General features: G+C 38.4%; 114 protein-coding genes, 1 other RNA gene and 1 riboswitch (1 of these 116 only partly in view). Of the genes, 54 read left to right on the forward strand and 61 right to left on the reverse strand.

Annotated elements, in window-relative coordinates; translation table 11 throughout:
• Positions 1–80 precede the first annotated feature (80 nt).
• The 4 genes from BIZ36_RS09040 to BIZ36_RS09055 all read right to left on the reverse strand — a co-directional run bounded on the left by BIZ36_RS09040 (position 81) and on the right by BIZ36_RS09055 (position 4,473).
• Positions 81–1,448: a DNA recombination protein RmuC gene (locus BIZ36_RS09040; RefSeq protein WP_187457573.1), complete on the reverse strand. Its 1,368-nt coding sequence runs from the start codon at positions 1,446–1,448 to the stop codon at positions 81–83.
• Positions 1,449–1,513: 65 nt separating this feature from the next.
• Positions 1,514–2,299 carry an ABC transporter ATP-binding protein gene (locus tag BIZ36_RS09045; RefSeq protein WP_187457574.1) on the reverse strand — a complete coding sequence of 262 codons (786 nt, stop codon included), beginning with the start codon at positions 2,297–2,299 and terminating at the stop codon, positions 1,514–1,516.
• The gene (locus tag BIZ36_RS09050) at positions 2,299–3,330 is read right to left on the reverse strand and encodes a FecCD family ABC transporter permease (RefSeq protein WP_187457575.1); all 1,032 of its coding nucleotides are present in this window, start codon (positions 3,328–3,330) and stop codon (positions 2,299–2,301) included. Before BIZ36_RS09050 ends, BIZ36_RS09045 begins: the two co-directional genes overlap by 1 nt.
• Positions 3,331–4,473 carry an ABC transporter substrate-binding protein gene (locus tag BIZ36_RS09055; protein WP_187457576.1) on the reverse strand — a complete coding sequence of 381 codons (1,143 nt, stop codon included), beginning with the start codon at positions 4,471–4,473 and terminating at the stop codon, positions 3,331–3,333.
• Positions 4,474–4,541: 68 nt separating this feature from the next.
• Positions 4,542–4,764, forward strand: a riboswitch (cobalamin riboswitch).
• A gap of 35 nt (positions 4,765–4,799) precedes the next feature.
• Between BIZ36_RS09055 and BIZ36_RS09060 the strand changes: the two genes are divergently transcribed.
• Genes BIZ36_RS09060 through BIZ36_RS09070 form a run of 3 tightly spaced genes read left to right on the forward strand, consistent with a single transcriptional unit; the run spans position 4,800 to position 8,664 of the window.
• Entirely contained in the window at positions 4,800–6,641 is a 1,842-nt protein-coding gene (locus BIZ36_RS09060) for a TonB-dependent receptor plug domain-containing protein (protein WP_187457577.1), read from the forward strand.
• Between the two features lie 11 nt (positions 6,642–6,652).
• Positions 6,653–7,732 (forward strand): YncE family protein, encoded by a 1,080-nt coding sequence (locus tag BIZ36_RS09065; RefSeq protein ID WP_187457578.1) that lies wholly within the window; start codon positions 6,653–6,655, stop codon positions 7,730–7,732.
• Positions 7,732–8,664, forward strand: coding sequence for an ABC transporter substrate-binding protein (locus tag BIZ36_RS09070; RefSeq protein WP_187457579.1), 933 nt, complete (start codon positions 7,732–7,734; stop codon positions 8,662–8,664). Before BIZ36_RS09065 ends, BIZ36_RS09070 begins: the two co-directional genes overlap by 1 nt.
• 32 nt (positions 8,665–8,696) lie before the next feature.
• On the opposite strand, the gene BIZ36_RS09075 is transcribed toward BIZ36_RS09070, so the two are convergent.
• Entirely contained in the window at positions 8,697–10,178 is a 1,482-nt protein-coding gene (locus BIZ36_RS09075; RefSeq protein ID WP_187457580.1) for a GFO_1087 family putative carboxy terminal peptidase, read from the reverse strand.
• 91 nt (positions 10,179–10,269) lie between these two features.
• Complete coding sequence (locus BIZ36_RS09080; RefSeq protein WP_187457581.1) at positions 10,270–11,787, reverse strand: GFO_1087 family putative carboxy terminal peptidase; 1,518 nt, start codon at positions 11,785–11,787, stop codon at positions 10,270–10,272.
• 241 nt (positions 11,788–12,028) lie between these two features.
• Here BIZ36_RS09080 and BIZ36_RS09085 point away from each other — a divergent pair, with 241 nt between their 5' ends.
• From BIZ36_RS09085 to BIZ36_RS09110, 6 genes are all read left to right on the forward strand, one after another.
• On the forward strand, positions 12,029–12,538 hold the full coding sequence (locus BIZ36_RS09085) for a GFO_1088 family ECF-type sigma factor (RefSeq protein ID WP_187457582.1): 510 nt from the start codon (positions 12,029–12,031) through the stop codon (positions 12,536–12,538).
• Positions 12,525–12,974 carry a PG0215 family putative anti-sigma factor gene (locus tag BIZ36_RS09090; RefSeq protein WP_187457583.1) on the forward strand — a complete coding sequence of 150 codons (450 nt, stop codon included), beginning with the start codon at positions 12,525–12,527 and terminating at the stop codon, positions 12,972–12,974. The genes BIZ36_RS09085 and BIZ36_RS09090 overlap by 14 nt, the downstream gene beginning before the upstream one ends.
• 14 nt (positions 12,975–12,988) lie before the next feature.
• A complete protein-coding gene (locus tag BIZ36_RS09095; protein ID WP_187457584.1) occupies positions 12,989–13,531 on the forward strand; it encodes a GFO_1090 family protein in 543 nt (180 codons plus the stop codon).
• Positions 13,532–13,594: 63 nt separating this feature from the next.
• On the forward strand, positions 13,595–14,137 hold the full coding sequence (locus BIZ36_RS09100; RefSeq protein WP_187457585.1) for a GFO_1090 family protein: 543 nt from the start codon (positions 13,595–13,597) through the stop codon (positions 14,135–14,137).
• 37 nt (positions 14,138–14,174) lie between these two features.
• A complete protein-coding gene (locus BIZ36_RS09105) occupies positions 14,175–14,714 on the forward strand; it encodes a GFO_1091 family lipoprotein (RefSeq protein ID WP_187457586.1) in 540 nt (179 codons plus the stop codon).
• Positions 14,715–14,877: 163 nt separating this feature from the next.
• A complete protein-coding gene (locus tag BIZ36_RS09110; protein WP_187457587.1) occupies positions 14,878–15,693 on the forward strand; it encodes a mechanosensitive ion channel family protein in 816 nt (271 codons plus the stop codon).
• Between the two features lie 84 nt (positions 15,694–15,777).
• On the opposite strand, the gene BIZ36_RS09115 is transcribed toward BIZ36_RS09110, so the two are convergent.
• From BIZ36_RS09115 to BIZ36_RS09130, 4 genes are all read right to left on the reverse strand, one after another.
• Positions 15,778–16,686: a mechanosensitive ion channel family protein gene (locus tag BIZ36_RS09115; RefSeq protein WP_187457588.1), complete on the reverse strand. Its 909-nt coding sequence runs from the start codon at positions 16,684–16,686 to the stop codon at positions 15,778–15,780.
• 118 nt (positions 16,687–16,804) lie between these two features.
• Entirely contained in the window at positions 16,805–18,148 is a 1,344-nt protein-coding gene (purB, locus tag BIZ36_RS09120; RefSeq protein WP_187457589.1) for an adenylosuccinate lyase, read from the reverse strand.
• A gap of 104 nt (positions 18,149–18,252) precedes the next feature.
• A complete protein-coding gene (locus BIZ36_RS09125; RefSeq protein WP_187457590.1) occupies positions 18,253–18,813 on the reverse strand; it encodes a HEAT-like fold family protein in 561 nt (186 codons plus the stop codon).
• Positions 18,814–18,825: 12 nt separating this feature from the next.
• Positions 18,826–19,518, reverse strand: a complete 693-nt coding sequence (locus BIZ36_RS09130) for an SIR2 family NAD-dependent protein deacylase (protein ID WP_187457591.1) — start codon at positions 19,516–19,518, stop codon at positions 18,826–18,828.
• 35 nt (positions 19,519–19,553) lie between these two features.
• Between BIZ36_RS09130 and BIZ36_RS09135 the strand changes: the two genes are divergently transcribed.
• Both BIZ36_RS09135 and BIZ36_RS09140 read left to right on the forward strand, forming a co-directional pair.
• The gene (locus tag BIZ36_RS09135) at positions 19,554–20,222 is read left to right on the forward strand and encodes a TrmH family RNA methyltransferase (RefSeq protein ID WP_187457592.1); all 669 of its coding nucleotides are present in this window, start codon (positions 19,554–19,556) and stop codon (positions 20,220–20,222) included.
• A gap of 61 nt (positions 20,223–20,283) precedes the next feature.
• Positions 20,284–20,808 carry an SRPBCC family protein gene (locus tag BIZ36_RS09140; protein ID WP_187457593.1) on the forward strand — a complete coding sequence of 175 codons (525 nt, stop codon included), beginning with the start codon at positions 20,284–20,286 and terminating at the stop codon, positions 20,806–20,808.
• Between the two features lie 5 nt (positions 20,809–20,813).
• Here BIZ36_RS09140 and BIZ36_RS09145 read toward each other — a convergent pair whose 3' ends face one another.
• The 5 genes from BIZ36_RS09145 to BIZ36_RS09165 all read right to left on the reverse strand — a co-directional run bounded on the left by BIZ36_RS09145 (position 20,814) and on the right by BIZ36_RS09165 (position 26,528).
• A complete protein-coding gene (locus tag BIZ36_RS09145) occupies positions 20,814–22,520 on the reverse strand; it encodes an alpha-amylase family glycosyl hydrolase (protein ID WP_187457594.1) in 1,707 nt (568 codons plus the stop codon).
• A gap of 50 nt (positions 22,521–22,570) precedes the next feature.
• Positions 22,571–23,344: a carboxypeptidase-like regulatory domain-containing protein gene (locus BIZ36_RS09150; RefSeq protein ID WP_187457595.1), complete on the reverse strand. Its 774-nt coding sequence runs from the start codon at positions 23,342–23,344 to the stop codon at positions 22,571–22,573.
• A gap of 78 nt (positions 23,345–23,422) precedes the next feature.
• A complete protein-coding gene (locus tag BIZ36_RS09155) occupies positions 23,423–25,186 on the reverse strand; it encodes a DEAD/DEAH box helicase (protein WP_187457596.1) in 1,764 nt (587 codons plus the stop codon).
• A 159-nt stretch (positions 25,187–25,345) separates the two neighbouring features.
• Positions 25,346–25,954 (reverse strand): DUF4337 family protein, encoded by a 609-nt coding sequence (locus BIZ36_RS09160; protein WP_187457597.1) that lies wholly within the window; start codon positions 25,952–25,954, stop codon positions 25,346–25,348.
• A complete protein-coding gene (locus BIZ36_RS09165) occupies positions 25,938–26,528 on the reverse strand; it encodes a non-canonical purine NTP diphosphatase (protein ID WP_187457598.1) in 591 nt (196 codons plus the stop codon). Before BIZ36_RS09165 ends, BIZ36_RS09160 begins: the two co-directional genes overlap by 17 nt.
• A gap of 80 nt (positions 26,529–26,608) precedes the next feature.
• On the opposite strand from BIZ36_RS09165, the gene BIZ36_RS09170 reads away from it, so the two are divergent.
• The 4 genes from BIZ36_RS09170 (at position 26,609) to serA (ending at position 30,522) form a co-directional block, all read left to right on the forward strand.
• Positions 26,609–27,061: a methyltransferase family protein gene (locus BIZ36_RS09170; RefSeq protein ID WP_187457599.1), complete on the forward strand. Its 453-nt coding sequence runs from the start codon at positions 26,609–26,611 to the stop codon at positions 27,059–27,061.
• A 109-nt stretch (positions 27,062–27,170) separates the two neighbouring features.
• Positions 27,171–27,779 (forward strand): SatD family protein, encoded by a 609-nt coding sequence (locus BIZ36_RS09175; protein ID WP_187457600.1) that lies wholly within the window; start codon positions 27,171–27,173, stop codon positions 27,777–27,779.
• Between the two features lies 1 nt (position 27,780).
• Complete coding sequence (locus BIZ36_RS09180; RefSeq protein ID WP_187457601.1) at positions 27,781–28,479, forward strand: DUF3307 domain-containing protein; 699 nt, start codon at positions 27,781–27,783, stop codon at positions 28,477–28,479.
• Between the two features lie 150 nt (positions 28,480–28,629).
• Entirely contained in the window at positions 28,630–30,522 is a 1,893-nt protein-coding gene (gene serA / locus BIZ36_RS09185; RefSeq protein ID WP_187457602.1) for a phosphoglycerate dehydrogenase, read from the forward strand.
• A 71-nt stretch (positions 30,523–30,593) separates the two neighbouring features.
• On the opposite strand, the gene BIZ36_RS09190 is transcribed toward serA, so the two are convergent.
• Positions 30,594–31,628: a bestrophin family protein gene (locus tag BIZ36_RS09190; RefSeq protein WP_187457603.1), complete on the reverse strand. Its 1,035-nt coding sequence runs from the start codon at positions 31,626–31,628 to the stop codon at positions 30,594–30,596.
• A 76-nt stretch (positions 31,629–31,704) separates the two neighbouring features.
• Positions 31,705–32,178, reverse strand: a complete 474-nt coding sequence (rlmH, locus tag BIZ36_RS09195; RefSeq protein ID WP_187457734.1) for a 23S rRNA (pseudouridine(1915)-N(3))-methyltransferase RlmH — start codon at positions 32,176–32,178, stop codon at positions 31,705–31,707.
• 109 nt (positions 32,179–32,287) lie between these two features.
• Between rlmH and nadC the strand changes: the two genes are divergently transcribed.
• From nadC to priA, 4 genes are read left to right on the forward strand one after another with little or no spacing between them, the layout of a single operon-like run.
• Complete coding sequence (gene nadC, locus BIZ36_RS09200) at positions 32,288–33,145, forward strand: carboxylating nicotinate-nucleotide diphosphorylase (RefSeq protein ID WP_187457604.1); 858 nt, start codon at positions 32,288–32,290, stop codon at positions 33,143–33,145.
• Positions 33,146–34,114 carry a YihY/virulence factor BrkB family protein gene (locus BIZ36_RS09205; RefSeq protein ID WP_187457605.1) on the forward strand — a complete coding sequence of 323 codons (969 nt, stop codon included), beginning with the start codon at positions 33,146–33,148 and terminating at the stop codon, positions 34,112–34,114. It abuts the gene before it with no gap.
• Complete coding sequence (locus BIZ36_RS09210) at positions 34,111–34,551, forward strand: DUF2147 domain-containing protein (RefSeq protein ID WP_187457606.1); 441 nt, start codon at positions 34,111–34,113, stop codon at positions 34,549–34,551. Before BIZ36_RS09205 ends, BIZ36_RS09210 begins: the two co-directional genes overlap by 4 nt.
• A gap of 14 nt (positions 34,552–34,565) precedes the next feature.
• Positions 34,566–37,022: a replication restart helicase PriA gene (gene priA, locus BIZ36_RS09215; RefSeq protein ID WP_187457607.1), complete on the forward strand. Its 2,457-nt coding sequence runs from the start codon at positions 34,566–34,568 to the stop codon at positions 37,020–37,022.
• Between the two features lie 52 nt (positions 37,023–37,074).
• Here priA and BIZ36_RS09220 read toward each other — a convergent pair whose 3' ends face one another.
• Positions 37,075–37,767, reverse strand: coding sequence for a LytR/AlgR family response regulator transcription factor (locus BIZ36_RS09220; protein WP_187457608.1), 693 nt, complete (start codon positions 37,765–37,767; stop codon positions 37,075–37,077).
• 233 nt (positions 37,768–38,000) lie between these two features.
• On the opposite strand from BIZ36_RS09220, the gene rpsF reads away from it, so the two are divergent.
• From rpsF to hisS, 6 genes are all read left to right on the forward strand, one after another.
• Positions 38,001–38,339: a 30S ribosomal protein S6 gene (gene rpsF, locus BIZ36_RS09225; protein WP_187457609.1), complete on the forward strand. Its 339-nt coding sequence runs from the start codon at positions 38,001–38,003 to the stop codon at positions 38,337–38,339.
• Between the two features lie 5 nt (positions 38,340–38,344).
• Positions 38,345–38,641 (forward strand): 30S ribosomal protein S18, encoded by a 297-nt coding sequence (rpsR, locus tag BIZ36_RS09230; protein ID WP_100868856.1) that lies wholly within the window; start codon positions 38,345–38,347, stop codon positions 38,639–38,641.
• Between the two features lie 12 nt (positions 38,642–38,653).
• Positions 38,654–39,106, forward strand: coding sequence for a 50S ribosomal protein L9 (gene rplI, locus BIZ36_RS09235; protein WP_187457610.1), 453 nt, complete (start codon positions 38,654–38,656; stop codon positions 39,104–39,106).
• A gap of 95 nt (positions 39,107–39,201) precedes the next feature.
• Positions 39,202–42,360, forward strand: a complete 3,159-nt coding sequence (locus tag BIZ36_RS09240; RefSeq protein WP_187457611.1) for a TonB-dependent receptor — start codon at positions 39,202–39,204, stop codon at positions 42,358–42,360.
• A gap of 100 nt (positions 42,361–42,460) precedes the next feature.
• Positions 42,461–42,931, forward strand: coding sequence for a DUF6495 family protein (locus BIZ36_RS09245; protein WP_187457612.1), 471 nt, complete (start codon positions 42,461–42,463; stop codon positions 42,929–42,931).
• A 72-nt stretch (positions 42,932–43,003) separates the two neighbouring features.
• The gene (gene hisS, locus BIZ36_RS09250) at positions 43,004–44,380 is read left to right on the forward strand and encodes a histidine--tRNA ligase (RefSeq protein ID WP_187457613.1); all 1,377 of its coding nucleotides are present in this window, start codon (positions 43,004–43,006) and stop codon (positions 44,378–44,380) included.
• On the opposite strand, the gene BIZ36_RS09255 is transcribed toward hisS, so the two are convergent.
• Together BIZ36_RS09255 and BIZ36_RS09260 are read right to left on the reverse strand one after the other, a co-directional pair.
• Positions 44,375–44,923: an NUDIX hydrolase gene (locus BIZ36_RS09255; RefSeq protein WP_187457614.1), complete on the reverse strand. Its 549-nt coding sequence runs from the start codon at positions 44,921–44,923 to the stop codon at positions 44,375–44,377. The genes hisS and BIZ36_RS09255 overlap by 6 nt on opposite strands.
• A 33-nt stretch (positions 44,924–44,956) precedes the next feature.
• Complete coding sequence (locus tag BIZ36_RS09260) at positions 44,957–46,045, reverse strand: M42 family metallopeptidase (protein WP_187457615.1); 1,089 nt, start codon at positions 46,043–46,045, stop codon at positions 44,957–44,959.
• Between the two features lie 104 nt (positions 46,046–46,149).
• Between BIZ36_RS09260 and BIZ36_RS09265 the strand changes: the two genes are divergently transcribed.
• Positions 46,150–46,836 (forward strand): DUF4294 domain-containing protein, encoded by a 687-nt coding sequence (locus BIZ36_RS09265; protein WP_187457616.1) that lies wholly within the window; start codon positions 46,150–46,152, stop codon positions 46,834–46,836.
• 1 nt (position 46,837) lies between these two features.
• Here BIZ36_RS09265 and BIZ36_RS09270 read toward each other — a convergent pair whose 3' ends face one another.
• From BIZ36_RS09270 to BIZ36_RS09310, 9 genes are all read right to left on the reverse strand, one after another.
• Positions 46,838–47,086, reverse strand: a complete 249-nt coding sequence (locus BIZ36_RS09270) for a DUF6095 family protein (RefSeq protein ID WP_353616834.1) — start codon at positions 47,084–47,086, stop codon at positions 46,838–46,840.
• A 1-nt stretch (position 47,087) separates the two neighbouring features.
• Positions 47,088–47,924: a DUF4249 domain-containing protein gene (locus BIZ36_RS09275; protein ID WP_187457617.1), complete on the reverse strand. Its 837-nt coding sequence runs from the start codon at positions 47,922–47,924 to the stop codon at positions 47,088–47,090.
• 3 nt (positions 47,925–47,927) lie between these two features.
• The gene (locus BIZ36_RS09280) at positions 47,928–50,327 is read right to left on the reverse strand and encodes a TonB-dependent receptor (RefSeq protein WP_187457618.1); all 2,400 of its coding nucleotides are present in this window, start codon (positions 50,325–50,327) and stop codon (positions 47,928–47,930) included.
• Between the two features lie 109 nt (positions 50,328–50,436).
• Positions 50,437–52,656: an NADP-dependent isocitrate dehydrogenase gene (locus BIZ36_RS09285; RefSeq protein WP_187457619.1), complete on the reverse strand. Its 2,220-nt coding sequence runs from the start codon at positions 52,654–52,656 to the stop codon at positions 50,437–50,439.
• A gap of 735 nt (positions 52,657–53,391) precedes the next feature.
• Positions 53,392–53,742 carry a 50S ribosomal protein L19 gene (gene rplS, locus BIZ36_RS09290; protein WP_187457620.1) on the reverse strand — a complete coding sequence of 117 codons (351 nt, stop codon included), beginning with the start codon at positions 53,740–53,742 and terminating at the stop codon, positions 53,392–53,394.
• Positions 53,743–53,863: 121 nt separating this feature from the next.
• On the reverse strand, positions 53,864–54,538 hold the full coding sequence (trmD, locus tag BIZ36_RS09295; RefSeq protein WP_187457621.1) for a tRNA (guanosine(37)-N1)-methyltransferase TrmD: 675 nt from the start codon (positions 54,536–54,538) through the stop codon (positions 53,864–53,866).
• A gap of 9 nt (positions 54,539–54,547) precedes the next feature.
• Entirely contained in the window at positions 54,548–55,003 is a 456-nt protein-coding gene (locus tag BIZ36_RS09300; protein WP_187457622.1) for a GNAT family N-acetyltransferase, read from the reverse strand.
• Positions 55,004–55,050: 47 nt separating this feature from the next.
• Complete coding sequence (locus tag BIZ36_RS09305; RefSeq protein ID WP_187457623.1) at positions 55,051–55,671, reverse strand: tRNA (guanine-N1)-methyltransferase; 621 nt, start codon at positions 55,669–55,671, stop codon at positions 55,051–55,053.
• A gap of 250 nt (positions 55,672–55,921) precedes the next feature.
• Positions 55,922–57,304, reverse strand: coding sequence for a S1C family serine protease (locus tag BIZ36_RS09310; protein WP_187457624.1), 1,383 nt, complete (start codon positions 57,302–57,304; stop codon positions 55,922–55,924).
• Between the two features lie 193 nt (positions 57,305–57,497).
• Between BIZ36_RS09310 and dapF the strand changes: the two genes are divergently transcribed.
• From dapF to BIZ36_RS09330, 4 genes are all read left to right on the forward strand, one after another.
• Entirely contained in the window at positions 57,498–58,274 is a 777-nt protein-coding gene (gene dapF, locus BIZ36_RS09315; protein ID WP_187457625.1) for a diaminopimelate epimerase, read from the forward strand.
• On the forward strand, positions 58,274–58,807 hold the full coding sequence (locus tag BIZ36_RS09320) for a GNAT family N-acetyltransferase (RefSeq protein WP_187457626.1): 534 nt from the start codon (positions 58,274–58,276) through the stop codon (positions 58,805–58,807). The genes dapF and BIZ36_RS09320 overlap by 1 nt, the downstream gene beginning before the upstream one ends.
• Positions 58,797–59,840: an endolytic transglycosylase MltG gene (gene mltG, locus BIZ36_RS09325; RefSeq protein ID WP_187457627.1), complete on the forward strand. Its 1,044-nt coding sequence runs from the start codon at positions 58,797–58,799 to the stop codon at positions 59,838–59,840. The genes BIZ36_RS09320 and mltG overlap by 11 nt, the downstream gene beginning before the upstream one ends.
• Before the next feature lie 146 nt (positions 59,841–59,986).
• A complete protein-coding gene (locus tag BIZ36_RS09330) occupies positions 59,987–60,616 on the forward strand; it encodes a hypothetical protein (protein WP_187457628.1) in 630 nt (209 codons plus the stop codon).
• Between the two features lie 64 nt (positions 60,617–60,680).
• On the opposite strand, the gene BIZ36_RS09335 is transcribed toward BIZ36_RS09330, so the two are convergent.
• From BIZ36_RS09335 to dnaA, 3 genes are read right to left on the reverse strand one after another with little or no spacing between them, the layout of a single operon-like run.
• Entirely contained in the window at positions 60,681–61,403 is a 723-nt protein-coding gene (locus tag BIZ36_RS09335) for an SAM-dependent methyltransferase (RefSeq protein WP_187457629.1), read from the reverse strand.
• 15 nt (positions 61,404–61,418) lie between these two features.
• Entirely contained in the window at positions 61,419–61,871 is a 453-nt protein-coding gene (locus BIZ36_RS09340; protein WP_222937330.1) for a low molecular weight protein-tyrosine-phosphatase, read from the reverse strand.
• A 2-nt stretch (positions 61,872–61,873) separates the two neighbouring features.
• Positions 61,874–63,298 (reverse strand): chromosomal replication initiator protein DnaA, encoded by a 1,425-nt coding sequence (gene dnaA, locus BIZ36_RS09345; protein WP_187457630.1) that lies wholly within the window; start codon positions 63,296–63,298, stop codon positions 61,874–61,876.
• A 205-nt stretch (positions 63,299–63,503) separates the two neighbouring features.
• Between dnaA and BIZ36_RS09350 the strand changes: the two genes are divergently transcribed.
• Positions 63,504–63,902 (forward strand): acyl-CoA thioesterase, encoded by a 399-nt coding sequence (locus BIZ36_RS09350; RefSeq protein ID WP_187457631.1) that lies wholly within the window; start codon positions 63,504–63,506, stop codon positions 63,900–63,902.
• Position 63,903: 1 nt separating this feature from the next.
• Here BIZ36_RS09350 and BIZ36_RS09355 read toward each other — a convergent pair whose 3' ends face one another.
• Genes BIZ36_RS09355 through ribD form a run of 4 tightly spaced genes read right to left on the reverse strand, consistent with a single transcriptional unit; the run spans position 63,904 to position 67,035 of the window.
• On the reverse strand, positions 63,904–64,515 hold the full coding sequence (locus BIZ36_RS09355; RefSeq protein WP_187457632.1) for an IMPACT family protein: 612 nt from the start codon (positions 64,513–64,515) through the stop codon (positions 63,904–63,906).
• Entirely contained in the window at positions 64,515–65,384 is an 870-nt protein-coding gene (locus BIZ36_RS09360) for an EamA family transporter (protein WP_187457633.1), read from the reverse strand. Before BIZ36_RS09360 ends, BIZ36_RS09355 begins: the two co-directional genes overlap by 1 nt.
• The gene (locus tag BIZ36_RS09365) at positions 65,385–65,990 is read right to left on the reverse strand and encodes an HAD family hydrolase (protein ID WP_187457634.1); all 606 of its coding nucleotides are present in this window, start codon (positions 65,988–65,990) and stop codon (positions 65,385–65,387) included. It abuts the gene before it with no gap.
• Positions 65,983–67,035 (reverse strand): bifunctional diaminohydroxyphosphoribosylaminopyrimidine deaminase/5-amino-6-(5-phosphoribosylamino)uracil reductase RibD, encoded by a 1,053-nt coding sequence (gene ribD, locus BIZ36_RS09370; protein WP_353616831.1) that lies wholly within the window; start codon positions 67,033–67,035, stop codon positions 65,983–65,985. The genes BIZ36_RS09365 and ribD overlap by 8 nt, the downstream gene beginning before the upstream one ends.
• A 102-nt stretch (positions 67,036–67,137) precedes the next feature.
• Between ribD and prmC the strand changes: the two genes are divergently transcribed.
• Together prmC and ligA are read left to right on the forward strand one after the other, a co-directional pair.
• A complete protein-coding gene (gene prmC, locus BIZ36_RS09375) occupies positions 67,138–67,986 on the forward strand; it encodes a peptide chain release factor N(5)-glutamine methyltransferase (RefSeq protein ID WP_187457636.1) in 849 nt (282 codons plus the stop codon).
• Positions 67,987–67,997: 11 nt separating this feature from the next.
• Complete coding sequence (ligA, locus tag BIZ36_RS09380; protein WP_187457637.1) at positions 67,998–69,995, forward strand: NAD-dependent DNA ligase LigA; 1,998 nt, start codon at positions 67,998–68,000, stop codon at positions 69,993–69,995.
• 43 nt (positions 69,996–70,038) lie between these two features.
• On the opposite strand, the gene BIZ36_RS09385 is transcribed toward ligA, so the two are convergent.
• Positions 70,039–70,206, reverse strand: a complete 168-nt coding sequence (locus tag BIZ36_RS09385; protein ID WP_187457638.1) for a lmo0937 family membrane protein — start codon at positions 70,204–70,206, stop codon at positions 70,039–70,041.
• 97 nt (positions 70,207–70,303) lie between these two features.
• Entirely contained in the window at positions 70,304–71,473 is a 1,170-nt protein-coding gene (locus tag BIZ36_RS09390) for a hypothetical protein (protein ID WP_187457639.1), read from the reverse strand.
• A 118-nt stretch (positions 71,474–71,591) separates the two neighbouring features.
• Between BIZ36_RS09390 and BIZ36_RS09395 the strand changes: the two genes are divergently transcribed.
• Positions 71,592–71,897 (forward strand): hypothetical protein, encoded by a 306-nt coding sequence (locus BIZ36_RS09395; protein WP_187457640.1) that lies wholly within the window; start codon positions 71,592–71,594, stop codon positions 71,895–71,897.
• Here the strand turns inward: BIZ36_RS09395 and BIZ36_RS09400 are convergent.
• Both BIZ36_RS09400 and BIZ36_RS09405 read right to left on the reverse strand, forming a co-directional pair.
• Positions 71,894–72,805 carry a bifunctional metallophosphatase/5'-nucleotidase gene (locus BIZ36_RS09400; protein WP_187457641.1) on the reverse strand — a complete coding sequence of 304 codons (912 nt, stop codon included), beginning with the start codon at positions 72,803–72,805 and terminating at the stop codon, positions 71,894–71,896. The two genes, BIZ36_RS09395 and BIZ36_RS09400, sit on opposite strands and share 4 nt — an antisense overlap.
• A gap of 4 nt (positions 72,806–72,809) precedes the next feature.
• Positions 72,810–73,577, reverse strand: a complete 768-nt coding sequence (locus BIZ36_RS09405; RefSeq protein WP_187457642.1) for a 5'-nucleotidase C-terminal domain-containing protein — start codon at positions 73,575–73,577, stop codon at positions 72,810–72,812.
• 102 nt (positions 73,578–73,679) lie between these two features.
• Between BIZ36_RS09405 and BIZ36_RS09410 the strand changes: the two genes are divergently transcribed.
• The 13 genes from BIZ36_RS09410 to BIZ36_RS09470 all read left to right on the forward strand — a co-directional run bounded on the left by BIZ36_RS09410 (position 73,680) and on the right by BIZ36_RS09470 (position 86,216).
• The gene (locus BIZ36_RS09410; RefSeq protein ID WP_187457643.1) at positions 73,680–74,213 is read left to right on the forward strand and encodes a DUF6913 domain-containing protein; all 534 of its coding nucleotides are present in this window, start codon (positions 73,680–73,682) and stop codon (positions 74,211–74,213) included.
• The gene (dapA, locus tag BIZ36_RS09415; RefSeq protein WP_222937331.1) at positions 74,210–75,106 is read left to right on the forward strand and encodes a 4-hydroxy-tetrahydrodipicolinate synthase; all 897 of its coding nucleotides are present in this window, start codon (positions 74,210–74,212) and stop codon (positions 75,104–75,106) included. Before BIZ36_RS09410 ends, dapA begins: the two co-directional genes overlap by 4 nt.
• Before the next feature lie 179 nt (positions 75,107–75,285).
• Positions 75,286–76,110, forward strand: a complete 825-nt coding sequence (locus BIZ36_RS09420; RefSeq protein ID WP_222937332.1) for an outer membrane protein assembly factor BamD — start codon at positions 75,286–75,288, stop codon at positions 76,108–76,110.
• Between the two features lie 12 nt (positions 76,111–76,122).
• The gene (locus BIZ36_RS09425) at positions 76,123–76,449 is read left to right on the forward strand and encodes a DNA-directed RNA polymerase subunit omega (RefSeq protein WP_225621160.1); all 327 of its coding nucleotides are present in this window, start codon (positions 76,123–76,125) and stop codon (positions 76,447–76,449) included.
• 9 nt (positions 76,450–76,458) lie between these two features.
• Complete coding sequence (gene coaBC, locus BIZ36_RS09430) at positions 76,459–77,664, forward strand: bifunctional phosphopantothenoylcysteine decarboxylase/phosphopantothenate--cysteine ligase CoaBC (protein ID WP_187457645.1); 1,206 nt, start codon at positions 76,459–76,461, stop codon at positions 77,662–77,664.
• Positions 77,657–78,544: a type IX secretion system protein PorD gene (gene porD / locus BIZ36_RS09435; protein WP_187457646.1), complete on the forward strand. Its 888-nt coding sequence runs from the start codon at positions 77,657–77,659 to the stop codon at positions 78,542–78,544. The genes coaBC and porD overlap by 8 nt, the downstream gene beginning before the upstream one ends.
• Positions 78,545–78,599: 55 nt before the next feature.
• Positions 78,600–80,252, forward strand: a complete 1,653-nt coding sequence (recN, locus tag BIZ36_RS09440; protein WP_187457647.1) for a DNA repair protein RecN — start codon at positions 78,600–78,602, stop codon at positions 80,250–80,252.
• A gap of 113 nt (positions 80,253–80,365) precedes the next feature.
• Positions 80,366–81,175, forward strand: coding sequence for an enoyl-ACP reductase FabI (locus BIZ36_RS09445; RefSeq protein ID WP_187457648.1), 810 nt, complete (start codon positions 80,366–80,368; stop codon positions 81,173–81,175).
• A gap of 82 nt (positions 81,176–81,257) precedes the next feature.
• Positions 81,258–82,280 (forward strand): glycosyltransferase family 2 protein, encoded by a 1,023-nt coding sequence (locus BIZ36_RS09450; RefSeq protein WP_187457649.1) that lies wholly within the window; start codon positions 81,258–81,260, stop codon positions 82,278–82,280.
• A 119-nt stretch (positions 82,281–82,399) separates the two neighbouring features.
• Entirely contained in the window at positions 82,400–83,245 is an 846-nt protein-coding gene (locus BIZ36_RS09455; RefSeq protein ID WP_187457650.1) for a CdaR family protein, read from the forward strand.
• Positions 83,242–83,844 (forward strand): dephospho-CoA kinase, encoded by a 603-nt coding sequence (gene coaE / locus BIZ36_RS09460; RefSeq protein ID WP_187457651.1) that lies wholly within the window; start codon positions 83,242–83,244, stop codon positions 83,842–83,844. The genes BIZ36_RS09455 and coaE overlap by 4 nt, the downstream gene beginning before the upstream one ends.
• A gap of 65 nt (positions 83,845–83,909) precedes the next feature.
• Complete coding sequence (locus tag BIZ36_RS09465; protein ID WP_187457652.1) at positions 83,910–85,493, forward strand: sensor histidine kinase; 1,584 nt, start codon at positions 83,910–83,912, stop codon at positions 85,491–85,493.
• Positions 85,494–85,502: 9 nt separating this feature from the next.
• A complete protein-coding gene (locus BIZ36_RS09470) occupies positions 85,503–86,216 on the forward strand; it encodes a response regulator transcription factor (RefSeq protein ID WP_187457653.1) in 714 nt (237 codons plus the stop codon).
• A 53-nt stretch (positions 86,217–86,269) separates the two neighbouring features.
• On the opposite strand, the gene BIZ36_RS09475 is transcribed toward BIZ36_RS09470, so the two are convergent.
• The 6 genes from BIZ36_RS09475 to BIZ36_RS09500 form a co-directional block, all read right to left on the reverse strand.
• On the reverse strand, positions 86,270–86,767 hold the full coding sequence (locus BIZ36_RS09475) for a gluconokinase (protein WP_187457654.1): 498 nt from the start codon (positions 86,765–86,767) through the stop codon (positions 86,270–86,272).
• Positions 86,764–87,666 carry a tRNA (adenosine(37)-N6)-dimethylallyltransferase MiaA gene (miaA, locus tag BIZ36_RS09480; protein WP_187457655.1) on the reverse strand — a complete coding sequence of 301 codons (903 nt, stop codon included), beginning with the start codon at positions 87,664–87,666 and terminating at the stop codon, positions 86,764–86,766. Before miaA ends, BIZ36_RS09475 begins: the two co-directional genes overlap by 4 nt.
• Complete coding sequence (locus tag BIZ36_RS09485) at positions 87,666–88,520, reverse strand: ion transporter (RefSeq protein WP_187457656.1); 855 nt, start codon at positions 88,518–88,520, stop codon at positions 87,666–87,668. The genes miaA and BIZ36_RS09485 overlap by 1 nt, the downstream gene beginning before the upstream one ends.
• Position 88,521: 1 nt before the next feature.
• Positions 88,522–89,889, reverse strand: a complete 1,368-nt coding sequence (locus tag BIZ36_RS09490; protein WP_187457657.1) for an exonuclease domain-containing protein — start codon at positions 89,887–89,889, stop codon at positions 88,522–88,524.
• A 63-nt stretch (positions 89,890–89,952) separates the two neighbouring features.
• On the reverse strand, positions 89,953–90,609 hold the full coding sequence (locus BIZ36_RS09495) for a YggS family pyridoxal phosphate-dependent enzyme (RefSeq protein WP_187457658.1): 657 nt from the start codon (positions 90,607–90,609) through the stop codon (positions 89,953–89,955).
• A 15-nt stretch (positions 90,610–90,624) separates the two neighbouring features.
• A complete protein-coding gene (locus tag BIZ36_RS09500) occupies positions 90,625–91,605 on the reverse strand; it encodes a Gfo/Idh/MocA family protein (RefSeq protein WP_187457659.1) in 981 nt (326 codons plus the stop codon).
• Positions 91,606–91,796: 191 nt separating this feature from the next.
• Here BIZ36_RS09500 and BIZ36_RS09505 point away from each other — a divergent pair, with 191 nt between their 5' ends.
• On the forward strand, positions 91,797–92,411 hold the full coding sequence (locus BIZ36_RS09505) for a protein-L-isoaspartate(D-aspartate) O-methyltransferase (protein WP_222937333.1): 615 nt from the start codon (positions 91,797–91,799) through the stop codon (positions 92,409–92,411).
• Positions 92,412–92,415: 4 nt separating this feature from the next.
• Here the strand turns inward: BIZ36_RS09505 and smpB are convergent, their stop codons facing one another.
• A complete protein-coding gene (gene smpB / locus BIZ36_RS09510) occupies positions 92,416–92,880 on the reverse strand; it encodes an SsrA-binding protein SmpB (protein ID WP_187457661.1) in 465 nt (154 codons plus the stop codon).
• An 81-nt stretch (positions 92,881–92,961) separates the two neighbouring features.
• Positions 92,962–93,519 carry a SixA phosphatase family protein gene (locus BIZ36_RS09515; RefSeq protein WP_187457662.1) on the reverse strand — a complete coding sequence of 186 codons (558 nt, stop codon included), beginning with the start codon at positions 93,517–93,519 and terminating at the stop codon, positions 92,962–92,964.
• 98 nt (positions 93,520–93,617) lie between these two features.
• On the opposite strand from BIZ36_RS09515, the gene BIZ36_RS09520 reads away from it, so the two are divergent.
• On the forward strand, positions 93,618–95,381 hold the full coding sequence (locus BIZ36_RS09520) for a PorP/SprF family type IX secretion system membrane protein (protein WP_187457663.1): 1,764 nt from the start codon (positions 93,618–93,620) through the stop codon (positions 95,379–95,381).
• 173 nt (positions 95,382–95,554) lie between these two features.
• On the opposite strand, the gene BIZ36_RS09525 is transcribed toward BIZ36_RS09520, so the two are convergent.
• Positions 95,555–96,151, reverse strand: a complete 597-nt coding sequence (locus BIZ36_RS09525) for a TetR/AcrR family transcriptional regulator (protein ID WP_187457664.1) — start codon at positions 96,149–96,151, stop codon at positions 95,555–95,557.
• A gap of 117 nt (positions 96,152–96,268) precedes the next feature.
• Positions 96,269–98,866, reverse strand: a complete 2,598-nt coding sequence (gene clpB / locus BIZ36_RS09530) for an ATP-dependent chaperone ClpB (protein WP_187457665.1) — start codon at positions 98,864–98,866, stop codon at positions 96,269–96,271.
• Positions 98,867–99,019: 153 nt separating this feature from the next.
• Between clpB and ytxJ the strand changes: the two genes are divergently transcribed.
• Positions 99,020–99,415 (forward strand): bacillithiol system redox-active protein YtxJ, encoded by a 396-nt coding sequence (gene ytxJ, locus BIZ36_RS09535; RefSeq protein ID WP_187457666.1) that lies wholly within the window; start codon positions 99,020–99,022, stop codon positions 99,413–99,415.
• A gap of 34 nt (positions 99,416–99,449) precedes the next feature.
• Here the strand turns inward: ytxJ and BIZ36_RS09540 are convergent, their stop codons facing one another.
• Together BIZ36_RS09540 and fahA are read right to left on the reverse strand one after the other, a co-directional pair.
• A complete protein-coding gene (locus BIZ36_RS09540; RefSeq protein WP_187457667.1) occupies positions 99,450–100,637 on the reverse strand; it encodes a hypothetical protein in 1,188 nt (395 codons plus the stop codon).
• Positions 100,638–100,760: 123 nt separating this feature from the next.
• Positions 100,761–102,038, reverse strand: a complete 1,278-nt coding sequence (gene fahA / locus BIZ36_RS09545) for a fumarylacetoacetase (RefSeq protein ID WP_187457668.1) — start codon at positions 102,036–102,038, stop codon at positions 100,761–100,763.
• A gap of 109 nt (positions 102,039–102,147) precedes the next feature.
• On the opposite strand from fahA, the gene glyA reads away from it, so the two are divergent.
• Entirely contained in the window at positions 102,148–103,422 is a 1,275-nt protein-coding gene (gene glyA, locus BIZ36_RS09550; RefSeq protein ID WP_187457669.1) for a serine hydroxymethyltransferase, read from the forward strand.
• Between the two features lie 60 nt (positions 103,423–103,482).
• Here the strand turns inward: glyA and BIZ36_RS09555 are convergent, their stop codons facing one another.
• The 8 genes from BIZ36_RS09555 to BIZ36_RS09585 all read right to left on the reverse strand — a co-directional run bounded on the left by BIZ36_RS09555 (position 103,483) and on the right by BIZ36_RS09585 (position 111,431).
• Positions 103,483–104,142 (reverse strand): hypothetical protein, encoded by a 660-nt coding sequence (locus tag BIZ36_RS09555; RefSeq protein WP_187457670.1) that lies wholly within the window; start codon positions 104,140–104,142, stop codon positions 103,483–103,485.
• A 168-nt stretch (positions 104,143–104,310) separates the two neighbouring features.
• Complete coding sequence (locus BIZ36_RS09560; protein ID WP_187457671.1) at positions 104,311–104,982, reverse strand: response regulator; 672 nt, start codon at positions 104,980–104,982, stop codon at positions 104,311–104,313.
• A gap of 12 nt (positions 104,983–104,994) precedes the next feature.
• Positions 104,995–107,082: a tetratricopeptide repeat-containing sensor histidine kinase gene (locus BIZ36_RS09565; protein WP_187457672.1), complete on the reverse strand. Its 2,088-nt coding sequence runs from the start codon at positions 107,080–107,082 to the stop codon at positions 104,995–104,997.
• A gap of 72 nt (positions 107,083–107,154) precedes the next feature.
• Positions 107,155–107,289, reverse strand: a complete 135-nt coding sequence (locus BIZ36_RS21125) for a hypothetical protein (RefSeq protein ID WP_286174677.1) — start codon at positions 107,287–107,289, stop codon at positions 107,155–107,157.
• A 178-nt stretch (positions 107,290–107,467) separates the two neighbouring features.
• Complete coding sequence (locus BIZ36_RS09570) at positions 107,468–108,199, reverse strand: LytR/AlgR family response regulator transcription factor (RefSeq protein ID WP_187457673.1); 732 nt, start codon at positions 108,197–108,199, stop codon at positions 107,468–107,470.
• 261 nt (positions 108,200–108,460) lie between these two features.
• Positions 108,461–109,957 (reverse strand): hypothetical protein, encoded by a 1,497-nt coding sequence (locus BIZ36_RS09575; protein WP_187457674.1) that lies wholly within the window; start codon positions 109,955–109,957, stop codon positions 108,461–108,463.
• 22 nt (positions 109,958–109,979) lie between these two features.
• Complete coding sequence (locus tag BIZ36_RS09580) at positions 109,980–110,378, reverse strand: acyl-CoA thioesterase (RefSeq protein ID WP_187457675.1); 399 nt, start codon at positions 110,376–110,378, stop codon at positions 109,980–109,982.
• A complete protein-coding gene (locus BIZ36_RS09585) occupies positions 110,379–111,431 on the reverse strand; it encodes a glutaminyl-peptide cyclotransferase (RefSeq protein ID WP_187457676.1) in 1,053 nt (350 codons plus the stop codon). It lies immediately after the preceding gene.
• Between the two features lie 131 nt (positions 111,432–111,562).
• Between BIZ36_RS09585 and ffs the strand changes: the two genes are divergently transcribed.
• The 3 genes from ffs to fsa all read left to right on the forward strand — a co-directional run bounded on the left by ffs (position 111,563) and on the right by fsa (position 113,306).
• An RNA gene (gene ffs, locus BIZ36_RS09590) (signal recognition particle sRNA small type) lies at positions 111,563–111,661 on the forward strand.
• 113 nt (positions 111,662–111,774) lie between these two features.
• Positions 111,775–112,584: an SDR family oxidoreductase gene (locus BIZ36_RS09595; protein WP_187457677.1), complete on the forward strand. Its 810-nt coding sequence runs from the start codon at positions 111,775–111,777 to the stop codon at positions 112,582–112,584.
• 65 nt (positions 112,585–112,649) lie between these two features.
• Complete coding sequence (fsa, locus tag BIZ36_RS09600) at positions 112,650–113,306, forward strand: fructose-6-phosphate aldolase (protein WP_187457678.1); 657 nt, start codon at positions 112,650–112,652, stop codon at positions 113,304–113,306.
• A 55-nt stretch (positions 113,307–113,361) separates the two neighbouring features.
• On the opposite strand, the gene BIZ36_RS09605 is transcribed toward fsa, so the two are convergent.
• On the reverse strand, positions 113,362–114,273 hold the 3' portion of the coding sequence (locus BIZ36_RS09605; RefSeq protein ID WP_187457679.1) for a transaldolase. Its footprint extends 471 nt past the window's final position; only the last 912 of its 1,383 coding nucleotides appear in the window; its start codon lies beyond the right edge, outside the window — the gene reads right to left on this strand; the stop codon is at positions 113,362–113,364.

The raw sequence follows: 114,273 nt of genomic DNA on the forward strand, positions 1-114,273 counted from the left end.
GATAAAGGCGTAGATAAGGGCAAAAACCGCCACTATGATGCCCAGGGTTATAAATAATGATTTTTTCATGGGAATACTTGTTAAAGGTTGAGTCTGCCGCTATTAGAGGTATCGGTTTCCAAATCTTCAAAATCGTCCGCTTTGGCTCTTTTCATAATAGGCTCAGGAAGTGTTTTTTTCGCTTTTGCGCCCATTTTTTTCAACTTTTCTATGCTGATGATAATATTACCCCGTCCCTCAAAGAGTTTGTTCATAGCGCCTTTGTATTCGGATTTGGCCTCGTCCATTTTTTTACCCACCTTGGTCAAATCGGTAACAAATCCTTCAAATTTATCGTAAAGCGCTCCTGCTTGTCGGGCAATTTCAATAGCATTACGCTGTTGTTTTTCATTGTTCCACATACTGTCAATGGTACGCAAAGTAGCCAATAGGGTAGAGGGGGTCACAATGACAATATTCTTTTCAAAAGCCTTGTTGTAAAGGGTGTTGTCATTGTTAATGGCAATAGCGAAAGCCGGTTCTATGGGTACGAACATCAATACAAAATCCGGACTCTCCATTTCGTATAGGTCCTCATACTTTTTAGCGGACAGTTGGTCTACGTGCTTTCGTAATGAGTTGATATGGTCCTTTAGGTACTTTTCCCTTAACTCATCTTCCGCATTCACAAAACGCTCATAATCCGTAAGGGATACTTTGGAGTCCACAATCATTTTTTTGCCGTCTGGAAGATTGATGATCACATCGGGAAGTACTCGTGAACCATCTTCTCTTGTAAAGCTCTGTTGTACGGAATATTCACGGTCTTTTTCCAAACCTGATTTCTCCAGAACGCGCTCCAGTACCAATTCGCCCCAATTTCCTTGCATCTTACTATCTCCTTTTAAGGCCTTGGTGAGATTTTCTGCTTCTTGGGTAATTTTTAAGTTTTGGGTCTGTAGGTTCAATAACTGCTCTTTTAAAGCCGAATGTATGCTGATATTTTCCTTTTGACTCTCTTCTACCTTTTTTTCAAAGAGTTGAATTTTTTCATTAAGTGGCGTAAGTATATCTTTGATATTCTTTTCATTACGCTCCGTAAACTTTAGGCTTTTTTCTTCTAAAATTTTATTGGCAAGGTTCTCGAATTCCTTGGTGAACTTTTCTTGAAGTTTTTCTACTTCCTCTTTTTGTTCGTTGTTTTTTGCCTGTAGGTTTTCGAGGTCTGCCTGATAGCGAATGATTTGGTTGCTCAATTGCGATTTTTCATCCTGTAGGTGTATTTTATGCTCCTCCGCATCACGAAGCCGTTGTTCCATAGAGGATAAATTGGCATGCAATTGCTGTTCGCGTTCTTCTAGAGCGCTTTGGTTGGATTTTGTTTTCAATTGCTGAATGTAATTACCTAAAAAATAGCCAATTGCTAGACAGGCAAGTCCCACCAATAAATAAATAAGGTATTCGTTCATTTTCTCTTAAAGTAGTTATGGGTAAAGATACAAGTTTGGTCGAAAAAAGGTAATAGGCTTGCGACTTACTTTTTTATTTTAAAGGTTCCGCTGGTCGCATCAAATTTGACTGTGTCTTTGGGGAACAAACTTTCAAAAACGCCTTGTTCTATTAATTCACAGGGCTCCCCAAAAGGATTCTCTTTCTTGTTCAGCAACAGAATTTTATCACATAGTTGAATAGCCATTTCTATTTCGTGGGTGGTGTAGACAATGGTCTTGTTCCTATTTTTTGCGATGGTTTTCAGCAATTTTAGAATTTGAACCTTGTGGTAAAGGTCTAAATGGGAGGTTGGCTCGTCCAATAGGATAATTTTCGTATCCTGCGCCAAGGCCCTGGCAATGAGTACTCGTTGTAGTTGTCCGTCGCTAAGCTCATAGCATTTTTTATGCTGAATTTCCACCAAATCCAAATCTTGAATGGCTCCTTGAACCATTTTTTTGTCCTCTTGCTTCAAGCTTCCTAACCAATTGGTGTAGGGCTGTCTTCCTAAAGCAATCAATTCCATTACAGAAAGGTCTTTGGACGCCAGCCCTTCCGTAAGTACTACACTAATAAGAGATGCCAGCTCTATGGGAGTATAGTGCTCCAGTTCCTTTTGCTGCCCCCCTATTTCTCCCGAAAGTTTGGGAAGCATTTGAGCCAAGGTTTTAAGTAGGGTAGATTTGCCCACCCCATTGACACCAATGATGGCTATTAGGTCTTTTTCGTTCCCAGAAAACGTAATATTTTCGACTATGGATTTATCTTTGTATCCAATAGATAAATTTTTGATACATAGATTGATATGTGTTTTATTTGAATCAACCATTAAAATACCATTTTGCGTTTTCTCAAAAGCAACCATATCACCACCGGGGCACCTAAAATGCTGGTTATGGCATTGATGGGAAGTACATTTTCTGAATTGGGAAGTTGCGCCACCGTGTCGCAAAGTAGCATTAAAATAGCTCCACAAAGTAGTACTGCAGGTAACAGGATCTTATGGTCGGTGGTTTTAAATAGCTGTCTGGCCAAATGCGGAACCGCCAATCCTACGAAGGCAATTGGGCCGGCCAATGCCGTGACGCTTCCGGCGAGCAAGCCTGTTGCTAAAATGATGAGGAAGCGTGATTTTTTGAGTGGAATGCCCAGACTTTGGGCATAGTTTTCCCCTAACAGAAAGGTGTTGAGGGGTTTAATGCACAGAATACCTAAAACCGTTCCAATTAAGAAAATAACGAATAACAGCCCCACTTGGTTCCAAGAAAGGTTGCCCACAGACCCGAAGGACCAATAAACAAACTGTTGTAATTTTTCGGCCTGTGTAAAATAGGATAAAACGCTAACGATAGCCCCGGTAATGCTTCCGAACATCAATCCAATAATCAGCAAGGTCATGGTGTCTTTCACTTTATTGGCCACCGCCACCACAGCTAAAAGCACCATAAAACTCCCCAAACTAGCTGCTATTGCCAAGGAAACATCGGTCATGAGTCCTGTCGAGAAAAATCCACCCAAAAATGAACCGCCCATAATCAAGAGTGCCGCTCCCAAGCTGGCTCCGGAGCTTATTCCTAATACAAAAGGTCCCGCTAGCGGATTTCTAAAAAGTGTTTGCATCAAGAGTCCACTCAGGGAAAGCGCTGCCCCAGAAATAATGGCTGTTAGGGCTTTTGGTAAGCGGTAATTCAGTACAATATACTCCCATGAGGGATTGAAAATGGTCCCGCCAAAAAATGAGCTAAAAGTGGCTTTTAAGGGGATGTGCACCGACCCCAAGCTTACATTAAGAAAGAAACAGCCAATCAAAAACAAGGTGAGAACCAGAAAAGAAAGTCCATATGTTCTTTGAAAACTCAATTAATTCAAGGGTTTAAAGAAATATAATTCGTGATTGGGTAAAAGGTCCGGATGAAAAATATGAATGAGGTCTCTCAATACCAAATCCGGGCGGTTGGGAGCTAATTCATAAAATAGTAAACCACCTGTTTCGCCTTTGTCAAGGGTGTTGGCGAAAATCTTTTTATTCGTAAAGGCATCAAATTGGGTGTAGTGTGTATTGGAAGATTGTACCTCTTTGTAGGATGTAAGCATAGAGGGATTCAGCCAGAAATCGGCATGTTGCCCCTTTGCCAAAACGGATTCGATACTTAAGGACAAACCGCCAGACTCCGCATTGTCTTCCCATATATATTGGCCTCCGGCATCTTTGATGAACTGGGCCATCCAACTGTCGCCGCCTGCAACGTGCCAAACATCTTTGTAGAGTCCGCCAGTTAAAACTGAGGGCTTCTTGGCGGAGGCTTGTACAAGTTCTTTAACTTTTAAGTAGTCTGTTTCTATTTGTTTAAAAAGGGAATCCGCTTTTTTTTCCATCCCGAAAAAAGGGGCAAAAAACTTGATCCATTCCGCTTTTCCCAAAGGTGATTTTTCTGTCCATTCGCCATTGTATACTACCGGAATATTTGCTTTTTGAATGATGTTATAAGCTTTGTTTTGGTCGTTGATACCAAAACCTATAAGTACATCGGGTTGTAGTTCAATCACCATTTCAGTGTTGATGGCTTCATTGTTTCCTAATTCTTTAATTTGCTTATTTTCAACTCGTTTTCGAGCTTCATTTGAAGAAATAAAATCAGTAGTTGGGAAGCCTGTCAATTTATCAAGAACTCCCAAACTTTCCAAGGAAGGTATGTGCGTTGTAGACGTCACCACCACACTTTTTACAGGTACCGGTATGATAGCGTCATAATCATCTTTGTTAAGCGTAATGACCGCTAATTTTTCTTTAGGAATTAAGGCGTATTTATAAGCCTCTTGGGCGTTGGGCCATGGTGATAAAACGGTGATGATGGTTGCATCTCCCGAAGCTTGAATGTCAAAGCCTGTGGCGTAATCTATAGAAGGTGTTGCCGTTACCGAAATGGGTAAGGCTTCATTTTTCTTTTCCGTTTTACAGGCAAGAAAGAATAGGCAGCATCCAAGGACAATTAGATTTTTCAAGGCATGACAATTTAGGGTCAAAAGTAGTATTATTTAATCTTTGCAATGAAAGATTAAACAAAATGTTTATTTTCGCCGGGAATTTCGGTTGCTGATTTTCTACTTTGGAAAAGCGGCATTAAAAGGGAATCCGGTGAGAATCCGGAGCTGTTCCCGCAACTGTAAACTCTCTCCAGATTTCTTTCTGGTGTCCAAAGGGATGTTACTTTCTTAAAGCCACTGTCTGTATAGGATGGGAAGGTAAAGTAACATGGAGCAAGTCAGGATACCTGCCAAAATTCCAAACGCTAAAAATTGAGACTTTCGGGTAAAAGGTCTTTGTTGGTATGAGAAATTTCAATTTTTTACTAGCCTTTGCGCTACTTTTTTCATTCGAGGCTTTTTCGCAAAAAGATAGTGTGACCGTACTTGATGAAGTCATTTTGACCGATGTACGCCTATTGCATTTTTCGAACAGTCAGGTGGAAGTTTTAAAGGACTCCGTTTTAAAACGAAATGGTCGTTCATTGACCGATTTACTTCAATTCAACTCAGGAATTTATTTAAAGGAAAATGGGCTGAGAATGGTCTCTTCTCCTTCTTTTAGGGGAACCAACGCCTCTCAAACTGCTGTAATCTGGAACGGCATCAACATCAATTCGCAATTGACGGGTCAGGTAGATTTTAATACCATTGTTCCCATAAATTATGGTAACGTACAAGTCAGAAAGGGCGGGGGAAGCGTACAATTTGGCAGTGGTGCCATTGGAGGCAGTATCCATCTTCAAGACGAAATTCTATTCAATTCGGAATTTGAGAATGAACTTGAGCTTTCTTATGGCAGTTTTGATACCCGCGGCCTTGATTATAGAACTTCTAAGGGTTCGGACAAATTCGCCTTTGGTTTTGGATTAAACTATAGAGCTTCCGAAAATGATTATGATTATTTGGGAACGGACCTTCAAAATGAAAACGGGGATTTTGAAACCCTCAATTTAAACATGAATGCGGGGTATAAGCTTTCCGAAAAGCAACTATTAAAGTTCTACCACCAAAGTTTTTTAGGTGACCGTAATTTTTCGGGAACATTGACTGCGCCTTCCATGTCCAAATACAAAGACTACAACACAAGAAATCTTCTGGAATGGAACCATTTTAAGAACAATCGCATTCACCGTGTGAAATTTGGATACTTGTATGAACAGTACAAGTATTTTGCCAATAAGGAACGGCCCGACTTTAGCTTTGGGCAGACCAATACGTTCTTAGGAAACTACGACTATAAAATTTCCTTTGATAGAATAATCATTGATGCCATTGTCGATATTAATCGTACCACGGGGGATGGTTCTTCAGTGATGCAAGCCACGAGAAATACCGTTGCCGGCACCTTGCTTTTCAAACATCAGCTTGCTGAAAACATCAGCTATGACCTTAGCTTGAGAAGGGAGTTTGTAAGTGATTATGACAGTCCGTTTGTATATGCCCTGAATGCGGAATATCATCCAAATGAACACCATACCATTCACTTGAATGCATCAAAAAATTATAGGGTACCCACTTTCAACGAAATTTATTGGATAACTGGGGCTGGCTCTAGTGGAAATCCTAATATACTACCCGAGTCTTCCTATCAATTAGAATTAGGGTATGGCATACAATTTATCAAATGGAATTTTAATTGGGCTGCCTTTTATATTTCTTCGGAAGACATGATTCAATGGCGGCCGAACGATACTGGAGTTTGGATGCCTATGAATATTAGTGAGGCCACCAACTACGGACTGGAAGCTTCATTAAAGTACAAAGAAAATTGGGGTGAGCATGAGCTGGTTTGGCACGGGGGTTATTTTTATACCAGAGCGAAAAACGATGAAATATCCAAGGATTTAATGTACGTGCCAAGGCATAAGGCAACTGGCAACCTGAGCTATGCTTATAGTACTTGGCAATGCTTTTATCAAGTATTCTATAATGGGGAAGTTTTTACCACTTCCGATAATTCTGAAGAGTTGCCAGGCTATGCCGTCTCAAACGTAGGCGTTTCTAAAAAAATTCAATTAACGCGAAACCTTGCCTTAACTTCTAAAGTTCAACTTAACAATATCTGGAACAAAAATTACCAAAACGTGGCCTTTAGGCCTATGCCCGGTAGAAATATACAATTAAACTTAAATCTAAACTTTTAAATAAATCCTATATGAAAATTACTAAACTAGCGGTGTTGGTAATGTTGTCAACCTTATTTTTTGTGAGTTGTTCTGAAGATGATGCACCTGAAATTAATCCCACACCTATTGAAGAGGAAACATCTGACCCATATGAAGATGGTTTGTTGGTGGTTAATGAAGGACCGTTCCAAAACGGTTCCGGTACGGTAACTTTTATTTCGGAGGATTTATCGGAGACCAAACAAGCAATTTTTGAGGAAGTAAATGGGGAAGATTTAGGCAATATAGTGCAGTCCATGACCTTTAACGATTCCATTGCTTATATTGTGGTAAACAATTCCCACAAGATACAGGTGGTGAATAGGTACACTTTTGAAAGAGTTGCTGTAATTGATTCCGATTTGTTCAATCCAAGATATATGGCGATAGCTAATGGAAAAGGGTATGTGACCAATTGGGGCGATACTGCCGATGAGCAAGATGACTTTGTGGCCATTGTTGATTTGGAAACGAACTCGGTCGTTGAGACCTTGCCAGTGGAATTAGGTCCTGAGACTATTTCTTCCAATGAGGAATATGTGTATGTGGCACATCAAGGTGCTTGGGGCCAAAATAATAAGGTTTCCGTAATTGACCCATCAAGTGATACGGTTTTAAAAACCATTGAGGTGGGAGATTTGCCTAATACCATGCAATGGGATGCTTCCGGTAGTTTATGGGTGCTTTGTAGCGGTGCACCTTCATATGCAGCGGAGGAAACCAACGGGTCTTTGGTGCAAATAGACGTGACGGCCAATGAGATTAACCAAACCTTTGATTTTAATACCGAACAACATCCCGGAGGATTAAATATTGACGGAGACAAGCTTTATTTTGGATTGGATGGCGGCGTATATGAATTCAATATAGATGCCACCGAATTGCCATCAGCACCTTATCTAGAAAATGCTTCTTTTTATTCCTTGACCGTAAAAGAGGGAAAATTATATGGCACGGATGCCAAAGACTATGCGAGCCAGGGAGATCTGCTGATTTACGATCTAGAGTCAAAGGAATTAATCAATACCCTTATCGTAGGAGTTGTTCCTAAAGGAGTTTATTTTAATTAATGGCACGGCTCAAAGTTTGTTCCTTTCTCCCTGCAGTTACACAGATGATGTACGATATGGGGCTTCAGGACTATTTGATAGGTGTTACTTTTGAATGCCCTACTATCGCTTTACGCGAAAAGAAGCCCGTTGTTAGGTGTATTTTGGAAGGAAAATCGTATTCAAGCCAACAAATAGATACTTTTTTCACTGAGAGTAAAAGAGAAGGGAAAGAACTTTATTATGTGGATGAAAAGCTATTAGAAGAAATAGCTCCCGATATTATTTTCACTCAAGATGTTTGTGATATTTGCCAGATTGACATGGATTGTACCATGGCTGCTGTGGCACATTTGCCCAAGCAACCTGAACTTATTTCTATTAGTCCGGCGGGTTTGTCCGATGTTTTTGAAAATGCCCTCACCATTGCCAAAGCCTTGGGAGCTGAGGAAAAGGCGTACCAATATCTAGCGGGGTTACAATATCGAATAGACGCTGTGGTGGATGGATTGAGGGAGCATAGGGACTTGCCCAAATCCGTTGCTCTCTTGGAATGGTTGGACCCCATTTATAATTGCGGACACTGGATTCCCCATCAAATTGCATTCGCAGGAGGAGTAGATATGCTCTCTCATCCGTCTGGAAACAGTATCGCCATTTCATGGGATAGGATTAGGCAGTATGACCCGGAAATTATGATTGTGGCCCCCTGTGGGTTTGATACCCAACGTACCTTAAAGGAAATGTCACATTTATTTACTAAAGATGGGTGGACTTCCTTAAAAGCGGTGAAAAACAAGAGGGTTTATATTGCTGATTTTGAACTTTTTACCCAATCGTCCGCGGGAACTCTAGTGGACGGTATAGAATTGCTGGCGGGATTGTTCCATCCAGATTACTTAACTGTTCCCTCTAGATTACAAACAAGATTTCAACCATTTTTTGAGGTATAAAAAAGGCCCCAAATCGGGGCCTTTATAAGGTGTTACCAAACCACTGGTGGGTCTAGAATATACATATTATCCTTAAGTGGCGTAAACATTTTGGAATCGGTAATTTTTTTAGCTGGAAACTGCACTTCAAAACTCATTTTGGCTGTACTGCCAGTGATTTCGTTCAGAGCTCTGGCAAGTAATGGTTCATTTACGTCACCTAGAATACCAAGGTTTCTAATATCTTCGTCCAACGCTATATCAGGAGCCAGACCGTTAGTAAAATCTGAAAACCCATCGGCATTTTCATTTCTACCCAATAGGGGTTGTATGGCCCATCTATTATTGGATTTGATCTTACCAGTTCTTTCAGGACTGTACAGATAGTTATTGTCCCTGTCATCTACTAAAGTAGTAGAAAATTCATTTTTACCACGAGTGGTTTCCCCTATTTGAACAACATCAACATAAGGTGTTAGACCGTTTATGACCAGTTCACTGGCAGATGCAGAACTAGAAGTGGTGAGAATATACACTTTATTTAAATTAAGAGTATTAACCGCGGAACCCTTTTTAGTTTCTTTGGCAAAATAACGTCTCAGATCCGTGCCACTATCTTCCAGAACTTTTTGGTATTTGTCATTATACCTGGCCTTTAGAAATACTTCGTCCGTATTGGTGCCGTAAATCATACTTGAAAGTAGTATAGCTGTATTTACCGATCCTCCAGAATTATAGCGTAAGTCAAGGATCAGTTCCGTGATACCATCGTTCTTAAATCTACCAAAAGAATCATTTAACTGTTCATCATATTCATCAGTAAAGCCATTATAGATAAGATAGCCCACTTTAATCCCATTGATTTCAATGACTTCGTTTAAATATATAGGGTTTTCTTGTAAACCAACTTCTTTGGTTAAGGCAATCTCTTCGTCCGTAGAAGCAATTTCACCATTTTCAATTGTCGCCATATTAAGAGTGTAGGTGTCGCTATCCGAAAATAACAAGGAAGGGTAATTGGTGTCAGTCAAAACTGTTCCATTTACGCCATTAAAAAGGTCTCCGCGTTTGATATCTTTTGTTGAGGCGTCAGAATTGGGTACTACATATTCCACATAACCGAAGATATTATTGGAATCTGCAATACGTACCAAGCCAAACATAAGTCCGTTACTTTTGGTTATACCGGACAAAGATTGCGTGAGGGTGACATAATCGTTTGAATAAAAACTGAAACGATCTTCCGTAAATAAAAGCTGATTGTCAAAAAAACTACCTGGTTCTGGATGGGCGGCCAAAAAGTTGGTATACGCCTCTGAACCCTCCGAATTGTTGGGAAATTTGGTGTCGGATAAATTTTCTACGTCTGCCTGCCAAAAATACCAGAAGTTCATGGCCTTCCACATAAAATCCTGGACATGAACCCCTGCACTAGGGTCTGGATCTACGGTATCCGGAATGGTAAAATCATCGTCCTTTACACAGGAAACAAATAATAGCAGGGGAATTGCCAGTCCCCAGACGAACTTCTTCATCAATAATAGTTTTTAGGTAAGATTTAAAAAAAGTAGGTTGCCCTCCATAAGCTTCAACGTAAAAGCAACTGTATTATTTTCAATGATTTAGTTAAAGTGGCTTTAATAACCCGTCCATAAACATATTGTTCTTTCCTGGCTCGAACATTTTGGAATGAGTCAATAAATCCGCAGGAAATGGCTGCGTTGGGCTAAACTTTGCTGTACTTCCAGAAATAACCGATAAAGTAAGCTGTAAAAGAGGTTCGTTCTCATCTCCCAACACACCTAAATTTTCAATATCCTCACCTAAAATATGGTCGGGAACCAACCCAGTGGTATAATCTGAAAAACCATCGGCATTTTCATTTCTTCCCAATAAAGGTTGAATTGCCCAGCTATTGTTCGGGTTAATTTGGTCAATACGGTCTGGGTCGTATAAAAAGGAATTTTCCGGATCGTCTACAAAAGTATTTGAAAACTCATTTTTTCCGGTGGTTGTGGTGCCAACTTGTACTACATCTACGTAAGGTTCCAAACCGTTGATAACGAGTTCACTTGCAGAGGCACTATTATCTGTAGTAATCACATAAACTCTAGACAGCTCCAAGGTATTTAAGGGAGTTTCGGAATCAAATGTCACATCCGTAAAATTGTCAGGAATTCCAAATTGTGCCTGAAGTTTATCATTAAATCGGGGTCTGATAAAAACTTCGTCCGTGTTGGTTCCATAAACGGAACTGGCAATTTGAATTGCGGAAGAGACACGCCCCCCTGGATTGTAACGGAAATCTAAAATTAACTCATCTATGTTTTCAGATTTAAAAGTTCCGAATACGTCGTTTAAGTCATCATCATAGGCGGCTAAAAACCTGTTGTACATTAAATAACCGATTTTAATACCGTTTTGTTCAATGATCTTATTCACCAAGATGGGATTTTCTGAAAAATTTTCAATTTTGGTAAGGCTAACCGTTTTATTGTTGCCTACTATACTTTGGTCTACAATATCTGCCATGTTAAGGGTATAACTAGCGTTTTCCCCAAATAAAAGATCCACATAATTATTTACAGTCAAATCTTGCCCATCTACTCCGTTAAACAATTCTCCTCTTGAAATATCTTGTTCAGATGCATTGGAATCAGGCATGATATAAGTGACTACTCCGTATACATTAAAGCCATTTTCATTTAAGTAAAGATTAAATTCCAATCCGTTGCTCCTAGAGATGCCTTGAAGAGAATTGAGTAAATCTTGGTAATTTTCTACTACGGCGCTAAAACGGTCAACTGCATTTGTGTCTCCAACTGCATCCACATGGTTGTTGCACAAATCATTAAAAAAGAAGGCAGAGGGGTTGGATTCGGACGCCAGGAAATCTATATAGGCAGGATCTGTAGGACCGGTAAATTTTGAGTCGCTCAAATTTGCTACATCTTGTTGCCAGAAATAAAAAATATTCATAGCCTGCCACATGAAATTCTGCGCAGGATAGTCGTCCGCGGTTGCACTAACAGGCTGCTCTACGGGTTCATCTATGACATTATCCGGAATGATATTGTCATCACTGGAGCAACTGTATACAGTTAAGGCTAGACCAAGAGAAAGGAGGGGAAGGAATTTATTCATAGCTTTTTATTGAAGTTATTGGGAACAAAATCAATTATTGTTCCAAAAAAAGGAAAGTATCTATATTTTGGGGTGTATGTAATGTTTATTGTTGTTAAAGATACGTAAATGAAATAAGTCGGGTTTGATAAATTCCCTTACATTAAGAGAAAATTAATATTTAGTTGTAACAAAAAAGAAGGTGGTTCGTCTTCCTTTTGTAGACGCCTAATAAGGGCTACAAAAACAACCAATCAAAAAAATGCAACAGTCAGATTTTTTAAAAATTGTGACACCCTTTCAGGATAAGCTCTATCGTTTGGCCAAGCGCTTATTGGTATCTAGGGAAGAAGCTGAAGATGCTACTCAGGAGATATTAATGAAACTTTGGTCCAAAAGTAAAAAAATAGGCAGCTATAATAATGTGGAAGCCTTTGCAATGACGATGACCAAGAATTTTTGCCTGGACCGATTAAAATCCAAACAAGCGGGAAATTTAAAATTGGTTCATAGCAATTATAGGGAAGAAGGCGCCTCTTTGCAGAAACAGGTAGAAGCCAATGACAGTGTGACCTGGGTACAAAGGATTATGGAAGATTTGCCCGAACAACAAAAAATGGTATTACAATTGAGAGATGTTGAAGAATATGATTTTGACGAAATATGTGAAATGTTAGAAATGAAACCCACTGCGGTGAGAGTGACTCTCTCCAGAGCAAGAAAAGCGGTAAGGGAAAAATTAATGGAAAAACATAACTATGGAATTGGATAGGATAGAAAAGTTGTTGAGCAAATATCTTGAAGGTAGTACTTCACTGCCCGAGGAGGCAGAATTAAAGGCTTTTTTCTCGCAGGATGATATCCCTGCCCACCTAGCAGAATACCGGCCCATGTTTGCGTACTTTAAAAAAACCAAGCAGGAAAAGTTCACCAAAGGATTGCCTTTGCAAGAAGATACTAAGCTGAATTCAAAAAAATGGTTTCCTTGGTTGTCCGTTGCGGCCTCTGTACTTATAATGATTGGTCTATTCTTTGGAAAAGGGTACTATGACCAAAAGCAGTTAGAAAAGGAAAAAGCGCAATATGCTTATAAGGAAACTAAAAAAGCCTTGGACATGTTGGCGGAAAACTTTAGTAGAGGAACAGAAAAGGTGGCTTACTTGAACGAGTTTGTTGAAGCAAAAGAAAAAATTTACAATAAAAATTAAATTATAATAGAAGCATGAAAAAGATATTGTTTGTTATGGTAACGGTACTAGCTCCCCTTTGGGCGCAATCCCAATCTTTGTTCGATAAATATGAGGATTTGGATAAAGTTAGTGCCGTGGTGGTCAATAGAAGCATGTTCAACCTTTTAAGCAAGATTGATGTGGATGTGGATGATCCCGAAGCGCGGGAATTTATGGACATTGCCAAGAGTCTTAACAACTTAAAGGTGTTTATTACAGAGGACCCTAAAATTGGGGCAGATATGAAATCATCCGTTAATAAATACCTTAATAGTGCCAAGTTGGAAGAGCTTATGAGGGTGAAGGATAAAGATGCCAATGTAAAGTTTTACATACGTGAAGGTAAGGATGAGGATCATGTAAGTGAATTGTTAATGCTGGTTTCCGGTATTGATAATATCAATGTAGAAATGAACGGAAGAAAATTTGAAACGGTCTTACTTTCTCTAACAGGAGATATTGATTTAAATAAAATTGGCTCCTTGACAAAAAAAATGAACCTGCCGGAAGAATTGAATGACGCAGGTAAAAATTAAACATAACTGGTTTCATCAACCGATATTAAAATTAATATTCATCAATCATAAAAATTAACAGTCATGAAAAAACTTAGTTTAGTAATTACAATTGCACTTTTACCTTTGTTAGGCATTTCACAGTCCATCTTTGATAAGTATGAAGATATGGATAATGTTACCTCGGTAACCGTAAACAAGGGTCTCATTAAGTTGGCCGGCAGTATGGCTTCCTTGGATAAGGACAACCAAGAAGCACAGGATTTTGCCGCAATAACCAAAGGTATAACTGGTATAAAAGTTTTTGTAACGGAGGATTTTGATATCTCCAAGGATATGCAAAAAACCGTCAAGAGGTACCTAAAATCCTCTTCCATGGAAGAATTGATGCGAATCAAGGATAAGGAGGCCAATGTAAAGTTTTATATAAAAGAGGGTAGGGATGAAGACCATGTGCGGGAATTGCTACTATTTGTTTCGGATATTAATAATGAACACATAGAAATAGGTAACCGAAAATTTGAAAGTGTGCTGGTTTCATTAACAGGGGATATTGATTTGAACAAAATTGCCGCACTTACCAACCAAATGGATTTACCCGAAGAATTGAACGAGGCGGGGAGGTAGGTTTTCCGGTTAGTATTTGTCCATTAAAAAATGAAATATGAAATTGAAAAATATAATTACAGGTCTTTTAGCCATTTTATTATTGGCTGCCTGTTCTTCTACTCAAAGTTTGCAGGAATATATTGTGGAAAATTCTGAAAACCCCAATTTTCTTTCTATCGATTTACCGGCCAGTCTACTAAATTTAGATGAGGCCAACATATCGGCTGAGGAAAAGAAAAGTTTGGACGCAGTTAGGAAGCTTAACGTTCTGGCCTTTAAAAAGGATGATTCCAATGAAGCCGAATTTCAGTTGGAAAAAACCAAAGTAAGGGCCGTTTTAAAAGGGGACAAATTTACCGAGCTCATGAAAATTAACACAGCCTATGGAAAAGCTTCTATTAAATACCTTGGAGAAGAAGACGCTATAGATGAAGTTGTTATATATGGCGACAATGAAGAGAAAGGCTTTTTGCTGGTACGAGTTTTAGGCGATGATATGAACCCGGCCAAAATGATGAGTTTCGTACAACTTTTACAAAAATCTGATTTAAAACGAGATGGTTTGGAACAATTAGGTTCCTTCTTAAAGGAATAGCAATCCGTAATCAGGAAAACAGAATCCAGTCTTTTGACTGGATTTTTTTTGCTCTGCCGTAATCGTTTACCACCAATTAAGAACTTAACAATTTAATTACTTTACCTCATTCAATGATTTTTTTAACTTAGTAGCACACACTAACATTTAAATTGTATTAACTATGGAACAAGCAGAAGTTTGGTTTGAAAAAGGAGTTGAATTTGTTGTAGAATATGGACCCAAGGTTTTGGGGGCTATTCTTATTTACATTATTGGGGCATGGGTCATTAAAAACATGCTCAAGGGCGTACGGAAAATGATGGCCAAGGGAACCTATGATGAATCTTTACAGCGATTTTTGGTAAATATGCTCGCTTGGGCATTAAAAGCCTTGCTGGTGATTATTGTAATTTCTACTTTGGGAGTCAACGTTACCACTTTCGCAGCTATCATCGGAGCTGCTGGTTTGGCAGTAGGTCTAGCATTGCAGGGCTCTCTGGCAAATTTTGCGGGAGGCGTATTGATTATGATTTTTAAGCCCTACAGAATTGGCGATTTAATTGAAGCGCAAGGGGTTTTGGGTTCAGTAAAGGAAATAGAGATATTTACAACCAAACTGATAACGCCACAGAATAAATTGGCTATTGTGCCAAACGGAGCCATGGCCAATGGAAATATTGTTAATTATACCACAGAGGGTAAAATGCGGGTAGACACCGTAGTTGGTGTTGGATATGATGAGGACATTAAGAAAACAAAAGAGGTTCTTCTTGAAGTGTTGACTTCTAATCCAAAAGTATTAAAAGACCCCGCTCCATCCGTTAATGTATCGGAATTGGGAGATAGTTCCGTAAATTTTGCCGTAAGACCCTTTTGTAAGCCTGAGGATTATTGGGATGTATATTTTGGTACGATTGAGGGATGCAAACTGGCCTTGGATAATGCTGGAATAGAGATTCCATATCCGCATCAGGTGGAAATTCAAAAGAAAGGATAGCTTCAATTGAGCGTATAATTAAAAAGCTTCCCGAAGTGGGAAGCTTTTTTTATTGATTCAACAATAATCCAATGTTAGGTTATTTTAGTTGACCGATGCGGTATCTTGATTCTGGATGGTACGCATGGTTAAATTGTTTTTTCCAAAATCCAATGTTCTTATTGGGAACGGAATATTGATATCTTCTGCGTCAAAGTGTGATTTGATAAGCTTGACTGCCTTGTGTCTGGCTGCATGTTCTTGAGCTTTTGTTTTAACATCCGCCCAAAACCGAACCATAAAATTAATGGAGCTGTCACCAAACTCCGTAAAGAAAAACTCTACATTTTCATCTCCATTTTGTTGAAAATTTTCCTTGATGACACGCACAGTCAAATCTTCTACCATTTGCAAATCGCTCTCATAGCCTACACCACAATGTACAAACACTTTTCCCCTCTCCGTTAGGGAGTAATTAGTAAAAGCCCCATCAACAAAATTGGAATTGGGAATGACCACTGTGTTGTTTTCTGGGGTTCTTATGACAATATTCCTTAGGCTTATTTCTTCTACACGACCTGAAGCATCCCCATTTTGAATGAAGTCATTGATTTTTATATTGGGCATAAAAGAAAGAAGAAGTCCGCCAAAAGTATTGCTTAAAGTTCCCTGTAAGGCTAGACCAACGGCCAAACCAATAACTCCAGCACCCGCCAAGATACTCGTAAGTACTTTATCAAGTTCCAACACTCCTAAAGCTATAAAGAAACCAATCAACAGCACTGTCACAAACACGGTTTTGCTAATGATTTCTTGAATGGAAACCTGACTAATTCTCTTTAGCAAAATATTCCTAAATAGCTTTCTAAGCCCTCTTGCAATAAAATAGAAAATTATCATAACCACGATGGCCATGGCTATGTTTGGCAGTTTTAAGATGATGGCATCTAGCCACCCGTCTAACTTACCCCATAATTTTCCTATTGAATCTTGTACTGAAAATTTCTCCTCCATATATCTGGTTTAAAGTTGATTAAACTGATGATTTTCAACAACAATGTGCTGAAAATTAATGGAGTAAAATTACCGATTACGGTAATGGGGGCTTAGTTCAAACCAATTAAAGCTTGACTTAAATACCCGTATAATTGCTAGGTGTAATGGCTTTTAATTCGCTTTTAATGGCTTCTGAAACCTCCAAGGTCTCAATAAAATTAGCAATGGATTGTTGGTTGATAGCCTCGTTTGTTCGAGTCAATCCCTTAAGGGCTTCATAAGGATTTGGGTATGCCTCCCTTCGTAAGATGGTCTGTATTGCCTCTGCAACCACCGCCCAGTTGCTCTCCAGGTCCTGTTCAAATTTGGCTTGGTTAAGCAATAACTTGTTCAAACCTTTAAGAGTTGCCTGAAAAGCAATGATGGTATGTGCAAAAGGAACTCCAACGTTTCTCAAAACGGTGCTATCCGTAAGGTCTCGCTGCAATCTTGAAACAGGTAGCTTTGCCGCAAGATGTTCAAAGAGAGCATTGGCAATGCCTAAGTTTCCTTCGGAATTTTCAAAGTCGATTGGGTTTACCTTATGAGGCATGGCAGAAGACCCTACTTCACCTTTTTTGATTTTTTGTTTGAAGTAATCCATGGAAACGTACGTCCAGAAATCCCTGTCCAAATCAAGAATAATGGTATTGATTCTTTTTAGTCCGTCAAAAAGAGCCGCCATATGGTCATAATGCTCAATTTGCGTGGTAGGGAAGGAGTGGTGTAGACCCAATTTTTCCTGCACGAACTTTTTACCAAAGGCTTTCCAGTCTATATTGGGATATGCCACTTTATGCGCATTGTAATTTCCGGTAGCACCTCCAAACTTGGCCGCACTTGGAATGTCGTTCAATAAGTTGAACTGCTCTTTTAATCTTTCTACAAAAACATCTACTTCTTTGCCCAAACGGGTTGGAGAGGCGGGCTGACCATGGGTTCTGGCCAACATAGGCACTGAAGCCCACTCTTTTGCCAATTCCTTTAATTTGTCAACGAGCTCCAAATAGCCAGGAACATAGACTTCGTTCATCGCTTCCTTTATAGAAAGTGGAATGGCGGTATTGTTGATATCTTGAGAGGTCAATCCAAAATGGATGAACTCTTTATATTCTGCCAAACCTAATTTGTCAAAAGCCTTTTTAATAAAATATTCAACAGCTTTCACGTCATGGTTGGTCACTTTTTCAATATCCTTGATATCCTGTGCATCTTGGATATCAAAATTTTGATACAACTCCCTTAAGGCTACGTATTTAGATTTGTCAAAAGACTTCAGTTGAGGTAGGGGTTCTTCGCATAGTGCAATAAAATATTCTACTTCAACAAGTACCCTGTATTTTATGAGGGCTTCTTCTGAAAAGAAATTGGACAATGCTTCGGCTTTATTTCTATAGCGCCCGTCTATGGGCGAAATGGCGTTTAAGGAAGTAAGCGACATAACGTAACTTTCTGGTTGGAAATTAAAACGGCAAAGATACCATATCATAATCGTTTATGATATTTTTTGCGAATGAAATATCGCTAAAAGAGGTAATCTTAGGGTTATTTCAATTTAGCCAAGGTATGTCTGGCCCGTGCCTTATAAGCAGCACTTCCTGAGGGATAATTCTGCTCTAAAACCATTTTTAGTTCAGGATGAATCCAATCGAACTTTTGTCCCAAAAGTAGTAAACAGGTCATGGAATAGGCCTGAGCCGCCACCTTGTGGTCGCCTATCAACCAATCAAAGCAAGTGGACGATATTTTTTCTAAATGGGAAGTGTTGAGCGTTTGTTGAACCGGATTGGAGGTTTTTGAAAAATAGGCAAGAGTAAGAAATTCACAGATTTTGGCGATGGGCCGCACGGAAGAATCTTGATGAACCCTGTGAATATTTTCAATAAACTTGTTTATATGTGGAAGCAAATACTCCAAATGCTCTTTGGCCGTAAATTCCATAACCCAGCACGCTCTGTTGGAAATAGGATCATCAACTTCAAACGCGATTTGTAGGAGAGGTGGCACCAGATCTGGATTTTTAAGGATAAGCTGCGCCATTTCCGACCGCTTTTCACGGGAGTGGTTCACATAATTGAGGCTGTCATAAAGAGCTTCTTTTGTCACTTTTTCTGTTAATTAAGTACTTGAAAGTAATTTTTGAACCAATTCTTGAACTCCTTGCGCCGCTTTTTTGGGGATAATGGTCAGGTCATTAAAATCCCTTTCTGAAACGGCTGGCATAGGGTCAATGAAATAGATAGGCGTTGATGGGTTTACATAATTGACCAATCCGGCAGCCGGGTATACCTGCATAGAAGTACCGATTATTAGTAAAATATCTGATTCCGAGGTGATTTCAACAGCTTTTTCTAGCATGGGTACTTGTTCCCCGAACCAAACAATGTGAGGTCTCAATTGATGCCCTCTGGAACAGAGGTCGCCTATATTTAAATCCTTGCTCCAAGGTAGAACATCCTTTTCATTTCCGGTACTACGTGCTTTTAAGAGTTCACCGTGTAAATGTACTATATGGCTGCTTCCGGCCCGTTCGTGTAGGTCGTCTACATTTTGGGTAATGATGGTTACATCATACTTTGACTCCAGTTCTACCAAAGCCAAATGAGCTTTATTGGGCTGTACTTGCGGCAATTGTCTTCTTCTTTGATTGTAAAAATCCAATACTAAGGCGGGATTAGCATAAAAACCCTCGGGTGAGGCCACTTCCATCACGTCGTGTCCTTCCCATAATCCACCGGAATCCCTAAAGGTGTTGATTCCGCTTTCCGCACTTACACCCGCACCTGTTAAAACGGTAATTTTTTTCTTCATTGATATAAAAATAGAGTTTTTATTAATTTAGGCGGATGGACCAAAAACAACTTCTTGAATTTTTAGAGGGTTTTATTTCGGAAGAACGAAAGCAACGTTTCATTGATATTTTACAAGACCGCACTAAATTGATTACGGTAGCCATGGAGGATGTGTACCAATTACATAACACCAGCGCCGTTATTCGTAGTTGTGATATTTTTGGGGTTCAAGAGGCTCATGTTATCGAAAATAGGTTCGGTAAACGGCTGGACAAGAAAATTGCCATGGGTGCTCAAAAATGGGTAGATGTCCATAGGTATAAAACGACGACCGAATGTATCGATAGTTTAAAAACTAGGGGGTATAAGGTTATAGCTACTTCTCCTCATTATGATTCTTGCGATTTAAATGATTTTGAAATAACGGAAAAAACGGCTTTTTTCTTTGGTACGGAAAGAGAGGGACTCACTGATGAAGTCCTCGAAAAGAGTGATGGATTTTTGAAGATTCCGATGCTTGGTTTTACCGAAAGTCTTAACATTTCAGTGGCTGTAGCCATTATTCTACATCAGTTATCGGCCCAATTAAGAACTACCAATTTGGATTGGAAACTAACAGAAGAGGAAATTCTGGATAAGCGGATTGATTGGACAAAGAAATCCATAAAGAGTATTGATAGTATCATGGGCAGGGTTCAAAAAGAAGGTCTAAGGGAGTTGTGATTTTTAAAATTTCAAATTTAATTTTTTAGTATCTTTAATTCATCAACCAACTGAAAAACAAATGTATATAGCACTTTACATCCTATTAGGTATTATAGCGCTGGTAATATTATTGGCGTTAATAGCTCCCAAGACGTATCACGTTTCCCGTTCTGTAGTCATTGAAAAACCTCGGAGCGAGGTATTTACTTATTTAAGGTCTTTAAAAAATATGGACGATTGGTCTCCTTGGGCCAAAAAAGACCCGAATATGGAAAAGAAAATTACAGGCACCGACGGAGAAGTTGGTGCGGTCAGCTACTGGAACGGTAATAAAGAAGTAGGCGAGGGAGAACAAGAAATTACTAAAATCGTACCTGAACAACGCATCGAATCTGAGCTGCGATTTCTAAAGCCTTTTGCTTCAACGTCCGACGCTTATCTTCAAATTGATGAGGTTGATGCCACAAACTCCAAGGTCACATGGGGTTTTTCCGGCAAGAACAAATTCCCTATGAGCATCATGATGCTATTTATGAGCATGGATAAAATGGTGGGTAAGGATTTTGAATCCGGATTAAGTGATTTGAAATCTAAATTGCAGTAGTCTGTTTATTGGGCCAATTCCAATAATGCAATATCAAAATCATTCTCTAAAACAACCTGTCCATTTTCCACTTTAACCGGGGTGTTGGTGTAAGCATCTATAAGTTGGGTTCCATCACCAAAGAAGCCTTTAACGGTCAGTACTTTTTTTCCTATGGGAAGATTCAAACCTATAACCACCTTATCCTTAAAATCATCTTTTACATATGATCTACTAAAAATGTAAGGTGATTTGGATAGTCTATTATGCCTTCCGGCCCCAACGGCCAGATGGTTATTTCTAAAACTTCCTAATTTTTGCCAGTGTGACAGTATTTCCTTTTTTTCCGGGAGACTATCCAATTCATCCCAATTCATAAAGGAACGTAGATTGGCATCACCTATAACGGGATTTTCATCTGTACCATTCATAGATAGACTTCTTGCCGTTTCATCACCATAATAGATTTGAGATGCTCCCGGTGTTAGAAGTAGAATATTGGCTGCTTTTTTAGAATCAGTTCTTTCACGGTCAAAAGGATTTCCATCATCATGGGAAGTTAGGTAGTTGACCACTCCTTGATTTTCTAGTTTAGTATGTAACAGTTGATGGTATTTATTAAAGATAGTCTCGTAATCCTTTTGAGCATCGGTTTTGAGTTCAAAATTGATAAGGCTTTTAAAACCATGATTAAAATAATCCACTTTTTTATCGCCAAAGTTATATTCCATTCCGCTAGAGATTCCATAGCCATAAACTTCTCCTACCATAAAAAATGGGGTATTGTCCAAGACCTTATCAGGGTTCATTTTTTTCCAGTTTTCAAAAGCCTTCGAGGCCTCTGTATAAAGTTCGCTCCAAGCTTTTTCATCGGCATGTTTTACGGTGTCCACCCTAAAACCATCAATTCCCAATTGGTTGACATAGTCCGTTAGCCATTTTATGATATAAAACCTAGGAGCTCTAGGGTAACCGGTTCTTTCAAAAAAAAGCTGAAGTTCATCCAATTCTTGGCTAAGCCTGCCTTCCTCTTTCCATTTGGCCAATAAGGCATCTGGCAGTTCAACATCCGTATCGGAATCCGTATAAATATCCGGAAGGTTCTCTACCAAAGTACATGCCGTAGTACCTTCATAATTGCTAAAATTACAAGGAGGAGATGTACGTACCCATTCTTCTGGCCATACTGGATCTATTTCAGTAACGGGACCTGTATGGTTAAGTACTACATCCATTAGAATGCGAATACCGTTTTCATGTGCCGTCTTAATTAACTTTTGTAGGTCTTTCCTACTGCCAAAATTGGGGTCTAGAGCGGTCCAATCCTTGGTCCAATAACCATGATATGCAAAGGTATTACCCGTACCCTCATCTGTGGCACCGTGAATTTGCTCTACTACAGGAGTGAACCAAATGGCATTGACACCTAAATCGGAGAAATATCCCTCCTCAATCTTTTGGGTTATGCCTTGAATATCGCCTCCCATAAAACCTCTTAAAGGACCTGTAGGTTCCGTGCGATTAAAGTTTAGGTCATTATCAGTATCTCCATTATTGAAGCGGTCGGTCAATAAGAAATAGATATTGGCAGCTTCCCAGAGAAATGGTTTAGTAATGACGCTGTCTTTTATGGTCTCGCTTACAATGGTAGGTTCTTTGCTTTGTTCCTTTTTTTGTTCGGCACAAGAATAAGCGAATAACAAAAGAAAGCACACAGCGAGTAGGTTCTTCATGGACATCTATTTTGTCTAAAGCTATAAAATGCCCAGAGGAAATCAAAGAATTATTTTTTGCGATTGAGGACTTTAAATTCCTCGTAGCAACTACTTACAGCATCCAATATTTGAAGGTCGTTTGCCGTAGTGATAAATGATTTGGAATAATTGCAGTTATTGAGAATGTCCTCTATGTCTACTTTTTCGATTTGTAGTAGCTCCGTCAAGGTTTCACGATCAAATTTGGATGCCAATAAATCCCTGATTTGATCGTCTTCCTTCATTTTACGAAGTTTACGCATCTGGTTGGGTTGTTTTCCAAACAGATTTCGAAGAAGGTCTGCGGGGTTGAGGATGGCACCCAACACTTTGGTTACGGCACTGGGATTTTTGTTCCCTCCTTCGTAACTTACGGAAAGACCGGAAATACTATATTGGTAGGAGTTGTTTATGGGGTAGTTCTTTACGTCTATTTCCAAATAACCGGTAAGTTGATAGGGTTTTACAATCACTTCTTCTAGTGCATATGCCAATTCTGTTAGGGCAATCTGGGTATTTTCAAACTTGAACATATCATTCGTTACCCTAATTTTCTGAGATTTGAAACCTAAAAACGAAAAGTAAATAATATCATCTACCGCTGCCGAAACGGTAAACTCACCATTTTGATCCGTAATGGTGCCAATGACCTGGGTAAGGTTGACCACGTGAACGCTTTCCATGGCCTTTTCGGTTTGGGCATTTACAACTACGGCTTTCAACGGCTGTAGTTCCGGTTCATCATCTTGGGCAAATAATGTGGTAGTAGAAATTAACAGGAAAAGGGTAAGAAGTGCTCTCATTAACTTATAAATGGAAATTTAAAAGTACTAAACAAAACGAAAAAATACGCCAAAGCGTATTTTTTAATATATGATTAACTAAAAGAAGTCACTTCTGTTTTTCTTGCTACGCCTTTTACCGGAGAAGCTCGAACTTTTCTTAGAGCTACTACTGTCATTTCTTCTGCCACGGTTACCTCCGCGATCTCTATCCCTGCCTCTTCTTTTGGATTTGCCCTTTCGGCCTCTTCCGCCATCGCCACCAGGATTTTTGGAAATCTCAACATTAATGAACCTTCCTTCCAATTTAAAATCCGTAAAGAATTGTAAAATGGCTTCAGTGTGTACCTCATCTGTGTTAAAGAATGAAAAGGTATCTTTGGTATCCACCTTGTATACATCATCTTTTCCTAGGTTGAGTGTATCCCTTAAAAAGTCTTTTAAGCTCATCCAGTCATAACCGTCCTTTTCACCTACATTAATAAAGTAGCGTACAGAGCCATTACTTGACCCACCTCTATCTGAACCTTGTTCGTTACCTGCACTATTAAGGTCTTTGGTCTTATTGTAGTAATTGGAGAATCTCGTAAATTCTACGGAAACGATTTTTTTGATTAATTCGTCCCTATCAATACCTTCCAAAACCTCATTAATGGCTGGTAGATAGTTTTCTACATCCTTGTTGATTTTGGTCTCCTTTATTTTGTTGGCCAAATGGTACAACTGAATTTCACAAATTTCAATTCCTGTTGGAATTTTTTTGCTGATAAAGTTTTGCTGTACGATTTTCTCAATAGAACGAATTTTGCGCAACTCGCTCTTAGTAACAATTACCATTGAAATACCCGATTTACCGGCCCTACCTGTTCTACCGCTACGGTGGGTGTAGGTTTCAATTTCATCTGGTAATTGATAGTTGATAACATGCGTAATGTCATCTACATCTATTCCACGGGCGGCCACATCCGTTGCCACCAACATCTGTATTTGTTTTTTACGGAAAGCATTCATGACCAAATCTCTTTGGTTTTGGCTTAAATCTCCGTGCAGGGCCCCGGCATTATACCCGTCCTCTATTAATTTTTCGGCAACCTTTTGAGTGTCTCTTTTAGTTCTACAGAATACCACCGAAAAAATATCGGGGTTGGCATCTGCCAGACGCTTAAGTGCGGGGTACCTGTCCCTTCCACTTACTACATAATATTCGTGGTCAACATTGGTAGAACCGGCATTTTTGGTACCAACCGTAATTTCGGTTGGGTTATGCATGAATTTTTTAGCAATAACGGATACCTCTTTGGGCATTGTGGCACTGAACAACCATGTAGATTTATCTTGAGGAGTATTGGATAAAATATCCTTGATGTCTTCATAAAAGCCCATGTTGAGCATTTCATCGGCCTCATCTAAAATACAATAGTCAATTTTGGAAATATCTACCAAACCACGACCAATCATATCCTTCATTCTACCAGGAGTGGCCACCACTATTTGGGCGCCTCTTTTAATTTGTCTGGCCTGTTCCGTTATACTGGCACCGCCATAGATGGCAACCGTGCTTAAACCCTTCACATATTTGGAATATGCTTGCATTTCTGTGGTAATCTGCAAGCACAATTCTCGGGTAGGGGATAAAATAAGCCCTTGAGTTGTTCTGCTATTGGCATCCAGCTTTTGAATAAGTGGGAAACCAAATGCTGCAGTTTTTCCTGTTCCGGTCTGGGCCAATGCCACAAGATCGGACTCGTTTTCCAATAAAATAGGGATTGCTTTTTCTTGTACCTCGGACGGGCTCTCAAAGCCCATATCCTTAATAGCATTCAATAGGGCATCATTTAGCCCCAATGCTTCAAATTTTGTCATATAAGTTATACTTAAATCGCTAATAGGTGTGTTGCTTAGAGCGATTATCGTGTATAACCCTAGTACTCAGTGCAACACCTGCCATACCGGCGGCGTTAAAAATAAGCGGCAAAGGTAAGCTTATTTATTTAGAAATGAAGATCTTTTATCATTATCCGATTAAAGGGACACTATATACCCGTATAAGGATAAAGCTATACCTATAAAGCCAGACCCGATCATTAGCCAAGTAAAGGTCTGTTGCAATTTTGGGTTTTCTTGTATGATTAGACAGACCACTCCAAAAACAACACTAATCTGCAGGAAAAGAATGCCCATATTTATCTTTCCTACAGTTTCCTTTAAGGTTTTTGCTTTTTCTCGCCATTCCCTAAGGCCAATGATTTTACCCATTTCCCCATCTAAATCTTGAGCCCAGGAGCTAGGAGGAATATTCGCGGAACCCATTAGGATTTCTGTTTTTTCCGCTTCGTATTTAATTACCAGTTGTTTGGTCTTTTCAATTTTTTCCTTCATGGCCGCGGATCGTTCCCTATCTATCATTCCGGTACTTAACAGGGCAATTAAAAAATCGCGTTCATTTTCCTTCATTACTTGCTTAATACTCTTGGCGTTGTACCAATCTGAATAGCTTACTTCATTATTATCTGCATCTGTAATCTTCTTTTCAAAAGAGTTGTTGATTACTTCCATTATGGCCAGTAGGGCAACAAAAAATATAATGAGTACTCCACCGCGCTCCTCTATTTTTCTACTTTGTGATGACATGATTGTTTTTTAAGAATTGTACAAGTTGGTCTATGGCTTTTCCTCTATGGCTAATTTTATTTTTTACATCAATCGGTAATTGAGCAAAAGTTTGGTCGTAGCCTAAAGGTTTAAAAATAGGGTCATATCCAAACCCCTTTTCACCTTGCTTGCCTATGGTAATTTCTCCGTGGGCCTCTCCTTCAAATAGGTGTTTTTCTTCGGGTAAATTTAAAGCTATAACGGTTTTAAAATAGGCTCGTCTATCTTTTTCTTTTTTAAGTTCATGAAGAAGTTTGGCCATATTGTCTTCAGAACTTTTATGATTTCCAGCGTATCTGGCAGAAAAAACACCAGGCCTACCATTTAGAGCGTTTACTAAAAGTCCCGTATCATCAGAAAAACAGGGCAGACCATACTTTTGGGTAACATAGTTTGCTTTTATTTGGGCATTTTCTTCCAAGGTATTACCTGTTTCCTCAATTTCGTCAAAACAAGAAATGTCCGTTAGCGAAAGAAGAACTATGTAATCTGGCATTAATAGCTTTACTTCTTGAAATTTGTTTTGGTTATGTGTGGCGAAGACAAGTTTCATTTGGAGGATATATGTATTATACGTTTGTGATGCTTCTTATGGACGTAAAATAGTTAATTTTGTTTGTGAAATTTTCATTTATGCAGCTAAAAGTACCACCTGTTATAGTTTTTCTTTTCTTTATTGCTTTGATGTACTTTTTGGCCAAAGTATTGCCTGTTGGTTATTTTGACTTTTTTGGGAGGACCTATATAATGATGGGGTTGTTGGTGATCGCATCTATTGTGGTTGTATGGGCCTTGTTTCAGTTTTATAGTAGGAAAACGACGGTGGATCCACGTGACCCGTCAAAAGCATCCAGTTTGGTAGATAGTGGAGTTTATGCTTATTCCAGAAACCCTATGTATTTAGCTATGCTTATGGTACTATTGGCTTTTGGGCTTTGGTTGGGCAATGCTTTCAATACATTGTTGGCCGCTGGTTTTGTGGGATATATGAACAGGTTTCAGATAGAACCGGAAGAAAGGTCTCTCGGGTTAATTTTTGGCAAGGAGTATAGACAGTATTGTCTTAAGGTGAGAAGATGGTTTTAGTTGATAAGGTTATTGACTTCTATTATAATAAATAAGCTTTTTGGCTTATTTTTTTATTTATTAGCTTTTTAGGTAATATTTTAATAAATTAGCTTATAAACTAATAACAATGGTAGCGGTAATAACAGGAGATATCATAGGTTCTGGAAATCACAGCTCGTCTACATGGCTTCCAGTACTAAAAAAACATTTATCCAAATTGGGTAAATCTCCCAAGGATTGGGAAGTATATAGAGGTGATGAATTTCAACTTAAAATAGCTGCCAAGGATGCACTGGTGCAGGCTATTTATATAAAGGCCTTGTTAAAAACAATAAAAGGACTGGATGCCCGGATAGGAATAGGTGTAGGCGGGGAAGACTATCAAGGTCAGGGAGTGAGTGAATCCAATGGAACGGCATATCAAAGATCTGGTAGAACTTTTGAGCATCTAAAAGAAGATAAAATAAACTTGAGCATTGCAACGGGCAACAAAAATCATGACCGTATTTTTAACCTCATGCTCAAATTTGCGTTGCATATTATGGATGATTGGAGTCCAGTTTCAGCGGAAATAGTGGTTTTGGCTTTGGATTATCCAGAGGCATCGCAGCAAGAAATAGCAAACCGTTTGGGTATTCAACAATCGGCCGTAAGCCAAAGACAAAAAAGGGCACGGTTGGATTTAGTGCTAGAATTATTGGAGTTTTATAGAGAGAATCTTAAAGAAGTGAACTAATATGATTTTGTTTACCAAATTGTTCTTGGCCCATTTAATTGGTGATTTTTTATTACAACCCGGTCGTTGGGTCGTACACAAAGAGGCCAATAAAATAAAATCAAAATACCTGTATGTTCACGTGCTTGTGCATTTTTTGATTTCAATGGTATTACTATGGGATTTAGATTACTTACTTCCAGTTGCCATCATTTCCTTCTCCCATTACTTGATAGACCTTGCCAAATTATACGCCACACCTTTTTTTAAATTAAAAAGTGTACCTTTTTTTATAGACCAGGTATTACATTTAATGGTACTGTATGTGGTGGTCTATTACCAAAATTTGTGGCCTCAAACAGAAATGCTCTTTTCCAAAATTGATTGGGGTCTGGTAACGGCAATTGTATTTGTGAGTTTTCCTTCTTCCATTATCATGGGAAAACTATTGGAAGCCATGTCCGATAAAATAGAACTAGACCATAAATCCCTGCCAAATGCAGGAAAGTATATTGGGATCATTGAGCGCCTCTTTGTGCTCATGTTCATTATTATGGGCAGGTGGGAGGCCATTGGGCTTTTGATTGGAGCAAAATCGGTCTTTAGGTTCAATGATTTAAAAGAAAGTAACAACCGTAAATTAACAGAGTACATCCTAATAGGCACCCTTTTAAGTTTTGGGTTGGCCATCCTGTCCGGTATAGTTTACAAAGCATTTTAATTGCTTGGGAATTTAATGTTTTTAAGGGCATATAATTTTAAAATAAGTGGCAATGTGAACGGATTAGTTATAAGAATAACTTTTCATGACTTTCCTAAAAATCACTCGTAATTAATCTTTATTTTTGTGCCTTAATTTTTCAACGAGGCAATGGTAGCAACAAACAGAAAATATGTTTTTGATTTTGATAGCACCTTAACTAGGGTAGAGGCACTGGATGTACTGGCCGAAATGACCCTTAAGGACAAATCGAACAAAGAAGAGATTATCAATCAAATTCAGGAAATTACCAACTTAGGAATCGATGGGGATATTTCCTTTACTGAATCCTTGGAGCGCCGTATTAAATTGCTAAAAGCGCATAAGGATGATTTAGGTCCCTTGGTTGATGAGCTCCGACAAAAAATTTCGAAATCCATTGCCGCCAACAAAGAGTTTTTTGAAAAATTTTCCGATGATATTTATGTTATTTCGTGCGGCTTTAAAGAGTTTATAGACCCCATAGTAGAAGAATACCAAATTCCTTCCAATAGGGTTTATGCCAATACTTTTAAGTTTGATGAACAAGGAAATATTATTGGTTTTGATGAAGAAAATGTACTATCTCAGCACAACGGTAAAATTGCCTGTTTGCGAGATATGGATTTAGATGGCGAAGTTCAGGTGATTGGTGACGGTTACAGTGATTATGTAATGAAAGAAGCCGGAATTGCCGATAAGTTTTTTGCCTACACTGAAAATGTGCACCGTGAGAAAGCCGCTAGTAAGGCAGATCATGTTGCCCCTAACCTAGATGAATTTTTATTTGTGAACGATTTACCAAGAAATTACTCGTACCCTAAGAACAGAATTAAAATCTTATTGTTGGAAAATGTGCACCCAGCAGCACTTGAAAACCTTTCAAAGGATGGTTTCTCAGTAGAGTTGGTCAAGAACAGTCTTCCAGAAGAGGAGTTAATTGAAAAAATTAAAGGTGTTCACGTTTTAGGGATCCGTTCCAAAACCCAGGTGACCCAAAAAGTCTTGGATGCCGGCAATAAACTATTGGTGGTGGGGGCTTTTTGTATTGGAACCACTCAAATAGATTTGGAATATGCCCGTAAGAAAGGTGTGGCCGTCTTTAATGCTCCTTACAGTAATACTCGTTCCGTAGTAGAATTGGCCATAGGTGAAATCATTATGTTAATGCGTAGCGTGGTTGCTAGAAGTGCCGAAATTCATAGCGGACAATGGCAAAAAACAGCTTCTGGATCACGAGAGGTGCGAGGTAAGAATCTTGGTATTGTGGGCTATGGTAATATTGGAAAACAACTTTCCATTCTTGCCGAAGCCATTGGTATGCGAGTGTATTATTACGATGTAGAGGATAAGTTGTCATTGGGTAATGCCAAAAAATGTAATTCGCTGGAAGATTTACTCAATGTGTCTGATGTGGTTACACTCCATGTGGATGATAACAAGGCCAACAAAAACTTTATTGGAGAAAGGGAAATTAATCAAATGCGCGATGGTGCTATGTTAATCAATCTTTCGCGTGGATTTGTAGTGGATATTGAAGCCCTAGCAGAAGCTCTAAAAAGTGGTAAACTCGGTGGTGCTGCTATAGATGTATATCCGGAGGAACCCAGAAGTAACGGTGAGTTTTACACTGCTCTACAAGGTATTCCCAACGTTATTTTAACACCGCATGTTGGCGGAAGTACTGAAGAGGCTCAAAGGGATATTGCAGATTTTGTTCCAAATAAAATCATGGATTATATCAATACAGGTAACTCTGTAGATGCGGTTAATTTTCCTAACATACGTTTGCCAAAACAGCAAAAGGCGCATAGGTTCCTTCATATTCATAAGAACGTACCAGGGATTATGGCGAAAATAAACGAGGTCTTGGCTTCCTATGAATTGAATATCCTTGGTCAATATCTTTCCACGGATAGCGATGTAGGGTACGTAATTACAGATGTGGATAGAGAATATGATAAGGATGTTATCAAGGCATTGAAAAGAGTGGATAACACCATAAAATTTAGAGTACTCTACTAATAGTCTAAAATAGTAAAAATTAGAAAGCCCTCGTTTGAGGGCTTTTTTGGTGCTTTTTTTTGATAGTTAGCTTACATAAGTACCCCTTTTTCTGCCTTAACCGGAGGGGGAAGTTCCGTTTCACCCAAAATTTCCCTTAAATCAATTTCTATGGTCCTGCAAAGGGATAGCATTGGAATGTCATTTGACATTCGTTGAAATGGGTTTTCGGAATAGTCTCCAACCAATTCCATCATAATATAAACCCAACCTAAAAGAACGCAGATGGGAACGGCCAGCCAAAAATTGATTTTTTCCGCATCTAGAACTTCGGGCATCATACTAAAAGGAAGTAGAAAAATAAATATCCCTACAAAATAATAGCTCATATTGGCATACTGACGCGGAAACGGAAACTTTTTTATCCGCTCGTTTTTTCCTTGTAATTCATAAAATGTTCTTAGTATTTCCTGCATTTTAATATGCCTAAAATCGTCTATCAAACCTTCTTCCCTCAAATCCCTTAAATCCCTTGATTGTTCATTGATGATTTGTGTGGCGGTATTTGCTTTGGATTTTAACCGTGAATATTCTTCTTCACCAAGAAAATTTTTCAATTCTCTAAACTCCTCTTTATCACTTATTAGACCAACTCCAAAACTTTCTTCCAATCTTACTGCATGCCTAGTGGTAAGACCTCCTTGGCTAACATGCTCCCAAGGAGTGGGTACCAACAATTGCTCCCTATGTGTGTATAACCAACCTATGTGCCTATAGATCAATCTTTTTTTAATGGCAAGTAATTCCGTTTCACTTCGCTGAGTGCGAGTATTTAGATTGGTAATATACCCATCTACATACATGGCCCAAGCCCTACTATCATTTACAATTCCGCCCCAAATTTTTCGCGCTTCCCACATTCTACCATAAGATTGATTGTTTTTGAAACCTACGTAAAATGCCACAGCGGTACCGATTACGGAAACAGGAAGCCATGGAATTTTAAAGGAAATTACGTTGAAGCGATATAAAACAGCTACACCACCCATAAAAACAAAGAGCCAAACAATATGGTGGAAAGACCAATTAAAGAGTTTTTTAAGGGGTATGCCCTTTGATACGATCATAGTCCGTTATTTAGTTAGACTACTAAAGTAGAAAAGTTGATGGGCTTTTAGGAATTGTAACAGTGGTTTTTTAAAACTAACGATGATGATAAGGTTCATTTCGTAAAATTGTAAAGGCCCTATAAATCTGTTCTGTTACAAATAATCGTACCATCTGGTGGGAGAAAGTCATTTTAGACAAGCTTATTTTTCCCTGTGCTGCGGCATATACCTCATCACTAAAGCCGTAAGGTCCACCAATGACTAAAACCAGTTGTTTGATCCCGGCGTTCATTTTTTTCTGTAGATATTCAGAAAAACCTACGGATGAAAGTTGTTTTCCATTTTCGTCCAAAAGAATTAAAACATCTGTGGGAACCAATTTTTTAAGAATTAATTCGCCTTCTTTTTCTTTTTGCTGGGTTTCTGAAAGGTTTTTGGCGTTTTTTATATCCGGAATGAGCTCAATATCAAACTTGATATAATGTTTTAGTCTTTTTTCGTATTCCGAAATAAGGCTTTGTAACGGTTTGCTGTCCGTTTTTCCTATGGCGAGCAATTTTATGGTCATAGGCAAATATAATTCCATTTCGTAAAACCAAGGTTGTCAATAATTACACTGGCAAGTCCTCATTTTACCCTTAACATTTCTTAATTTAGCCCAAAGCATACTTCTATTTATGATTTCAAAAGACGCATTTCAAAGAGAATTAGACTTAATAATTGCCAACGCCATTCGTGAGGATGTGGGCGATGGAGACCATAGCTCATTGGCCTGTATTCCGGACTTCGCAAGAGGAAAGGCCAAACTTTTGGTGAAGGACGAAGGTATTATTGCCGGTATTGAATTTGCAAAACAGGTTTTTGCGTATGTTGATAAAGGATTAGAGGTAGAGACTTTAATCGAAGATGGTTCACAAGTGCAAAATGGCGATATTGCTTTTTATGTGAGTGGCAGTTCTCAGAGTATTTTAAAGGCAGAGCGACTTGTTTTGAACGCCATGCAACGTATGAGCGCTATAGCTACCAAAACCAATTTTTTTGTAAAACTTTTGGAGGGAACCGGAACCAAGATTCTAGATACCCGTAAAACCACACCGGGGATCAGGGCTTTGGAAAAATGGGCGGTAAAAATCGGAGGTGGAGAAAATCATCGGTTTGCACTGTATGATATGATTATGCTGAAAGATAACCATATCGATTTTGCCGGAGGAATTACCCAAGCAATTGAAAAGACACAAAACTATTTAAAGGCAACAGGCCGTGACCTTAAAATAATTGTGGAGGCGCGTGATTTAAACGAGATTAAGGAGATTCTTAGGTCAGATGGAGTATACCGAATTCTTATCGATAATTTTAACTACGAAGATACACGAACTGCGGTGGACCTGATTGGTAACACATGTCTAACTGAGTCATCAGGGGGAATCAATGAAGAGACCATACGGCAGTACGCAGAATGTGGCGTTGATTATATTTCTTCTGGGGCTTTAACGCATTCCGTGTATAATATGGATTTGAGTCTAAAAGCGGTATAAATGTCGCAGGAGATTGAGGAGAAAATAGCCAAAATTCCTATTATCAATAAACTGGCCTTGCTCTTAAAAGGGGTTAAGTTACCAGCTTTTGAAGGGCTTTCTCTTTATGACCTGATGGAAATGTACATTTTTGGTATTTTCAAAGGGGCAATCTCCACAAGGGCCAGTTCCATTGCTTTTAGCCTGTTTTTGGCACTTTTTCCCTTGCTTATTTTTCTTATAACCTTGGTTCCCTTTATAATCCCGTATGTGAGCGTAGGAAATGAGAATTTTGATTCTCAGTTCTTAGTCTTTTTAGAGTCTTTTTTGCCATCGGCAACAAGTGATTATTTTGGGGATATTTACCAGCAGATCAAAGACCAGAAAAGGGGTGGGTTGCTATCCTCGGCTTTTTTATTTTCTATTTTTTTAATGGCAAATGGCGTAAATGCTATTTTTGGAGGTTTTGAAAACTCCTATCACGTAGAACTTACCAGAAGTTTTTTTCGTCAGTATTTGTATGCCTTGATGGTAGGTTTAATTTTGTCCGTTCTACTGATTGTGGGTGCAGTGGCCTATGTGTATGTAGAATTTTATATTCTGGATTACCTAAGCGTTTGGGCCGCTAAAACCAGGGGGTATGACCTCACGGAAAACGATATTGTGGGTGCGCAAATTGGCAAAGTAGTTTTCTTTGTATTGTTGTCTTATTTTACCACGGCTATTCTTTACTATTTTGGTACCTTGGAAGGAAAGCACGCTAAATTCTTTTCCATTGGGGCCTTGATGACCACCTTACTCTTTATGCTTACATCTTATCTTTTTGGGGTTTATGTTGAGAAATTTGCAAGATACAACGAATTATATGGTGCTTTAGGCGGTTTGTTGATACTAATGGTTTATATCTGGTTAAATTCCAATATATTGTTATTAGGGTTTGAGCTAAACGCTTCCTTAAATTCCCTAAGAAAAACCTATAAGAAGGAATGATAAAACCATATAATCGTATTCTAATCGCATTTGTATTCTTCGGAATTCAGCTAGGTCAATCCCAAAGTGTTTTCGGAACATGGAAAACCATAGATGACCGTACCGGTAAACCTAAGGCCATCATCGATATATATGAAAAAGACGGATTAATGTACGGTAAGGTAATTGAGATCGTGGAGGAAGGAAAGGAAAACTTCATCTGTGAAAAATGCGAAGGCGACCGTAAAGATAAGCCCGTTCTGGGGATGCATATCATTGAAGAGGCAGAGCATGTAGGGGATGGCGTTTATAAAGGAGATACGCTATTTGACCCTCAACAGGCCATGACTTTTAGATGTAAAATATGGTTAAATCCGGATAATCACGATGAATTAAAAGTTAGGGGCTATCTTGCATTTATTTACCGCACCCAAACCTGGCAGCGTGTAGATGGCTAGATTCTAAATAATGTATGGAATATTTTATTGATGTTGTCTTACCTATTCCGTTAGAGAAACTTTTTACCTATAGTATAAACCAAATTGAGGCAGACAACTTGGTGCCGGGCATGCGGGTGGCCGTTCCCTTTGGGAAATCAAAAATCTATACCGGCCTCGTGCATCGGGTTCATAATGAGGCTCCACAGGCCTATGAAGCTAAGGAAATAGATAGAATCCTTGATGAACAACCTATAGTAAACCCCTTCCAGTTAAAGCATTGGCAGTGGATAGCAGAGTACTACATGTGTACTTTTGGGGAGGTCTTTCGCAGTGCAGTACCCAGTGCTTTTCTTCTGGAAAGTGAAACTTTGATTTTATTGAATACCGAAGCCGTTATTGTGGATTCCGCATTGGAAGACGATGAGTTTTTGGTATTTGAAGCGTTACAGCACCAATCAAGCTTAAAAGTTCATGAAGTTAGCTCCATCGTAGACAGAAAAAATATACTTCCGGTATTAAATCGACTTATTGAAAAGAATGTCATTCTGCTGAAAGAAGAGATATACGAGCAATACAAACCCAAGTTGGTAAAGTACGTGCAATTGGGGAAGGAATATTTGTCCGAAGAAAAACTGGAAACTCTTCTAAGCGATTTGACTCGCGCGCCAAAGCAAAGTCAGGTGGTGTTGGCGCTTTTTCAACTGCAGGCCGTTTCAAAGAAACCGATCAAAGTTACGGAACTGGAACAGGAAAGCGGTGCCTCCAAAGCAGTCATCAAAGCCTTGGTGAATAAACAGATTTTAGAGGAATATTTTATACGTAAAGATCGGGTGGATTATGAAGGGGATGGTGGTGATGAAGAAGTGAAATCATTGAATGAATTTCAAGAAAAAGCCTTATCCGATATTCATAAAGGTTTTGAAGATAAAAAGCCCGTTCTGTTACATGGAGTTACCTCATCAGGAAAAACAGAAGTTTATGTAAAACTGATTGAAGATTGTATCAATAAAGGGAAACAGGCACTTTATTTATTGCCCGAAATTGCGCTGACGACTCAGTTAATTGGTCGCTTGCAAGAGTATTTTGGGGAAAAGGTTTCCGTTTATCATTCCAAATATAATGTACAGGAAAGGGTAGAGGTATGGAACAATGTGCTACATCAAAAAAGTAAGGCGCAAGTGGTCATTGGTGCTCGATCTTCTTTGTTTCTTCCTTTTTCCAAATTGGGATTGATTATAATTGATGAAGAGCATGAAGGCTCTTTTAAACAATTTGATCCAGCCCCACGTTATCATGCCAGGGATGCAGCAATTGTATTGGGTAATTTGCATGGTAGCCAAATTTTGTTAGGTTCCGCAACGCCGAGTATTGAAAGCTACCTGAACGCTAAAACCGGAAAATATGGCCTTGCCGAAATAAAGAGACGTTTTGGAAATGTTTTAATGCCAGAAATAGAATTGGTGGACCTAAAGGAGCAATCCCGAAAAAAAAGAATGAAGGGGCATTTTTCAGAGCGATTGTTTTTGGAAATAGAAGACGCCCTTAGAGAGGGGGAACAAATCATTCTTTTTCAAAACAGAAGAGGTTATGCACCCATTGTTGAATGTACTACTTGCGGGGTTTCGCCCCAATGCCCTAATTGTGATGTGAGTTTGACCTATCATCAATACAAGAAACAACTTCGTTGTCACTATTGTGGTTATCATACTGCCTTACCGGAAAGTTGCCAAGCTTGTGGAAGTCCAACACTCGACACCAAAGGTTTCGGTACCGAACAGGTAGAAAAGGAATTGGAAACCTTATTCCCGGATGCCAAGACATGGCGAATGGATTTGGATACTACTCGAGGAAAACATGGCTATGAAAAAATTATTACTGCCTTTGAGCAGCAGGAAATAGATATTTTGGTGGGTACCCAAATGCTAACTAAGGGCCTCGATTTTAGGAATGTAAGTTTGGTAGGTATTATGAATGCAGATTCCCTATTGAACTTCCCCGATTATAGGGCCCATGAACGTTGCTTTCAGTTATTGACACAAGTTGCCGGTAGGGCAGGGCGTACCCAAAAAAGAGGAAAGGTAATTGTGCAAAGCTATAATCCATACCATCAGATATTGACTCAAATGTCAACCAATGACTATGAAGGTATGTTTAAGGAACAATTATACGAGCGTGAGCAATACAAGTATCCACCAAGGAATAGAATTATAAAAATCACTTTTAAGCATAAGGATTACAATAGACTTAATGAGGCGGCGGAGTGGTTTGCTAAAGGACTGAGAAATAGCTTGGCAGGGAATGTTTTAGGACCGGAATACCCACCTGTGGCACGAATTAGAAACCAGTATCTAAAAAATATACTGGTGAAAATACCTAAAAGCACCTCGATAGGAGGTGTAAAAAAGGGTATTAAAAGATTGGAGAAGTCATTTAATGCCATTGCCCCTTACAGAAGTGTACGTATCATATACAATGTAGACCATGTATAAAAAAAGCCCCGTTCAAAAAAACGGGGCTTACATATTTTAAAAAAGTAGAAGTTTAGACGTTGCTAAGTGCTTCGGCCAACTCTGATTTTTTGTTCCTACTTAAAGGAATGGATCTACCGCTAACTTCAACATTTTTACTGTTGAACTTTTCAATTTTTTCAAGGTTAACGATATAGGATTTATGTATTCTAAGGAACTTGTCTTCTGGCAATTGCTTCTCAAAAGACTTCATGGTAGAAAGAATAACGATGTTGGCTTCATCGGTTACCAACTTAATATAATCTCCAAGAGCCTCGATCCATTTGATATCGTTTAAAATAACCTTTCTTTTCTTAAGGTTACTTTTAACAAAGATGTGCTCCTCGTCTTCTTGAACTTTGTGCAATTGCTCATATTTTGCCACAGCTCTTTTAACAGACGCATCAAACCTTGCCATAGTAATAGGTTTGTGTAGGTAATCTGTTACATCGTAGTCAAAGGCTTTTAGGGCATAATCCGGTTTACCGGTAATGAGAATTACTTGTGGTCTGTTTTCTAATGATTCCAAAAGATCAAAACCACTGATGATGGGCATTTCAACATCAAGAAAAATAAGGTCAATCTCGTTGTTCTTGATTCCATTTTTCGCTTCGATCGCATTGCTGTATTCGGCTACCATAGCTAAATTGGGATGACTGTTGACCAGCTTTGCTACTGCCATCCGCTGCATGGACGAATCGTCGACAATAATACTTCTTAATTTCATAAATGGGTCGATTTGTGGGGTTAAATCATCGACAAAATACTAAAAATTGACGTTTATCTGCAAGTAAACTTGTAAAGTTCGTCAGGTTTCCTGTGTAATTTGCAATGACCATAGGTTAAGATTTGGTTAAGTTCGATTTTTTATGGTTTACCAATCTATAACGAAGAATATTCGGTTTTCTTGTGAAGTGTAAGAAATATTATTACTTTTGCGCTCCTAAAAAATATACATTTATGAACCATTACGAAACTGTTTTCATTTTGAATCCCGTGCTTTCTGATGATCAGATAGCGGAAACAGTTAAGAAATTTGAGGATTTCTTAATTAACAATGGCGCCAAAATGGTCTCTAAAGAAAACTGGGGACTTAAGAAATTGGCCTATGCCATACAACACAAGAAAAGTGGTTTTTACCATTTGTTCGAGTTCACCGCTCCTGGAAGCGTAATTGCTCCTTATGAGCAAGAGTTCAAGAGAGATGAACGTATCATGCGGTTTTTAACCGTAAAATTAGACAAGCACGCTATTGAGTGGGCAGAGAAAAGAAGAACAAGGTTAAAAGCTAAAGCGTAAGTATCATGGCAACATTACAACAGCAAGCAAAAGGAAAAAAGGATGGGGAAATCCGTTATTTGACCCCATTGAACATTGAGACCAATACGAAAAAGAAGTATTGTCGTTTCAAAAAATCCGGAATAAAGTACATTGATTACAAAGACCCGGATTTCTTGATGAAATTGGTAAACGAGCAAGGTAAATTATTACCTAGAAGACTTACCGGAACTTCTTTGAAGTACCAACGCAAAGTGGCCCAAGCGGTAAAGAGGGCACGTCATTTGGCTTTAATGCCATACGTAGGCGATCTACTAAAATAAATTTAAGGCAAGATGGAACTTATATTAAAACAAGACGTAGAGCATTTGGGCTTTAAAGATGATATTGTAATAGTAAAGAACGGTTACGGTAGAAATTATTTAATACCAAGGGGCATGGCCACTATGGCTACCTCTTCTGCTAAAAAAGTTCTTGAAGAGAACTTGAAGCAAAGAGCTCACAAAGAGAAGAAGATTGTAGATGCCGCAAAAACTACAGCAGAAGCCTTAAGTACATTGGAAGTTAAGATACCTGCTAAAGTTGGTGCTGGTGATAAACTTTTTGGTTCTGTAACTTCTGCAGATTTAGCAGGTGTTTTGTCCAAAGAAGGACATGAGATCGATAAGAAATATATCAGTATTAAAGGTGGTGCCATTAAAAGGGCAGGACCTTACACTGCAGATATTAGATTACACCGTGAGGTTAACGTTCAATTTGATTTTGAAGTTATTGCCGATCAGAAATAAGCGGTTGATAATCATTGATAACTTTAAAGAGCTATGCGTGCATAGCTCTTTTTTTTTGCTTTATTTTTGCAAAAAATTAACACAAACTCACAATTATGAAGAAGTTTCACCTTTTTGCATTTTTGACGTTTTTTACCCTTTGTCTCTCAGCACAGGTAACCACGTCCAACATGTCAGGATCTGTTACTGACGATCAAAGCGAACCTTTACTAGGAGCCAATGTGGTTGCGGTGCATACGCCCACTGGTACTACCTACGGGGCGATTACCAATGAAGATGGTCTTTTCAAGATTTTGAACATGAGGGTTGGAGGCCCCTATGAGATTAAGGTTTCCTACATTGGATTTAAGGAACAAACTATAAATGATGCCTATTTATCATTGGGTAAAACTTTTACGATTGATGTGATTTTAATTACCGAAAGCCAAGCTTTGGATGAAGTGGTAGTGATTTCTGATCGCGGTGGAACATTCGGTAGCGACCGTACAGGTGCCGAGACCAGCGTTGGCAGAAGAGAGCTAACTCGTTTGCCTACCATTTCAAGGTCAGCGCAGGATTTCACTCGTTTGGAGCCTTCGTCCACAGGTAATTCTTTTGGAGGTAGAAACGATCAGTACAATAACTTCTCTTTAGATGGCGCTATTTTTAATAACCCTTTTGGTTTGGATGCGCCTACTCCTGGAGGACAAACAGATTCACAGCCTATTTCCTTAGATGCTATCGACCAGATTCAGGTGTCCTTGGCGCCTTATGACGTGACTCAATCTGGATTTACAGGGGCAACGGTAAATGCCGTTACCAAAAGTGGTACCAATGAATTTCATGGTACGGTTTATGGCTTTTTTAGAAATGAGGATTTGACCGGAGGAAAGATTAAAGGGGAAGATGTTGTAAAACCGGATTTAAAGCAAAATCAATACGGTCTTAGTATCGGTGGACCTATCGTTAAGAACAAACTTTTCTTTTTTGCCAATTTTGAAAGAGATCAAAGAGATGATTTAGGAACTAATGGTTGGGTTCCCAATACAGGTTCTGGCGCTATCAATGAGTCTCGGGTATTGGAAAGCGACTTGATGGGAGTACAAAATGCCTTATCGGGACTGGGATATAACACGGGTAGGTACCAAGATTTTACCTACGGTGCAGAATCTACGAAAGGAATCGTAAAGTTAGATTGGAACGTTAATGATGACCATCGTTTGGCGTTGATTTACAACTTCTTGAGTGCCTCTAAAGAGAAGCCTGCTCACCCTACCGCATTGGGTATTCGTGGTCCGAGTGCGCAGGTTTTACAATTTGAGAATAGTGGCTACGAAATCAATAATAACATTCAGTCACTTCAATTAGAATTAAACTCAACTTTTGGCGATAATGCCACCAACAAATTGCAGGTAGGCTACACGCATTTTGATGATTATCGTGATGCGCTTTCATCTCCCATCCCTGCTATTACTATTCAAGATGGTGCTGGTAGTAACTATATCATTGCCGGACATGAACCTTTTTCTATCAACAACCGTTTGGACCAAAAGGTTTTTCAAGTGACTAACAATTTCAACTACTTTGTAGGCAACCACACTTTTACGGTTGGTGCTTCTTTTGAGAAATTTCAGTTTGACAACTCCTTTAACCTGGGTGCTTACGGATATGATGAAAATGGTGATTTTGTTCAGGAAATTGGGGCTTTTGCTGCTTACCCGAGTTTAGCGGAGTTCTATGAAGATATCAACGATGGCTCTATGGCCTTAGCTATTGCCAATGCAGAAGCAATCTTCAGCAATAGTAATTCGGCAGGAGAAGGTAATGATGGCGGTTGGGCCTTGGCCGAAACCAATGTGGGTCAGTTTTCCTTTTATGTACAAGATGATTGGAGTGTAACCCCTGATTTTAAATTGACATATGGAGTTCGATTTGACAAGCCTCTTTATTTTGATACTCAAGATAAAATTCAAGAGAACATCGCCCGAAAACCATTTACTTTTGATCCTACTATTTCCTATTTCAATCCGCAAACAGACCAAGAAACCTTGTTGGATTCAGAAACCCTACCAAGCAATGATTTCTTGATTTCGCCAAGAGTAGGCTTCAACTGGGATGTGAATGGAAACCAAAGAACACAAATACGTGGGGGTAGTGGAGTATTTACAGGCCGCTTTCCTTTTGTTTGGTTAGGCAATCAGGTTCAGGGCTTGGATTCTTTCTTTTATCAGATTGTAGACCCTGATTTCAAATGGCCACAGGTTTGGAGAACCAATATTGGTGGGGATCACCGTTTTGAAAGTGGTCTCATTTTAACGGCTGATGTATCTTACACTAAAGATATCAATGGTGCTCATGTTCAAAACTGGGGACTGAGAAACCCTTCCGGAACTCTAAATGCCCCAGGTGATAACCGTCCGGTGTATGCAGCAGCCGATAAAGGAACCAATGCTTACGTATTCACTAATTCGGATAAGGGTAGAATATGGAATGCCTCTTTAAAGGCGCAGAAAAATTTTGACCACGGACTTTACGCTAGTTTGGCCTATAATTATTTGAATGCAAAAGATGTAAATTCCATTGAAGCTGAGATTACAGGAGATGCCTTTGATTTTAATCCTAATTATGGCGATGCCAACGCAGATGTGCTCTCTTATTCAAAATATGGGGATACACACCGTTTTATTGGGGTAGGTTCAAAGCAATTCAATTATGGGAACAATAAATGGTCAACCACTATTTCTACTTTCTTTGAGTACGCACAAGGTGGTCGTTTCAATTATACTTATGCTGGGGATATCAATAATGACGGTTCTTTTCAGAACAACGATTTGTTTTATATTCCTACGGAGGCAGAAGTACAGCAAATGCAGTTTTCCGGAGCTGGGCAGGCAGAGGCTTACGAGCGTTTCATTCAACAAGATGATTATATGAGTGATAACCGTGGGGAATATTTTGATCGCTATGGGGCTCTATCTCCTTGGAGAGGTAAGTGGGATGTGAAGCTACTTCAAGATTATAGGTTGACCGTTGCCGAAGACAAGGTTCATACCATTCAATTCAGTATGGATATTTTGAATTTCGGTAACCTATTGAACAGTGATTGGGGCTTGGTACAACAACCAAATGCACTAAACCCTTTATCCGTTAGTGTTGACCCCAACACCAATACGCCTACCTATACCTTTAATCAAGGGCTCACTGAAAGTTTTGTTTACGATGCTAGTTTGTTGTCTCGTTGGCAAATTCAATTCGGATTGAGATATATTTTCTAAGAATACAGATATTTATAGGGAAAGGCCGTGCGATTAGCTCGGCCTTTTTTTATTTTTGCCGGATAATTAAAGGGACGATTAATTACCGAAAAGAAAAGGTTTGAAATACACAAGGCTTACAAAACAACAATTGGAAGAATTGCATACGGAATTTATTAATTTTCTGGCCACCCAATCGATTACTGGCGATGAGTGGGAAAATATCAAAGCAAACAAACCGGAAGTTGCCGAAGAGGAAATTGATGTTTTTAGCGATTTGATTTGGGAAGGGGTGTTGGCAAAAGTCAATTACCTCGAAAATATCTCATCCCAACAAATGCATTTGTTCCATTTGACGGACAAGGAAATGAAACTGCTTTCCGTTAAGGTAATGAACCCAAAAATAGATTTGACCACTAGCGAAGGATTTGGGTGGTTCAAAAAAAATTGGCAATCAGATTTTGTGGAGTACCTTACGGCATCAAAAGCATACTCTGAGGATAAGAACTTAGATAAGTTTGAACTGATCCAACAAGGTGCCGTTATTACCAAAGGCGATTTGTACCAATGGTTTGATAACATTATCAATTAAATTTACAGTAGTTTTCATTTAGGGTTCTTCTTGAAAATAACAAAAAAAAAGCCCTTCTCAATAAAATTTTAAATGGCCCAGAAACCAGGAATACCAAAAGGAACAAGAGATTTTTCACCCTCGGAAGTACAAAAGCGCAACTATATTTTCGGTATTGTACGTAAGCATTTTGAAACTTTTGGATTTCAACCTATAGAGACGCCCTCTTTTGAAAACTCCGAAACCCTAATGGGTAAGTACGGGGATGAAGGTGACCGTCTGATTTTTAAAATATTGAATTCTGGGGATTATCTAAAAAAAGTGGATGAAGCCACTTATGGGGCCAAGGATGCAGGAAAAATGACCCCAAAAATTTCCGAGAAGGCCTTGAGGTATGATCTTACCGTACCCTTTGCTCGTTACGTGGTCATGCACCAAAACGAAATAGATTTCCCCTTCAAACGCTACCAGATTCAACCTGTCTGGAGGGCAGACAGACCGCAAAAAGGTAGGTTTAGGGAGTTTTTTCAATGCGATGCGGATGTGGTCGGAGCCAATTCGCTTTTGCAAGAAGTGGAATTGGTACAGTTGTACGATGCTGTTTTTACCGATTTAAAGTTGGAAGGCGCTACCATTAAAATGAACAACCGTAAAATCCTTTCGGGTATTGCCGAAGTTATTGGCGCTCAAGACCTTTTAATTGATTTTACCGTTGCCCTGGATAAGTTGGATAAAAAAGGCGAGGAAGGTGTCAAAAAAGAAATGTCGGAAAGGGGATTATCTGCACAAGCAATCGCCAAGGTAGAACCCTTGTTTTCTTTATCCGGAAGTAACCTGGAACAACTTCAGGCCCTTAAAAAAATGCTAAAAGATTCCGAAATTGGAACTAAAGGCGTTGAAGAGTTGCAATTTATAATAGAAACTGTTGAAGAATTAGGACTCCAGTCCGCTAATCTGGCTATTGATGTCACTCTCGCGAGAGGATTGAATTACTATACCGGAGCCATTTTTGAAGTCGCAGCCCCCAAAGGTGTAAAAATGGGATCCATAGGTGGAGGTGGAAGATACGATGACCTCACCGGAATTTTTGGAATGAAGGATGTGAGTGGTGTTGGAATTTCTTTCGGATTGGACCGTATCTATCTGGTGCTTGAGGAGTTGAATTTATTCCCTCAAGAAATCGACCAATCCCTTCAAGTATTATGCCTCAATTTCGGCGACAAAGAATCCCAAGCAGCACTGAAATTAGTGACCGAACTACGTAAGAATGGCATTAAAGCCGATTTATATCCTTCATCGGCCAAAATAAACAAGCAATTTAAGTACGCCAACAATAGAAATGTACCTTACGTAATTTCGATTGGTTCACAAGAATTGCAAGATGGGGAATTCACGGTAAAAAATATGCAAAGTGGGGAGCAAGTTAATTACGCGCTATCAACACCCAGGGTCTTTATTGAAAATCTATAAGCGTTTTTTTATTTCGGTAGTAATAGTTTTGTAATAATCAAGGGAATGTCTTACGTATTTCTTTAGATTGGCCATTCCCCAAGTTTCTTGAGCGAAAGTAATAAGTGGCATTAACGCTAAATCGTTTACTTCACTTTCTTGCCTGGTAAGCTTGTGTAAGGGAACTTTGAGTTTGCATAGAAAAACATGGTTAAACTCATTGTCTATAAGACTCTCCGAGTGCTTGTGAAATGATTTAAATACTCCGATTTTCTCAAGGTCATTGCTATCAATTTTCAAGCCTATTTCTTCCTGTACTTCCCTAACTGCTGAATCTAGCATATCTTCTCCGGCTCCAATATGGCCTGCCACCGAAACATCCCAGAGTAGGGGATGCGTGTCCTTATTTGCCGCTCTTTGCTGCAAAAGTATTTGTCCGTTTTCGGTATAAAACCAAACGTGAACCGATTGATGATACCAGCCGTTTTTATGAGCCTCCGATTTCATAGCTGTTTTGCCGGTCAAATTCCCTTGGGAATCCAAAATGTCTATAAGTTCATCCATATAAAAAACCCTCCAAAAAGGAGGGCGATTTTATTAATCAAAATAGCTGAAGGTTTCTCCTTCTTCAATATTAAGCAAGGTTTCGTAAATAAGTCTGATTACATTTTCCACATCATCTTTATGTACCGTTTCCACGGTGGTATGCATGTATCTGAGGGGCAAAGAAATCAAGGCAGATGCAACCCCGCCATTGCTATAGGCAAAGGCATCGGTATCAGTTCCGGTAGACCTAGAAGCTGCCATACGTTGAAAAGGAATTTTATTGGCTTCGGCCGTTTCAATAATTCGCTCCCTTAATTTATTTTGTACCGCAGGCGCGTAGGAAATGACGGGACCAGAACCAATTTCAGTATGCCCTTGGGTTTTTTGTTCGATCATCGGGGTAGTGGTATCATGACAAACATCTGTAATGATGGCCACATTGGGCTTAATGGTCTGGGTGATCATCTCCGCTCCACGAAGGCCAATCTCCTCTTGTACGGCATTGGTTATGTAAAGTCCGAAAGGCAATTTTTTCTTGTTCTCGTGTAATAGTCGGGCAACTTCGGCCACCATAAATCCACCAGCTCTGTTATCGATGGCCCTACAAACGAACTTATCGTTGTTGAGAATTTTGAATTCATCCGGGTAGGTAATAACACATCCAACATGAACACCCATTTTTTCAACTTCTTCTTTGTTCTTGGCACCTATATCGATAAAAATATTGTCCAGTTTTGGAGGCTCTTCCTTAGATTTATCACGGGTGTGAATGGCCGGCCATCCAAAGATGCCCTGGACTACGCCGTTCTTAGTATGAATTTTTACCCATTTAGAGGGTGCAATTTGGTGGTCACTACCACCATTTCTAATTACATACAAAAGTCCGTTATCCGTGATGTAATTTACATACCAGGAGATTTCATCAGAATGCCCTTCAATAACCACCTTATACTTGGCATCTGGGTTAATGACACCCACAGCGGAACCATAGGTATCGGTGATGAATGTATCTACGTACGGTTTTAGATAATCCATCCAGATTTTTTGTCCCTCCCATTCATAACCGGTAGGGGACGCATTGTTGAGATATTTTTCAAAAAACTCGAGCGACTTTTTTGTTATTATTTTCTTATTAGCCATTTAAATTAGATTTACCTACAAACTTAGCAATATTCACTTTTAATTAATAATAAGCGTTCTTAATTATCGTTAATTTTGGCAAGGCTTTTGCACTTTTACGCGCTATGAAAAACATCTTGTTTTATTTGTTTTTAGTCGGATTACCTTTTGTAGGTGTTGCTCAAATTGAAGAGCAGCCTATAGATTCCCTTACGGAAAAAATGATTATTGTTGAAGGAGACTCCATATTTAGGAGTTCTATAGACTTGGATGAAGTATATCTTTTTGGAAGGCTGAAATTTGGTTCCTATAAGGAGAAACTCAGATATTATATTTTAAGAAGAAAGACCATAAAGGTGTATCCTTATGCAAAGTTGGCAGCGGAAAGGTTGGTAGAACTCAATGACAGCATTTCTCAAATTACGAAAAAAAGACACCAAAAGAAGTATACCAAAAAGGTTCAAAAATTTATAGAGGAGGAGTTTTCGGAAGAACTTAAAAAACTGACGCGTACCGAGGGCCAAATTTTGGTTAAACTCATTTACAGGCAGACCGGAGAAACAGCCTTTGATCTTGTAAAGGAACTACGTAGCGGATGGCGGGCATTTTGGTATAATACCACAGCAAGTATGTTCGATATTAGTTTGAAGGAAGAATTTCACCCAGACCAAGTACATGAAGATTACCTAATTGAGGATATACTACAGCGAGCATTTGCCTCGTACCGTTTGGATAGGCAGGAATCCGTTCTGGATTATGATTATGCCCAATTGAGCAATAAATGGTCTTTAAGCGGTAAACGCGAGAAATAATTTATTTCTTTTTTGTTCCAAACAGGGAATCCAACAATACCTTTATACTGTAAAAACCCATGGCAATGGCTGCTATACCCAGAATTAGCCCAATAATCAGGACTGGCCAAAAAAGAATATTTTCTTGATTTTTAAAGGCTTGGTATAAAACTATAGGTGCCAAAAACATGAGTGCCACGGTGTATGCCAAGAATTTTATTCCTTTAATCAATAAGTCTTTGTCCGTATGTTTTTGCTTGTTTTCCCCCACCTTATTCAATGGTTATGGATTGGGAGAATGTTTGGCACACGGCAAAATAACCTAAAGCAAAGTTTTCTCGTGGATTGCTATTGTCTGAAATATTTAGGATGTTTCCTCTTACCGTAGCGGAAGGGGTTTGAAAAGGTCCTTGATCTCCACCGGCTTGTACGATAACCTGATTCATATAATTGAAAAAAGTCTCGTCAACCCCCAAAAGGCTGATTTCAACTTCTCGGCCAGCTTCTACGTCATCGTCATAAAAATAGGAGAACTCAAAAGTTTGCCCTTGATAAAACTCATCTTCGGAAACCAAGTATTCATTAAAGTCAAAATCGAACAAATAATAGTCATCCCTATTTCCGTTGTCCGTAAATGAAATAACGATTTCTGTTTCGTCACCGGAGAAAAGGCTTCCTTCACCTTGAATTAAATTGTCTATGGGCACAGCGGGAACGTAATTGGTAACTGCCCTATAGTTCTCTCCTTGAAAAGAAATGGTGAGTACCAGTTCACCTCCGTTGGTGAAAAAATCAGTATCTTTTGAACCTTCATATCTTCCGGAAGGGGATTGTACTAGGTCCAAAAAATTATCTTCCGAAGGATTTTCCGGAATATAAGAATCATTGGTTATTCTAATTTCCTCTAAATCCGCTGTTTGGGTATCATCGAAAAAATTACTGGTAAGACCTACCTGAAATGAAACATTGGTATTACTACTGCTTTCATCTACCCTAATGAGACCATCTACAAAAAGCCGTGGACTTTCTGTTGGGGTATCAATTTCAACGACATCTTCACAGGAGGCTAGAAATAAAAGTATGGCGAGCAAAAAATAAATCTTCCTCATCTTCTAAAACTTAAAATTATAGGTTACGGCCGGTACAAAACCAAAAATACTTGTTCTAACAGCTTCGTTCTGTCTGGTATCCGGATTACGGCTGAAATTGATAGAAGCTGCATTTCTTCGGTTATAGACGTTATATAGGCTAAAGACCCATTCGCCCTTCCAATTTCTGTCAATGTTCTTTTTAGGTGTCATAGTAGCCGATAGATCCAATCGATGATAGGCCGGGAGACGCTCCTCATTTCTTAAGCCATAGAAAGGAACCGAAAGACCTTGAAATTCAAATTGTCCAACAGGGTAATTGGTAGGTTGACCTGTCTGATATACAAAATTAGAATTGAAGCTCCATTTACTATTAAGTTCATAAGTGCCGTAAAGAGAAATGTCATGGGTCTTGTCATAAGGGGTGTTGTACCATTCCCCGAAATTTATTCCGGTTTCATTTGGCGAAATGCCGTTGTTAACCGTTGCTTCCCTGCCAGGGGTACGTTGTTCGGATTTGGACAAGGTGTATGCCAACCATCCCTGGAACCGGCCTTCATTCTTTTTTAAAAGTAACTCCCACCCGTAGGCACGGGCTTCCCCATTTAGAATAACCTGTTCAATGGCGTCATTTGCAATAAGGTTGGCACCGTCAATGTAATCTATACGGTTTTGGATATCTTTATAAAAAAGCTCCGTTTCCAAGGAGTACTCTCCTTCCTTTAGATTTCTAAAATAGCCCACGGCATATTGATCCAGTTTTTGAGGTTCAATAAAAGGTCCGCTAGGTGTCCAAACATCCAAAGGGGTAGGGGAGCTGGTGTTGCTCAATAAATGAAGGTATTGCGCTAGTCTCGTATAACTGGCCTTGAAAGAATTATCATCGTTTAAGGTATAGGCCAAAGAAACACGGGGTTCAAAATTAGAATAGGTAGCCAAACTTGAACTTCTTTCAGGATTGGAAACTGAAATAGGTTCAGCTTCCTGGTAAATTAATAACTCAGGGTCAAATGAAACGGGATTATTATTGGCATATTCATTTAATTCATCTTGACCCAAGCGAACAAAGTTGCTAAAACGTAGGCCGTAATTAAGGCTTAGTTTGCCGGTAATGTCATGTTCCACGTCTACATAGGCAGCAAATTCATTCGCATATTTCTGTATTAATTGGTCTTCTACAATCCCAGAATTGTCATTACTTGGTTCAATTTTTCCTGGATTGAATCTATAGTATATATTGTTTAATCCATAGTTGACCTGCAACTTATCGTTCACATAATGCTTGAGATCATATTTTATATTAAAATTCTGAATACCGGAGTTCCAATTGAAACCCACAAAATCTAATTTTAGTCCGTAATAGTAATCCGAATAAATCAGAGAAAGATTGGAGAACAATTTATCCGAAAACAAATGGTTCCACCTAAAGTTTCCCACGGCATTGCCGTAGGTATTTACAAAGCTATCACTTATGCCAAAGACGTCCCTACCAAAATAGCCTGATAGGAAAATACTATTTCGCTCGTTGATATTGTAATTAAGTTTCGTATTTAGGTCATAGAAGTATGCGGTATTGTCAACATCGAACAAGGGTAGAAATAAATGAGCGTAAGAAGCACGGCCTCCTACTAGAAATGCCGCTTTGTTCTCAATGATCGGACCTTCTACCAGTAATCTACTAGCAACCGCACCAATACCTCCATTTACCTTAATTTCCTTACTGTTGCCCTCTTTCTGAAAAATATCAAGTACAGATGAAACCCTACCTCCGTAACGAGCTGGAATTCCACCTTTATAAAGCTTTAAATCCTTGATGGCATCTGGGTTAAATACCGAAAAGAAACCGAATAAGTGCGATGAGTTAAAAATGGTAGCCTCGTCGAGAAGAATAAGGTTTTGGTCTACCGCACCACCACGTACATTAAAACCGGAGGCACCCTCTCCGGCATTCGTAACCCCGGGAAGCAAGAGAATGGATTTAATAACATCTGCTTCGCCAAGAATTACCGGAATTTTCTTAATAGTTTCAACGGACATGGCGTTCACGCTCATTTGAGGCTTTCTAATATCCATTTTTTCAACGTCTTCCGTAATAATTACTTCATCCAATTCTTCGGCAGCCTCTGCCATCTGAAAATTGAGCTTTTGATTTTCAGAAAGGTCTATAGTTTTTACAATGTCCTGAAAGCCCAAGTAACTCACTTGAATTTTGTATTCACCTGCTGGTAAACTAATGGAGTAAAAGCCGTATTCATTGGTGGTTACACCCGTTCTAAGATCTGGAACGGCTATGGTAACGCCTATCAACGTTTCATTGCTGGACTCTTCAGAAACGGTTCCACTAAGTGTAAATCGTTGTTGTGCAAAGGAGTGGTGTAGGACCAAGAACAATAGAGGAAGTAGAAACTTAATCTTATGGGGCATTCAGAATCTTTTTATAAAAATAGTTAGAAATGGCAAGTCCCTATAGATAATGTCAAAAAAAAGCTCTCTATAGCTTGATAGAGAGCTTTTTTAATTTATATGAGCCATTTTAGATAGCGTCCAAAATAGCGTTTAGCGTCTTACTTGGTCTCATTGCGGCAGCGGCTTTATCAGAATCTGGAAGATAGTAACCTCCCACATCCTTTGTGCTTCCTTGACTTTCAATTAGTTCTTTTGCTATTTGTTCCTCTTTGGAACTCAATTCTCCATAAACTTTTTCAAAAGTAGCTTTTAGCTCGGCACTTTTATCTTGATTGGCCAAGGCCTCTGCCCAATAAAGTGCTAGGTAGAAATGGCTTCCGCGAGTATCTATTTCCATCACTTTTCGTGAAGGTGATTTATCATTGATCAGGAATTTCTCGGTAGCGCTGTCCAATGCATCACCTAAAATTCTCGCTTTGGCATTATTGTTCTTCTCTCCGTAGAAATCAAGGGAAACGCCCAAAGCCAAGAATTCTCCTAGGGAATCCCAACGAAGGTGGCCTTCTTCCATAAATTGCTCTACGTGTTTTGGAGCTGATCCTCCTGCTCCTGTTTCAAACAATCCTCCACCGTTCATCAATGGCACTATGGATAGCATTTTAGCACTAGTACCAACTTCAAGAATAGGAAACAAATCCGTTAAATAATCCCTAAGCACATTTCCGGTTACCGAAATGGTGTCTTTGCCTTCTTTCATTCTTTGCAAAGAGAACTCAGTAGCTTCTTTAGGAGCAAGAATTTTGATTTCCAGACCTGCTGTTTCATGGTCTTTTAGGTACATATTTACCTTTTTGATCAATTCAGCATCATGGGCACGGTTTTCATCTAGCCAGAATACAGCCGGTACTTCCGTAGCCTTTGCTCTGGAAACGGCCAATTTAACCCAGTCTTGAATAGGGGCATCCTTTACCTGGCACATACGCCAAATGTCTCCCTTTTCTACTACATGCTCAATAAGCATTGCATTGCTGTTTACATCTACAACCTTTACACTGCCGGAATTGGCAATTTCAAAGGTCTTGTCATGTGAGCCATATTCCTCCGCTTTTTGGGCCATTAAGCCCACATTGGGTACGGTGCCCATAGTGGTAGGGTCAAAAGCCCCGTGTTCTTTACAAAAATCGATTGTTGCGGTATATACATCTGCATAACTGCTATCAGGTATGATGGCCTTAGTATCTTGTGTATTACCTTGGGCATTCCACATTTTACCTGAATTACGTATCATTGCGGGCATAGAGGCATCAATAATGATATCACTGGGCACGTGCAAATTGGTAATACCCTTATCGGAATTTACCATGGCCAAATCGGGACCGTGCTCAATGGTCTGTTCAATATCTTTTTCTATTTCGGCTTTTTTAGCAGCTGGAAGGTCATTCAATTTTGAAAAGAGATTTTCCAAACCATCATTGGAGCTAATACCAACAGAAGCAAAAGTTTCTGCGTGCTTGGTAAAAACATCTTCAAAATAAGCCTCTACCGCATGACCAAAAATAATGGGATCCGATACCTTCATCATGGTAGCTTTCATATGTAGCGAGAAAAGAACGCCTTTGTCCTTGGCATCTTTCACTTGCTCCTTAAGAAAAGTCATAAGTGCAGCTTTTCTCATAACGGTGGCATCAATAATTTCACCGGCCAATAAAGCAATATTATCTTTTAGAACCTTTACCGAACCATCTTCTTGACTCAGTTCAATTCTCACCTTCGTAGCCGCATCAATCGTAAGGGACTTTTCATTGCTTTTAAAGTCTTCTTTACCCATAGTGGCAACGTGGGTTTTACTGTCCTTACTCCAAGCCCCCATAGAATGAGGATTTTGTTTGGCGTAATTCTTAACCGCACGAGGAGCTCTTCTGTCCGAGTTTCCTTCCCGTAAGACAGGGTTGACAGCACTACCTTTAATTTTATCATATCTAGACTTTACATCCTGCTCATTATCATTGCTAGGGTTGTCTGGGTAATTGGGCAATGCATACCCTTTTGCCTGTAACTCTGCAATAGCTTCTTTTAACTGAGGAATGGAAGCACTAATGTTTGGGAGTTTGATAATGTTAGCTTCTGGTTTCTTTGCTAGCTCACCCAGTTCCTCCAAATCATTGGAGATTCTTTGCTCTTCTTTAAGATAATCTGGGAAATTGGCGATTATTCTTCCGGCAAGCGAAATATCTTTGGTTTCAAGGGTTACATCGGCGGTTTTAGAGAAGGCTTTTACAATTGGCAAAAATGACTGAGTTGCCAAAGCAGGAGCTTCATCGGTCTTCGTATAAAATATCTTAGACATGTATTGTTAGGAGTTTAATTTAAAGCGGAGCAAATATACAATTTTATGTTTTGTTACTAACAATATGAGAAAAGCCTTTGAATAGGAGAAATTATTTAACGAATACTGTTTATTTAGTGTAGAAAGATTAAGGAAAATCCAATGAATGGTGAGTAGATAATACCCGGTATAAAAAAAGCCATATCATTGTATAAATACATTGACATGGCTTTTAGAAATAGTTGTCAAACTTTCGTGTCTACTTTCTGTAGATCGGCAACCATTGATTGCGTTTGCATGGCTATTTCATACGTTTGAAAAATTCTTTTAAACAGGTATCACCCAATTCTACTTAAATTTTTCTTCTTGTTGTCCAAATGATCTTAAGAGCAACTGCATAAACTCTAAGTTTAAATACAAGTTGGTAAGTACATCCACATCGTATTTCCAAAAAACGACAGTCCCAAGGAAAAATGCTCGCCATCTTTGCGTCCGTTTACAAATGCCTTCATAAGCACGCTAGGCTAAACAACAATATAAAGAACGTTCACTTTATAACGATTATCAAAATTATCCATCGACAGGTTTTATTTCTCAATCGCATTACTAATATACAAATAAAAAGTATACCCCTTGCTTTTTTAACAATTTAAAAATCAACTGTTTATAAACAGTGGTTGTAAACAATTGTTGACAAAAAAAATCCCTGTTAAATCATATAATTTAACAGGGATTAATTTATGTAGGTAAATTAGCTTAGGAACGAACTTCCTTAATACGAGCTTTTTTACCGGTAAGACCTCTAAAGTAGAAAATACGGGCTCTACGAACCTTACCTTTTTTGTTTACTTCTATTTTTTGTAAGGCTGGCATATTAATAGGGAAGATACGCTCTACACCTACGGTACCAGACATTTTACGAATGGTAAAGGTTTCTGTTGCACCCGTACCTCTTCTTTGGATAACTACTCCTCTAAAGAACTGGGTTCTGGTTTTTTCTCCTTCCTTAATTTCGTAATAAACTGTGATAGTATCACCTGCTGAAAATGCAGGGAACTCCTTTTTTGGAACAAACTCGTCCTCAACGAATTTTAACAATGCTTCCATGCTTGTAATTTATGGTTTAATATAAAGCAACATTCACGATTTTCGTCAGAGGTTGATTTAACAGGTTGCAAAATTACGCTATATTCTATAACCTACAAGAAAATTTTTAATTTTTGAAGATTTATTTTAAAAGGTCTGGTCTAAGACGCTGTGTTCTGTCCAGTGCTTGTTTTTCTCGCCACTTTTCTATTTTTGGGAAATTACCACTTAGAAGTAAGTCCGGAACTTTCATTCCTTTATAATCTGCTGGTCTTGTATAAACTGGTGGAGCCAACAAATTATCCTGAAACGAATCTGTAAGTGCCGATGTTTCATCGTTCAATACTCCGGGAAGCAAGCGTATCACAGCATCGCAAAGTACGGCGGCCCCCAGTTCACCACCGGACAATACATAATCACCAATGGAGATTTCCTTAGTTATAAACTTGTCCCTTACCCGTTGGTCAACTCCTTTGTAATGTCCACATAGTATGATGATATTTTCATGCAATGAAAGTTGGTTGGCTAATTTTTGATTCAATGTAGTTCCATCGGGGGTCATATATATGACTTCATCGTACGTGCGTTCTTTCTGTAAGCTTGATATGCATTTGTCTATAGGTTCGATCATAAGAACCATACCGGCCCCGCCACCGTATTGGTAGTCGTCAACCTGTTTGTAGGTATTATCCGTATAGTCCCTAAGATTATGAAAATGAACCTCTACAATACCCTTTTCTTTGGCCCTGCTTAAGATTGAAGCGTTAAAGGGACTTTCCATTAATTCTGGCAAGACGGTAATAATATCTATTCGCATAGCAGAACTTTAGTTGGTAACTTGTTTGGATGTCCAAAAATAATGAAAGTAGCCAGCATCTTTTTCCCATCCCAATTTTTCATACAGACTTTGGGCAGGATTGTCGTGGGCCGTTTCTAGGGAAATACCTTTGAAATTTTTTTCCGTACAGAGTTTTTGAGCTTGAAGCAAAAGAGCTTCTCCAACGCCGTTTTTTCTATGTTCAGGGTCCACAAATATGTCATTTAAAATGTAGGCCGTTTTTAGACTTACGGATGAAAAGGTGGTATAAAGTTGAGTGAAACCTATAGCCTTTTCATTTTCGTAGGCCATATAGATAACTGACTCGTCATTTAAAAAACGTTCTGTTAGAAATTCCAAAGCCTTATCTTGATCGGACTCTTGTTTATAAAAAACCCTGTAGGCATCAAAAAGGGGCGCTACATCTTCCAAGTGTTCCCTTTCGGCTCTTATAATCTTAAACATAGCGTAATTTGGTGTTTAAAAGAAAAAAGCTCCGTGAGGAGCTTTCGTTATTTTTGTTTCTTGTATCTGTTGATTTCGTCCTGTAGCTGCCTGCTTATTCTTTGTTCCCTTTCCAAGGCCCTGCGTCTGTGGTCCTCATATTCGGTTTCTAGTTCCGCCAGATTGGTTTTGGCCTCTTGGGTCAATACATTGCTATTTCTGAACTTGTAAATAAAGAATAAGAGGAAAACCAGTAAACATCCAATAACAGACCATAAAATACTGTTATACGTACTTTTGGAAACCATAATTCCCAAAAATGACATGCTGTCTTTTTCTTCGGTAACAGAAGTCAGGTTATTGGTGGTTTCCTCCAATTTTTCATTTAAGGAGGCAATTGTGGATTCATGACCTGCTATAGTTTGCTTTAGCTCTGCAGCTCTTTTGTTGTATCCGCTTAACGTATCAAGAACATTTTGTCTTAATTTATCCAAGGAAATGGTTCTTACCACTTCGTATCGCTTGCCATCTGCACGGTAATTACCAGATTTGCTATACACAAATTCAAATTGGCTATCAATTGGACCTTTGTCCAATGAGAGTTCATCCTGTTGTTCCTCTTCTTGAGCAAATTGTAGGTTGAAAGTAAATAAGGCCGCTATAAGTAACAGTAGTCTAAAACCTTTCATGTTCTAATGAGTCTTTGGAGTTATTTTATTAGAGGGAGCTAAAGTAATTGAATAATATCAATTAAGAAAAAAATTTGCGAATAAGCTTTTGTCCCTGTTATCGCTCAAAACTGTTGTTGTCATATAATACGATTAAAATGAGTTAAAAAGATTATGACGGCAATTATATTTTTTTGTTCATTGGTAATATTCGAACTAAAAGAGGTAATTCCAAAAAAAACGCTCCCTAAATGGAAGCGCTTTTTTTCAATTATTGGAATATGAGTCGTTCCCTTTCGCCTTTTTCGTTGATCATGGTTATGATAGTTCTACCTCTTTTTGAAATTCTGCCAAAAAGAACTTTTGCCTCCTCAATATCATTAATTTCCTCATCATCTAAAGAGAGAAGAACCTTTCCATCTAGACCGTAGCCTCTATAAATTTCAGGAACCCCAACCACTTTTACACCTTTTCTAGTCCTGAATTTTTTCATATCCTCTTTGGAGAGATTTTTTATTTCAAGGCCCATGTTGGGTACCGTTATCACTTGACGTTTCTTTAAAACCACTGGCACGGTCAATAGTTCCTCATTTCTATTTATAGTAACTTGTACCGTGTCCGAAGGTCTTTTGGAAGAAAGGTAGCCTGTTAGATCCGCAAATTTTCTAATTTTTATATCATCAATTTGCTTAATAACATCACCTTCCCTTAAGTCCGCTTCTTGAGCTCCTGTATCTTCTTCCACTCCGGAAATATAAACACCCTCAATTTGGTTAATACCTTTTTCAACGGCGTAAGGAGTGTTGGCCCTTGCAGCACTAATTCCTAAAATTCCCTTTTGAACATTGCCGTACTCCAATATATCGTCCACTACTTTTTTAGCAATATTACTAGGTACTGCAAAAGAGTAACCTACGTATGACCCTGTCTGTGAGGTAATAGCAGTGTTAATGCCAACTAAATCACCATTGGTATTTACCAAAGCACCACCACTATTTCCTGGGTTTACGGCAGCATCTGTTTGAATAAAGGACTGGTCTATCTTACCTAAGTTCCTTGCCTTGGCACTTACAATGCCTGCGGTAACTGTAGAGGTTAAACTAAAAGGATTACCTACTGCCAATACCCATTCTCCCACGCGAACATTATCCGAATCTCCAAAAGCTAGATAAGGCAAATTCCTATCCGCTTCAATTTTTAATAGGGCAATATCGGAATTGGGGTCGGTACCTATCAATTCTGCATCATATACCTTATTATTATTGAGCATGACCTGTAGTTGGTCTGCATTATCGATCACATGGTTGTTGGTCACGATATATCCGTCTTGGGAGATAATAACACCTGAGCCCGTACCTACTTGAGGCCTAGAGCTACTGCCGTGGCCGTAAAAGAAATCCAAATAGCTGCTTCCGCCCCGGTTTATAGATACATTTTTTACGTGTACGACCGCGTTTACGGTTGTTTCGGCGGCAGACGTGAAATCTACCTCATTAATTCCTGCAGTGGGGGTATAACTTGTTTGGAAGACCGATCCCTGGTCATTTTCCGAAACTATGGTGTAGTTGGGTTTTTCAAAAAATACTTTATATGCTCCTAGGGTCAATGCCCCCGCAAAAAGAGCCGTAAGAAATGTACTTGCTATTCTCTTCATCTTAATGCATTTGTTTTTTGGTTTGCTTTAAATGTTAAAATTAGTTTTTTCAACTAACTGGCATAAAGTCTTTAACTACATTTTAACTGCTAAAATAATCTTAATCAGTAGATTGTGAAATGGTTTAGACCTTTGTATATAGGCCAGAAACTGAATGGTTTAAAATCTTATATTTGTTGCTTCATTTTACGCTATGCTACTTACTTTTTATAAATACCAGGGAACGGGAAATGATTTTGTAATGATCGATAATCGTTCGCTTAATTTCCCCAAAAAAGATACCAAATTAGTTGCTTCGCTTTGTGACCGAAGATTTGGCATAGGAGCAGATGGTCTTATTTTATTGGAGAATGACGAAATGTCAGATTTCAACATGGTCTATTACAATGCTGATGGTAAAGAAGGGTCTTTGTGTGGTAATGGCGGTAGATGTACCATTGCTTTTGCGAAGTATCTTGGCATTATTGAAAATGAAACCACTTTTAATGCCGTTGATGGCTTACACAACGCTTCTATTGATAATGAACTCGTAAGCTTGCAAATGCAGGACTTGTCCGATATCAAAATGAAACCTAATTATGTGTTTCTAAATACCGGTTCTCCCCATCATGTGCAGATGGTTAAGAACATTCAATCTTTTGATGTGTTCTCGGAAGGTAAAAAACTTAGATACGGTTTGTATGGGCAATCCGGTAGTAATATCAATTTTGTTGAATCAATTACTGAAGATGAATTTGCCGTAAGAACTTATGAGCGTGGAGTGGAAGATGAGACACTTTCATGTGGAACTGGGGTTACCGCTGCGGCTTTAGCCATGCACCATCAGCAAAAAACAACATCTACCGAAGTGAAAATTAAGGTCCAAGGTGGGAACCTTATGGTTAAATTTTCTAAAGACGGCGATACGTATAGGAACATTTTTTTGACAGGCCCCGCAGAGCAGGTATTTAAGGGTGAAATAACCATTTAATGCTTCTACTTAAAAGCGACACCATATTTTTAAGGGCACTTGAGCCAACCGATTTGGATTTTCTGTACCATCTAGAAAACAACCCTGATGTATGGGAAATAAGCGGTACTACAACGCCGTATTCCAAGTTTGTTTTAAAGCAATATCTTGAAAATTCGCATAGGGATATTTACGAGGTGAAGCAATTACGATTAGGTATTTGTAATTTGCAAGAAGAACTTTTGGGGTTGGTTGACCTGTTTGATTTTGACCCTAAAAACAACCGAGTAGGTTTGGGTATCATCGTATTAAATTCAAAAGATAGGAACAAAGGGGTAGGCAGGCAGGTGATAAATTTAATCTGTAATTATGCCTATAAAGTTCTGGATGTAAAACAATTGTACGCGAATGTGCTTGAAGAGAACGAAATGAGTTTGCACTTGTTCAAAAAAATGGGGTTTCGGGAAGTTGGAGTAAAACGAGACTGGATATATTTCGACGGTCAGTATAAGAATGAAGTTTTGTTGCAAAAAATAAAGGATAATGTACATTAAAAAAATTCTACTTTTTATAGTATTGATAGGATTGGTTGTTGGGGGGATTTTTTCCTATTTTATTTATAACGCCATTTTTGTGTCCAATACCTCATTTAATAATGAGGAGGCTTATTTGTATATACCTTCGGATGCCAATTTTAATGAGGTTAAGAGTCTTGCGGCCCCTTTATTGGAAAATTTGGAGACTTTTGAGCAGGTTGCCAAACGAAAAGGTTATGCTTCCAACGTAAAACCTGGAAAATATGCTATTAAAAAAGGAATGAACAACAATGATATTATTAATACCCTAAGGGTAAATAATATTCCGGTGCGGGTCTCCTTTAATAATCAAGAAACTTTAGAGGACTTGGCAGGAAGGATTTCCGAGCAAATAGAGGCGGATAGTCTTTCATTGCTAAAAGCTATGAACGACAAGGAGTTTCTAAAAACGAATGGTTTTGGCGAAGCGACCAAATTGGCAATGTACCTTCCCAACAGTTATGAGTTTTTTTGGAATACCTCCGGAGTTGAATTCAGGGAGCGTATGGCCAAGGAATATCAAAAGTTCTGGACATCGGAAAGAAAAACAAAGGCAGAGAAAATGAACTTAACACCGGAAGAAGTCATAACCTTGGCGTCTCTGGTACATAAAGAAACGGCTAAAGTAGATGAGCGACCCAAGGTGGCCGGACTATATCTAAATAGAATAAGAAAAGGTATGTTATTACAGGCCGACCCAACCGTTATTTACGCACTTAAAAAGGAGGCCAATGATTTTGATATGGTTATCAAAAGGGTATTGTACAGAGATTTGGAATTGGATTCTCCCTATAACACCTATAAATATGCAGGGCTTCCTCCAGGTCCAATTGCAATGCCGGATATTTCGGCAATCGAGGCCGTACTGAATCCTGAGAGTCATGATTATCTATATTTTGTTGCAGACGTGGAGAATTTTGGCTACCACAAGTTCGCCAAAACCTTGGCTCAACATAACCGAAACAAAGTGCAGTACGTCCAGTGGATCAATGCACAAAAAATCAACCGATAGTCTTTTTGTCGGAATTTTAAGACTTTTTAACTAATTCGCTGTCTTTTTAACGAAGATTTCTAAACAATAACTTAAAACTGGGGTAACTTTGCCGGCTGTGAAATCTATGCAGGGATTTTTCTCGTAAGTCATAGGAAAAGCAAGATATGAGAAAGTGGCTAAGTTATTCAAGCCCCCTGATCATTACCGCTGTTTTAATGAGTTTTGCATTTAAGCCAAAAGTGGCCAAGGTGCCCGAAACTCTTAAAGTGACCGAACCTACTTTGGTTTTGTTCCCCAAAAACAAGACCATACCTAAGAGCATGCTAATGGCACCTCCCTTTTTAGGGAGTACGTACATTGGCTTTAAAGAGGCCTTGGCATTCAAAGAATCCCAAGGTAATTATTTTACCACCAATACCCTTGGGTATTTGGGTAAGTATCAATTTGGAATTGGTACCCTGCAATTAATGGGAGTTTACAATGCTACGCGCTTTTTGAACGATCCTATATTACAGGAAAAAGTGTTCCATACAAATATCTCTAGAAACAAGTGGATTCTTAGAAGAGACATCCCACGTTTTGTAGGAAAAGAGATCAATGGAACCGTGATTACGGAATCTGGAATATTGGCTGCCGCCCATTTGGCGGGAGCAGGAAATGTAAAGAAGTACCTTCGTTCCTGGGGTGCATATGATGTGGCGGACAGCTATGGTACTAGTATCGCCAAATATATGCGCAAGTTTTCAGGTTATGATGTGTCTCACATTATCCCTAAGCGAAATCCTAAAGTTTAGTTTTCGCTAAAAATATGTAGTATATATGAAAATGGAGGAACCCTGGCTTTGAGCTAGGGTTTTTTTATGCTTGGATTATAAAAATGGCAGGTCTTTTATGAAGGTCAACGGATTCTTTGGCCCATTGTTCAACGGGTAGCGTTTTGATGAATTCCGAAGCTAGCGTAATATCACAGGCAATGCAAAGTTTCGTCGTTGGTCTCAGGGTCTTTATAAGTTCTATAAGTAATTTATCGTTTCTATAGGGGGTTTCAATAAAGACTTGTGATTGCTTCTTTTCTGTTGATGTTCTTTCAAAGCTTTTAATGGCCTTTTTTCTTTCACTTTTGTCAATAGGTAAGTACCCGTTAAAAGCAAAACTTTGCCCATTCATTCCACTTGCCATCAAGGCTAGAAAAATAGAGGAGGGGCCAACCAATGGTACGGGCGTTATGCCTTTTTCATGCGCTAATTTTACTACATCTGCACCGGGATCAGCTATACCAGGGCAACCGGCCTCTGACAAAACACCCACGTCCTTTCCTGATAAACATGCTTCCAACATCAGTGGAATTTCTTCGGGCTCTGTGTATTTATTTAGAACGTGAATGGACAAACCGGGCTGTGATTTGCGAGGACTTATTTTTTTTATAAAATGTCTGGCCGTCTTTTCATTCTCAACAATGTAGTGCTCTATTTTCTCAATGGCCTGTTTAACGGAAAGCGGCAATACTTCCAAAGGTTCATTATCTCCCAGTGTTGTTGGAATCAGGTATAATTTTCCAAAATTTGAATTTGTGCTTTCCATTCGCTCAAAAATAGTTTAAAGCTTTTTGGCAATGGCCTCACATGCCGTGTCTATGAGATTGTAAACATTCTGGAATCCATTGTCATCCCAATAAGGGTCCGGGACCTCCTGAACAGGGAGATTTACTTCAGAAAGCAATAATTTTACCTTTTGTTGGTCAGCTTTGGTTTTGGCCTTTGCGATAATGTTACCATAATTGCTCTTATCCATGGCATAAATTACATCAAAATTTTCAAAATCTGTTTCAGTAAATTGTCTGCAACGTTGATTTTCAATATGAATACCGTGGGACCGGGCAACAGCAATGGACCTAGGATCGGGTGCGTTTCCAATATGGTAGCCGCCCGTTCCTGCAGAATCTACAAAAACCCTGGCTGAATCAACTTTGTTCTGTAAAATACCTTCGGCCAAAGGGGAGCGGCAAATATTGCCCAAGCAAACCATTAACACCTTGGTCTTCGTATTCAAAATCAGGTAAACTTTTTGGTGAGATCTTCAATGTACTTCCTAAACTGCTTGTCAGTTTCGGCAAGATTGTCTACCGTTTTGCATGCGTGCAGAACTGTAGCGTGGTCTCTTTTTCCAATTTGGGAACCTATACTGGCCAAAGAGGCTTTGGTAAATTTTTTGGCAAAAAACATAGCCAGCTGCCTTGCTTGTACAATATGTCTTTTGCGTGTTTTTGATTGTAAGGTAGCTACGTCCATTTCAAAGTAGTCAGAAACTACTTTTTGAATGTAATCGATTGAAACTTCGCGCTTGGTATTCTTAACGAACTTTTCTACTACCTGTTGGGCGAGTTCCAATGTTACCTCTTTTTTATTAAAGGATGACTGTGCTATTAATGATATAATAGCTCCTTCCAATTCCCTTACATTGGTCTTGATGTGCTTTGCTACGTGGTCTATAATTTCCTCCGGCATTTCAACACCATCACGATACAATTTGTTCTTTACAATGGAAACACGCGTTTCGTAATCCGGACTTTGTAGTTCTGCACTTAGTCCCCATTTAAATCTGGACAATAGACGCTGTTCAATATCCTGCATGTCTACTGGTGCTTTGTCCGAAGTAAGGATAACCTGCTTCCCATTTTGGTGCAAATGGTTGAAAATATGGAAGAAAACATCTTGGGTACCTGATTTGCCGCTCAAAAATTGAACATCATCAATAATCAACACATCTATTAATTGATAGAAGTGGATAAAATCATTTCTGGTATTCTTTTTTACGGATTCAATGTACTGCTGAGTAAACTTTTCCGCTGAAATATAAAGTACGGTACGCTCAGGATATTTGTCCTTTATCTCCACACCAATGGCATGTGCCAAGTGCGTTTTTCCCAATCCAACGCCTCCAAAGACCAATAATGGATTAAAGGAAGTGCCTCCAGGTTTGTTGGCAACCGCCATACCGGCGGATCTGGCCAATCTATTGGAGTCTCCTTCCAAAAAGTTGTCAAAGTTGTAGTTGGGATTAAGCTGGGATTCTATCTTAATGTTCCTAATACCTGGAATTACAAATGGGTTTTTTAGTTCAGGGTTTTTGGATTTAATTGGAACGTCCATTTCCTGGGGTCCCATATTGCCTCTGTTGGTACTTGGAATTTTCTCCGTAAAAGGTTCTTTATTCCCGTAGGTGTTTTCCATACGGATGATGTAGACCAATTTTGCGGTTTCACCCAGTTCTTTTGTAAGGGCCACTTTGAGAAGCTTTACATAATGCTCCTCTAACCATTCGTAAAAAAACTTACTAGGTACTTGTATGCTCAAGGCATTTTCCGCTAACTTAATTGGTTTAATTGGTTCAAACCATGTTTTATATGCTTGGGGTTGAATATTATCTTTAATGAACGCCAAACAATTTTTCCATACGGAATTAGCCGTAATACCCATCTTAAAGTTTCTCTTATTTTGTCGGTTAGTGATTTCGCAAGTCGGTGGAAAATACAAGGGGGATACCGTACTTTCTAGTGGGGCAAATATGTGAACAAAAAAGCTAAAAAAAAAATGGTAAGTCTATTGAATTTGACCTTTTTTTTTCGCATGTTCAGTGACACATTCGAAATCAATTAAATATATAGTTTTTACTTTAATATCAATGAAATTTAACAGAATTTCTTTCCGTGTTAGATACGGCGAAACGGATCAGATGGGAATTGTCTATCACGGGAATTATGCCCAATATATGGAGATGGGCAGGATTGAGTGGTTACGGGAGTTAGGAATTTCCTACAAAACAATGGAAGAAAACGGAATTATTCTGCCAGTTATTTCTCTTAGTTTGGATTTTAAGAAATCTGCCTATTATGATGATGAAATTACAGTGGAAACCAGACTGGTAAAAGAGCCTCTTGTGAAGATAGAATTTGACTATGTTTTAACCAATCAACATAGAGAAATAGTTGCTACTGGAAACACCGTTTTGGCTTTCTTGAATTCTGAAACCAGAAAACCTATAAAATGTCCTGATGAGATTTTAAGTAAAATACGGACTTAACTTAAATTTCCCTGATTTTGACTTGATGGAGGCCTTCAAAGATTTGAAGAGTAGCAGAGGCATCACTTTGCCTCACTGATATTCTTGTTTTACAGTCCAAGCTCATTTCTTGGGAGAGAATTTCCAATTGCTTCTGTTTGATTGTTCGCATAACTATGTCCATTTTATCATAGGCAAAAGTCAATTCAAATTGAGTTTGAAGTGTTTTCTCAATAATTTTAGAGGATTCCAATGCCATTTGCGCAGCTGTTTTATAGGCAGAAATCAATCCGCCAACTCCTAATTTGGTACCTCCAAAGATTCTGGCTACCGCTACTAGAACATTGGTGACTTCAAAAGATTGAATTTGTCCATAGATAGGCATCCCCGCAGAATTATTGGGTTCCCCATCATCATTGGCCCTGTATCTTGTTTCCTTTATTCCAATTTGCCAGGCATAGCAGACATGGCCGGCCGAAGAATGCTTTTTACGGAGTTCTTCAATGATTTCCTTTACTTCATCTTCCGTATTAATTGGAAATACTGAGCCGTAAAACTTGCTTTTTTTCTCTTTAAAGAGGATTTCGTCTGAGGCTTTTTCTACTGTTTTAAAGACATCGCTTCTAGGTTCCATTAGAACAAAGCTACAAGTAATATGCTAACTACGGCTAAAGCAACGCCAAGCCAGTTTTTAGCACTTAATCTTTCTTTGAATAAAAGAATCCCCAATAAGGTAGAAAACAGCACAATGGCTACATTATTAATGGTAAAAACAGAAGCACTATTCAATCCATTGCTTTTAAGCGCCTTCAATAAAAAGTAAATGGAAAAATAATTTAGTGTTCCCAAAGCCACTCCGGCCAAGATATTCTTCACTGAAAATTGAAAGGGTTGCTTTTTTATTTTTTTGACCAGAATGATTATTAATCCAATAAATGCCGCTGCTCCAAATACCGTTGCGGAGAATATGGGGAAATCGTTTTCATGCACCATTCTCTCTTGGATAAATTTTAAACTTGTGTCAATAATACCAGAACCTAAAAAAACTCCCAAGGGAAAAAGCCAAGAAATATTTTGAACTTTTTGTACCCTGGTTTCCTTTATGGAGGTATAATATACAGCAAGTAAGGCAATTAAAATACCAACAACTTTAAGGGTTCCCAGTACTTCGTTATATATAATTACTCCAAACACTACAGGAACCACTAAGGACATTTTAGTTGCTACCGAAGTTACGCTTACCCCCATTTTTTGGGTAGTGGCAGCCATAAGATTAAAGATGGCGATAAAAAGAATGCCCAAGGCAAGTGTCCCTAAAAACCAAGGTTTACTGGGGAGCTGTTCAAGGGTTATATCGCCATTGTAAAATATGATACCACAGGTACAGGCTACCGCGTAGTTGAAAATAATAGCCTGTAAGGTATTTATTTTAAAGGTTTCAAAAAGTTTGAATACTACAAAGATGAGGCTCGCACATAAAATGCTTAGGAGTAAATAAAGCATTTAAAGCTTAGAGTTAAGTTCTAAAATTGTTTCTTTGCCCACTTGCAGGTTCCAGCAGTATATTCCCAATTCAGTGGCCGCATCGGTATTCTCTTTGGTATCGTCAATAAAAAAGGTCTCCTCAGCCACAAGGTTATTTTGGTCTAATATGAACTGATAGATTTCCGCATTGGGTTTACGTAAATTAATTTCGTGCGATAGATAGAATTTTTCAAAAGAGTTTTGAAAACGACGGTATTTTTCCATTCCCATAATTTTCTCTACATGTTCAATATGCAGGGCGTTTGTATTACTTAACAGAAAGGTTCTGTAGTTACCTTCTTGACTGATTTTTTCAATGAACTGGAGTCGTTCCTCAGGAAAATCCAACAACATACCGTTCCAAATGTTTTTTATTTGTTCTTTACTGGCTTGAGGATAAACTTCGGTCAGACCTGAAAGAAACTCATCCGAAGAAATTTGCCCTACTTCATATTGGTTGTTAAGCTGAATTAACTCTGGAGTAAGGGTCAGTTCTCCCCCAAATTTTTCCATCTCACGAAAGATAATTTGCTTGTCTAAATTGATGAAAACATCTCCAAAATCAAATATGATGTTCTTAATCATTATGGTATGTTTTTAGTTGGTCTCCCGTTATATTTTTTGTTTCAACAAGTCGCCCTGATATAAAAGGTGCTTTGATACCTTCTTTAAAAGTGGTGTTTCCGATAAAGATGCGAGCTTCGTCCCATAAATTGGTATCAATAAAGCATTTCAGGGTTTGCGCACCTCCTTCTATCAATACGCTGTTTATGTTGTTCCTAAAAAGGACTTCGCAAATCTGTTCTGCCAAATTTTCATTAAAGTCGATTTGTTGGTAGCTCAAGTTTTCTAGTGGATTCTCATCAATAATCTGTTCGGTCAAAACAAGCGTAGAAATGGTGCCATCCAATAAATGGGATTTTTTATCCAATTTCAGGTGGCGATCTAAAACCACCCGGATTGGGTTTTTTCCATACCACTGCCTAACATCCAATTTTGGGTTGTCTTCCAAAGCTGTTTTGGTTCCTACTAAAATACTCTGTTCTTGGCTGCGCCATTGATGAACCAATTGCCTTGAAAATTTGTTGGTAATCCAGTAGGGTTTAGGTTCATCGTCTCTTTTATCTTTTATAGGGGCCATAAAACCATCAGAGGTTTGTGCCCACTTTAAAATGATATAGGGCCTTTTCTTTTCTTGAAAGGTTAAAAAGCGCTTATGGTGGTCGCGGCACTCGGTTTCCATAATTTGAAAACGTACCTCTACACCAGCATCCTTTAACTTGGCAATACCTTTACCGGCCACTTTTTCGTGAGGATCCAAAAGACCTATGACCACTTTCGGTATTTGGTGTTTGATAATCATGTCGGCACAAGGGGGCGTCTTGCCATAATGACTGCAAGGCTCTAAGGTAACATACAATGTAGATTCACTTAATAATGTCTTGTTTTTTACAGAATTAACAGCGTTGACCTCTGCATGCGGACCTCCGTACGGACTGGTAAAACCTTCTCCAATGATTTTGGAATCATGAACAATTACGCAGCCCACCATGGGATTGGGAGCTGTAGTTCCCAGTCCGTTCTTTGCAATCTGCAGGCACCGTAACATGTATTTTCTGTGTATCTTCACCTCGTAAAAATAGTATAATAATTCTTGCTCAAAAGACTCTTTGCGGTCAGTTAGGTTTTTGCTTTCCAGACCGATTGAAAATGAGATGATTCCTTTACATAGATGCAGTTAAAAGAGATCAAACAAATATTTCATAAGGAATTGGAGGAGCTTTATCCTTTGGAGGAAATCGACAGTTTTTTTTACATCTTGATAGAACATTACCTAAATCTTGAAAGGTTTGTTCTGGCACTTCAGCCTAATCTAACCATTACAAAGGAAGAAGAACAGACTCTTTTTGAAGCTTTGAGCGGTTTGAAGTTAAAAAAACCCATTCAGCATATCATTGGAACAGCCCATTTTATGGATTTGGATTTGGTCGTGAATGAACATGTACTGATTCCTAGGCCAGAAACGGAAGAATTGGTACGCTGGATTCTAAAGGATTGTGAAAATAATGCAGAGTCCTTTCGAATTTTGGATATGGGGACAGGAAGTGGTTGTATTCCTATTTCTTTGGGAAAAAACTTGAAAAGCTCCACCATTCATGCTTTAGATATTTCGCAGAAAGCTTTAAGGGTCGCTAAGAGAAATGCGAAAATCCATCAAGTGGAAATTGAATTTATACAGGCCGATATGTTGGCGTATCCCAGTCTTGATTTGGTATTTGACCTTATTGTTTCAAATCCACCTTATGTGCGGGATTTAGAAAAGAAGGAAATGCATGGCAATGTCTTGGAACATGAACCTCACTTGGCTTTATTTGTTTCGAATGACGACCCCTTACTTTTTTATAGAAATATCATGTTGTTTTGTGAGAAGCATTTAAAGATAGATGGATGTCTGTATCTGGAAATCAATCAATATTTAGGAAAAGAAATGGTAACCCTTTTGCAGGAGCACAATTTTTCAGAAATTGAACTGCGAAAAGATATGTTCGGTAATGACCGTATGGTCAAGGCAGTTAAATAAAGAAAATAGCAATGAGTAGCAAGGAGCAAATAGAGACTTTACGGCAAGAGTTGCGAGAGCATAACTATAATTATTATGTGTTGGATTCGCCCACAATATCAGATTATGATTTTGATATGAAGCTGAAAGAGTTGCAGGATTTGGAGGCTAATTTTCCGGAATTTTACGATGCAACGTCCCCAACCTTGCGTGTGGGCGGAGAAATCACCAAAAATTTTGACACGGTGGTTCACAATAACCGAATGTATTCTTTGGACAATTCTTATTCCAAGGAAGATTTAGAAGATTGGGAGAAACGTATTCAGCGGATTTTGGGCGATGACCAAGTAGAGTTCACTTGTGAACTAAAGTATGACGGGGCTTCCATTAGTCTTACCTATGAAAACGGCCATTTGGTAAGGGCAGTTACCCGTGGTGACGGTTTTCAAGGCGATGATGTAACTACAAATGTCAAAACCATAAAATCGGTTCCGTTAAAATTGAAAGGCGACTATCCCGCGAAATTCGACATCAGAGGTGAAATTGTGCTGCCATTTGAAGGTTTTGCCCAAATGAACGCCGAAAGAATAGAAAATGGGGAAGAACCCTATATGAACCCCAGAAATACAGCTTCTGGAAGTTTAAAATTGCAAGATAGTTCAGTGGTAGCCTCACGACCATTGGATTGTTTGCTTTATGGGATTGTTGGAGAGGGAACCGGCATCAACAGCCAATGGGAAATGTTGGAAAAAGCACGTGAATGGGGATTTAAAGTACCTTCCGTAGCCAAATTGTGTAAGTCTACGGCAGAAGTTATGGACTTTGTAAACCAATGGGACTCGCAACGGCACAGTTTGCCTTACGAAACAGATGGGGTAGTGGTCAAGGTAAATAGTCTGCAACAACAAGAAGAGTTGGGTTATACAGCAAAAGCGCCCCGTTGGGCCATGGCCTATAAATTTAAGGCAGAGCAGGTATCAACAGTGCTTCATGAAATTACTTATCAAGTGGGGAGAACTGGGTCTATAACCCCGGTAGCGAATTTAGAGCCTGTTCTTTTGGCAGGAACAACCGTAAAAAGAGCCTCTTTGCATAATGCGGACCAGATTGCCAAATTCGATATTCGGGAACGGGATACCGTTTTTGTGGAAAAAGGAGGGGAAATCATTCCAAAAATTGTGGGAGTTGATTTTACCAAACGTCCCCAAGATTCGGAGCCTACACGGTACATTGAAAATTGCCCAGAGTGTGGAACGCCTCTATTGAGAACCGATGGCGACGCGAAGCACTATTGTACCAATTACTATGGTTGTCCGCCACAGATAACCGGTAGAATTCAGCATTTTATTTCTAGAAAGGCCATGGATATTGAAGGTCTGGGCGGAGAAACTGTGGAACTGCTTTATAAAGAAGGTTTGATTACCAATTATGCCGATTTATACGAGCTGACCAAAGAGCAGCTTTTGCCCTTGGAGCGTATGGCGGAAAAGTCTGCCGAGAATTTGGTGAACGGAGTGAAAGCTTCGGTGCAAATTCCTTTTGAAAGGGTATTGTTTGCTTTGGGAATTAGGTTTGTTGGTGAGACAGTTGCCAAAAAATTGGCAAAAGCCTATAAAAATATTGATGCCTTAATGGCGGCTTCGGCGGAAGAATTAATGGCAATCAACGAAATTGGAGAACGTATCGCGCATTCCGTAGTAGAGTTTTTTGCCAACGAGAGCAACTTGGAAATCGTTTCCCGATTAAAAAGTTACGGAGTACAATTTTCCCTTTCTGAAGAACAGCTACAAAACCAGACAGATAAATTAAAGGGCTTGACGGTGGTGGTTTCAGGGGTGTTTGAAACGGTAAGTCGTACAGAATTAAAAAAACTAATTGAAGATAATGGCGGAAAGGTTGGCTCCAGTATTTCTTCCAAAACGTCTTATCTAGTGGCGGGAGACAAAATGGGACCTAGCAAAAGAACAAAGGCCGAGTCATTATCGGTACCCATTATAACGGAAAAGGAATTTCTGGAAATGGTACAATAAAAAAGTCGGACTAGAGTCCGACTTTTTCAATTTCAAGGTGAAGTTATAAAGGTCTTCGCCCTGAAATAATATTATACAGAATTACCACTACGGCAATCACGATTAAAATATGTACCAAACTGTTTGTGCCAATGCCGGGAACGATACCCAACATTCCTAGTAGCCATACTACAATACAAATAACAGCTACTAGCCATAAAAGACCTCTCATAATTGTGTGTTTTAGGATTAGGATGGCAATGTATTGAGTGTGAATCGTTAAATGGAGTTCAATTCAATATATAAGTAACCCATTAAGAAACAAAAAACTATGCCTCTATACTCTTTTTATTAAAAGATAGTAAGACTAAAATGAGGATAAAAGAGTTCATTATAAAGAGGTATTCCGTAAAAAAGTTGTTTTCACCCAATCCAAAACCCGCATAGATTTTATAACAGAAATAATAATTTCCGAAGGTGCAAAAAACGAATATCACTGCCATAAAAGTTTTATAGGAAAGAGATTGGGAGAGAAAGTTTTTCCATTTCTGCATAAAATTTGGGTAAAAAAGTTGGGTGAAGATTGGCCAGATAAACAGTAGGGGCAAAGCGAACAATCTTGATTCCCTTGCAAAGGCAGATAGAATAACAATGGGTGTGTTGATAAGAACGGTAACCCCAAAAGCCGTTGTTAGACTACGTAATTGGTTCTTAGGGCTTCGGAATAAAATTGAAGCCGTCGTAAAAAAGCCTAGGGTAAGGTAAATGGATACTAAGGATTCCAAAGCATTTTTTTTGCTTTCAAAATTCTCTAAAAAACAAGACCATCTGCGGGTCATTTCTGTACTGGCATCCCCAAAAAGGTTATTGGCATACATGAAAATAACCAGGTAAATAACATAGATTAAAATTGGTAGGGATAAGTAGAGGTTTCTTTTGATATAAAACCATATTGATATCCATTTTATCTTTCTGTTTTCAGTGTAAAGCAGTGCCGGAAGTAACAAAACGGACGTTTCCCTAGCAATCATGGCCAAACTGAAAAAGAGTACAAAACCCAGACGTTTTCCAGTAAAAAAATAGATTAAAGAAGCCAAGAGGAAGCAGTATTGTAACGGTTCATCATAAGTAAAAACGGGAGGAAAAAACGCGAAAAGAATGGAGAACGAACCAAAATACATTAGCATATTTATAATCGCCTGCCTTCGGCTTGCTTTCAAGGTTAATGAAAGTCGGTACAAAAGGTATCCGCTTAAAACCAACAAGGAAAAATTTACTAGGATGAAAGCATAGCCCGCTTTTACGCCCAAAAAGCCTATAAAGGCGTACATTATTAGAGTGGTTAAGGGCCTTCGTGCAAAAGGAGGCAATTCCGCATGATAATCTATCTGTGACCTCAGAAAATAATGAGAGATTTTTAGGTTGTTTTCGTTGAGCATGCTATCTACAGCAGGCAGCATGTGCATGCCAAAAATTAGGCCACAAACTATAATTGCCAAGACGATAGGGGTATAGCGGTTCTGGTTTAAAGAAGGTAATTTTGACAACGCTAGTGCTTCTAGATTCTAAGTGAAATTAGCTAATTTTATAGTTGAAAATAAAGAAACCTGCTAAATAATGAACAAGCCGAAGACCTACCAAGATTTTGAAATAACCCTTAATGATGAAAACCCACCAGAAAATTGGTTGCCTGAGTTAAGGGCGCTATGGTTCGCAGGAAATGGAGAATGGGAAGCATCCCATAATATTGCGCAAGATTTGCATACCCAGGTCGGTAGTTGGATCCATGCCCATTTGCATCGTGAAGAAGGAGATAAGTTCAATGCCGGATACTGGTACCGCATGGCAAACAAGCCGTTTTGTAAACTTTCTTTGAAAGAAGAAATCAAGGAGATTGCAGAATTTGTACTCTCTGAATCCTAAACCGTAATTGAAATTCCTTCTGCCTTGCCGTTCATGGCGGCATCAAAATAGAAATCTATTCTGCCTAAGTTGATACCAAAACAGCCGACTTGGTTCACTAAAATTTCCCGCTCCAGTTTGTTTTTTACAATGGTTGGCTTATCCAAAAATGTATGGGTGTGCCCTCCGATAATCAAGTCGGTATAACGAGTGTTGGCAGCTAAAGATAAGTCGCTTGGTTTGGACTCACTTTTGTATTCGTATCCCAAATGTGACAGGCAAATAACCAAATCGCATGCTTCGGTTTCTTTTAAAGTGGTTTCGGTATCTTGGGCAATTTCAAAAGGGTCTAAATATTCAGTTTCCATGTAGAGTCTTTTGGTTACTAGACCATTCAGTTCAATACCAAGACCGTAGACCCCAATTTTAATTCCGTCAAGCATAAAAATCCTATACGGTTTTACATGTTCTTCCATTACCGTATTCGTGAAATCATAATTGGCAGATAGAAGCTCAAAATTAGCATGCGGAATTTGGGCAAAAAGTCCATCAATTCCATTATCAAAATCATGGTTTCCAATGGTGGCTGCATCATATTTAAGCATGCTCATAAGTTTGAATTCCAATTCACCCCCATAAAAATTGAAGTATGGCGTACCCTGAAAAATATCGCCAGCATCTAATAATAAGGTATTCGGGTTTTCTTTTCGAATAGAATCTACCAGCGTAGCTCTTTTGGCTACTCCACCTAAATTGGCGTACCTGGAATGATCTGTGGGAAAGGTGTCAATATGACTATGTACATCATTGGTATGTAGAATTGTAATGTGTTTGTTTGAGTTGGAGCCGCAGGCGTTTAGCGAAAGACCACCCAAACCAACGAGTGCTGCAGAGGCACTGGTGTTTTTTATGAAACTTCTCCTTTTCATAGCGCTAGTTTTTCAATTTTATAAAACGGTCATCAACTTTTGGAGCTACGGTATCAACTTTCTTAAAGTAGTCGATCATGGCATTTCGAATAAGATAATCGGTATTTAAGGATTTTACCGCACCCTTGAAAAACCCCATTCGGTCCCCGCCATTGAGCAAATAGTTGGAGGTAGCTACATGGTAAGTCTTATTTTCTTCTATCGGTTTACCTTGAATTTTTACGCTTTTAATATTGCTTTCGTGGTCCAAAATAATTTGAAGGCCGGAGATGGGGTGGGCGCGCCCTGAATCACGTAGGTATGCCACCATCTCTAGTACCGATTTCCCTGTTAATTCAGCGACAACAATGGTGTTTTCAAAAGGCATTACTTCGTAAGCAGTTCTTGATGTAATAGTTCCCTTGGAGATTATGGAACGAATTCCACCGTGGTTGAGAAGTACAAAATCTATGTTGTTTCCGGTTCTGGATTTGTAAATGGGGTTAGCCTCTGCAAGAACTACATCGGCCATAAGATTACCTGCTGTTGTATTTAGTTCACCGTCAGTTTTTGTTATAGTAAAAGGAGCAAAAGCCAGAGTGCTGTCCAAAACTTCGTTGACCCTGTTTCTGTATGGTTTTACAAAGGCTTCTATTTGCGCATTGCTCACAAGTACGGAATCTACCGGTACCTCTTTTCCCTTAATTTCAGAGAGTTCAATTTTACTGTCCTTACAACTATAAACAACCACAAATGTTATAATTGTAACAAAATGTTGTATTTTTAAACCCATATTTCGTTCTATCTTCGCACAATAATATGCAAGGAGATTCTTTACATTTGTAGAGCACATCCCAATTTTGAAAAGTTGTGATCTAAAAAAATGTAAAAGTACATGTTTAAAGGAATAAAAGATAAGTTCAAGTACAATTCCGGCGTTAAATTTTTAAAGCAGGAATTGGCAAAAGAACTACCAACTGTTAACCGAAGTAGAGGTATAAGTTCTGTAGGCTGTATTGTAGATCTTGACGAATTTGAGGATGCCAGTGTTTTTTTTGAATTTGTTGAAGATTATAACCTGAGGCCCAATGCTGTTAAGATAATAGGGTATAAAAGTTTCTATGACAAAAACTCCCCTTATTCCACGCCTGTTTTTTCTGACAAGGATTTAGGGTGGAATGGTACTATTGAAAATAGTTACGCGCTGGAATTTTTGAGTAGGGAGTATGATTTGTTGATCAATTACTATACCAAGGAAAATCTATTGGTCCAGTTAATGAGCATTAAGACCAAGGCTAGGTTCAGGGCTGGATTTAAAGATGTGGATATGGTCTACAATGACTTGATTCTAGATCTTCCTTTAAAAGACTTTAAAACCTTTAGGACAGAGTTAAAGAAATACCTTGGTGTTTTAAACGAAATTGAATGATGAAAGAGCTAATTGGAACAGGAGTGGCGTTGATTACGCCTTTTAAGTCAGATTTATCGGTCGATATTGATGCACTTCACAAAATCGTGAATTATTGTATTGATGGTGGCGTGGAATATTTGGTGGTTTTAGGAACCACCGGTGAATCTGTAACCCTGACCAAGGAAGAAAAGCAATTGGTAATGGATACGGTTACCATTGCAAACGCTGGAAGAGTACCCTTGGTTGTAGGGGTGGGAGGGAACAATACCTACGCAGTAATAGAGGAATTGAAAACTCTTGACCTCACCAATTATGAGGCTATTTTATCCGTATCCCCTTATTACAACAAACCCACTCAAGAAGGAATTTTTCAACACTTTCTGGCCATTGCAGAAGCATCACCAAAACCTATCATTTTATACAACGTACCCGGTAGAACCGGTAGTAATATGTTGCCCGCCACTGTAGCTAGATTGGCCAACGCATCAGAAAACATCGTTGCAATCAAGGAAGCTTCTGGCAGCATGGTTCAGGTGCAAGAATTAATCAAGACTTGTCCAGAAGGTTTTCATGTCATTTCCGGAGACGATATTACCGCATTACCTACTGTATTGGCAGGAGGCTCAGGGGTGATTTCGGTTATCGGACAAGGACTACCCTCAGAGTTTTCTGAAATGATCAGAGCTGGCTTAAGGGGTGAGGTAGAGGAAGCATATTCATTGCATTATTCAATGCAGGAAGGTATGGATCTTATTTTTCAAGAAGGAAACCCCGCAGGTATCAAAGCAATTTTTGAAGCACTTCAACTTTCACGTGCATCCGTTAGATTGCCATTAATGGAAGCAACAGCTGGTTTAAAGCAAAAAATACAGCATTTTATTAAGCCATTTGTCAGGGTTACAGCTGGTTAAGATTACTTGATTTCGCTAATTTTAACTTTTTTGATAAAATGGTTAAGCCTTTCTTTACGTTTGGTTGTTAAATCTTCTACAAAACCATTGGCTCGAAGATTCAATTGCCCTATTTTCGGTATTTATTTTTGTTTTTTAAATCCGATAGGAATCCGTAATTTTGCAAAATGTTTTTTAAAATGAGACTGTTAGCCCCTATTTTACTTTTGGCCATTGCTTTACAATCTTGTAGTGAGTATCAAAAAGTACTTAAAAATGAAGATGTAAAGGCTAAATATGATTTAGCACAAAAGTTCTATGAGGAGGGCGATATGAAGCGTGCTAATAGATTATTTGAGCAAATTGCTCCCAAATATGTGGGCAAGCCTCAAGGGGAAAGGGTTATGTACTTTTTAGCCGATACTTATTTCCAAAGAAAAGATTTTAATATGGCGGGCTATCAGTTCGAGCGTTTTGTAAAATCGTATCCCAAAAGTGAAAAGGTGGCGGAGGCTTCTTTTTATGGTGCCAAAAGTTACTTTGAATTAAGTCCTTCTTATTCCCTAGATCAAACGGATACGGATAAGGCATTGGCAAAACTGCAAAACTTTATTAATGCATATCCTGATTCTGAATATTTTGATGAGGCGAATGCCATGGCCAAGGAATTGACCACCAAAAAGGAGAAAAAAGCTTATGAGATCGCTAAGCAATTCAATAAGTTAGGGGAGTTCGATTTCACTTTTCTAACCCCGGCAGTTGCTGCTTTTGATAATTTTATATCGGATTATCCCGGCTCCATTTACCGTGAAGACGCTATGTACTATAGGTTTGAATCTGCTACCCAATACGCTTTAAATAGCTTTCAGGTGTTACAGAAGCCACGGTTAAAGGAAGCACAAGAGCATTATGCTACCTTGAAAAAGCAATATCCGAACACCAAGTACGCCAAGAAGGCAGATGATCTTATAGAAAAAGTAAATAATGAGTTAGAGGGTACTCCCCAACAAATAGAAGCAAAATAAATTTGTGTCACCATGAATATGAACGACTTGAAAAACTCCAGTGCATCCGTTTCTACTACCACCGTAAATAGGAACGAATTTGATGAAAAGACCGAAAATATCTACGAGGCTATTTCAATAACGGCCAAACGTGCAATTCAAATCAATTCTGAAATCAAAAAGGAGTTGTTGGAAAAATTGGAAGAGTTCGCCACATATAGCGATAGTTTAGAAGAGGTTTTTGAGAATAAGGAGCAAATTGAAGTTTCTAAATTCTACGAGAAACTTCCTAAGCCACATGCCTTGGCAGTAGAGGAGTGGTTGAACGATAAAATTTACCATAGAAATACCGAAAAATAGAACTGTTGAATGTTAGGCGGTAAAAACATCCTTTTAGGCATTACCGGAGGGATTGCCGCTTATAAGACTACTTTTCTTGTTCGGTTAATGATTAAAGCTGGCGCTAACGTTAAAGTTATTTTGACGGATAGCGCCAGTTCTTTTGTGTCGCCTCTTACTTTGGCTACCCTTTCCAAAAACCCAGTTCTATCCTCTTTTGTACATGAAGAAAATGAGGAAACGGATTGGAACAATCATGTTGAGTTGGGATTGTGGGCAGATTTGATGCTCGTAGCGCCTGCTACCGCAAATACCTTGTCTAAAATGTCCAACGGTACTTGTGATAATTTACTGTTGGCAACGTATCTTTCTGCAAAATGTCCTGTGTTTTTTGCTCCTGCCATGGACTTGGACATGTACCAACATCCTTCTACTAAAGCTTCCTTAAAAAAGTTGCAGTCTTTTGGAAATATTTTGATTCCTGCTGGTTCAGGTGAATTGGCCAGTGGACTCCATGGAGAAGGTAGAATGGCAGAGCCTGAAGAAATTTTACGTTCTATCAAACAGTTTCTTTTAGAAGGCCTTCCTTTAAAGGGAAAAAAGGTTTTGATAACCGCGGGACCAACCTATGAGGCCATCGATCCAGTGAGGTTTATAGGTAATCACGCTTCTGGTTTAATGGGGTATGAGTTGGCTAAGAGGGCAGCGCTGTTGGGAGCTTCGGTAATATTGGTTTCCGGACCCACCCATCTTTCGGTTTCAAATGAATTGATTACTGTTCTTCGGGTCGTTTCCTCGGCAGAAATGTTTGAAGAAGTGCATAAACACTTTCCAGAAATTGACATTGCTATTGCAGCCGCGGCTGTTGCGGATTATCGTCCAAAATATGTAGCGGATCAAAAAATTAAAAAGAAAGATGCTTCATTGACTATTGAATTAGAGAAAACACAGGATATTCTCTTATCATTGGGCGAAAAAAAGAAGAATCAGTATTTGGTAGGTTTTGCCCTTGAAACTGAAAATGAGGTAGAAAATGCCAAAGGAAAACTTAAAAGAAAAAACCTAGATGCCATTGTCCTAAACTCTTTGAACGATAAGGGAGCAGGTTTTGGGCACACAACGAATAAAGTAAGCTTTATTGATAACAATTACCAGATTAATTCGTTTGAACTAAAAAGCAAGACGGCGGTGGCCGAAGATATATTTGCCGAAATTTTGAAACGATACCATGCGTAATATTCTTTCTTTTCTTCTCCTATTAGTTATAGGACTTACTTCCAATGCCCAAGAAATGAACTGTGTTATTACGGTAAATGCCGATCAGGTATCACAAACCAATCAGCAAATTTTCAAAACCTTGGAACGTTCCTTGAACGATTTTGTAAACAAGAATAAATGGACCAATAGAAAGTTCAAGGAGAATGAGCGTATCAATGCCCAGATGTTCATTACCATTACAAATTTTGAAAGCAACAGATTTGAAGGAAATATTCAGATTCAATCATCTAGACCTGTCTTTAATACTTCCTATGACAGTCCGGTATTCAATTATAAGGATGGTCAATTTAATTTTGAATATATAGAGTATCAGCCATTGGTATTCAACGAAAATGTTTTTGATTCCAATTTGGTAGGAGTTATTTCTTACTACGTTTATGTTATTTTAGGATTGGATGCAGATACCTTTTCTTTGGAAGGTGGTACGGAACATTTTAGAAAGGCACAACAAATTGTTACCCAAGCACAGGGCACCAATTATTCTGGATGGGACCAAAATACAGATCGTAGTCGTTTTGAGTTGGTTGATAATCTACTGTCAAATACCTATAGAGAATACCGTATTGCTATGTATAATTACCATAGAAAGGGTTTGGATATTCTAGGGGATAACAATAGTACTGGTAAGCAGGTGATCGCAGGCTCCATGAAATTGTTTGAAACCATGATCAAACGCAGGCCCAATGCCTTTTTGATCCAGACATTTTTTGATGCCAAATCCGAAGAAATACAGAATATTTTCTCCGATGGACCTAAGGTAGATATCGTCCAGTTAAAGGAAACACTCAATAATGTGGCTCCTTTATATTCCAGTACTTGGAATGACATTACATACTAATTCTTTCCGTTCACTTTTATGAATTATCTTTGCGTCAAGCAATGAAAATTTATACGTGCTAGCAAAACTTTCAATTAAAAATTACGCCCTGATCAATAATCTAAACGTATCGTTTGGTGAGGGGTTTACATGTATTACAGGAGAGACCGGTGCCGGTAAATCCATTCTTTTGGGAGGTCTTTCACTGGTTTTGGGAAACAGGGCCGATTTAAGTTCTTTAAGGGATAAGAACTCCAAATGTATCATTGAGGCAGAATTTCAGATTGCCAAGTATGACCTATCTTCTTTTTTTGAAAAGAACGAGTTGGATTATGATGACTTTACCATTATAAGAAGGGAAATTCATCCCAGCGGAAAATCCAGGGCCTTTATTAATGATTCTCCGGTTACTTTGAATATCCTTTCGGATTTGGGCAGTAGTTTGATTGATGTGCATTCGCAACATCAGACCATGCAATTAACGGAAGCGGATTTTCAGCTAAGGGTCATTGATGCGCTTGCCGAAAACGGGCCGTTACTTTCGGATTATAGGCAACAGCTTAAGACCTATAAAAGAAATGTAAAGGAACTTAGTGCCTTGTTGGAGCAGCAGCGGGAAGCCATTAAAGAACATGACTATAATGCTTTTTTGTTAGAAGAGCTTCAGTCCATTCCTTTAAAGCAAGGAATGCAGGAAGCCCTTGAAGAGGAATATGAGCAATTGAACAATGTTGAAAATATCTTGGAACATCTATCCAACGGGCATCAGCTTTTAAATGATGAACAAGTAGGGCTGGTCAATTTACTAACGGAGCTCAAACAGATTTCAGGAAAATTAGCTGCCTTTGGTTCCCAATATGTGGAAATTAATTCTAGGATACAATCCCTTTTTATAGAGGCCGATGACATTGCCAGTGAATTCCAGGACTTGCAAGAAGGTACAGAGGCCAATCCGCAGTTATTGGAGGAAGTAAATGGAAAGCTTCAGCAATTGTATGATTTGCAAAAGAAGCATGGGGTTCAAGAAGTTTCTGAATTGATTGAAATACGGGATGCTTTGGCTGAAAAGGTGGAAATCACCGAAAATTTGGATTCAGATATCCAAACCAAGGAAAAGCAGCTTCAAGAAAGCAAGGATAAACTACAGTTGTTGGCCAACGAATTATTGAAAAATAGGGTTAACGTTATTCCCCAGTTGAAGAAACAATTGGAAAGTAGCCTTAAACCCCTTGGTATGCCAAGTGCAACTTTTCAAATTGAACTTAAGGAAAGTAAAGAATTCAAATCAACCGGTAAGGATGAGTTGTCTTTTCTTTTTTCTGCCAATAAGGGTGGTTCTTATGGAGAATTGAAAAAAGTGGCTTCGGGAGGGGAGCTTTCTAGGATTATGCTTACCATTAAAGCAATTTTGGCCAAGTATGAAAATCTTCCAACTATGATGTTCGATGAAATTGACACTGGGGTTTCCGGAGAAATTTCCAATAGAATGGGAGAGATTATGCAGGACATGAGCAAGACCATGCAGGTATTTTCAATTACCCACCTACCTCAGGTAGCATCCAAAGGAAACCATCATTATAAAGTATTTAAGGAAGAGGATAGTAAAGGTACACAGACACAAATGAGAAAATTGACGGCAGAAGAAAGAGTAGCTGAACTTGCTGAGATGTTAGGGGGGAAGGATATTTCAGAATCGGCATTGGCCCACGCCAGACAGCTTTTGGCTTAAATGTTCCTGCTTTATCCTATTTCATTTTCTATAATGGTTTACCTATTGGAAATTTCTACCTTTGTCAACTTATAAATAACTTTGAAAAATAACCTAGTCAAATCCTAAAACATATGTCATTTAACTTACTTAAAGGAAAGAGAGGAATTATTTTTGGAGCATTGGATGAAAATTCCATTGCCTGGAAAACAGCAGAAAGAGTGCATGAAGAAGGGGGAACCTTTGTTCTTACCAATGCCCCCGTGGCCATGCGCCTTGGTCAAATAAAGGATTTGGCCGAAAAAACAGGCTCTGAAATTATTCCTGCCGATGCTACAAGTGAGGAAGATTTGGAGAATTTGGTTGCCAAATCCATGGAAATTCTTGGAGGTAAGATAGACTTTGTTCTGCATGCCATTGGTATGTCCATCAACGTTCGTAAAGGAAGGCATTATACAGATGAGAAGTATGATTTTACCACTAAGGGTTGGGATGTTTCCGCTCTTTCTTTTCATAAAATATTGCAGTCGCTTTATAAGGCAGATGCCATGAGCGAGTGGGGAAGTATCGTTGCCCTAACGTATATGGCCGCCCAAAGAACCTTTCCGGACTATAATGATATGGCCGATAATAAAGCGTATTTGGAATCTGTAGCTAGGAGTTTTGGCTATTTCTTTGGAAAGGAAAAAAAAGTAAGAGTAAACACTATTAGCCAATCTCCAACTCCAACCACTGCAGGTCAAGGAGTTAAAGGTTTTGATGGCTTTATAAGTTATGCCGATAAAATGTCGCCTTTAGGCAATGCTACTGCTCTGGAGTGCGCTGATTATACTGTTACCTTGTTTTCAGATTTGACAAAAAAGGTAACCATGCAGAACCTTTTCCACGATGGTGGATTCTCAAATACGGGAGTAAGCCAAGAGGTTATTGAACAGTTCTCTTAAGAAAAAAATCTATATTTTAATACCGCTGGCCCTTAGGTTGGCGGTATTGTTTTTAAAGAACTTTTAGTAATACATTTTTTAGATGAATCCATCCTTCTCATTTATTGTTCCCGTTTATAATAGGCCAGAAGAGGTAAGGGAGCTATTGGAAAGTTTGGTAATTCAATCCTATTCAAAACCTTTTGAAATTGTCATTGTAGAAGATGGTTCTACCGTAAGTTCAGAAAGCATCGTTCGTTCGTTCCAAGAAGCGTCGAATGCAACTAGTGCAATAACCATCTCCTATTATTTAAAAAAAAATACTGGGCCGGGAGATTCTCGAAATTATGGAATGTCCATGGCAAAGGGCGACTATTTTATAATTCTAGATTCAGATTGCATACTTCCGCCAAACTATCTGGAGGAAGTGGAGAAATCCTTGTCCAAAGATTTTGTCCATTGCTATGGTGGGCCAGATGCAGCCCACTCGTCTTTTAGTCTTATTCAAAAATCAATTAATTACGCAATGACTTCGGTTTTGACCACTGGTGGGATTCGTGGCAATAAAAAGGCTGTTGGTAAGTTTCAGCCAAGAAGTTTTAATATGGGTATTTCTAAGCAAGCTTTTGAGTCTACCAAAGGTTTTGGTCTTATACACCCCGGGGAGGACCCAGACCTTACCTTTAGAATTTGGCAAAAAGGGTATTCAACTAAATTAATTCCCGAGGCCTATGTATTTCATAAACGCAGAATTGATTGGAATAAGTTTCTTAAGCAGGTTTCCAAGTTTGGGAAAGTAAGACCAATATTGAACAAATGGCATCCCGGTACGGCAAAGATTACCTATTGGTTTCCAACCATTTTTACCTTAGGTCTTGTTGTTTCGCTACTTTTATTTGTGTTGGGAATACCGTTGCCGCTCTACCTATATGTACTATATTATATCCTCATTTTTCTAGATTCCTTATTGAAAAACCGAAATTTAGTCATCGCCTTATGGTCTTTGTTGGCGGTAAGCATACAGTTTTTTGGTTACGGATTAAGTTTTCTTAAGTCCAGTATCTTGGTTAACTTTAGCAATAGAAAACCGGAACAGTTGTTTCCAGAACTTTTTTTTAAACCCTGAAAAATACCGTTTTACAAAAGATAGAGAGTGGACTCAAAAAGAGAAAGGTAAAAGTATTTCTAGTATTTTTTCTATGCTCGGGTCTTATTTGGTTCATTAACAAACTTTCCAGAACGTATGTGAGCACGGCTCAATTTGATTTGGAATTCGTCAATGTTCCGGACAACTACCTCTTTGAGAAAGCTTCAAAAACATCAGTAGATGTAAGGTTGCGAGCAATTGGTTTTCAATTCTTAAGATTCAATTTTAAAAACAAACAGGTATTCGTAGACTTGTCTGAACTAGAGCAGACTTCCAATAAATTTTTTTCTTCCCCGGATATTTATAAAAAGCAGATAGAAAGACAATTGCCGGGTACAATGGCCCTCTTGGATATTGATAACGATACACTATATTTTGATATGTTGGCCGTCACTACTAAAAAGGTTCCTGTTAAGGCCAGGGTAGAACTGGATTTGGCCAAAAATTATCTTTTGGACGGGAAAATGAATATTTTGCCTGATTCTGTTGAAGTTACCGGTCCCAAAGGTGAAATAGATACCATAGATTTTGTGAGCAGTGCCAAGCTCAGGTTACCTGATTTGGCATCTGGTTTTTCTGAGAGTGTTGATTTACTGCAGTCACCAGAATTGGAAAATACAAGTTACTCTACTTATAAGGTACAAGTAAATGGTGAAATCGCTAGATTTTCTGAAAAAGTGTACAAACTTCCTATAAAAAAAATCAACTTTCCAAAGGGAGTTCAAGTGAGGACGTTTCCAGAAAATGTTTCGGTTTTATGCAAAGCGAAAATAAAGGTCTTAAAAGAAATTTCAGAGGAAGATTTCCAAGTAGTTGCAGATTATCGTTCCCTAGAGACTACCAATAATAATGTAATTAATGTGAAGTTGACCAAGACGCCAGAAGGTCTACATAGTTCAAAATTGCTTGAAAATGAGGTGGAATTTATACTAAAAAGGGAATGATTACGGTAGGCTTAACAGGAGGTATTGGTAGTGGAAAGACCACGGTGGCAAAAATGTTTCAAGAACTAGGCGTTCCCGTATATAATTCGGACAAAGAAGCTAAATCCTTAATGGTTTTAAATGACGATGTCAAACAACAAATCATTCAGTTATTAGGAGAGGAAGCCTATGTAGAGGGTAACTTGAATAGGGCATTTATATCTAAAAAAATCTTCAATGACCCCAACCTTTTACGTTCAATGAACGCCATAGTCCATCCTGCGGTTAGGAATGATTTTACCTTATGGAGGGAAGTAAAGGAAACGCCTTATGTTATTCAAGAATCTGCTCTCATATTTGAAACTGGTTCCCCGGAATTCTATGATCAAATTGTATTAGTGACGGCTCCACTGGAAGAACGAATACATAGGGTGATGTTGCGCGACCCCAACTCAAATAGAAAGAAGGTCGAAGAAAGAATAAGCAATCAGTTACCGGATTCTAAAAAAGCTCCTTTTTCTCACTTCATTATTGAAAATCTTGACTTGAAAGACACACACAAACAAGTGGTAGATATTCATTTAAAACTACTCGCCATAGCCGAAAAGACCAAATTTTAACATTTTTGTTAAGGTTTGGTTAAACGTACAAATTGCTAAATGTTAAATTTTTAATTTTATGACCAATGAATAAGAGGTTGTTTGTTGTTCTGGTGATTTTGATGAGCCTCTCCTTGATCGGAATTATATTCGTTCAAAGTTTTTGGATCAAACAGTCAGTAGACGATAAGGAAGAGCAGTTTTCCAACGCGGTTATAGACATACTGAATGAGGTAACGGAGAAAATAGAAAGACGTGAACGTCGGGACTATTCAGAACGTTATCTTAGTCAAATAGACAGTATGGGAGTTGAGCCAAAAACCACTCCCATTCGTAATTTCTTATTTATAGATAAAGATTTGAATTCTAATGAGATACGAACGTATTCTCATGGAATTCTTGAAGAAGATTACAACATTGCATCAACGTTCTTTGACAGCAGCGACAGTGGAGATACTACTACCATTAAAAATTTTACCAGTAAGCGTACAAGCATGGTTTTCAAGGAAAACTTTGACTTGGACGGAAAGAATATATCACTAACTCCAATTGAGAAAATTGAAAAAATTGGAGGGCTAACGTCCTTGGAAAAGGCTGCTTTTGATGATGTATTTATGGAATATGCTAAAAAAGTGCCTATCCATAAACGGGTTTCAAAGCAGGAAATAGAACTTTTGCTCAGTAGGGAGTTAAAGAACAGAGGATTGGATATTGAATACGAGTATGGTGTTTATAGTAGGGGGTTGCCCACTAAGGTAAAATCTAAGCGGTTTAAGTTTGCGGAAAGCACTATATACGAGGCGCCTATTTTTAAGGATAGTGAGGGGGATACCAATTTTTCCCTACTTATAAATTTTCCAAAGAAAAAGCGGTTTTTGATAAGTTCAATAATGGGAATGGCCTTTTTGTCATTGCTTTTTATCTTGGTAATCGTTGCATCTTATTCAGGGGCCATTTATCAATTGATAAGGCAAAAGCAGATATCGGAAATAAAGTCGGACTTTATTAACAACATGACCCATGAGTTCAAAACACCCATTGCCACAATTAACCTGGCAGTAGAGGCTATAAGGAACCCAAAAATAATAGGAGATAAAGAAAAGGTTGAACGGTATTTAGGCATGATTCGTGATGAAAATAAGCGTATGCATGCACAAGTGGAGAACGTTCTACGGATATCCAAACTGGAGAAAAACCAATTGGATATAAGTAAGGATAGGGTAGACCTTCACGACATAATACAGGATGCCATTGCCCACGTAGAGCTTATTGTTGCTGATAGGGGCGGCTTTATTGAAGCACATTTAGACGCTTCTAGAAGTGAAGTTCTTGCTAATGAAATGCATTTTACAAACGTTGTTGTCAATATTCTTGATAATGCCATCAAATATTCCCCTGAGGCGCCCGAAGTAAAAATTTTTACAGAAGTTGCCAAGAATTTTATCATTTTGAAAATTCAGGATAATGGTGCAGGTATGAGTAAGGCAGTACTAAAAAAGGTATTTGAAAAATTCTATCGAGAACATACCGGAGACCTGCACAACGTTAAGGGACACGGCTTAGGTTTAGCATACGTAAAAAATATTGTAGATGACCATCAAGGTGAGGTCTACGCAGAAAGTGAAAAAGGAAAGGGAAGTACTTTCTATATAAAATTGCCTTTAATTTAACTTAAAATTATGGAAACAGTCAATAAAAAGATACTACTGGTTGAAGATGATCCGAATTTCGGAATCGTGCTGAAAGATTATTTATCTATGAACGAATTTGACGTTACGTTGGCAAAAAACGGAATGGAAGGTTTTGAAAAGTTCAAGAAAGATAATTATGATGTGTGCATTTTAGATGTCATGATGCCTTACAAGGATGGGTTTACCTTGGCAAAGGAAATTCGTGAAAAAAATGAAAATGTGCCCATTGTCTTTCTTACGGCAAAAACTATGAAAGAAGATGTTCTTAAAGGATATAAGGCAGGTGCAGATGATTATTTGAACAAGCCTTTTGATTCTGAAGTTTTACTGATGAAACTTAAAGCGATACTTCAAAGAAAAGCATCTAATACGTTAGCGGATAGCAAAAAGTTTGAATTTCAGATTGGTAATTTTCATTTAAATTCCAAATTGAGGTTCTTGAAATATAAGGATGAGGAGTCCATTAAACTATCTCCAAAGGAAAATGAACTGTTGCGTCTTTTGGCACTTCATGAAAATGATTTAATGCCTAGAGAACTTGCTTTGACCAAAATTTGGAGGGATGATAATTATTTTACATCCAGAAGTATGGATGTATACATCGCTAAATTACGTAAGTATTTGAAGCGTGATGATACGGTAGAAATATTGAATATTCACGGAGAGGGCTTCCGCTTGGTAGTTAAAGAAGAGGAGGTTTAATTTTATCGTTAAAAAAATAAGCTCAAAAGGTTCTGGTTATTCCAGAGCCTTTTTTATTTGCCAGCCAATTTTCTCAAAATTGTATCCACAATCATTTCAGGAGTATTTTCAATAGATACCGTAAGGGCCGCTTTGGGAATCTCTAAGGCTTCAAATTGCGAACGCAATAGCTCAGGAGGCATAAAATGTCCTTTTCTAGCATTTAATCTTTCGGATACCAATTCAAAAGAGCCTTTAAGAAATACGAATTCCATTTGTTCTTCCATTCCATCCCTTAGGAGTTTTCTGTAGGAATGTTTTAAGGCGCTACATGCAATTACGGCGCCTATATCTCTCATTTCATGGGACAATTGGTTCAAGCGAATGAGCCACCCTTTGCGGTCTTCATCGTTCAAGGGATTGCCTTTTGCCATCTTCTCTACATTCTCCTTAGGGTGAAAATCATCACCATCAAAAAAATCCAAATTTAATTTTTGGGCTAAAAATTTGCCAATAGTGCTTTTGCCGGAGCCTGAAACTCCCATTACAAAAATGATTGGATTATTTTTCATATATTCTTCTTAATGCCTTCAATTATGGTGCTTAGGGGTGTTCGATAGTCGAACCACAATGTTTTTTCATTCCTTTTGAACCATGTAAGTTGCCGTTTTGCAAATCTACGGGTGTTCTTTTTAATCTCGGAATTGGCAAAGTTTTTTTCCCAAATTCCTTCAAAATAGTTGAACAATTCTTTGTAACCTACCGTTTGTAATGCATTTAGGTCTTTATTTACATAAAGTTGCTTTGCCTCTTCTATCAATCCTTCGGCAATCATTACATCTACCCTTTGATTGATTCGATTATAAATTTCCTCCCTTTCGGCAGTAAGCCCTACGGTAAGTGTCTTAAAATGTCTTTTTTTATTCTTATTCTTAAGAAAGGAAGAATAAGGCTGTCCAGAACCAAGGGAAACTTCAAGGGCTCTTATTAACCTATGTGGGTTATTAAGGTCTACTTTCTCATAGTATTCGGGGTCTCTGACTTTTAATTCTTTTTGAAGCGTTTCAAGTCCTTCTTCTTCCAATTTTTTATTCAATTCTGCCCTAACGGAAGGGGGTATCTCAGGAAAATTATCCAAACCTTTGGTAACTGCATCTACATACAAGCCGCTACCGCCCACCATAACAACAATGTCCTTTTCTTTAAACAAGCGTTTCAACAAAGAAATAGCTTCCTTTTCGAAATCTCCTACGGAATACTCTTCAAAAATTGATTTATGATGGATAAAATGGTGGGGGGCTTGTGATAGTTCTTGAGCTGTTGGTGCAGCTGTTCCAATGGACATTTCCTTGAAAAACTGTCTTGAATCAGCAGAAATAATCTCCGTGTCAAAATACTGCGCTAAGGCAATTGCCAATCTCGTTTTACCAATAGCTGTAGGCCCAACAACTGAAATAAGTATTTTCTCCATTAAAGTTTACCTCCACATTTATAGCAAAAATCGGCATCATCCCTATGTCCTTCTTTTGCACAAGTGGGACAGGATTGGGTATTTACATGCACAAAATGATTATTACCATCTGGTTGTTTAGGTTTTCCTTGTCCTTGTCTACCAAATTCCACAGTGACAATTCCGGTTGGTACGGCAATCACTCCATAACCTACCAACATGATTATGGTAGCTATCAATTGGCCTTGAGGGGTAATAGGCGCGATGTCTCCATAACCTACAGTGGTTAGGGTAACAATGGTCCAGTAAATGCTAGTAGGTATGCTGGTAAATCCTGCTTCATCTCCCTCGACCAAATACATAAGAGTTCCCAAAATAACGGAAAGTATAAGTACGGCAAATAGAAAAACGGTTATTTTGGCGCGGCTGGCCTTTAAAGCTCTTCTTAGTTGTGAGGCCTCACCTAAAAACCGAACCAGTTTTAATATCCTAAAAACCCGTAACAGTCTAAACGCCCTGATGGCCAATAATACTTGTGATCCGGCAAAAATATAGGATAAGTAAAGAGGAATAGTGGACAAGAAGTCTATAATTCCATAGAAACTAAAAATATATTTGAAAGGCTTTTTTATGCAAACAATCCTAGCAATATATTCAATGGTAAATAGCACGGTCACAATCCATTCCAACACAAAAAGGGTCCGATGGTATTTAGCGTCAATCCATTTTACGCTTTCCAACATTACCAAAAGAACACTTATGATAATCAGTAAAAACAAAAGGAGATCGAACCATTTACCTATAGGGGTATCGGCCTCATAAATTATTTCGTGGACTTTGCTTTTCCAGCCCTTTTCCGGTTTGTGTTCTTTCAAACTATTTGTCTAATTCCATAATTTTATGAACGCGCCGCTTTCTTAAATAGGTTTCAATAATATGGGTCGCGTTTTCATTACCGTTCATGGGTGTAATAATAGATTCCAAGATATTTAAATTATTGATTTGGTGATTTAGATCATAGTATCCAAACCCTTGAAATAGACCTTTTTTTATTAAGAAAGCAATGTATTCGCCTATCTCCCTTCCTTTGTCCACAATAACTATGTTTTTTTGGTTGATGGAGTATGTATCCAAAACTTCCAAAACTCGCTTGTTATAGGTTTCGGCCGATTCTTGATTAATACAAGCCCCCTTGCATTCCCCATTTTCGTACGAGGAGCAGCTCTGTTTTGCCTCAGAAATTCCATTCAACTTAGGGCAAAGTTCAAAGTCTTTGGTTACCTTGAAAATAAAATTTTTTGCACCGGCCAAGCTGTTAAATGTGGCGAATGCATCTTTTCTTAAGGAAGATTTTTCAGCCACTAACTGCTTATAACCATTATCGTTATCAACTGTTTTTACGATATAGGAAAAGTTTTTTCTAGGAGGCCTTGAATTGTATTTAGGCTTGTTTCTTCTGAGTTCCTCGTTTTCCTTTAATAAAGCAGCTAAGTCACTTCCCGTTTTTTCAAAAGAAACTTTTTTGGTGGCTTTTTGAAGCTGTCTTGATTTTTTTCCTCCGTTGGTAAAGTGTTGGTTCACCCTTTTTTTAATATTACTGCTCTTTCCTAGGTAAAGGATTTCCCCGTCCTTATCGTGCATGTAATAGACGCCTGTTTCCGAAGGTAAGGATTCAACAATATCCAACTGTCTATCGGATAGCTCTCCATGCTCCTTATCGCGAATTATGCCTTTAAGTATCTCTTTGTCCGAGTCTTTTGAAAGTAAAACTTTAAATAATTTAAGCGTTGCTAGCGCATCACCGTTCGCTCGGTGCCTATCACTAACAGGAATGCCCAGCGATCGAACCAATTTTCCTAAACTATGCGATTCCGCTTCAGGAATCAACTTTTTGGACAAATCTACCGTACAGAGCGTTTTTCGTTCAAAATTATATCCCAAACGCCTAAATTCCGTTCTTAAAATACGATAGTCAAACTGTGCATTATGGGCCACAAGTACCGTGGAATCCGTAATCTCTACGATTCTTTTGGCAACTTCATGAAACTTAGGGGCAGTACGCAGCATTTTGTTGTTGATGCCGGTCAAATTCACCACGAATGGTTGGATGGGCTTTTCCGGATTCACCAAACTGATAAATTTATCAACCACTTGATGCCCATCAAACTTATGAATGGCAATTTCGGTTATACCTTCCTCATTGAATTTTCCGCCGGTAGTCTCTATGTCTAGTATTGCGTACATTAAAAATATTCTAGTAAAGATGTATTAGGGCCTTGGTAGCGCTGAAACGCTTTCTTTGTTTAACTAATAGTTTCGGCTTCCAAAAATACTACTACCAATTCTAACCATGGTACTACCTTCTTGTATGGCCAGCATATAATCGCCGCTCATACCCATGGAAAGCGTATCACATTCTGGTAAAAATTGCTTTACCTCATTAAAAGTTTTTCTTAGAGATTGAAATTCCCTTTTTATTTGTGCTTCGTTATCCGTAAACGTGGCCATTCCCATAAGCCCTTTAATTCTAATATTTTTCATGCTTTTAAAATCATCAGAATTTAAAAGTTGGCTCAATTCATCTTGATCCAGACCAAATTTGGTTTCTTCCTCTGCAATATGTATTTGCAATAGGCAATTGATAACTCTATCGCTTGCTTTTGCACGTTTATCAATCTCTTTCAATAGCCTAAGACTGTCAACCCCATGGATAAGTGAAACAAAATCGGCCATATATTTTACCTTGTTTCTCTGAAGATGGCCTATCATGTGCCATTCTATATCTTTAGGCAATGCCTCCCATTTGCCAACCATTTCCTGCACCTTGTTCTCCCCAAATATTCGCTGTCCCGCCTCATAGGCTTCCATAATATCTTCATGGGGCTTTGTTTTGGAAACCGCAACCAAGGTTATGTTATTGGGGATTTGTGATTTTATACGTTGTAGGTTTTCTTTTATGGGCATGCAGTGAAAAGAATTTTAAATTACTTCTGTCTTGTTATTAAATGAAGAAATGACCTCCAAAGCCACTTTAAGGGCGTTTGAGCCTTGTTCTAAGGTTACTACAGGTTCCGAATTATTTATAATGGCATCGGCAAAAGTTTCCAGCTCATCAAGAATGGCGTTATTCTGATGCACCTCGGGGTTTTCAAAGTAAATCTGCTTTTTCTCCCCCTCCGCATTTTGCAAAATCATATCAAAATCACCTGCCACCTCCGGAGCATCTTTCATTTTTACAACCTCTACTTTCTTTTCCAGAAAATCTACCGAAATGTAGGCGTCTTTTTGAAAGAACCTGGATTTCCTCATGTTTTTAAGGGAAATGCGACTTGCGGTTAAATTGGCAACACAGCCGTTTTCAAATTCAATTCTCGCATTGGCAATGTCCGGAGACTTACTAATAACAGAAACACCGCTGGCATTTATTTGTTTTACCTTGGAGTCAACAACACTTAGAATGGCATCGATATCGTGAATCATTAAATCCAAAACAACGGGAACATCTGTACCACGTGGATTGAACTCTGCCAACCTATGTGTTTCAATGAACATAGGATTTTTTATTTGATGTTTAACGGAAGAAAAAGCAGGATTAAATCGTTCTACATGGCCCACTTGACCTTTAACCCCAAATTCAGCAGCTAAATGTTGTAACTCTTCTGCCTCCTCCAAGGTATTGGTGATAGGTTTTTCAATAAAAATATGTCTTCCTTTCTGGATGGCTTTTTTGGCACAATCAAAATGAGAAAGGGTAGGGGTTACAATATCTACCACTTCAACAGCATCTATAAGTGTATTGATATTATCAAAATATGGATATCCGAATTCCGCAGAAACTTTTTTACCATTAATGGAATCGGCATCATAAAAACCTACCAACTCATATTTCTTGGACTCATCGAGCAATCTTAGGTGTATTTTACCCAAATGTCCAGCGCCTAAAACACCTACTTTTAACATTTAAATCAATTTGCATCAAAAATACATATTATTTTAAGCAATGGTCATTTCATATTCCCTTGGATTTTAGCGTAAATAAGGAAAATGTGAATTCTTAGTTGATAACTGCACTTGTGATTTGGCGTTTTAGAAAGTAAATTTACCTTTCAAAAAAACCAAACCTTTTGAAAGATACCTTTAAACATAGGGGAATGCGAAACAAGTTGGCCGATATCCTCATTGAAAAAGGAATTACGGACAAGAATGTACTGGGAGCCATTAAAACCATTCCAAGGCATTTTTTTATGGATAGCAGTTTTGAAGGGCATGCCTACCAGGACAAAGCTTTTCCAATTGCGGCCGATCAGACTATTTCCCAGCCCTACACCGTGGCTTTTCAGTCCCAATTGTTACATGTTAAACCAGGACATAAAGTTTTGGAAATTGGAACAGGAAGTGGTTATCAAACCGCCGTTTTGTTGCATTTAAAAGCAAAGGTCTACACCATTGAAAGACAGCAGGAGCTTTTTAAGAAAACCAAGTTGTTTTTTGGTAAGATGGGATACCGGCCCAAAAAGACTATTTTTGGAGATGGTTACAAAGGCCTTCCGGAAGAAGCTCCTTTTGATTCCATTATTGTTACTGCAGGAGCCCCTGAAGTACCTAGAGCCTTAATGGCACAGCTAAAAGTAGGAGGTAGGCTTGTAATTCCCGTAGGAACCCAAGATCAGGTAATGACCCTTTTTTATAGAAAATCTTTAAAAGAATTTGAAAAAAAGGAATTTGGCTCCTTTAGATTTGTGCCGCTTTTGGAGAATAAAAACTAAAAAATCAATTATTGAAGCTCTTTTTTATACGGGCTAAATTTCTCTTATTATCTCGATCTTTAATAGTCTCTCTTTTGTCATAGAGCTTTTTACCCTTGGCAAGGGCCACCTTCATTTTTGCCAACCCTCGGTCGTTGATAAACAAACGTAGTGGGACAATGGTATGTCCGCTGGTGGTGACTTCCTTTCTCAATTTTTTTAGCTCTCCGCGATTCATTAAGAGTTTTCGCTCCGCTTTGGGCCTGTGGTTAAAATGGGAGGCGTGTGAATATTCATCTACTTGCATATTGATTACAAAAAGTTCGCCTCTATCATTAAACTCACAGAAGCTCTGTGAAATGGAAGCTTTGCCTTCCCTAATGGATTTAATTTCAGTGCCAGCCAATACAATACCGGCTACGTAGGTATCTAAAAGTTCATATTCGAACTTTGCCCTTTTGTTTTTTATGTTGATGTTCTTTTGAACCATTCCACAAAATTAGTGAAGTAAAATCAATTTTATGGAACAACTTGTATTCGCTTGTTTGGTTTTAGTGTATTTTACGAAGTATTACTCGCGTTCTTTTGGGCAATTACAATTAAAATGTAAGCGTTGGGAAGTTGTCACTTCGTTAACCAAATTCACGATAAACAGACTTCCATTATCCGTGGTGTCCATTTCATAATACTTGCTCTCCCCAATCATTTTGTTTACAAGGTCTGGAGTGGTATTACTATGCCCCACCACTAAAACCTTCTTGTTTAGGTTGTCCGCTTTAATTTGTTCCAAATCAATGGTCTGCGGGTCATAATATTGAACGGTTAAATCTTTTTTTACGGAAACTGGGGCGGCTGTCATATATGTTCTTTGGTAGTCCGTAGTATAGATGGCATCTAAATCTACTTCGTCCAAAATTTCGGCCCAATGCATGGCCCGTCCTAATCCACTTTGATTTAGTTCAGGATCTGCATCTTCAGGATTTGAAATATCTTTTTCTGCATGTCTGATAAAATAAAAGGTAGATACGTTGGTTTCCGTGGTAACGGGGTCCACAATTTTTTCTTTATCTTTACAACCCACAATAAATAAGAAAAATACTACAAATTGAATTAATTGTATGTTTTTCATGGATTCAGTCTCTTTTTTGGTTGAAAACTCTTGCATAAATGTTAACTAAAATTAGTTGAAAAAAGTATGTTCAGCTTCTTGTTTTTGTTTTTTTGTGTATGCTAAGAAATGCGCCCCTCCTTATATTAATTTGCCTTGTCACAGGTCTTTTCGCACAGCGAGAGGAAAGACTACCTGCAGATTTAAGGCAACATAATCTTACTACCTATAATGCCAGCTTGTTCAATCCCGCTTTTTCCTTGGATAGGAACAATGCTCAATCCATTGCATTTTGGTCTCGTTGGCAGTGGCAAAGTATAGATGCGGATCCTACCACCATTTTTCTCAATTATACACGTAGGCTCAATTCCAATTCGGCAGCCGGAGTGGCATTTTTACAACAAAATACAGGTGTTTATTTTAATACCGGTGGAGCTTTAAATTATGCTCATCAATTTCAATTGAACGAGCTTGTTCAACTTAGCGTGGGGATCAATGTTTTTGCATTTCAGCAAGAATTGGCGGATGATAGATTTGTACCCGACCCAAATTTTCCCTTGCCTCAAGAATCCATAGGCAATGATTTTATTGTACAAATGGCTCCCGGGATGAGTTTATCCGTTGAACGTTTAACCCTAGGACTGGCATCTGAAAACCTGATTGATTACAATTTTAATGAGAAGGAAGGAAACACGGCAAAAGAGGATAAAATCTTTATGGGAATTCTTTCCTATGACTTTCCCCTTGTTTTGGGTAATGCGCCCAATGCCTTCTTAAGGCCAAGTATGTACCTTAGGACCATTCCGGGCCAATCTAACCAAGTGGGTTTTTACACTTTGATGAATACTGATAATTATTGGGGCCAAGTGGGATACAACAATTTTTATGGTTATGGCATAGGTGCTGGCGTTACCCTGTTTAAACATCTTTCCTTGGGAGCTTTGGTTGAATTGGGAACAAAGTCTAACATTACCAATCAGGCTTCTTTTGAGTTAATGGCGGCCTACTTTTTGGGCAAGCCTAGTGAGCGACATAAAATGGTAGGTTTTGAGCCAGAAGAAGATGAAAATGGTATATTGACATTGGAAGAAGAGCAAAATGAACGAATTCAAAAAGAGTTGGACAAGGCAGAAGAATTGGCAAAGTCTGAGAGGGCGGAAGAAAAAGCCAGTAGGAAAGAAGTAAGAGCACAGGAAAAAGAACAAAAAAGAAGGGATAAGATAATAAGGGATTCCATTGCCAATGTTGAAAAGGAGGCGGCCGTTGCTGCTATGGAATTGAAGAAGAAACAGGAAGAAGAAGAAAAGGCCCGACAAAGGGAATTGATAGGTCTAACTGACCCACAATTGGAAATTGCTGAAGAGCAGCCCGTAGAGAAACTATCCCGTAAAGAAAGGAAAGCAGCAGAAGCCCTTGCCATTGCTCAAGAAGAGCAGGAAAGAAAATTGGATTCCATTAACGAAGTAAAACGACAAGAGGCCTTGGCCCAGGCAAAACAAATTGCTGAACAAAAGAGATTGGATTCAATTGCAAAAGTAGAGGAAGAGAAGCAAAAAGCGGCTCTTGCCAAGGCTCGCCAACAGGAAAAAGTAGTTCCGGAAAAAGGGGAGAAGTACGAGGAAGTTAAGATCGAGGAAGGATTGGCACCCGGTTACTACCTTATTGCCAATGTATTTGGTACTAAAAAGTATTTTGATGCCTTCATGGCCGATTTACGTAAAAAAGGTATGAACCCAGGCTCCTTTGTTAGAAGTACCAATAAATACAATTATGCGTATTTAGAGCGATTTGACACCATTTCTGAGGCACGACAAGCTAGAAACAGTAATTACGGTGGTAAATACCCTGGAAAGACCTGGATATTTAGAGTGGTTGGGGAGTAATACTTGTTTAAAGAATATTTTAATGGCTGTTCTTGAACGTATAAAAGTAGCACACTTAAGTATCAACTGAAGCCTTTTACGTAATCGAAAATAACTACGCCTGGACCAATTTTAATTGGGGCTAGTTAACTGCTTAATTGAATGGTAAATCTTTAGGGAACTATAATTGTAGACTATTTTTTTAGTTCCTTTTTAACCAAAACCTCCAGATAAGCTATTGTGTTTACTAAATACTTTCGGTCTCTGGTGATAGTGGACATGGCAATTGCACCCTGAATCATGGTGAAGAACTGTTTTGCGAATTGTAACGGGGTTACAGGAAGCTTAAGTTCATTGCTATTGGCACCGTTTTCAAGTACCAAGGCGATTTTACCTTCAATTTCCTTAACTGCCTCCTTAGAAGCGGCCGCCAACAATTTATTATTGTTCTGCGCATCCACACCGGTATTTAAAATGGGACATCCTCCTAAATCTTTCGTAAACTCATCATAATGTCTGTAAAATTCCGTCAGTGCAAAGATTTTATCCAAAGAACTACCTTCAGTAGATAAAATATCATCCAGTTTTTGAAGTAGCTTTTTGCTGCTGTACTCAAAAGCAGAGAGAGCTAAGGCTTCCTTGTTCTCAAAATTCCCGTAAATGGCGCCTTTTGTAAGACCGGTTGCATCTGTTAAGTCACTCATACTGGTACCTACATAGCCCAGTTTAGTAAAGATAGGCGCAACGGTTTCAATAATGTAGGCGGTAGTTCTTTCGGCTTTGGTGGTCATTTGCATGCAGTTTAATACGAAGATAGAAAATTTATATACTGTATGGTATCTACTATTATCAAAAATAGGGCACCTTTTTTAAAGATGCCCTAATCCTACTTTACCCTATGGTAAATCTTACACCAATTCTTCCTGATTCCTAAAAACCAGCTCGTCTTCAAAAGAATCTATAAGCACTATGCTTTCAGCAGAAATAGTACCTTTTAATAGCTCTTTTGAAAGTTTGTTGAGCACTTCTTTTTGGATGACCCTTTTTATAGGCCTTGCCCCAAATTGAGGGTCATAACCCCTGTCTGCCAAATATGCAATAGCTTCATTAGTGGCATCAATAGTAATATTTTGTTTAGAAACCACCTTTTTTAATTGATCCAATTGCAAGCGCACTATTTGAGAAATATCTTCTTTGCTCAACGGGGTGAACATTATAATGTCATCTATTCGGTTTAAAAATTCCAGTCTAACGGTTTTCTTTAATAAACCTAAGACCTCAACCCGAGCAGCTTCGGTTGCGCTGTAAATATCTTGGGAATTCTCAAATTTCTCCTGTATGATATGACTTCCCATATTACTGGTCATAATTATGATCGTGTTCTTGAAATCTGCTACCCGACCTTTATTATCTGTCAATCGGCCTTCATCCAGAACCTGTAATAGAATATTGAACGTATCTGGATGAGCTTTTTCAATTTCATCCAAGAGTACTACGGAATAGGGCCTTCTTCTAACAGCTTCCGTAAGTTGTCCGCCTTCATCATATCCAACATATCCTGGAGGCGCACCAACCAACCTACTTACCGAGTGCCTTTCTTGATATTCACTCATGTCAATTCTGGTCATGGCATTCTCATCATCAAAAAGATAGGATGCCAAGGTCTTTGCCAATTCGGTCTTTCCAACTCCTGTAGTACCAAGAAATAGGAAGGAGCCAATAGGTCTTTTAGTGTCCTGTAAACCGGCCCTACTTCTTCTTATGGCATCTGAAACAGCTTGTATGGCCTCTTCCTGCCCAACCACGCGTTTGTGGAGCACATCTTCCAATTTTAGCAATTTCTCCCTCTCACTTTGAAGCATCTTAGTTACCGGAATACCTGTCCATTTGGCGACAACTTCGGCTATATCCTCATTGGTGACCTCTTCTTTGATCAGCGTTTCATTTTCTTGCTGTGCCTTTAATTCTTCCTGAAGTTTTTCAAGATGTTCCTGGGCTTCCTTTATTTTACCGTATCTAATTTCGGCTACTTTTCCATAATCACCATTACGTTCGGCCCTTTCGGCTTCCTGTTTAAATTCCTCTATGTCATGTTTTGTTTTTTGGATATTATCCACGACCGATTTTTCACCTTCCCATTTAGCAAAAATTTCATTTCGCTCTTCCTTTAGGTTGGCCAAATCCACATTTAAGGAATTTAATTTTGCTTTGTCGTTTTCACGTTTAATAGCCTCAATCTCAATTTCCAGCTGCATAATCTTTCGGTCCAGCACATCCAGTTCTTCTGGTTTGGAATTAATTTCCATTCGCAACTTGGATGCCGCCTCATCCATGAGATCAATGGCCTTGTCCGGTAAAAATCTGTTGGTGATATAACGTTGGCTCAGTTCTACCGCTGCAATTACGGCGTCATCCTTAATTCGTACCTTGTGATGCGCCTCATACTTTTCCTTGATTCCCCTTAAAATTGAAATGGCACTCTCCGTATCGGGCTCATTGACCGTGACTTTCTGAAATCGCCTTTCCAATGCTTTATCCTTCTCAAAGTATTTTTGATATTCATCTAGAGTAGTGGCGCCAATAGCTCTCAATTCACCACGTGCAAGAGCAGGTTTTAAAATGTTGGCAGCATCCATTGCTCCTTGTCCGCCTCCCGCACCAACTAAGGTGTGTATTTCATCAATAAAAAGAACAATGTTGCCGTCCGAGGAAGTAACTTCCTTGATAACGGACTTTAAACGCTCCTCAAATTCACCTTTATATTTTGCGCCGGCAATCAATGCCCCCATATCCAGGGAATAAATAATTTTTTCTTTGAGGTTCTCCGGAACATCCCCTTGGATAATTCTATGGGCCAACCCTTCTGCAATAGCAGTTTTACCTGTTCCTGGTTCCCCTACCAACATGGGATTGTTTTTGGTTCTTCTTGAAAGTATTTGCAATATCCTTCTAATTTCTTCATCCCTGCCAATTACCGGATCCAATTTTCCACTATCTGCCAACTCATTCAGGTTCTTGGCATATTTGTCCAAAGAATTATAGTTGTCTTCTGCACTAGCAGAAGTAACTTTTTCTCCCCCCCGAAGTTCCGAAATGGCCGCCCTTAGGTGTTTTTCAGTAGCCCCTTGGTCTTTTAAAATTTGGGCAATTTTACTTTTCGAGGTGAAAATGGCCAAAATTAAATGTTCAATGGAAACAAAATCATCCTCCATTTTTTTGGCAATAACACTGGCTTCGGTTACGGTTTTACCGGCCTCTCTTGAAAACATGATGTCGCCACCTGAAACTTTAGGAAAGCTTTCCAGTTCTTTATCAAGAATTTGTTTGATAATCGCCACGTTCATATTTAATTTTTTTAATATGAATGGAAGTACGTTTTCATCGATTTCCCAAATGGCTTTAAAGAGATGTTCATTTTCAATTTGTTGGTGACCTAAACCTTGCGCAATTTGTTGTGCATGTTGTATGGCCTCCTGAGATTTTATGGTATAATTATTAAAGTTCATATGTCTATATTTTAGTGCTTTGTTTACTTTTGATTTGATTATGTCAATAATCCTACCATAGAAATAGGCAGGACAAAATGTCTGCTGTTTTCAATAATAGCAGGACATTTCGGCAGTTCTTGAAGTTGGTTATTTGAATTAAGTTACAATCGAATGGGAATATTTGGAAATTTATTTGGCGGAAACGGAAGTGAGGAAAAAGAGAAAAGCTCAAAGATTCCTTGGATACCCCTTACAGATGAAAATCAATTGGAAGAAATTAAATCAAAATCCAATTCTAAGGCCCAGTTTATATTTAAGCACAGTACTACTTGTGGAATTAGTAGAATGACGCTAAATATGTTTACCCAAAATTATGCTTTGAAAGAGGAGGAAGCGGATTTCTATTTTTTGGACCTGCACCAGAATAGAAATGTAAGTAATTTGGTAAGCGAAATTTTTCAAATACGACATGAGTCTCCACAATTGTTAATTATCAAAGAAGGGCAAGTGATTATGCACGATTCCCATGGTGCCATTGCAGACATTACACTTGAAGATTATATTTAAAAATACAAACCCCGGAGTACCCGGGGTTTGTTTTTTAGTTGAAACGCTGTCTTTTTAGTATGGATTTTAATCTGTTCTTTATATCCTCTCCAGCGTCATAGACCATTTGTTCATTGGAGGGAAAAGGTACTGCTCCCAATTTCAATAAGGGTGTTAGTTCATTATCAATAGCCCTTTTATCACCATCATGCCGTGCGTAAACATGCTCAAAAATAAACTCACTACTTATGGGATAGGAATTTAATTGTTGTTGGGTTCTTAAATCTGTAAACTTTACAAATCCATCTACCTTAGCGGACTTTAGTTGAGTGAACTGATAAAAATTACACTTTACAGTCTTAAAATTGTCTACTTTAATTTTGTTACCTAAGCTATCCTTTAAAATGTTACCCTTTCTATCCGTTGCATATTGGTAACCGTCTTTTATTTGCCTTTCCTTAATAAGTTGCTTTTCACTCACATGTTCTGGAGAAATGTTTATGTTTCTCAAAGAAAGCTGCATATGATAGTCATAGTCAATATTTGGTTGTGGGTTGCTATGATATTTTGTCCATAATTGATCAAGACCATACACATCAAAGTTAAGAAGCTCCTCTTCCAAGCGAGCAGGAATAATGACATTGGAGTTGTTGACCAAATCCACGCTTACAAAATCCAATCCTTTTTCGTAGGCTTCCAAAATCTTATTAGCGGTGTCATCATAACCGGGATTTATTTCTTCCAAGTAAATGAAATCATCATAAGCCTTACGATAATCCTCTTTGGAATTTGCTTCTAAAAGCAAAGAACTGGCATTTTCATATAGAAATTCTGCAAGGTCGTCTTTGCTATCAAGTATATCATCTTCGTAATCCTTGAAAATAAAACGAGCTTTTCTGTTTTGCCCCTCCACATACAGTGGCAGTAAAGGTTTGATTTTCTCCTGAATTTGATGAAGATTTACGTAGGACTGATAAATTTCTTCAAAATGCGCAGGATTCTCATCGCTTTCTAGAAATTTAATATGTTTTAACTCGCGCTCCGTATTTTTCTTGTAAGCTTCTTCAAGCATGAGAATATACGGTTGACTTGATTTTTTCCCTTTATTTTTGGCTAGGGTGTTTACCGAGGTATGTATGGCGTTGCCATAGTCTCCGACATTTAAAGCTTTTTGGGTTTTCTTAACTCCGCTACAGGCCGCCGCCAAACATAATACTGAAATAAAAAAAATGGTATTCTTCATAACATATGGCTATTATGGTTCAAGGTGTTAATTTCAACTCCTGTGCCAAAATACATATGTTAACTAACGCAAAACGATGTGTAATCGTATGCATTCGATGAAATGTCGTTTTTTTGTGTGGTGCTAGGTGCCTGAGGAGGGTAAAAGTTTGGTTGAGACCTCTCCAAAACCTATTCTATAATTGGAGTTTTTACAGAAGCCCCTAAGAACCACAGTATCATTATCTTCAATAAAGGTGCGTTGGGAGCCGTCATTGAGTGTTACTGGATTTTTACCGGCCCATGAAAGCTCGAGCATAGAACCTCGGCTATCTGGGGTTGGACCAGAAATAGTACCGCTTCCCATCATATCACCACTATTAATTTTACATCCGTTTATGGTGTGATGCGCCAATTGTTGCGCCATGGTCCAATACATATATTTAAAATTGGACTTGGAAACCGTTGTGCTGTTTTCCGCTGTTTTAATGTCAACCTCCAACTCAATGTCGAAACTATGGTTGCCACTTAATTTTAAATAGGGCAGGGGTTCCGGTTTCTGTATTGGACTCTCCGTTCTAAATGGTTCTAGTGCATCTAAAGTCACGATCCATGGTGAAATGGATGATGCGAAACTTTTTGCTAAAAATGGGCCAAGGGGAACATATTCCCATTTTTGGATGTCCCTGGCACTCCAATCATTAAAAAGGACCATTCCAAAGATGTAATCTTCGGCTTCATTCACGGGGATTGGTTCTCCCAACGCATTGGCATCGGTAGTAATAAAAGCCATTTCCAATTCAAAATCAACCAATTTAGACGGACCAAAACCGGGTTTGCCATTTTCTTTAGGGCTTGTCTGTCCCTTGGGTCTTCTTACGGGTGTTCCACTGGGGATTATAGTAGAGCTTCTTCCGTGATATCCCACGGGGAGATGTAGCCAATTGGGCAGTAGGGCATTATCAGGGCCCCTAAACATTGTTCCCACATTGGTTGCATGTTCCTTACTAGAATAGAAATCTGTATAATCACCAATTTGAACGGGTAGTTGCATTTCTATTTCATCCATGGAAAACAGAACCACTTCCTTATGATCTTCCCTACTCTTTAATTCTTCATTGGACACTTCAAAAATCTCACTGATCCTATTTCGTACCGCACGCCAGGTTTTTTGACCATCAGAGATAAAATCATTTAGGGTGTCCTGCAGGAAAATATCATCCGTTAATGGAATATCCTTAAAATACCCAAGTTGATGCAAGGCCCCAAGATCAATGGCGTGGTCGCCAATACGCGTTCCAATGGTTATGATATCGTCCCTGGTCAAGAAAACACCAAATGGAATGTTCTGGATAGGAAAATCAGAATTTTCGGGCACAGGAAGCCATGTTTTTTTCGTAGGGTCGTTCGCTGGTATGGGCATGTCTATTGTTAATTTTTATTTGATAAAATGCTAATCAAAGTTATTATTTTATGGGTGATAGCAAGGAGTAATTTGTATTTTTGCACCTCATTTAACACAATATTGACGTATGCAACGCGATAGCCAAATTTTTGATTTGATTGCCGAGGAAAAAGAAAGGCAACTAAGTGGTATTGAGCTAATAGCCTCAGAAAATTTTACCAGTCCGCAGGTAATGGAAGCTGCCGGTTCTGTTTTGACCAACAAATATGCTGAGGGCTATCCCGGCAAACGTTATTATGGCGGGTGTGAGGTAGTGGACAAGGTAGAGCAATTGGCCATAGATAGAGCTAAAGAACTTTTTGGTGCGGCTTACGCCAATGTACAACCCCATTCCGGTTCTCAGGCAAACGCTTCCGTATACCATGCTTGTTTACAACCAGGGGATACTATTTTAGGTTTTGACCTTTCCCATGGTGGCCATCTTACCCATGGTTCTCCCGTGAATTTTTCCGGAAGGCTTTATAATCCTGTCTTTTATGGAGTGGATAAGGAAACTGGGGAGTTGGATTACGACAAGATTCAGGAAATTGCGGAAAAGGAAAAGCCAAAAATGATTGTTGCCGGTGCTTCTGCCTATTCTAGGGATATGGACTTTGCCCGTTTTAGGGAAATAGCGGATAGCGTTGGAGCTTTACTATTGGCTGATATTTCGCATCCTGCCGGACTTATAGCTAAAGGATTGTTGAACGATCCAATTCCACATTGTCATATTGTTACCACTACAACCCACAAAACACTAAGGGGACCAAGAGGAGGTTTGATTTTGATGGGGGAGGATTTTGATAATCCTTTTGGAATAAAGTTGAAGAATGGTAACCTTAGAAAAATGTCTGCATTGTTGGATTTAGCAGTGTTTCCGGGTAACCAAGGAGGTCCTTTGGAGCATATCATTGCGGCTAAAGCGGTTGCTTTTGGTGAAGCGTTGACAGATAATTTCCTTCATTACGTAATACAGGTAAAGAAAAATGCTGAAGCAATGGCAGCAGCTTTTGTTGCGAAGGATTATCATATTATTTCTGGAGGAACCGATAATCACATGATGTTGATCGATCTTAGGAATAAGGATATCACTGGTAAGGATGCTGAAAGGGTTTTGGTTGAGGCAGATATTACGGCCAATAAGAATATGGTCCCTTTTGATGATAAATCGCCGTTTGTTACTTCCGGAATTAGATTTGGTACCGCTGCAATAACCACCCGTGGTCTTAAAGAAAAAGATATGGCCACCATTGTTGAGTTGGTAGATGAAGTTCTTACAAACGCAGAGGATGAAAGCAAAATAAAAGCTGTGAAAGAAAAAGTGAACAACCTAATGAAAGGAAGAGAGTTGTTTAATTTCTAGGTAGACTAAAATATAACCTTATTTGCAATGAGAGGTTGATTTCTATAATCAACCTCTTTTTTAATCGTCTGAACTTAACATAAAAAGATCTCCACTCTCAAGGTGCGACCCTTTTAGATCATAAATAACAGCATCATCCTCAGATTCAAAATAAAGTCCCCAAAAATTATAGTAATCCTTCTGTGTGTGATTGGAAACTTCAAGGCTTCTTAGGATAATTTCGTCCGCTGAATGTTCTTCTTCAAAAACAGGAACATAAATTTCATAAGGTGTTTCTGAAAGTCCTTTACTAAAATGGACATAATGCTTACCCATTTCCGTGAAGATATTGTCCAATTGCTCAGGAATACTTTTGGTATATATCTTATTAATAATCAATCGAGTATCTGTAAAAAGGATTGAGAGCTCTTCAATATCCAGATTAACAAGATTTACTTGCCTAAAATCTTCTAGTATGCCTATAAATGTGGTCCTTCCCTGAGAAAAATTACCCCAAGTGCCACGATTGAAATGGAATAGCATTTCAACCAAGCTCATATTACATTCCAACTCAATAGCAAGATTAACATTACTATTATTTGAAGTTGAATTTCGTACGGTAGCAACGGAAAAAAAGAATTTTTCCAAGCTATTTTTAAATTTTTCAACTCCCTCCAGCCGCAAACCTATGTTGTAACCTCCGGAAGAATTGTATTCGAAATTATCTGGGAATGAAGGCATAAACTTATAGTGTAATTCAATTGACTTTCAAATGTAAATTGAGAAGCCACTAAATAGACAAAGAAAACCCCCATAAATAATGGGGGTTTTCTTTGTGGATATTACAATGTTCTGTAAGTGCTTATGCGGCAGTAATTTGAGAGATTTTGATTTTTAAATATGAAAATGTTAAATAAAACCTCTCTTTCGGGCTTCTTCTATTAGTGCAAAGTCATTTCCATTTTCAACACCAAAAATAACTTTTAAATGACGTTTTCTATTCTCTACAGTTGTGCTGGCAGCAGCCACTATAGATGAAATATCCTTGGTTTTCGTACCAATTGAGAGCTGATAAAGAATTTTTTTATCACGTTCATCAATTTGATCTTCGTTGGCCATTTTTCTCCTAATAGCCTGTAAAGCGGCGGCTGTATAATAGGGAGGTTGATCTAAAACTGTTTTCACCATTTCCTGTAAGGTTCTTTCATCAACTTCAGATTTCACCATGTACCCATCTGGATTGACAACCTTCAACATATGATTAATACGATAGCTATCACTAAAAGAGGATAGGAAAACTATTTTTGAGGTTGGTGAAATTTCTTTGGCCAATAATCCTAGATCCTCGCCGCTGCGTTCTTCTTTGGCGCTGTCAGGAAACATGGAGATATCCAAGAGAATAATATCGTAGGGAATTCTATTGGCAGAACTTTCAATTTCTGCCTTGCCCTTTTCATAACTGGGGGCTGTATTTACAACTACCTTAAAATTTTCAAATTCAGTCCCTTCTAAGGTATATTTGTACCCAAGAACAATCATTTCGTGGTCATCTACGGCGAGAATTCGCACTATCTTATCCATACTTCTACTTCCTTAAACTTGTACAGGTTCTTTTGAACCATTAGTAGTAATTTTCTTCAAAGGTACAGTAAAAGTCACAGTTGTGCCTTTTCCTATTTCACTTTTTATATTCCAATTGCCATTGAGTTTTTCAATCCTGGAAGCCATATTTCGCATGCCTATTCCCTTTTTTCCTTTTTTGGTCTTAAAGCCTTTGCCATCATCTTTTACTTCGGCAACTACTGCGTTATTTTTTATTTGAAGATTTAATGAGACATTCTTGCAATTAGCATGCTTTACTGAATTTTGAAGACTTTCTTGTAAAAGCCTGTACAAGTTAATTTTTGTGTTACCTTGAAGACCATCCCAATTAAAACCTTGGTCATAATCAAAAGTGTAATTGAATCCCGCTGTGGCTTGCACCGTTTCTATCAATTCTTCAACGGAATGTATAAAATTGTTTATTTTTTGATAGGCGGCATGGCTTAGTTCATGCGAGATAGCTCTAATTTCCTGCTCTACTTTTTGCAGGGCATCAATGGCCTTTTTTCTTTCTGATTCCGCTGTTTGGTCATGCTTTTTATTCAGTCCTGTTAGTACCATTCTTGCGCCTAACATTTTGCCCAACACACCGTCATGAAGTTCTTCGGAAATTCGTTTTTGTTCTATTTTTTTTCCTTCTTCCTTCTTTTGGTTTTGAGCCAACATAAGGTTGAAAATTTCTTGGTTGGCTGCTTGTTGCTGTTGTTGAAATCGTAATTTTTGATTTTTTACCCGTTGATCCAAAATAAAATAGGACATTACACCTAATAGTAGAACAGCAATGGCAATACCGGACCAAAGTTGTTTTTGTCTAGCAAGAAGTAAGTTTTCTGCAATAAATTCATCGGTCTCAAAGCGAATTCTTGCAAATTTATTTCTCACCTGTCGCTCTTCTTGTTGCAAGCTATCATTGAGTGAAATATAGTTATGGTTGTGATAGGCAGACTTTTCCGGTTCTAATTTGGTAAGCAGTTGTAAGGTAGAAAGTGTACGGTCATTATTGTTACTTTCCTTTGAGTAGGCGAGAGCCTTTTGCGCTTCTGTAAGAGCTTGAACTGTATCTTGCTGTGCTAAATAGAATTCTGATAAATTATAATAGGCTCTTGCCAGACCCGGTAAATTGTCAATACTGTCCAAAACCTGAATGGACTTCCTAAGGTCGTTTTCAACATTCCTACTCTGGTTCACTTTTAGACGACTATACGCTAAATGGTTAAGAGCGAGACCATAAACTTTTGGATTTTCTTCTTGTAAATTTGGGGTACGTAAAACTCTTTGGAAGTAAGGGATGGATTCTTTAAACTTTCCCTGTTCCTGGTAAACCACCCCAATATTATTCTGTAAGCTTACCTCAAAGTCATTGGGAGAATTTATTCTTTCTAAATATTCCCCGGCTTCTTGGTAATATTCAATGGCCCGGTCAAATTCCTTTAATTCTTTGGTCACGGAGCCCAAATTACTGTAACAGTAAAACAGTTGTTTGTTTTCGTTCAAGGGTTTTAATAGTTCTATCGCCCTAATGGTATTTATTTCGCTACCCGTATAGTCCCTGACCAAGGCTTGCGTTCTTGCCATATTATAGAGCATTCTGGCGTTTTCAAAATTTTTATTAAGACCCTCGTACAGTTTTTGCGCCTTGGCATAATGGTAATAGGAACTATCTGGTTGTGAATGACCGCTAAAAAATACAGCTAAATCCCAATGGGCCTCTGCACTTCTAATGGTGTCCCCTGACTCTTCAGAAAGGTCTAATACAATATCACTTGTTCTTCTAAAATTTAATGAATCGGAGTTTTTTAGGTAAGAATAGGAAATACGAGATAAAAGTCTTCTTCGAGAAGAATCATTTAAAATATTCTTTATTTCAGATTCTGCTCTTTTAAGATAAGTGGCTTTAATGGTATCTGGTTGCCCTTTTTTGAAACTAAAATCAACCCAACTATTGATGGAATCAATAAGCTGTTGTTTCTCTATATCAGATTTATTTGTTTTTTCAAATTGACTACAAGAGTTTAATCCAATTAATATTATTAATAAAAAGAATAGCCTCCGTTTATATGTATAAAGTTTAACAAGCATTGGGGATTACTTAAATACAAGGTAAAAAAAAAGCCTTAATTTTCATTAAGGCTTTCTTAAAATATTTATTTATCAATGTCCTGGATCTTCTCTCTCGTCAACTGGTATATCGTCACCATCCACAGAAGCGTCAATGTTTAAGTCATATACGGCATCCGTATCTTGAACATTGTTCTCAGCTTCACAAGAGAACATTCCGATTGACATAACTACTACTGCAAAAATACTAACTACTTTTTTCATAATAAAGTGGGATTTTTTAGGGGTTATTGTTTTTTCTTGATGCTAAACTACTACCAGCCTAGTTGAAAAATAACACAGAAATAAAAACAATAGTAAACAGCCGTAGTTTGTGAGTCAATGACTTAATTCTATGAGAATTTAATCAATTTAATGCGGAAATGGTGTTTTTTGACAGCACTTGTTTAAGAATATCAATGTTCTTCTTATACGATTTGGAGAAGGGTAGTTGTTGTTTGTTCTGTTTTAAAGTGCATACAGATTTACCATAGCTTATACGCGAAATAAAGTTGACATTTACAATATAGCTTTGATGTATGCGTATAAAATTTTTAGGTAATTGATTTTCGAAGGTCTTTAACGTTTTAAAAGCATTGTTTATTGTACCATCCTTCATAACAAATTCGGTAGCGTTGTTATCTGCTTTTAAGTAAAGAATCTCATCAGTATTGATGTATTGAAAATCCCTGTAGGAACTCAAACATAACGTCTGGGGTTCTCTTTCCAATGGCATTTGCTTTTTTAACCTTAAGAGTGATTTTCTGATATCGAATTCATTATAAGGCATTAACCAATAGTCAAAAAAACCACTTTTGATTGCATCGTAGGCATGCTGTTTTCCCTTAGCAATACCAATTAAGATGGGCAGCGTTGTAAGATATTGATGAAGTTCCATGACCATTTGAAAATACTCATGGGCTTTATGGTTTAAATTAATAAAAACAATTTGAGGAGAATATTTTAAGATGAAGTTGATACCCTCATTACTGTCTTTGGCAATGGAGGCACAGGTAAAATCGCCGTAGTCTTCCAAATAATGCTGTAACTGCAAATTGGAAGTTGCATCTGAGTCTATAATGGTATAGGTATACTCCAAGAGGTAGACGATTTTAATTGCAAATTAGCAATTGTAAAAGGCTCCTAATGCAAGGATTTCCCCATAATATTTGGGGATTTTGTTGTTAAATTACTGGAAATTAAGCAGTTTGAAAGAATTTACTGTCAATTATTTTGATAATTGTAAGAAAATTTTGGAATTAGTAAAAATTAGGTTGCTTTTTATAGATTAATTTAAATTCAAGATGATTCCTTGTAGTATATTTAGCATTATGGCAAGATGTATTCGTGTGACCTTTGATTAAAATTCAAAGGCGCCCAAGTCTGGAATTTCTCCCCTCTTGTTACCAATAATATCCAGTGGAACTTGTTGTGAAATGTCCGGATTTCCCTTATCTATAACCTTCGATTCGGCATGTAATTTAAAGTTATTTGATAAAGGCTCTACAAAAGCAGGATTTTCATTTACTAAGAGACTATGATAACGGTCCTTATTTGTGAAATCATAGGGAAAATCATTTGAATCTTCCCGACTAAACTGAATCAGGCAATTCTCAAAAAATAATTCATTTGATGTTGTTTCTTCCAGTTCCAAGTGTATTTCGTCCAAGCCATTTCCAGTGATAATGGAATTTTTAAAAGATAGACTAAATGAATTTGTGGACGGTATATTTTGGTTAATTTCTAGGGCAAACCCTGTTCTAAAGCTAAAACTCCAATAATTGGCTATGGTTGCATGTATAAATTCGTAATTACCCCCTTCTTTTAAATAAATAGAAGATTTTCCAGCATTCCCTGAAATTATATTTTCACTGTATATGGAACAGTTTTCAGCTAAAATATTGTAATTAGTACTGTTGTAAATTCTAGAATCGGTAAATGATAACGTGGTTTTATCTAAAGTATCGGATTTTTTTATAATAATACCGTTTATGGCATTTTTTAATGTTAAATGGCTAATGGTGCTACTTCCGCTATTCTCTTCAAAATAGATACCTCCCCATTGCCCAGGTATTTCATCAAATTCAGGCTCCAAACGATCCCCTTCAAGAATTACTTCGTTTTCCAATAAAAGAGTGTCCGAACTATTTTCACCCAAAATTTCCAAACTAGAATTAGTGGTAATAAAAAGCCCACTATTTTCATGAAAATATAGACGTGCCCCAGCTTCAATTAGTAATTTTTTGCCTTGGGGTACCATCGGATAACCATAGATAACGTAGGGTTTCTCATTGGTTAAATTCAACTGTTCCGTCGTCAGGAAAAAGCTATTGACCAATAGTTCCTCACCTGATTCATGAGCATCTAAGGGTAATGGCTTTAACTGACTTTCTAAATCTTTTTCGGGAAAGATGAAAATAGCATCCTTTATCAGAGTTACAAGGGATATTTTCTGTTGGTAGGTGCCTTCGTCAAATAAAAGCACATCTGTATTTAAAAACTCCTTGGCGGAATTTTCGATGGAGTAGGTGGTTTCGATAAAAATGAAAAGGCTATCACGAGCACCCAAGGGGATGTTGTTAAAACTAGTGCCAGCTATGCCATCTACATTGATACGATAGTTGCTATTATTTTCTTTTTCAAGCTTTATAGACGGTATCTCTATATCTTCATTGCGATCATTATAAACTTTTAGAACATAGGTACTACTTCCTATTCCTGTAAAAATGGTATCTAAAAACACAGTATCCTTTGAGAACCTAAGTTTGCCATTGCTGGCAACGTAATTAAATTCTTTACGGCATGAGATTACGAAAAGAAAAACTGACGCAATAAAAACCGAGAAGAACAACCGCATGGCTCTATTTAATTAATGAGAATTAAGACTCCTTTTCAAATAATTTCATTACATCCTCCGTGATGCGCATAGGTCGCTGGGTTTTGGAGTTGAGCATACACCAATCTGTAACGGACCGTACAAGCAATTGGTTCGTATTCTCGTTATGCATTTCTACCACCCGCTGAGACTTGGCCCCTTTACTTTTATTGATATAGGTACTTAATATTATTGGGTCGTTTAATTTGGCAGGAGATTTATATGTGATATGATGGGTCATTACAACCCAAATAATTCCTTGTTTTATTGATTCCGGGACGGTCTCTTGCCAATGTTCCTTAGCAATATCTTGAATCCATTGTACGTACCTTACGTTGTTTACATGTTCTAGCTCGTCTAAATCATCCTCACTGACTATAAGGGACTTCGTGTATGTATGCATTTATTTTTTTTCAATGGATACTTCAAACATTTTATCCCATTCTTTTCCGGTTACGAAAAATGTTTTTCTTTCAGGATGGTAAGCAATCCCGTTCAAAACGTTGTCCATTTCATTCCAGGTATCGTGGTGCGTAACCTTATTACTGAGTCCGCCAAAGTTGATGACACCTTCTATGGCGCCACTCTTGGCATCAATGATCATAACACTGGGCTTTTGGTAAACGTTGGCATAGATTTTACCATCAACATATTCCAATTCGTTGGCACTTTTATTGATGGATTTATTGGTGACGGTTTCCATGTATCCTTCTTCTACCAGCGTTTCGGAATTCAAGAACCAAATTTTTTCCGTACCATCACTTTTAAATAACTTCTTTCCGTCATTGGTAAGCCCCCATCCTTCTTTACTTTGTCCAAACTTAAATGAATCCAGTCTTTCTAAGGTCTGTAGGTCATATACAAATCCAGTACCACTTCGCCATGTGAGCATATAGATTTTGTTGTTCAAAATAGTGATGCCTTCTCCAAAATAGGTAGCTTCCAAATCTACCGTTTGAATTCGTTCCCCAGTTTTCCAATCAACTTTTCTAAGGGAAGAACGGCCTTTTTTTCCGGTACTTTCATAAAGAGTATCATTATGAAACTCCAATCCTTGCGTATATGCTTTTGGGTCGTGGGGATACTCATTAATAATCTTGTAGGTATAAATGGATGGAGCACTAGGCGCCAACAACTGAATGTTTTTAGAAACTTCAACACTACCGTCTTCATAGTTTACAGTGGCGTTTAACGTTTTATCACCCAAGGTTTGTGGATTCAATGTGACTTTTCCATCTTTAAGATCAAGCGTTTTACCATCAAGGGTATAGGTTACCTCCTTGATCTCCATATTCTTTTTATTCTTAATGGAGATCCCGACCGTTTGATTTTGCTGAAATTTCTTTCCACTGCCTTCTAGCTCAATTTCAAACATAGAGGCTGGTGATTTTTCACCTCCACAAGCCATAAACAGGAGTAAAAGAAAGCTTGACGAAAAAAATCGAAAAATGTTCATCCGTTGTATTTTATTGGCTCTTAATGAGCTATGATAATTTTCGGGCAAAGATAAATACTTTGGACAGATATATGAATTTAAATTATGTGGTAAAGAATTGTGAAAGCTACAAAAGGTTGTATATTTGCAGTCGGCAAGTCCTACACGACCAGCTCCTGTAGAATCCCCCAGGGTGGGAACGCAGCAAGGGTATACGGTCGTAGCGGTGCGATGTAGGTAGCTTGCCTTTTTTTGTGCCTAAAATTTAGCTGAAGAGCATAGAAAAATCCTCTTTTTAAACTCTTTTGTCAAATTCTTTTTTTCGTTCCTTTCTCCCTTAATTTATTTGTTAATTTGCAGCCTTATGGAGAAAAAAGTGGTGCTTATAACCGGGGGTTCTTCGGGAATTGGCAAATCTATCGGTTTATATTTAAAATCAAAGGGGTTCAAGGTATATGGTACCACACGTAACCTAGAAAAGTATCCCGATTTTGAGTTGTTCAATTTATTGGAAATGGACGTAACCAGATCGGAAACAATAGAGAAAGCGGTACAACAGGTGGTTTCCAAAGAAAATAGACTGGATATCCTAATTAATAATGCAGGCATTGGAATAACGGGACCTATTGAAGAAACACCACATGAGGAAATATTGAATGTTTTCAATACCAATTTTCACGGACCCTTGCATGTGGCCAAAACTGTACTTCCCCAAATGCGAAATCAGGGTAGTGGCCTAATCATCAATGTAACTTCTATTGCAGGGTTTATGGGGTTGCCTTTTAGGGGAATCTATTCAGCCACCAAAGGCGCGTTGGCAATAGCAACGGAAGCATTACGAATGGAAACCAAGAAATCCAACATAAAAGTATGTACGCTAGCTCCTGGAGATTTTAGAACCAATATAGCTGCCGGTAGGTATCATGCGCCGGTTTTGGAAAATTCAGCGTATAAAAAACCGTATGGGGACACTTTAAAAATGATTGATGAAGACGTCGATAATGGCGGGGATCCAATTGCGGTGGCCAAGCAGGTTTTGAAAATTATTGAGGCGAAGAACCCAAAGGTGCATTATAAAGTAGGAGAACCACTACAAAAATTCTCGACAGTACTTAAGGGTATTCTATCTGATAAACTGTACGAGAAACTGTTACTTAAGCATTATAAATTGTAAATTCGTATCGGCCTTGAAAGGGTCGCAAATTATAGCTATAAATTTAAACCCATTAAAACAATACAATGAAATTTTTTATAGACACGGCAAATTTAGACCAGATTCGTGAAGCTCAAGAACTAGGGGTATTGGATGGTGTTACCACCAATCCTTCCCTTATGGCCAAAGAAGGAATTACAGGTCGTAATAACATATTAAAGCACTATGTAGATATCTGCGAAATAGTTGATGGCGATGTTTCTGCAGAGGTAATTGCTACAGATTTTGAAAATATCATTAAAGAAGGGGAGGAGCTAGCAGAACTACACGAACAAATTGTGGTTAAAGTCCCAATGATCAAGGATGGTGTTAAAGCATTAAAATATTTTTCTGACAAAGGAATCCGTACCAACTGTACCTTGGTTTTTTCTGCAGGACAGGCATTATTGGCGGCTAAAGCGGGAGCGACTTATGTTTCTCCTTTCATTGGAAGATTGGATGATATTTCTACCGATGGTTTGAACCTTATTGCAGAAATACGTCACATTTATGACAATTACGGGTATGAAACCCAAATTTTGGCAGCTTCTGTCCGTCATACCATGCATGTATTGGAGTGTGCCAAAATAGGTGCAGATGTGATGACTGGAGGATTAGGGGCCATTACTGGATTGCTTAATCATCCTTTAACAGATATTGGTTTGGAAAAATTCTTGGCCGATTACAAGAAAGGCAACGAATAATATTATTCAGAAAGCGAAATGAAAAAGGAGGGTTGGCAACAATCCTCTTTTTTATTTACATAGGGCCGTAAACATTGGCAAAGGCATCCACAATTACATCGTCATTAGTAATAATGCATTTGTTAAGCGGATATAAAATTAAAGCTTTGGTAAGTTCTTCAAAGTTGGTAGCCCTAAATTGTGTTTCAGGATTAAGTTTGGAACTTTCCAACAAGGCTTTCCAATGGCCTTCTTCAGTTTTAAAGTTGATGCCCACATATTTATAATGTGGTTTTTCCTTGGTAAGCTTGGCTATTCTTTCTTTGATATTATCAAAATGACTTCTATCCACACCAGACCAAAAATAAAATACGGTTTTATTTTCCTTGGCAATGTCCGGGAGGGAAACAGCCTGCCCGTTATAGTCCAATACTTGAATACCTGGAATCTTTTTGTTTGGCTGAATATTTCTTATACCCTCATACAGGGTATTTATTTCCTCAATATGCCTATTGTTACTTGATAATTCGTGAAAGCCTTGAATGAATTCTTCGTTGTTTTTTTCACTATCGTGAACTTTTAAAAGATAATCAAAAGCAACATTTCTAAAAAGGTTGTCCTTTAATTCCTTTTCAACCACCAAACTATCAATAATACGTAATTTATGTTTATTAAAATGTAAGTGATTGCGAACCACTTTGCCTTCGGTATCACAATCCATCAAACAGCTCATATAGCTAATATTGCCTATGTGGTTTTTTACAAAGTTGTAATAGGGCCTTAGGTAAACAAGATCTTTATCGTTAAAGGTTATTTCGTTTCTATAGTCATAAAAAGTTGAGGGCAAATCCTCCACTTTTTTTTCCTTGGTGCGTCTTTTGTGTCTAAAAGGGTAGCTTTCTTTATACGTGCTGTAAGTATAGAAAATACTTGCCTCGGCAATTTTCAATTCTTTTTCAGAAAGATCGGACTCCGTAGATAGTTCGGA

This window comes from Cytophaga sp. FL35, from assembly GCF_014349235.1.
In the GTDB taxonomy this organism is placed as follows: domain Bacteria; phylum Bacteroidota; class Bacteroidia; order Flavobacteriales; family Flavobacteriaceae; genus Euzebyella.

Excerpts from the sequence above, each read along its gene's own strand:
- BIZ36_RS09040 (WP_187457573.1), bottom strand. The coding sequence starts at position 1,448 with ATGAACGAATACCTTATTTATTTATTGGTGGGACTTGCCTGTCTAGCA.
- BIZ36_RS09045 (WP_187457574.1), bottom strand. The coding sequence starts at position 2,299 with ATGGTTGATTCAAATAAAACACATATCAATCTATGTATCAAAAATTTA.
- BIZ36_RS09060 (WP_187457577.1), top strand. The coding sequence starts at position 4,800 with ATGAGAAATTTCAATTTTTTACTAGCCTTTGCGCTACTTTTTTCATTC.
- BIZ36_RS09065 (WP_187457578.1), top strand. The coding sequence starts at position 6,653 with ATGAAAATTACTAAACTAGCGGTGTTGGTAATGTTGTCAACCTTATTT.
- BIZ36_RS09070 (WP_187457579.1), top strand. The coding sequence starts at position 7,732 with ATGGCACGGCTCAAAGTTTGTTCCTTTCTCCCTGCAGTTACACAGATG.
- BIZ36_RS09075 (WP_187457580.1), bottom strand. The coding sequence starts at position 10,178 with ATGAAGAAGTTCGTCTGGGGACTGGCAATTCCCCTGCTATTATTTGTT.
- BIZ36_RS09080 (WP_187457581.1), bottom strand. The coding sequence starts at position 11,787 with ATGAATAAATTCCTTCCCCTCCTTTCTCTTGGTCTAGCCTTAACTGTA.
- BIZ36_RS09085 (WP_187457582.1), top strand. The coding sequence starts at position 12,029 with ATGCAACAGTCAGATTTTTTAAAAATTGTGACACCCTTTCAGGATAAG.
- BIZ36_RS09090 (WP_187457583.1), top strand. The coding sequence starts at position 12,525 with ATGGAATTGGATAGGATAGAAAAGTTGTTGAGCAAATATCTTGAAGGT.
- BIZ36_RS09095 (WP_187457584.1), top strand. The coding sequence starts at position 12,989 with ATGAAAAAGATATTGTTTGTTATGGTAACGGTACTAGCTCCCCTTTGG.
- BIZ36_RS09100 (WP_187457585.1), top strand. The coding sequence starts at position 13,595 with ATGAAAAAACTTAGTTTAGTAATTACAATTGCACTTTTACCTTTGTTA.
- BIZ36_RS09105 (WP_187457586.1), top strand. The coding sequence starts at position 14,175 with ATGAAATTGAAAAATATAATTACAGGTCTTTTAGCCATTTTATTATTG.
- BIZ36_RS09110 (WP_187457587.1), top strand. The coding sequence starts at position 14,878 with ATGGAACAAGCAGAAGTTTGGTTTGAAAAAGGAGTTGAATTTGTTGTA.
- BIZ36_RS09115 (WP_187457588.1), bottom strand. The coding sequence starts at position 16,686 with ATGGAGGAGAAATTTTCAGTACAAGATTCAATAGGAAAATTATGGGGT.
- purB (WP_187457589.1), bottom strand. The coding sequence starts at position 18,148 with ATGTCGCTTACTTCCTTAAACGCCATTTCGCCCATAGACGGGCGCTAT.
- BIZ36_RS09130 (WP_187457591.1), bottom strand. The coding sequence starts at position 19,518 with ATGAAGAAAAAAATTACCGTTTTAACAGGTGCGGGTGTAAGTGCGGAA.
- BIZ36_RS09135 (WP_187457592.1), top strand. The coding sequence starts at position 19,554 with ATGGACCAAAAACAACTTCTTGAATTTTTAGAGGGTTTTATTTCGGAA.
- BIZ36_RS09140 (WP_187457593.1), top strand. The coding sequence starts at position 20,284 with ATGTATATAGCACTTTACATCCTATTAGGTATTATAGCGCTGGTAATA.
- BIZ36_RS09145 (WP_187457594.1), bottom strand. The coding sequence starts at position 22,520 with ATGAAGAACCTACTCGCTGTGTGCTTTCTTTTGTTATTCGCTTATTCT.
- BIZ36_RS09150 (WP_187457595.1), bottom strand. The coding sequence starts at position 23,344 with ATGAGAGCACTTCTTACCCTTTTCCTGTTAATTTCTACTACCACATTA.
- BIZ36_RS09155 (WP_187457596.1), bottom strand. The coding sequence starts at position 25,186 with ATGACAAAATTTGAAGCATTGGGGCTAAATGATGCCCTATTGAATGCT.
- BIZ36_RS09160 (WP_187457597.1), bottom strand. The coding sequence starts at position 25,954 with ATGTCATCACAAAGTAGAAAAATAGAGGAGCGCGGTGGAGTACTCATT.
- BIZ36_RS09165 (WP_187457598.1), bottom strand. The coding sequence starts at position 26,528 with ATGAAACTTGTCTTCGCCACACATAACCAAAACAAATTTCAAGAAGTA.
- BIZ36_RS09170 (WP_187457599.1), top strand. The coding sequence starts at position 26,609 with ATGCAGCTAAAAGTACCACCTGTTATAGTTTTTCTTTTCTTTATTGCT.
- BIZ36_RS09175 (WP_187457600.1), top strand. The coding sequence starts at position 27,171 with ATGGTAGCGGTAATAACAGGAGATATCATAGGTTCTGGAAATCACAGC.
- BIZ36_RS09180 (WP_187457601.1), top strand. The coding sequence starts at position 27,781 with ATGATTTTGTTTACCAAATTGTTCTTGGCCCATTTAATTGGTGATTTT.
- serA (WP_187457602.1), top strand. The coding sequence starts at position 28,630 with ATGGTAGCAACAAACAGAAAATATGTTTTTGATTTTGATAGCACCTTA.
- BIZ36_RS09190 (WP_187457603.1), bottom strand. The coding sequence starts at position 31,628 with ATGATCGTATCAAAGGGCATACCCCTTAAAAAACTCTTTAATTGGTCT.
- rlmH (WP_187457734.1), bottom strand. The coding sequence starts at position 32,178 with ATGACCATAAAATTGCTCGCCATAGGAAAAACGGACAGCAAACCGTTA.
- nadC (WP_187457604.1), top strand. The coding sequence starts at position 32,288 with ATGATTTCAAAAGACGCATTTCAAAGAGAATTAGACTTAATAATTGCC.
- BIZ36_RS09205 (WP_187457605.1), top strand. The coding sequence starts at position 33,146 with ATGTCGCAGGAGATTGAGGAGAAAATAGCCAAAATTCCTATTATCAAT.
- BIZ36_RS09210 (WP_187457606.1), top strand. The coding sequence starts at position 34,111 with ATGATAAAACCATATAATCGTATTCTAATCGCATTTGTATTCTTCGGA.
- priA (WP_187457607.1), top strand. The coding sequence starts at position 34,566 with ATGGAATATTTTATTGATGTTGTCTTACCTATTCCGTTAGAGAAACTT.
- BIZ36_RS09220 (WP_187457608.1), bottom strand. The coding sequence starts at position 37,767 with ATGAAATTAAGAAGTATTATTGTCGACGATTCGTCCATGCAGCGGATG.
- rpsF (WP_187457609.1), top strand. The coding sequence starts at position 38,001 with ATGAACCATTACGAAACTGTTTTCATTTTGAATCCCGTGCTTTCTGAT.
- rpsR (WP_100868856.1), top strand. The coding sequence starts at position 38,345 with ATGGCAACATTACAACAGCAAGCAAAAGGAAAAAAGGATGGGGAAATC.
- rplI (WP_187457610.1), top strand. The coding sequence starts at position 38,654 with ATGGAACTTATATTAAAACAAGACGTAGAGCATTTGGGCTTTAAAGAT.
- BIZ36_RS09240 (WP_187457611.1), top strand. The coding sequence starts at position 39,202 with ATGAAGAAGTTTCACCTTTTTGCATTTTTGACGTTTTTTACCCTTTGT.
- hisS (WP_187457613.1), top strand. The coding sequence starts at position 43,004 with ATGGCCCAGAAACCAGGAATACCAAAAGGAACAAGAGATTTTTCACCC.
- BIZ36_RS09255 (WP_187457614.1), bottom strand. The coding sequence starts at position 44,923 with ATGGATGAACTTATAGACATTTTGGATTCCCAAGGGAATTTGACCGGC.
- BIZ36_RS09260 (WP_187457615.1), bottom strand. The coding sequence starts at position 46,045 with ATGGCTAATAAGAAAATAATAACAAAAAAGTCGCTCGAGTTTTTTGAA.
- BIZ36_RS09265 (WP_187457616.1), top strand. The coding sequence starts at position 46,150 with ATGAAAAACATCTTGTTTTATTTGTTTTTAGTCGGATTACCTTTTGTA.
- BIZ36_RS09275 (WP_187457617.1), bottom strand. The coding sequence starts at position 47,924 with ATGAGGAAGATTTATTTTTTGCTCGCCATACTTTTATTTCTAGCCTCC.
- BIZ36_RS09280 (WP_187457618.1), bottom strand. The coding sequence starts at position 50,327 with ATGCCCCATAAGATTAAGTTTCTACTTCCTCTATTGTTCTTGGTCCTA.
- BIZ36_RS09285 (WP_187457619.1), bottom strand. The coding sequence starts at position 52,656 with ATGTCTAAGATATTTTATACGAAGACCGATGAAGCTCCTGCTTTGGCA.
- rplS (WP_187457620.1), bottom strand. The coding sequence starts at position 53,742 with ATGGAAGCATTGTTAAAATTCGTTGAGGACGAGTTTGTTCCAAAAAAG.
- trmD (WP_187457621.1), bottom strand. The coding sequence starts at position 54,538 with ATGCGAATAGATATTATTACCGTCTTGCCAGAATTAATGGAAAGTCCC.
- BIZ36_RS09300 (WP_187457622.1), bottom strand. The coding sequence starts at position 55,003 with ATGTTTAAGATTATAAGAGCCGAAAGGGAACACTTGGAAGATGTAGCG.
- BIZ36_RS09305 (WP_187457623.1), bottom strand. The coding sequence starts at position 55,671 with ATGAAAGGTTTTAGACTACTGTTACTTATAGCGGCCTTATTTACTTTC.
- BIZ36_RS09310 (WP_187457624.1), bottom strand. The coding sequence starts at position 57,304 with ATGAAGAGAATAGCAAGTACATTTCTTACGGCTCTTTTTGCGGGGGCA.
- dapF (WP_187457625.1), top strand. The coding sequence starts at position 57,498 with ATGCTACTTACTTTTTATAAATACCAGGGAACGGGAAATGATTTTGTA.
- BIZ36_RS09320 (WP_187457626.1), top strand. The coding sequence starts at position 58,274 with ATGCTTCTACTTAAAAGCGACACCATATTTTTAAGGGCACTTGAGCCA.
- mltG (WP_187457627.1), top strand. The coding sequence starts at position 58,797 with ATGTACATTAAAAAAATTCTACTTTTTATAGTATTGATAGGATTGGTT.
- BIZ36_RS09330 (WP_187457628.1), top strand. The coding sequence starts at position 59,987 with ATGAGAAAGTGGCTAAGTTATTCAAGCCCCCTGATCATTACCGCTGTT.
- BIZ36_RS09335 (WP_187457629.1), bottom strand. The coding sequence starts at position 61,403 with ATGGAAAGCACAAATTCAAATTTTGGAAAATTATACCTGATTCCAACA.
- dnaA (WP_187457630.1), bottom strand. The coding sequence starts at position 63,298 with ATGGGTATTACGGCTAATTCCGTATGGAAAAATTGTTTGGCGTTCATT.
- BIZ36_RS09350 (WP_187457631.1), top strand. The coding sequence starts at position 63,504 with ATGAAATTTAACAGAATTTCTTTCCGTGTTAGATACGGCGAAACGGAT.
- BIZ36_RS09355 (WP_187457632.1), bottom strand. The coding sequence starts at position 64,515 with ATGGAACCTAGAAGCGATGTCTTTAAAACAGTAGAAAAAGCCTCAGAC.
- BIZ36_RS09360 (WP_187457633.1), bottom strand. The coding sequence starts at position 65,384 with ATGCTTTATTTACTCCTAAGCATTTTATGTGCGAGCCTCATCTTTGTA.
- BIZ36_RS09365 (WP_187457634.1), bottom strand. The coding sequence starts at position 65,990 with ATGATTAAGAACATCATATTTGATTTTGGAGATGTTTTCATCAATTTA.
- prmC (WP_187457636.1), top strand. The coding sequence starts at position 67,138 with ATGCAGTTAAAAGAGATCAAACAAATATTTCATAAGGAATTGGAGGAG.
- ligA (WP_187457637.1), top strand. The coding sequence starts at position 67,998 with ATGAGTAGCAAGGAGCAAATAGAGACTTTACGGCAAGAGTTGCGAGAG.
- BIZ36_RS09385 (WP_187457638.1), bottom strand. The coding sequence starts at position 70,206 with ATGAGAGGTCTTTTATGGCTAGTAGCTGTTATTTGTATTGTAGTATGG.
- BIZ36_RS09395 (WP_187457640.1), top strand. The coding sequence starts at position 71,592 with ATGAACAAGCCGAAGACCTACCAAGATTTTGAAATAACCCTTAATGAT.
- BIZ36_RS09400 (WP_187457641.1), bottom strand. The coding sequence starts at position 72,805 with ATGAAAAGGAGAAGTTTCATAAAAAACACCAGTGCCTCTGCAGCACTC.
- BIZ36_RS09405 (WP_187457642.1), bottom strand. The coding sequence starts at position 73,577 with ATGGGTTTAAAAATACAACATTTTGTTACAATTATAACATTTGTGGTT.
- BIZ36_RS09410 (WP_187457643.1), top strand. The coding sequence starts at position 73,680 with ATGTTTAAAGGAATAAAAGATAAGTTCAAGTACAATTCCGGCGTTAAA.
- dapA (WP_222937331.1), top strand. The coding sequence starts at position 74,210 with ATGATGAAAGAGCTAATTGGAACAGGAGTGGCGTTGATTACGCCTTTT.
- BIZ36_RS09420 (WP_222937332.1), top strand. The coding sequence starts at position 75,286 with ATGAGACTGTTAGCCCCTATTTTACTTTTGGCCATTGCTTTACAATCT.
- BIZ36_RS09425 (WP_225621160.1), top strand. The coding sequence starts at position 76,123 with ATGAATATGAACGACTTGAAAAACTCCAGTGCATCCGTTTCTACTACC.
- coaBC (WP_187457645.1), top strand. The coding sequence starts at position 76,459 with ATGTTAGGCGGTAAAAACATCCTTTTAGGCATTACCGGAGGGATTGCC.
- porD (WP_187457646.1), top strand. The coding sequence starts at position 77,657 with ATGCGTAATATTCTTTCTTTTCTTCTCCTATTAGTTATAGGACTTACT.
- BIZ36_RS09445 (WP_187457648.1), top strand. The coding sequence starts at position 80,366 with ATGTCATTTAACTTACTTAAAGGAAAGAGAGGAATTATTTTTGGAGCA.
- BIZ36_RS09450 (WP_187457649.1), top strand. The coding sequence starts at position 81,258 with ATGAATCCATCCTTCTCATTTATTGTTCCCGTTTATAATAGGCCAGAA.
- coaE (WP_187457651.1), top strand. The coding sequence starts at position 83,242 with ATGATTACGGTAGGCTTAACAGGAGGTATTGGTAGTGGAAAGACCACG.
- BIZ36_RS09465 (WP_187457652.1), top strand. The coding sequence starts at position 83,910 with ATGAATAAGAGGTTGTTTGTTGTTCTGGTGATTTTGATGAGCCTCTCC.
- BIZ36_RS09470 (WP_187457653.1), top strand. The coding sequence starts at position 85,503 with ATGGAAACAGTCAATAAAAAGATACTACTGGTTGAAGATGATCCGAAT.
- BIZ36_RS09475 (WP_187457654.1), bottom strand. The coding sequence starts at position 86,767 with ATGAAAAATAATCCAATCATTTTTGTAATGGGAGTTTCAGGCTCCGGC.
- miaA (WP_187457655.1), bottom strand. The coding sequence starts at position 87,666 with ATGGAGAAAATACTTATTTCAGTTGTTGGGCCTACAGCTATTGGTAAA.
- BIZ36_RS09490 (WP_187457657.1), bottom strand. The coding sequence starts at position 89,889 with ATGTACGCAATACTAGACATAGAGACTACCGGCGGAAAATTCAATGAG.
- BIZ36_RS09495 (WP_187457658.1), bottom strand. The coding sequence starts at position 90,609 with ATGCCCATAAAAGAAAACCTACAACGTATAAAATCACAAATCCCCAAT.
- BIZ36_RS09500 (WP_187457659.1), bottom strand. The coding sequence starts at position 91,605 with ATGTTAAAAGTAGGTGTTTTAGGCGCTGGACATTTGGGTAAAATACAC.
- BIZ36_RS09505 (WP_222937333.1), top strand. The coding sequence starts at position 91,797 with ATGCGAAACAAGTTGGCCGATATCCTCATTGAAAAAGGAATTACGGAC.
- smpB (WP_187457661.1), bottom strand. The coding sequence starts at position 92,880 with ATGGTTCAAAAGAACATCAACATAAAAAACAAAAGGGCAAAGTTCGAA.
- BIZ36_RS09515 (WP_187457662.1), bottom strand. The coding sequence starts at position 93,519 with ATGAAAAACATACAATTAATTCAATTTGTAGTATTTTTCTTATTTATT.
- BIZ36_RS09520 (WP_187457663.1), top strand. The coding sequence starts at position 93,618 with ATGCTAAGAAATGCGCCCCTCCTTATATTAATTTGCCTTGTCACAGGT.
- BIZ36_RS09525 (WP_187457664.1), bottom strand. The coding sequence starts at position 96,151 with ATGACCACCAAAGCCGAAAGAACTACCGCCTACATTATTGAAACCGTT.
- clpB (WP_187457665.1), bottom strand. The coding sequence starts at position 98,866 with ATGAACTTTAATAATTATACCATAAAATCTCAGGAGGCCATACAACAT.
- ytxJ (WP_187457666.1), top strand. The coding sequence starts at position 99,020 with ATGGGAATATTTGGAAATTTATTTGGCGGAAACGGAAGTGAGGAAAAA.
- BIZ36_RS09540 (WP_187457667.1), bottom strand. The coding sequence starts at position 100,637 with ATGAAGAATACCATTTTTTTTATTTCAGTATTATGTTTGGCGGCGGCC.
- fahA (WP_187457668.1), bottom strand. The coding sequence starts at position 102,038 with ATGCCCATACCAGCGAACGACCCTACGAAAAAAACATGGCTTCCTGTG.
- glyA (WP_187457669.1), top strand. The coding sequence starts at position 102,148 with ATGCAACGCGATAGCCAAATTTTTGATTTGATTGCCGAGGAAAAAGAA.
- BIZ36_RS09555 (WP_187457670.1), bottom strand. The coding sequence starts at position 104,142 with ATGCCTTCATTCCCAGATAATTTCGAATACAATTCTTCCGGAGGTTAC.
- BIZ36_RS09560 (WP_187457671.1), bottom strand. The coding sequence starts at position 104,982 with ATGGATAAGATAGTGCGAATTCTCGCCGTAGATGACCACGAAATGATT.
- BIZ36_RS09565 (WP_187457672.1), bottom strand. The coding sequence starts at position 107,082 with ATGCTTGTTAAACTTTATACATATAAACGGAGGCTATTCTTTTTATTA.
- BIZ36_RS21125 (WP_286174677.1), bottom strand. The coding sequence starts at position 107,289 with ATGTCAATCGGAATGTTCTCTTGTGAAGCTGAGAACAATGTTCAAGAT.
- BIZ36_RS09575 (WP_187457674.1), bottom strand. The coding sequence starts at position 109,957 with ATGCGGTTGTTCTTCTCGGTTTTTATTGCGTCAGTTTTTCTTTTCGTA.
- BIZ36_RS09580 (WP_187457675.1), bottom strand. The coding sequence starts at position 110,378 with ATGCATACATACACGAAGTCCCTTATAGTCAGTGAGGATGATTTAGAC.
- BIZ36_RS09585 (WP_187457676.1), bottom strand. The coding sequence starts at position 111,431 with ATGAACATTTTTCGATTTTTTTCGTCAAGCTTTCTTTTACTCCTGTTT.
- BIZ36_RS09595 (WP_187457677.1), top strand. The coding sequence starts at position 111,775 with ATGGAGAAAAAAGTGGTGCTTATAACCGGGGGTTCTTCGGGAATTGGC.
- fsa (WP_187457678.1), top strand. The coding sequence starts at position 112,650 with ATGAAATTTTTTATAGACACGGCAAATTTAGACCAGATTCGTGAAGCT.